Source organism: Parafrankia soli (genome assembly GCF_001854695.1).
GTDB classification, from domain to species: Bacteria; Actinomycetota; Actinomycetes; order Frankiales; family Frankiaceae; genus Parafrankia; species Parafrankia soli.
This window is the reverse complement of the sequence record NZ_MAXA01000213.1, coordinates 1-115,343: the sequence shown is the minus strand read 5'-3', so window position 1 is coordinate 115,343 and position 115,343 is coordinate 1. Positions and strand designations below refer to the sequence as shown.

Below are 115,343 nucleotides of genomic sequence, written 5' to 3'. Positions count from 1 at the left end.
CGACCAGTACCTGGAGCTGCCGCTCACGCGCTGCGGCGTCGACCGCGACGGCGTCACGGTGCGTCCGCCGCGCTTCGCCGCCGCGGGCCGCACGCCGCCGTGCCGTTATCGAAACCCCGGGCGGCTCGATCCCGGCGCGGCGCTGGTCCAGGGAATGCGTGTCGCTTTCAGCGGCCCCACGCGGACGGAACGCGGCGAGCTCGTCGGCCGGGCGGTCGCCGCAGGCCTGCATGTGACGGAAACCGTGAGTCGGCGCACAAGTCTTCTGGTGACCAATGACGCTCGCAGCGTGACCCGTAAGGTCCGCACTGCCGCGTTGTTGAACACACCCGTACGAGGAGAGGAAGATTTTCTGGAATTGCTCGCGGCCGTTCGCCCAGGAATTCTCGTCCCGGCTGCCCCACCCGTTCGTCATGACCGCCGGCCGCGGCGCCCGACCCCGGACGCGTGATGGCCGGGCGAGTCCGTGGACTCGCCCGGCCATCACCGCGGGGCTGCTCGGTCGGCGGTGAAGGTCAGTGCCGAACGGAGGTGCGGCCCCGGCTGTGCACCGCACGCCAGACCAGCAGGGCGACGATGGCGCCGATGATCGAACCGATGATCCCGGACGGCTGCAGCGCACCCTCGCTCAGGTCATGCCCGAACAGCACGTAGCCGAGGAGACCACCGATGAAAGACCCGACAATGCCGAGCAGAACGGTTCCCGGGATTCCCATCGGGTCGCGCCCGGGGACGACCAGCCTCGCCACGGCGCCCGCGATGAGACCGAGAACGATCATGCTGATGATGAACCAGAGCACGTTGACCGCCTTCGTTGTGAGGTGAAACCCGTTACCGGGGTGCCGTCGCGCACATTTCTGGCGTGAAGTGCATCCGTCGAGAAGTGCGTCCGGGTGATTTTCCGACCGGAGGTGCTTTTTCGCCCTGCGCCGTCAAAAGTCTGGTACCCGGCGCCCTGGGCGACAAACACGCGCTAACACGCGAATGTGATCCTCGCCCGACATGGCCGCCCTGACGGGGGTGGGGAAGCCTGGCGGGACGCCGGCTGCGTCCGCCGGCGGACGCCGTCCGCCGGGCGCTCGGTGGGGATTCAGTCGTGTCCCTGGGTGACGAGGCGCGGGGGCGGTGGAACTCCGCCGGCCTGCGCTCCCGGCTTCTCGAGCCGGCGGAGCAGGTCCTCGGCCCACCGCACGACACCCGGCAGGTTCACGCCGTGGGCCCGCCAGCCGTCCGGCGCGGGCTGCCGGTCACCGGTGGGGGAGTCCAGGGCTTCCCGTCGCGCGTGGCCGGGGCATGGGCCGTCACCGGCCAGGCCCCCGTCCGCGGTGGGTTCGCACAGGTGGGGAACCAGCTCGGTCAGCCCGCGTCGCAGCAGGGCCGTCGCCCCGCGGGTGTTGCCGCGGGCCGCGTGGACCAGCCCGACCACGACCTGTGTCAGGCCTCGCCACAGGCCTCGCTCGGCCGCCGGAGCGGCCTTCCACGCTTGTTCGAGGACCTCGTGTGCCTGGAAGTACAGACCGGCGTCCAGCAGGTCCTGTGCGGCTCTCAGCGTCGCGCGCGGTGACGCGGGGAGGTCGTCCGGCAACGGTGGGACCCCGGCGGCTCCGTGGGGGAGAGGCCGGCCGAGCGCGTCGCGGGGCCGCGCCGTCGGCCGGAGGCGCCGCGCCGCGCCGGGGGGCGGGCCGGCTGTCATCCCGGCATCGCGATCAGGACGGCGATCAGCACCGCCAGTACCAGCGCCAGCACGGCGAGGGCCCAGACCCGGGCCGGCGGAAGACCGGCTCGCCAGCGCGGATCCGATCCGCTGGCACTGTCGGCGCGGACGTCGCCGCCGGTGCCGTCACCGGCGTCGCCTGTGGTGCGGACCGCGCCGGCGGTGTCGACGGCACCGCCGGTACTGCCTGGGCCGGGAGTGCTGACCGGGTCTGTGGGGCCGGCGGGGCCGGCGGTGCTGACTGGGCTGGTGACGGGACTGATGTCGGCGGCGGCGGTGGTGTCCTGATCTTTGGTGAGGACGTCGGTGGACGTCTCGCCGGCGACCGTGCCGGCCATCGGGGGACCGGCCGCTGCCGGGTCGGTACCGCTGTCCTTACTGGCCTCCGGATCCGCCGCGGTGCCGCCGGCGCGGTTTGTGTTCGCCGCCGGCGCTCCCGCCGTGAGATGGCCCGCCCGAGGCTGGACCGCTGTGGGCTGATCGGCTGTGGGCTCGGCCGTCGTGGGCTGGTCGTCGGCGTGATCACCGGGCCCGTCACCGGCCACCGTCGGTGACGGGCTGTCCAGGATGACCTCGAGGCCGTGATCGTCGCCGGTTGGGTCGGGGCGCCGGTTCGTCCCGGAGGTCCGGGACGGCGTGCTCGGGCCGGTGGCCGCCGCTTGGACCTCGTCGTCGAGGAACGTCGGGATGCCGGCCCGGGTGAGCCAGCCGGGGCCGCGGGCGCGGGCCATTGCCCCGGCCAGGCTGAGCGCGAACGAGCGGGCGGTCTGCGGCCGGCGGTCCGGATCCTTGGCGAGTGCCTGCTCGACGACCCGGGCGACGGGCTCGGGGATCCCGGCCAGCGGGCGTGGCGTGACGGTGAGGTGGTGGCGGGCCCACGCGTCGCTGGTCGCGGGCCGGACGAGGAAGAGCGGTCGGCGGGCCAGTAGCTCGTACAGGACGACCCCGAGCCCGTAGACGTCGGTCGCGGGGCTCAGTGAGCTCAGCGTGAACTGTTCGGGAGCCATGTAGCGCGGGGTGCCGATCGCCGAGCCCGGCGGACCGCCCGGACCATTGACACCGCCCAGCCCGCCGACACCGCCCAGCCCGCCGACACCGCCCAGCCCGCCCGTACCACCCGGAGCACCTGTACCGCCCAGAGTACCCACACCCCACAGGGCACCGGAACCCGGTGCCCTCGGTGTCACCCGCAGCGTGTGGGCGATGCCGAAGTCCGTCAGCTTCGGCACTCCCAGCGCGGTGAACAGGATGTTCTCGGGCTTGATGTCGCGATGGAGGATGTCCCGTGCGTGCACGTGCTCCAGGGCCGCCGCGGTGACGAGCGCCATGGCGCAGGCGGCCTCCAGCGAGAGGCCGGTGGTCGCCCGCACCCGCAGGCTGCCCCCGTCGAGGAGTTCCATGACGATCAGGGCCAGGTCCGCATGGGCAATGTAGCGGTACACGCGGACGAGGTGCGGATGGTCCAGGCCGGCCAGAAGGAGCGCCTCGGACTCGGCGTCGAGTGCGACGGCTGAGGCGGGCCGCAGGACGCCGGTCACGCCGAAGGTGGCGTCCTCGTCGACAGCGAGCGGCATGACCTTCACCGCGACGCGGCGGTGTGCGTCGTCCTGGGCGGCCAGCACGACGCCGGAGGAGCCGCGGCCGAGCTCCGCCGCGAGAGCATAGCCGGGCAGGGCCGCCGCGACGACGTCCCGGTCGACGATCATCTCGCCGCCCCGCTCGGCGCCGCCGTGTTCCGCGTGGCCCCGCTTCGCGTCGCCCGGTCCCGTRCCGTCCCGTTCCGCGTGACCCGTGCGAACTGGTTCCGCGCGGTCCCTTTCTGCGTCGTCTCTTTCCGCGCGGCCCGGTCCGGCGTGCTGTCCCCGCACGGGCCGTTCCAGGCCGCTGCCCGCCTTCTGGTCACCGGTGTGGGCCTCCCCCGAGGAATACGGGCCCGCGCGCCGCTCGGCTGGCGCCGCCTGCCCCCGGCGTGTGCGCGGGCGCGCGGCGGGGCAGTGGCCGTCGCAGTGGCCGGGATCGGGCGATACTAGGCCTGATCAGCCTATTCTGCGTGTGTTCGGGCAGTGGCGGCACCCGCGGTGCGGCGGCTGTCCTAAATGCCCGACACCGCGCGTGGGTCGTGGTTCGACACTCCGAACGGGTGGGAGTCTCACCCTGAGGTGCGCCGTCCATAGCTGAACCGTCCGAACGCTCGCGCGGGGATCCGGAGCAACCCGGGGGTGGGCGAACCTCCGATCGCGCTGAACCGGCGTCCAGCCCGACCGGGGGTGATCCGGCGCCGGTCCGACCCATTGCGGGGCCATGGTATGTCCAGCTAACGTAAAGGGCATGTTCAACTACTTTAGGTAAGTTATTTGTCGCGGAGTCCAGTGGATGTCACCAGTTGCCGATAGGTCGGCAGCTCCTGGTCACGACGGTGTGGGGCGGTAAACGGCCGCGCGGGACACATTCCCGGCCAGGGACACTGGACACATGTCCGCCACTCTCGTCGCCACCGATCTGACCGTGCTGCGGGGCGGCACCGTCGTCCTCGAAGGGGTGTCCCTGACCGTCGCCCCCGGTGATCGCCTCGGTGTGGTCGGGCCGAACGGCGTCGGCAAGTCGACGCTGCTGCGGGCCCTGGCCGGCCTGGTACGGCTCGACGGTGGACGGGTCGAGCTCTCGCCGCCCACAGCCCTGGTCGGGCTGCTGCCCCAGGAGCCCGACCGGCGCCACGACGAGACGCTGCGCGAGTACCTCGCCCGGCGTACCGGCGTCGCGGCGGCCCAGCAGGCGCTGGACGCCGCGACCGAGGACCTGACGGTCGGCGTCGCCGGCGCGGACGACGGATACAGCCTGGCGCTGGAGCGGTGGCTGGCGATCGGCGCCGCCGACCTGGACGTCCGCGCCGAGCAGGTCATCGCCGATCTCGGGCTGCCCGCCGCGGCACTGGACCGCCCGACGGCGACGCTGTCCGGCGGCCAGGCCGCGCGCGGCTCGCTCGCGAGCATCCTGCTGTCCCGCTTCGACATCACCCTGCTCGACGAGCCGACGAACGACCTGGACTTCGACGGTCTGGAGCGGCTCGAGCGGTACGTCGAGCAGATGTCGGGCGCGCTGGTGGTGGTCAGCCACGACCGGGAGTTCCTCGACCGGTCCATCGACGCCGTCGCCGAGATCGACCAGCATCAGCACGGCGTCACCCGTTACGCCGGCGGCTGGGACGCCTACCTGGAGGCGCGGGGCCTGGCCCGGCGCCAGGCCCGGGAGCGCTTCGAGCGGTACGCCGACCGGCGGGCCGGGCTGGTGGAGCAGGTCCAGCGCCAGCGTGAGCAGTCGGTGCGGGGGGCCGTCCGGGCGAAGCGGCGCTCGCCGGACTCAGACCGCTCGGCGCGCGGCGCGCGGATCGAGGCCGCTACCAAGAGCGCCGGACGGGTCCGCACGCTGCAGACCCAGCTCGACCGGATGGAGCGCGGCGACGAGGCGGTGGCCGAGCCGCGCAAGGAATGGCAGCTGCGCATGTCGATCGCCGCCGCCCCCCGGTCGGGCGATGTGGTGGCCACGCTGGACGGCGCCGTCGTCGAGCGGCCCGGCTTCCAGCTCGGCCCGGTCGACCTCACGGTCGCCTGGGCGGACCGGATCGTGATCACCGGCCGCAACGGCGGCGGGAAGAGCACGCTGCTGGCCGCGCTGCTCGGCCGCCAGCCGCTGACCGCCGGCCGGCACTCGCTCGGTTCCGGCGTGCTCCTCGGCGAGGTCGACCAGGCGCGCACCCACTTCCGCGGCGAGTCGACGGCGGCCGACGTCGCCGAGGCGGCGACTGGTTCCTCCCCGGCCGACGTCCGGACGCTGTTCGCGAAGTTCGGGCTGGGCCCGGACCAGATGACCAGGCCCGCGTCGTCCCTGTCGCCCGGCGAGCGGACCAGGGCGGCGCTCGCGCTCCTGCAGGGCGCCGGAGTGAACTGCCTGGTCCTCGACGAACCGACGAACCACCTCGACCTGCCCGCGATCGAGCAGCTTGAGCAGGCCGTCGAGGGGTTCGAGGGGACGCTGCTGCTGGTCACCCACGATCGGCGGCTGCTGGAGGCCGTGCGGGTGACCCGGCGCCTGAGCGTGGATGCCGGGCAGGTCACCGAGGCCCCCGCGTGACACCGGCGGGGCGGGTATTTTCGGGCGGAGCACGCCAGCCGCACAAGCCGGGCATCATGCCGCCGGGCATAAGGATGTCGGGCATCAGGATGTCGGGTACCGGGAGGTCGTCGCCATGAGCGGTGTCGAGCTGCTCGCCGTGGCGCTGGTGATGGCGGTCGGTGTCGTCGGTGTGGTCGTGCCGGTGATGCCCGGCCTGCTCCTCGTCTGGGGCGCCGGCGTGTGGTGGACGATCGCGGACGGCGGCGGCGCGGGCCGCTGGGTGGTGCTCGCGGTCATGAGCGCACTGTTCGTCGCCGGCGCGCTGGCCAAGTACGTGCTGCCGGGCCGGGCCGCGTCGGCCGCCGGCGCGCCGTTCTCGACGATGCTCATCGGCGCGGTCTGCGCCGTCATCGGCTTCTTCGTGGTGCCGGTTCTCGGCCTGCTCGTCGGCGGGCTCGCGGGCATCTACCTCGCGGAGCTCACCCGCCTGCGCGACGCCCGGCGAGCCACCGCCTCGACCTGGGCCGCTGTCGTCGCCTTCGGTGTCGGGCTGCTCGTCGAGCTCGGTGCGGCCGTCGCGATGGCCGCGGCCTGGGGCGTCGGCGAGCTCGTCAGCTGAACCCGTAGTCATCCGGGCCGGGTGCGCGGCGTGGGGAAGCCCGGCGCCGGAGAAAAAGGAGGCGCGCCGGGGAACTGTGGTTCGCGATGGCGGAAAGTGGCGTGTCGCGATTCATTCTATTCCCCGGCGCTGTCGTCCGATGGTCGTGTGAAGCGACCGGATAAGTGGTTCAGTCGGCGGTTCGTCTGATCACCAGTCCCAGTCCCAGTCCCAGTCATCCTTCTTCCGGTGGTCCTTGTCCCACCGGTCCTTCTCCCACTTGTCGTCCTTTCGCCACTCGTCCTTGTCCCACCTGTCCTTCTCCCACTTGTCGTGCTTCCAGCAGTCCTTCTTCCTCCAGTCCTTGCCGTCCCAGCGCTGCTCGTGGTGGCATCCCTTGTCGTCCCAGTCGGTGAAGGCCTGCGCGGCGCCGGCACCCGGGCCGAGGCCCAGGGTCACGGCGGCGGCGCCGGTGGCGACCAACGCGAGGATCCTACGTGGCGCGGACTTTCCCATCATTCCCCCATTGCCGGTATCGGCGTGCGGCTTCCCCGCACCCAAAAAAGGGTCTCGCCACCCGGCGATCCTCCTAAACAAAGAATCTAGGTGCCATGAAATTATGGAGATTTGACCACGGCTGATTCCGGGTCGTGTCGGTGGCGGTGGAATCGGTCGCCGTGTTGCCGTGAATGGGTTTTCGTGGCGGTGGTCGGCATTCCGGCGGGCGTTGTCGGGCAGCCGGGTGTCGGGTCGGGTGCGGCTCTGGCGTCGCGCTGTCGATCACCACCGGTGCCCGCCGCCGGGGGGCCGATCTCGCCCCGCGCGACAGTTACCGGGCTGTGGCCGCCCGGGTCGGGGCCGGAGTCACTCGACCCACCAAGCCGACGATGCCTATCGTGCCTGTCGGGAAGGTGGTCTGATGGACGTTGATCCGCTGGTGACGCTGGCCGGGTTGCTCGTGGGGTTCGTGGTGGGGCTGACCGGCATGGGCGGCGGCGCGCTGATGACGCCGATCCTGGTGCTGCTGTTCGGCGTGCAGCCGCTGGCCGCAGTCTCGAGCGATCTCGTCGCCTCGGCGGTGATGAAGCCCGTGGGCGCGACGGTGCACCTGCGCCGGGGCACCGTCCACCGCGGGCTGGTCGGATGGCTCGTGCTCGGCTCGGTGCCCGCCGGGTTCTGCGGTGTGCTGGTGCTGCGCGCGCTGGGCGACGGGGCCGCTGTGCAGGACAGGATCAAGGTCACGATGGGGGCCATCCTGATCGTCGCCGCGCTGGCGATGCTGGCGAAGGCGGAGATCGACCGCCGCCGGGGGCCCGGCAGCGCGGATGCCGCCGCGATCATCGTCCGGCCGCTGCCGACCCTGGCCATCGGCGTGGTCGGCGGCCTGGTCGTCGGCATGACCTCGGTCGGCTCGGGCTCGCTGATCATCGTGCTGCTGCTCTGGCTGTACCCGTCCATCCGGGGCTCCCAGCTCGTCGGCACCGATCTTGCCCAGGCGGTCCCGCTGGTGGCCGCGGCGTCGCTCGGGCACCTGATCTTCGGTGACTTCCAGCTCGGGCTGACCGGCTCACTGCTCCTGGGCTCCCTGCCCGGGGTCTACCTCGGCGCCCGGGTCTCGGCGGGGACGTCCACCAGCCGGGTCATCCGCCCGGCGGTCGTCGTGGTGGTGTCCCTCAGTGGCCTCAAGCTGGTTGGGCTGCCCACGGAGGCGCTGGGCGCCGTCCTGGCGCTGGTGGCGGTCGGCGTCGCGGGGTGGGCCGTGCGCCGCCGCGCAGCGGTGCCCGACATCGCGGCAGACATCGAGGCGGGCGCCGAGGTGGGCATCGCGGCAGGCGCCGTGCCCGGCGTCGTGGCGGGTGAGGCGCCCGGCGCAGATGAGCCCGTCCCGACCGGGCTCGCGGGCGGGGCCGACGGCCCGTATCCGGCTCTGTCCCGGGGCCAGCCCTGACGGGCGACGCCGGTCAGCCGCGGGCGGTCGTCGCGACCTGGCGCACGGCGGGCAGGACGTCGCGGGCGAACGCCTCGATCGTCTCGGGCGTCGCGAAGTCGGTGAACTGCAGGTAGAAACGCTCGACGCCAAGGGCCGCCAGCTCACCGAAGTGCTCGGCGAGCGTGTCCGGGGTCCCGACTACCAACCCGCCCCAGTTCCCGAAACGCTTCCGGGCCACCGCCGTGATGTCGTCCAGCTCCGCGCCGCTCGCCGCGAAACCGACCGGGTGCTGGGTCGACAGCCGCGCGCCGCCGGCGAGGGAACGCAGCTCGGCGAGGTCGCGCAGCCCGTAGGTCGGGCAGTTCCACCAGTCGGCGTGCCGGGCGACCATGGGCATTGTCAGCTTCCGGCCGGCACCGCCCAGCAGCAGCGGGATCCGTCCGTTGACCGGCACCGGGTGCTGCAACGCCCCGCGCAGGGTGAAGAAGCGGCCCTCGTGCGTCACCTCCTCGCCGCCGAACAGGGCGCCGAGCACCTCCAGGTACTCGGCGAGCCGGGCGGCGCGGGTCGGGTTGTCCTCGACCGGCAGGCCGAACCGCTCGAGCTCGGCCGGCGTGGAACCCCAGCCCAGGCCCAGCTCGAAGCGTCCGCCGGAGAGATGGTCGAGGCTGACGGCCTCCTTCGCGAGCACCGCCGGATGGCGGAACGACGCGCACAGCACCAGATGGCCGACGCGCAGCCGGCTGGTGGCCGCCAGCGCGGCCGTCGCGGTCGTCATCGCGTCGAAGCTGTCGCCGGCGGGCAGCCCCGGCGGGGCCAGGTGATCCATGAACGCGACGCCGTCGAACCCGGCCGCCTCCGCCGCCCGCACCCGGTCCAGCAGCCGGGGGAAGTCCATCCGCAGCTGGGGGAGGAACAGCCAGGCCTCGGGCAGCCCCCGGGCCGGGGCCGTTGGGGTCGGGACTGTCGACGTCGATGCTGCCGGGGCGGTCGGGTCACCGGAGACCATGGGTAACAACCTGGCAGAACGTGGCGCGACTCACCACCGGAGCCCCACACCGGGGACCCGGGCTCAGACCGAGGTCGGGCTGAGCGGCCATCCGGGCAGGTTGCGCACCGCCATCCAGGCCAGCGCCGCGCCGGCGAGCCCGTACGCCAGCGGACGCGGCAGCGGCGCGGGGTGACCACGGTCGAACGCGCGGGCCTGCCGGACGACGAGGGCGACCAGCAGCGGCGAGCACACCAGGAGGAACAGGTTGTCGCGGGCGGCCGCGGCCGGCATGCCGTGCAGCAGGTCGTAGGTGAGGCGCAGCCCACCGCAGGCCGGGCAGTCCAGCCCGGTGACCGCCCGGACCGGGCACCGCGGCATCACGGACGACGGGTCGTGCGGGTCGGTGCCGGCCAGGTAGCCGAGCCCGGCGAGCAGGCAGCAGCCGGCACCCGCCAGCACCAGCCGCCGCCGGACGCGGGAGGCCCACGGTCCGGTCGTGGCCATGCCGTTCCCTCTCGCCTCCGGTCGGCGGGCGCCGGCCCGCGCGGCGGTCAGTCCCGCAGCGGACGGCCGTACTGGTCGCGGACGTTGCCCGTGAGTATCATCACGCCGTCCACCAGCGCCCAGACGCCCAGGCCGCCGCAGGTGAGGAGCTGGGCCACCGCGATGCCCGTGCTGCCGAGGTAGAAGCGTCCGACGCCGAAACAGCCGGCGAAGATCTGTAGCAGGCCGGCGACGATCTTCTGCTTGTCCGAGTAGGGCTCACCGGTGATCGGGTGCCGGCCGAAGGGCGCGGACTGGTCGAAACCACCCGGCCCGTAGCCGCCGGGGTACCCGGGCGGCGGCCCGTACCCGGGCGCGTAGCCCGGCGGGGGCGGGTATCCCGGCGGCGGGCCGTAGCCGGGTTCCGGCTGGCCAGAGGGGAACCCGCCGGTCGGGGGCCCGTAGCCGGGGTCGGGCTGGCCGGGCGGGTATCCGCCGGGTGGCGGTCCGTAGCCGGCGTTCTTCGAGAGGTCCGGACCGGGTTGGCCCTGGCCGGGATAGCCCTCGCCGTAGCTGGGCGGCTGTCCTGGCGTGGTCATCGGCGTTCTCCATCCGGATACCGGCGCTCGGGTTGGCGCGCCCGGGCGATGTTGTGGCTTCCGGAAGATACAGCTCGGCGGAATCGCCGGACCGGCCAGCCTTGCGTCGGATGGCGGACATCCCGCCCGCCGCATCGTGCCGCTCGGCGCGCCGACACCGGTCCAACGCCTGTCCGGTACCGGCCGAACGCCGGTGCGATGCTGGCTAGCCGCTCGTGCGGGCGCCTCCACGCCGGCCGGCCGAGCCCGCCCGCGCCGGCGGGCCGCCGTGGTCCGCCCGCCCACCGGGCACCCGGCGCTCCGCCTTCGGCCCGACGGGCAGCACCGTCACACGGCTCAGGCTCGACGTCAGCCGCCACACCCGCCCGTACCCGTGCCGTGCGCGGAGGTGGTGGTCGAGGTCGCCGGTGGTTGGGAAGACGGCGGTGCACCCCAGGTCGTCGCGTGGGCACTGGTACAGCGTCATGGCTGGTCCTCCTACCGGGTGATCGGTCGTTGTTGGACCTGAAACCGGCCGGCAACGCGCAGCTTCGACGCTACGTCCCCGCCCCGGCGACCGCATGCCGCGCGGGGCAGACTGGAGACATGGCAAACGCGCCCCATGATCCCACTGACGCCCTCGCCGCCGCGGCCACGGGGGACCCACTCGCGGCGAGGACGGGGCGGCCGGCCGCCCCGTCCGCCGCCGAGTCCGAGGTCGTGGATCTGTGTCGGGACCTGCTGCGCTTCGAGTCGGTGAACCGCGGGAACGGCGACGGCCACGAGCGGCCCATCGCCGAGTACGTGGCCACCAGACTGGCCGAGGTCGGGCTGGAGCCGGTGCTGCTCGAGTCCGCGCCCGGCCGCACGAGCGTCGTGACCAGGGTGGAGGGCACCGACCCGTCCCGCTCCCCGCTGCTCATCCACGGCCACCTGGACGTCGTGCCCGCCGACCCGTCCGAGTGGCGCGTGCATCCCTTCTCGGGCGAGGAGGCCGACGGCTGCCTGTGGGGGCGCGGCGCCATCGACATGAAGGACATGGACGCGATGACGCTCGCCGTCGTGCGCGACATGGTCCGGTCGGGCCGGCGTCCGCCCCGTGATCTCGTCGTCGCCTTCGTCGCGGACGAGGAGGCCGGCGGCACCCTCGGCGCGCGGTGGCTGGTGGACAACCATCCCGACCACTTCGCCGACTGCACCGAGGCGATCAGCGAGGTCGGCGGGTTCTCCTACACCGTCTCGGACGACCTGCGGCTGTACCTGATCGAGACGGCGCAGAAGGGCATCGCCTGGATGAAGCTGACCGTCGCCGGCCGGGCCGGCCACGGGTCGATGATCAGCGAGGACAATGCGGTGACCAAGCTGTGCGAGGCGGTCGCCCGGCTCGGTCGGCACCAGTTCCCGATCGTGGTGACCCCGACCGTGCGCGTCTTTCTCGACTCGATCGGCGAGGCGCTGGGCATCGAGCTCCCCGCGGACGACCTGGAGACCACGATCGCGAAGCTCGGCCCGATCGCGCGCATGATCGGGGCGACGATCCGCAACACGGCGAACCCCACGCAGCTCGCCGCCGGACACAAGGTCAACGTGATCCCCGGCGAGGCCGTGGCCTACGTCGACGGGCGCTACCTGCCCGGGCAGGAGGAGGAGTTCCTGCGCCAGGTCGACGAGCTGCTCGGGCCGGAGGTCCGGCGTGAGTGGGTGGTGAACGACCAGGCGCTGGAGACCGGGTTCGACGGCCCACTGGTGGACGCGATGGCCTCGGCGCTGCGCGCGGAGGACCCGGCCGCCCGGGCCGTCCCGTACATGCTCTCGGGCGGTACCGACGCGAAATCGTTCTCCCGGCTCGGCATCCGCTGCTTCGGGTTCTCCCCGCTGCTGCTCCCGCCGGACCTCGACTTCGCCGGCATGTTCCACGGCGTGGACGAGCGGGTGCCCGTCGACGCCCTGCGGTTCGGGGTCCGCGTCCTGGACCGTTTCCTCGCCGCCTCCTGATGGGAGCTGACCCGCGCCGGCGTGCGAACCGTTCTGCCAGGCGAACCGGCCCGGCTGGCGAACCGGCCTGACGCGCGAACCGGCCCGGACCTGATGGTCCGGGCCGGTTCGTGGGCCGCGCGCACGGGCCGGGAGGTCAGGCGGTGCGGACGGGGGATGCGGACGGGCCGTGCGGTCGGGGTGGACCCCGGGATCAGGCGGTGCCGGTGGAGGCGCTGCCCGACGCGGCGCCGTCCGGACCGAGATGGGCCGACTCGGCGCCCGGCGCCGGGTTGCCGGCCGGCGCCTTGCGGGCCTTCGGAACGGCGCCAGGCTGCCCCGCCGGCCGGGTCGCCGCCGAGGGGCCTCGGGAGGCCCAGTCGTCGGGCAGCGTCGGCATGAAGCCCTCGCCCAGCCGTTGCAGTGCTGACCGGGCGAAGATCTGCTGCGTGGTCACCGTCCGCTCGGAGCGGCCCCGGCCGATGAAGCTGACCGTCCAGTGCAGCAGGGTCGTCACCCGGTGCTTGAACCCGATGATGTAGACGAGGTGCACGGCGAGCCACATCAGCCAGGCGACGAACCCGCTGAGCTGGACGCCCTTGATGCTGGCCACGGCGCTGAAGCGCGAGATCGTGGCCATGCTGCCCTTGTCCTTGTACTCGAAGTTCCGCATCGGCGGGCCACCGCGCAGCCGGGTGCTGATCGTCTTCGCGGCGTACTTGCCGCCCTGGATCGCGACCTGCGCCACACCGGGCAGCCGGTCGAGGGTGGCCATGTCACCGACGACGAACACCTCGGGGTGCCCGGGCAGCGTCAGGTCGGGCTGCACCTGGATGCGGCCCGCCCGGTCGAGGACCGCGCCGGACTGCTCGGCGAGCTGCTTGCCGAGCGGGCTGGCCGCGACCCCGGCGGCCCAGATCTTGCAGACCGACTCGATCCGGCGGCGCGTGCCGTCGGAGTCCTCGACGTCGATGCCGCGGGAGTCGACGTTGACGACCCTGGCCCCGAGCTGGATCTCGACGCCGAGCTTCTCCAGCTTGGAAGTGGCCTTGGCGGCCAGCTTCTCGCCGAACGTGCCGAGCACCGACGGGGCGGCGTCGAGGAGGATGATCCGCGCCTTCGTCGTGTCGATGCGCCGGAAATCCTGCCGAAGCGTGCGGTGCGACAACTCGGCGATCTGCCCGGCCATCTCCACACCGGTCGGCCCGGCGCCGACGACCACGAACGTCATGTAACGCGCGGCGTCGGCCGGATCGGGTGTCGTCTCGGCCACCTCGAACGCGCCGAAGATGCGCCCGCGCAGCTCCAGCGCGTCATCGATGCTCTTCATACCGGGTGCGTGCTCGGCGAAGTGGTCGTTGCCGAAATAGGACTGACCGGCGCCGGCCGCGACGATGAGACTGTCATAGTGCTGTACGTCCGTGCGCCCGAGCAGGTTGGACGTCACGGACTTCGTCGCGAGGTCAATGGACACGACCTCGCCGAGTTCCACCTTCACGTTCTCCTGGCGGCGCAGTACCTCACGCGTGGTCGGGGCGATCTCCCCCTCGGACAGGATGCCCGTCGCGACCTGGTACAGCAGCGGTTGGAACAGGTGATGTGTGGTCTTCGCGACGACAGTCACCTCGACGGGCTCGCGCCGCAGGGCCTGCGCGGCGAACAACCCGCCGAAACCCGAGCCGATGATCACGACCCGGTGCTTTTGGTGTTCGTCGCTCGTAGCGGTCACAATCGCTCCCCACGTGCCGATGGGTGTCTGACGGAAGTGGTGCACGGTCCGTCCGCCTCTCCATCTTCCGCCGTGAAGCCGGGGGGAGATCGTGTTGATACTCACGTCACGACGCGCGGCCTTCCGGACGGCCGGCGGCACACTCGTCCTGAAGTGTTGTGTCTATCCGGGCCGGGCTGGTGGCCGACGGCGTCAGGCAGGCCTTTCCGGACAGCCAACGGCGAGCATCAGGTCGGGAGATATCCCGGCAGACCGCCCGGACGGCGCCGCCGGCGTAGCACCACTCGGCGGGTCCCATCGGGGTAGATGCGGGAGCGTTCGAGCTCCCAGTCCCCGAACTCGGCGTGCAGGGTGAGGATCGCGACCGCGGTCCGGCGGTCGGTGCCCGGCGGCATCGTCAGCCGCTGGTACTCGAGCTCCCTGTCGGCCAAGGCACATGCACCTCCTGGTCGCCGGCCCGGTGTGCCGGCCGCCCTGCCGCCCCCGCGCGGCTTCGTCCGGCGGCCGTCATCCGGTCGCCAGCCGGCTCGCGCGGGCGCGGACCTGTTCCGCGAACCCGCGCCCACCTTGACGAACGACGGGTGTCCCGTGGGGAAACCTTGGCGTAACGGCTCATCGAGCACAAGCCATCATCAGCTGCGGGCCCGGCTTGGACGAGGCGGAACCGGTCAGCGAACGCGGAACCGGTCAGCGAACGCGGGAACGGTCAGGGAACGTAGGACAGCGTGAACGCCAGTGTCGCGTACACGGTCATCGCCGCGGTCGAGACGGTGATCACCAGCATCCACACCTCGCGCCGTGCCGTCACCAGCGCGGCGACGAGCAGGAACGGGAAAGCCCCGTACAGGTATCGCTCCGACGAGTCGAGGTTGCTGCCCGTCAGCACCGCGGCGAGCACCAGGGCCGACCACACGGAGTAGGACACCGGCAGGGCACGGGCCATGACGACCAGCGCGACGAGCGCCAGCAGCAGCCAGGGAACGTGCAGCGCGGTGCCGAGCTCGCCGTGCAGGGCGCCCTTCGCCGCGTCGATGACGGTCAGCAGCGGATTGGCCGTGCTGCCGTGGCGGGCCGCGTCCCGCTGCATGGTCAACGGAGCGAGGCCGTCGCCGTGGATGGCCGCCGACCACAGCAGGTAGATCCCCGCCCCGGCCACGGGCGCGGCGACCGCGCACAGCCGCGCGAGCGCCTCCCGGGCGGCGGCGCGCGGTGCCGACGGGGCACCGAGGTCTTCCGGCTCAGCCGGACCGAGGCGGTCCGGCTGCGGGGCACCGAGGCGGTTCGGTGGTGGGGCGCCGAGACGCCGGGCCAGGGGTAGCGGCAGCCCCCGCGCGGCCTCGATCGCGACGGGGACGGCGAGAAGCAGGCCCAGCGGCCGGCACAGGCCGCCGAGCAGGCCGGCGACCACCGCCAGCTCCCAGCGCCGCGTCCGCGCGCCCAGGAACGCCGTGACGGCCAGCAGCCCCGCCAGGGCCTCCGCGTAGCCCATCACCAGGACGAACGCCGGGGGGGCCAGCGCGGAGATCCAGATCACCCGTCGCACCGTGTCGTCGTCGAACCCCTCGACCCGCGCGATGCCGACCAGAGCGAGGGCGAACACGACAGCGATCAGGTTCACCAGGACGAGCAGCACCTGGCCGCCGTGGCCGCCCAGGCCGGGCAGGGCGGTGAAGAGCCGGACCAGCAGGGGGAGCAGCGGGAAGAAGCGGCGGCTCTCGGCGCCGGCCGCGTCGTAGCCGTTGTCGGCGATGTTGAGGTACCAGCCGGCGTCCCAGCCGAGCAGGTCGGTGGTGTCCAGCGTGGCCCCGTTGTCACCGGCGACGGTGTCCGCGACGAACCTGGTCAGCGCCAGCGCCGCGCCCACCACGGCCCGCGCCGCGATCCAGGCGATGAGCACGTCCCGCAGGTACCAGCGCTGCGCCCAGGCCATGGCCGCCTGGGCTCGGGTCGGCGTGCCCGCGGATGTCGCCGGCCGGCCGTCGGTGGCGCCGTCCGGGCCGCGCGCGGACCTGCGCCGGCTGCCGCGGGCGTAGAGGCGTTCCTGGAGCGGGCCGGTCCGCCCGACCGGATCGAGGGCCGGCCCCGTAGCAGTCTCGAGCGGTTCCGGGGCTGCTGTGGCCGGTGCCGGTGCCGGTGCCGGTGTCGGCGGTATCGGAGCCGACGGCTCGGACGGCTCCGACGGCCGCGGGGACCACCGGTCAGGCGTCCACCGGTCAGGGGCCCATGAGTCCGGTACCCATGCCGTCGCCTGTGGGCCTGGTCCCAGCGGGTCCAGTGCCTGCGGGTCCAGTGCCTGCGGGTGTGGTGCCGGCGGAGCTGCCGCCCACGGACTCGCTGTCCACGGACTCGCCGCTGGCTCGTCCGCGATCGGCGGTCCCGCGGACGCCGGCTCCGGCGACTGGCCCGGCTCCGGCGAGGCGGGGGTCGGCGTCGACGGGGTGGGCAGGTGCAGCGCCGGGTAGCTGGGACGTCCCGGCTCGAACCAGGAGCTCCCGGAGGTCGGCGCGTCCGCCCGGTGCGCCGCCGGCGGGACGGAGTACGCGGGCGGTGTGGGGTGCGTGGGTGGCGCGGCGGGCCGTGTGGGTTCCGCCGCGCCGGACGAGGCCTCGTACGCCGGCCCGGCGAGGTAGACCGGGCCGATGCGGGGGCCGTCACCGCTCCCGGCGGCCCCGGCCGGCCCCGGTGGGGGCACCGCCGGCCCTGGCGGGAGCACGGCGGGCAACGCCGCCGGGCCCCCCTCCGGGTGCGGCGGGCCAGCGGCGTCCGCCTCGCCCGGAGCGGGCTCGCGCCGGCCCGGATCCGGTCGACGTCCGCCCGGGTGCCAGCCGCGCGGGGTGGTCACGACGCCCGGAACCGCAGCAGGGCGTAGTTCTCGTAGACCCGTGCCGGCAGACCCTGCTCCATCACCTCGTCGGCCACCGGCCGCTGCGTCTGCAGTGTCGCCCGGACCTGGGTGCACAGCTCCTCGTAGGTCCGGTAGGCGCCGGAGCCGGCCATGAACACGGTGTTCGTCCCGGCCTCCGCGATCGCCCGCTGGGCGATCGCCACGCCGTTGGCGGACTCGTTGCGCTCCTCGTAGTCGACCCAGTCGACCCGGTCCGGGGCGGCGTAGGTCGGCACCACGTACACCTTGAGCCAGGACGGCACGGTGCGCGCGAGGCCCGGCCCCAGTTGGTCCGGGCACACCAGCAGGATGTCGCCCGGCCTGGACAGCCGGGTGAGGACGTCCGCGGCCTCGCCGGCCTGGGACCGTTCCCGCCGGACGTCGCTCGTCCCGGCGATGACACCGACGAGCGCCGCGACCGCGACCACGCTGTGGAACACCCGGCGGTCGGCCAGCATCGTCGCGCCCAGTCCCACCACGAGCAGGAACGGGACGAACGCCGTCGCGGTGTACCGGTCGGCCCACGCGTTGCCCACCAGCTTGCCGGCCGCCACGGCGACGATCAGCGTCCCGGTGGCCAGGAGGAACAGCGTGCGGCCCGGCTCGAGGCCCTTCAGGTCGAGCAGGACGAACCGCCCGCCCAGCGGACGGCCGGCGATCCCGGCGGCGACCAGGCCGGTGATCAGGAACAGCAACAGCCGGCCGAGGGTGGTCGGCCCACCGGCCCACTGCCCGTACGCGTGGCTGACGGCGGCGAAGCTCGCCGGCTCGCCCCAGGGCGTCCCGGTGTGGGCGAGCTGGGAGCGGAAGTTCGGCAGCCACGGAGCGAACACCAGGCCGCCGGCGATGATCCCGATGATTCCGGCGAGCGGGCCGCGGGGGTGCCAGGTGGGCACGGCCCGCCGCGCGCCGCCGGCGGCGTCGGCGAGCAGCTCGGGCGCGGCCGTGGGCTGCTCGGACGCGTCCGCCGGCGCCGGCGCGGCCGGACGGCGCCCGCCACGCGAGTGTGCCCCGGACCGCCCGGCGCGGCCGCGGCGGGCGGCCCGCGCCGCCGCCACCCGGGGCCGGACGACGACGAGCCCGACCAGCCACGCACCCACGGTCACCAGCAGGTAGAGACACCAGTAGTGGGTCAGGGCCAGGCATCCCGACGCCACGGCCAGCAGCACCATGTTCTTCACCGACGGCACCCGCAGCACCCGCTCCAGGGCCAGCCCGCCGAGCGCCGTGAGCAGCACGATCAGGCTGTACATCCGGGTCTCGGTGCCGAAGTACAGTGCGAACGGCGAGGTGAGGTACAGCACCACCGCGACCTTCGCGCCGCGGTCACCGACGAGCCGGCGTCCGAGATAGAACACCGGCACCGCGGAGCCCAGGTTGATGACGGCGGACATCCCGCGCACCGACGCGGTGCCCTCGCCGAAGACGCTGATCCACAGGTGCAGCAGGATGTAGTAAAGGGGCGGCGAGCCGTCCTGGAGGAGCCCGTCCCACATGGTGGGCGCCGCACCGGACAGCGGCAGGCGGGCGATCGCCACGCTCTGTGCCTCGTCGAGCCACAGCGGCTGGCGTGCGATGAAACGCACCACCACCGCCGCGGCGATGATCAGCACCAGCGCGCCCCGGAAGATCCGGTGCTCGCGGTCGGGTCGAGCTCCGACCCTGTCGACCGGCTCGGGGGTGTGTTCCGCCGGCCGCACCGCGACGTCGGTCACGGTCAGTCCCTTCGGTACCGGGGGCACGACTGCGACGGCGAGGTCCGCGGGTGCGGACGCCCGGCGCGTGTTCGCGCCCGTTGCTGCAGGTGAACGCGGACACGTCCACGGGTGAAGCCTGGTCTTGACCGGTCCCGCGGCGGCCGCGCCGGCCGGGCCGGGACCACGCGCTCCGGGACGCTCGGGGGACGGAGCGCTGTCGGGACGGCATGTTCCTGGAACAGTGCACTGTCTGGGACGACCCGCTCCGGATCCGTGGAGTCGGGGACCGCGCGGCCGCTGCCCCCGCCGCCCGCCCGTCCCGCGCCGGGTGGGCGTGGGGCGGGGCGGGGGGTCGTGGCGTGGAGCGGGAGAGGGCGGTGGACGGCGGGTGTCAGGGCCGGGAGGCCGGCCCCGCTACGACCGGCCCGGGGAGGAGACCTCCTCGTGGTAGTCCTCCTCGACGTTGACCTCCCACACGTCGTGGCTCTTCCCGTCGATGATGTTCTCGACGGTGAGCATCGCGGTGAGCATGGAGTGGTCCTGGTTGTTGTAGCGGTGCATTCCGTTACGGCCGACCGGGTGGACGTTGGGAGCGTAGTCCTCGAGCCAGCCGCGGATGATGTCGACGTTCTTCTTGTAATCCATGTCGTAGTACGGGTACGCCTTGGGCATCCGCACGACATAGCCCTGCTCGACCTGGTTCGCCTGGACGAGGCCCAGCTTGGCGAGCTCCTTGGTGCCGAGTGCGATCAGCTCCTCGTCCGAGGAGTTCCACATCTCGTCGCCCTCGAAGACGAAGTACTCCAGACCGAGGCAGGTCCGGCCGTCCTTCACCAGGAACGGCGACCAGGAGGCGAAGTTCTGGATCCGGCCGACCTTGACGTCCGGCGCGTGGATGTAGATCCAGTTGTCCGGGAATCCGGCTGATTCGGGGACGACCAGCGCGACGGTGAGGAAGTCGCGGTACTTCAGGGCGTTCGCGGCGGCCAGGACCCGCGGCGGAACCGGCGGGTCCATCACGCGCACCAGCGACGAGAACGACATCGAGGAGATGAAGTGGTCACCGGTGTACTGGTACTCGGTGCCGAGGTCGTCCCGGGACGACTCCGGCGCGCCGGCGCCCGGCCCGTAGCCGCCGGTGACCACTGTCGTGACACCGGTCGCACGGCCGTTCTCGTGATGGATCTTGCGGACCTTCTCCTCGAAGACGATCCGGCCGCCCTGCTTGACGATCTTGTCCGCGGCCGTCTCCCACATCATTCCCGGCCCGAACTTCGGGTACTGGAACTCCTCGATGAGAGAGGTGATGTCGGTCTGGTTGCGCTTGGGCAGCACCGCGTTGGTGATGGCGTTCATCAGCGAGAGGCTCTTGATGCRCTGGGCCGCCCAGTCGGACGGCATGTCGCTGACCTTCACACCCCAGAGCTTCTCGGTGTAGGTCTTGAAGAAGGTGCGGTAGAGCCGCCAGCCGAACCGGGCTACCAGCCAGTTCTCGTAGTTCGACTGGTCCTTCGGTGGGCGCAGCTTCGCCAGCGCGTACGAGCCGATGCAGCGTGCCGCCTCGGCGACCCCGAGCCCGCCGAGGGCGTTACCGGCCTTCAGCGGGTAGTCGAAGAACTTGCCGTTGTAGTAGATGCGGCTCGACCGCGGCCGGAGCAGGAAGTCCTCGTCCGGCAGGATCTCGTGCCACAGCTTCTCGACCTCGGGGACCTTGGTGAAGAAACGGTGGCCCCCGATGTCGAAACGCCATCCGTCCCGCTGGGCCGTACGGCTGATTCCGCCGACCACCGAGTCACCCTCGATAATCGTCACGGGGATCTCCCGCTTCATCAGCTCCCAGCCGGCGGAGAGCCCGGCCGGCCCGGCTCCGATGACGACTACCTCTGGCTTTTCGGTCACTGTGCCGGACCTCTCCTCAACGACAACGTCCGTGGTCTGTAGGGGGGTGTGCGCGCGGCGAGATTTCGCGCCCGCGACTGGCAGGACCCCTCCCGGTGCCGGAACCTTCGCATCCGGCCTCGGGGGGCAGTCTCGCATGACAGTTACCGTCGCTTCACCGGACCCCCCGGCGCGGACGCCGCGCCGGGTTCGGCGTATGGCGTCCCGTCACCGTGACCGCATGTGGCCCGTTGGCGCCGACCTGGCCGCCGGAGGGGTGCGCGCGGGCCGGCGTGACGGCCGCTCTGGCATCGTGCGGGCATGTCCTGCGCCCTACCCGACTCCCCGGAGTCGAAGTCGGCCGAGCCGGGCCGGTCGCGCGACCGGCCTCCCGGGGGGACCACCGCGCCGGCCCGTGCATCAGGCGCCGGGGGCGTGGCGGGGGCCTCGCCCGGCACGGTGGCGCTCCTGCTGGGCTGGTGTGGGGTCGCCGTGGGGATCAGTCTCTCCGACGGCCGGTACAGCCCGCTCGCCCTGGTCATGGTGCTCCTGGGGTGTCTCGCGGTGGCCATCGCCGTCGCCGTGCCGAGCGGCTGGGGCGGCTGGGGCGGCCGGGGTGGCCCGCGGGCCCGGGCCGGCCGCGGCCGCCCGCGGGGCCTTCCGCTGCGGGCCGCGGGCGTTCGGCTGGCCTGCGCGTCGTGCGGGATCGTGGTCGCCGCCGGGCCGATCCTGCGGCACCCGCGCTACTACGCCCACGGCCCGGCCGCGACCGCCGCGGACGTGCTGGCCGCCGCCGCCGGTCTGCTCGCCGGCCTGACGCTCCTGCGCTGCGCCGTGCCACCCGGCGGACGGTGGGCGTACGGGCCCGCACACGGGCGGGCGGCGGGCGGCCGGGTGTTCTGGGCCGTGCTCGGCCTCGCGCTCGCGGCGGGTGTCGCGACTGTCGCGGCCGCCCCGCAGCCGCGGATCGACGTGTTCCATCTCCTCCAGGTCTCCACCTCCGGGCTGGCCCGGGGCACGAACATGTACCGCCAGCAGTGGGCGCCGGATCGGGCCGGCTACACCGCCGGCGGGCTGTTCGACGTCTACCCGTACCTGCCGGGGACGTCCCTGCTGCTCGCGCCGTTCCGGTGGGTGCTGGGGGACGTCCGCTACGGGCTGCTGGCCGCGCTCGCCCTGGCGGCGGTGGCCGGCCGCGCGCTCGCGCGGCGGCGGGACGTCGCCAGGGCCGACGCGGTGGCCGGCCACGGCTCCGGCGTCGAACCCGACACCGACCCGGATCTCCGCGTCGGCGATCCCGGCTTCGGTGTCGGGGGGCATGGCGGGGCGGCGGTCGCCGCCGGTCTGCTCCCACTGCTCGTCGTCGTGTTACCGGAGTCCATGTACGCGCTGCAGCAGTCCTGGACCGAGCCGCTGCTGGTCGCGCTGCTCGCGGTGATGGTCTGGGCGGTCGCCGCGGGCCGGACGGCGCCGGCTGTCGTCGCGTTCGCGCTGGCCCTCGCGAGCAAGCAGCACGTGGCGTTGCTGGTCCCGCTCGCGGCCTGCTGGCCGTCGTTCGGCCCGCGCCGCACCCTGGCTGCCGCCGGTCTGGGGGTGGCCGTCGTCGCGCCCTGGGTCATCGCGGCTCCGGGCGACTTCGTCGACGACGCCGTGCGCACCAATCTCGGCTACGAGGTGCTGAACCACTCGCTGTCCATACCCGGCTGGGCGCACCATTTCGGGATCACCCTCGGCTTCGGCGCGACCGCCGTCGTGCTGGGCGCGGCCTACCTGCTGGCCTGGCGAGCCCGCGGCGGGGCGGCCGGGTTCTGCGCGGGGTCTGCGCTGGTCCTCCTCGCTCTCGACGTCATGAACAAGCAGACCTTCTTCAACCACTACACGCTGCCGATGGGGCTGCTCGTGCTGGCGGTGGCCGCGGGCGCGGCGGCCCCGCCTCAGCGCAGGGTGGAGAACCGCTCGAGGGAGGCACCCTCGTAAAGATCGCGCTTCTCGACCTGCAACGCCCGGTCCCGCAGGGACGCCAGCTGGTCGGAGAGCACCGCGCACGCGCCCTCCAGAAAGCGGTACCCGTCCGCCCGGACGAGCAGGACGGCGTGATCGGGCCCGGCCAGGTCGTTGACCTCGGCCGCGAAGGCCGCCCCGTTCGCGCGCTTCATCCGGTCGGCGTAGTCGACCCAGTCGACCAGCGCCGGCCCGGCCTCGTCGGCGTAGACGATCTCCCGGATGTCGATGTCGCCCCGGCGCTGGATCGCCCGGTGCACGGCCGGGCCGAGCTGGTCCGGGCAGTAGGCGACGACGTCCCCCGGCCGGGCGAGGTCGGCGATCCGGTTGGCGATCTCGCCCGCCTGGGTCCGCTCCGTCCGGGCGAGCTGGTACCCACCGAGYAGGCCGCTGATCGAGGCGACCACGACCACCGCCACGAACGCCCGGTGCACCGGCAGCTGCGCTATCCCGAGCGCCGCGAGCAGCAGGTAGGCGGGCAGCGCGATCCCGGTGTAGCGCTCCGCGTAGGCGCTGCCGCCGAACATGTTGACGAAGTACGCCAGCACCAGCGGCGCGAGCCAGATCGCGGCGAGGTACCTGCCCGGCGCCCGCCCGGAGATCTTGACGTGCAGCTCCCCGCCGAGCGGACGGGCCGTCAGCCCGATCAGCGCCCCGCCGAGCAGGATGATGCCCAGCAGCGCGCCGGTCGACTGCGGGCCGGCCCAGTCGAAGACCGTGTCGAGCAGCACCTGGGCCTGCACCCGGGGCGCCCAGGGTGTCCCCGTGTGCAGCATCTGGAAGAGGAACACCGGCATCCAGGGCGCGAACAGCACCGCCGAGGCGGCCATCGCGACGAACGCCCGCAGCGCCGGGCGGCGGTAGTGCTCCCGCCGCCGCGCCTGCAGGAGCAGGAACGCCGCCACGGTGAACACCACCAGGAACGTCCAGTAGTGCGTGTAGACCAGGGCGGCCGTCGCCAGCGTCAGCGCGGCGAGCCGTGGCAGGTCCGGCCGGTTCAGCGCCCGGACTGCGGCGAAGCCGAACACCAGCACGAGCAGGACGACCAGCGAGTACATCCGCGTCTCGCTGCCGTAGCGGATCGCGTACGGCGAGCAGGCGAACAGCAGGAGCGCGACGAGCCCGACCCGCTGCTCGGCCGACGGCCCGCCGTTGCCGAGGGCGGTCGCCGCCCGGCCCACGTACCGCCCGGCGAGCCAGGCCAGCGGGAGTGTGGCGAGGGAGAGCACGCCCGACAGCGCCCGGACGGCGATGTCCCCGTCACCGAACACGCTGATCCAGACGTGCAGGAGCAGGTAGTACAGCGGGGGTGACCCGTCGTGACGCAGCGCCTGCAGCAGGTCCGGCACCGGCCGGGACGCGATGCCGACGGTGAGCGACTCGTCGAGCCACAGGTGGCTCGGGGTGGCGAACCGCAGCACGGCACCGGCGGCGACGGCCAGGAGTGTCCCGGCCAGGAAGAACTGGTACGAGGCCGCGACGGTCCAGTCCCGGGCCCGGCGGAACCGGGCGATCAGCCGCGCCGGCTCGGCCCGAGATGGGTAATCGGTCCGCTGGGCGGGCACGGTCTGCTCACCCGGCTCCGCCTCCGCGGCGGGCGGCGCCTCCGCGCTCGGCTCGGTCTCCGCAGCGGTCATGGTCTGCGCGTCCGGCTGGGTCTGCGCGTCCGGCTGGGTCTCCGCGGGCAGCCCGGTGCGCGGGAGCCGGCCGGTCAGCACCGCATGGTCGTTCGGTGGGTCCTGCGCCGACCGCGGCCGAGGCGCCACAGCCGCGGCTCCCGGCCCCGCGGCTGCCGGCTCCGCGGTAGTGCCCGTGACCTGGCCGGTCGGCAGGTCGTCTGCGCTCACCATCCGCACGCTACCCATCCGCACGCTACCCATCCGCACGACGCACGATCTTGCCGTGGTGTCGTGTGCGGGTTGTCAAGGGGGTCATGGTCTGACCGGTTCCTTCGTGGCCGGCGCGAGAACGGCCGCCCCGGCGGTGGCACCGTCAGCGAGGCCGGCGCCGAAGCCGGCCTCGCCGGGTTGGTCGTCGGTGTCGTCCATGTCGTCCATCGGCCCGAATGGCTCCGCGGACTCGCCGGCCAGCAGCGCCGGGAGGAGGGTCGCCCGCCGCCGGCCACCCGCGTCGCGGACCGCGGCCCGCAGCGCCGGGCCGTTCACCGACACGACCGACAGGTGGCTGCGTGCCCGCGTCATCGCCGTGTAGATCAGCGGCCGGGTAAGCATCCGCCCGGCCTCCGGTGGGAAGACGCCGACCACGGCGGCCCACTCGCTGCCCTGGGCGCGGTGCACCGTGACGGCCCACCCGTGGCGCAGGTCCACGACGCCGTGCGAGGGGACGTCGAGCTCGCCGCCGGGGAAGGCGACCCGCAGGCCGCCCCGTTCGCCGAGCGCGACGACCACGCCGATCTCACCGTTGGCGAACCCCAGGTCAAGGTGGTTCGCGGTGGCCACCACCCGGTCGCCGACGTCGAAGCCGGAGACCTCGCCGCGGCCCGGGTTGAGCGCGTTCTTCAACGCCGCGTTGAGCGCGCCGGTGCCGGCCGGCCCGCCGTGCACGGGCGTCACCACCTGCACGTCCTCGGTGGGTATGCCCAGGGCCCGCGGAATCGAGTCGGTGACGAGCTGGACGACGCGGTGCGCGGCCTCGCCGGAGGAGCGCGCCGCCACGACGACGACCTCACGGCCCGAACCGGGTGGCGGCAGCTCACCGCGGCGGACCGCCGCGGCCATCGTGGCGATCGCGCCGCCGTCGGCCTGCCGGTAGAGCCGGGTCAGCTCGGTGACCGGCGCGACCTCCGCCTCCAGCAGGTCGGCCAGGACCTGACCCGGTCCGATGCTGGGGAGCTGCGCAGGGTCGCCGACGAGGAGCAGGTGGGTGCCGTCGGCGCAGGCGTCCAGCAGGGCGGCGGCGAGTTCGGCGTCCAGCATGGACGTCTCGTCGACGACGACCAGGTCGGCCTCGATGGGGTTGTGCTCGTCGCGGGCGAACCCGCCGCCGCGGCCCTGCGCGCCGAGCAGCCGGTGCAGGGTGCTGGCCGGCGCGCCACACAGCTCCTCGAGCCGTTTCGCCGCCCGGCCGGTCGGCGCGGCGAGCGCCACCTCGACGCCGGCGGCCTCGGCGAGCCGGACGACCGCGGCGACGGTGCGGCTCTTGCCCGTGCCGGGACCACCCGTCAGCACGCTCACGCCGACCTCGAGCGCGGTGCGGGCGGCCTGGAGCTGGACCTCGTCCAGCCCGGCCACGGCGCGGTCGGCCGCCGCGCCCGGTTCGGCGCCGCCGGGGACCGTGCCCGCGCCGCCGCCAGCCGCATCGGACCCAGCCGCGTCGTAGGCGGAGCCGGCCGCGTCGTTGTCGGGCGGCTCGTCGTCCGGTGCGTGGTCGTCCGGTACGTCGTCGTCGAACATCGACGTCGGCGCCGGCGGTTCGGGTGGCGTGGCGACTGCCGGCCGCTCCTCGCCCAGTCCGCTGCCGGCGCGCCGCCGGGCCCGCCGCCCACCGGCCTCGGGCCGGAACGGTTCGGCGGTCGCGAGCAGGCGCTCCACCCCGTCCGAGATCGCCTGCTCGGCCATCGCGTACCGCTCGAGGGCGAGACGGTCGTCGACCTGGATCACCCGGCCGGAGTCGAGCGCGGCGGACAGCGCGTCGAGGGGTTCGGTGACCCCCTCGCGGACCGCGGCCCGGGTCACCTCGGCGACCGGGGCGGCGGTGTCGCCGGCGCGGCTCGCCGCGCGACCGAGCAGGTGGATGAGGACCGCCGGCCCGCGGCGGGGGTCCGCCCTGTCCAGCCCGAGGTGGCGGGCGAAGCGATCGGCGTCGCCGAGTTCGGCCTCGCCTCCCTCGAGCAGCGACCAGGGGTCCGCGCGCAGCGCCTTGGCCACCGTGGGGCCGAGTGCGTCGGCCAGGCCGCGGGCAAGCCGCGCCGGCAGGCGCGCCGCGACCAGCATCTCCACCGCGGCGTAGGTGGGTTCCGCCGCGCGGAACGTGTCGAGCAGGCGGCGAGCCCGCGGCCCGGAGACACCCGGCACCGAGGAAAGGCGGTGCAGGTCGACGTGTTCGCGGTGTTCGATGCCGGCCTCCTCCAGCCGGCCCGCCGTCGTCCGGCCCAGGCCCGGCCACAGGCCGGCGCCGCAGAAGGCCTTGAAGACTACGGCGTCGTCCGGGGTTGGTCCCGGGCCGGACGACGGCGGGCCGGCGGCGCGGTCCTCGACCGCGGCGGCGGTCCGAAACGGGGAGTCGGCGGCGTCTTCGGGCATGGCGGAAGCGTAACGACGCCGGCCGCCGCCCCTAGCCCGCCCGCTCGGTAGCGTGGTGGGGCGGGTGGTCCGTGGGTAGTCCGATCGCGCATTTCGGTGCCAGCCGCCGAACGATCGAATCCAGGCGTTCGGCCAGGTCAGCGGGCCTGGCCCGGCCGGGTCGACCGGGCCGCGCGCGCCCCGGCATCCCACTTGCGGGCTGGCTGGTGTCGCCTGGTGGTACGCACCCGCAGGCCGGCCTGCCGCCACACCACGAAGGGAAGGTCCGAAGTTGACCACCGTCCTGCTGGTCCGGCACGGCCTCACCGCGGTCACCGGCAAGATCCTGCTCGGCTGGACCCCGGGCGTCGGGCTCGACGAGCGGGGCCGCCTGCAGGCCGAGGCGCTGGCCGGGCGGCTCGCCGGCATCCCGCTCGCCGCGATCGTGTCCAGCCCGCTCGACCGCTGCCAGCAGACGGCCGCGGAGATCGCCCGGCACCGCCCGGAGGGCCCGTCCGCGCCCGCCGGGGTGCAGAAGATCGACACCGACGAGCGGATAGGGGAGTGCCACTACGGCGACTGGACGGGGCAGGAACTCGCGACCCTGGCGAAGGAACCGCTGTGGAAGGTGGTGCAGGCCCAGCCGAGCGCGGTGACGTTCCCCGGCGGGGAGGCGCTGCGTGACACCCAGTCCCGCGGCGTCACGGCGGTGCGCGAGTGGAACGAGCGCCTCGGCCCGGACGCGACCTGGCTGCTGTGCTCGCACGGCGACGTGATCCGGACCGTCCTCGCCGACGCCCTCGGCATGCACCTGGACATGTACCACCGGATCACCGTCGACCCGTGCTCGCTCACGGTCGTCCGCTACGGCGACCACCGGCCGTTCGTGCGCCGCGTCAACGATGTCGGCGGAGCCGTCGCCGACCTGCTGCCCGTACCGCCGTCGCCGGCGGGCGACGGGAAGCGTCCCCGCGAGGACGAGGTCGTGGGAGGTGGCGCCGGCGCCGAGCCGCCGGTGGACGGTGCCCGGCCGGGCACGGTCTCCGAGGCGGCCGTGCCCGGATCGGGCGGGGCCACATCCCCGGTCGCGCCGCCGACGTCCAAACTGGAACCGTGAGCCTCTCCGCGGCCGGTGCCGACCCTGGGCGGCGTGCGCCGCTGGACCCGCTCGACAGCGGCGGGCTGGGCGTGAGCGAGGCGTTGGCGCTCCTGCGCACCGGCGAGCTGGAGATCACCGGGCGGCTGGTCGACGCCAGCAACGCCACGCTGCTGTGCGAGATCCGGGCCGACGAGCTCTGCGGGCGGTGCGTGTACAAGCCGGTGCGCGGCGAACGCGCCCTGTGGGACTTCCCGGACGGGACGCTGGCGGCCCGTGAGCTGGCCGCCTACGAGGTCGCCGAGGCGATGGACCCGGGCATCGTCCCACCGACCGTCATGCGGGACGGCCCGTTCGGCGCGGGGATGGTCCAGCTCTGGATCGACGTCGACACGACCGTCGACCTCGTCGCGCTGACCCGGTCGGACGACCCGCAGCTGCGGCGTATCGCGCTGTTCGACGCCGTCATCAACAACGCCGACCGGAAGGGTGGCCACCTGCTCCCGGCGCCGTCCGGGCGGGTGCACGGCATTGACCACGGCGTGACGTTCCACACGGACGACAAGCTGCGCACGCTGCTGTGGACCTGGCGGGGCCAGCGGCTGGACGCGGCGGAGACCACGCTCCTGCAGGGCGTGCGCGACGCGCTGGGCGCGGATCTGGGGGAGCGGCTCGAGCCGCTGCTCACCACGACCGAGCTACGGGCACTGGGAGCCCGGGTCGAGCGGCTCCTGGCCGAGGGCCGTTTCCCGTTGCCCTCCGGGGACTGGCCGGCCATTCCCTGGCCGCCGTTCTGAGCCGGCGAACGCGGCCCGACGGGGCCGCCGGCCGCGACACGCCCGGGTGGGGGTTGTGCCCTGCTCGTCGCCGGCCTGCCCGGCTTGTCCCGCGCCCGGCCCGGCCCCGGTTACCCTGACACGCATGCAGGCGTGGCCCTTTCCTCAGCTCCCCAAGCTTCCCGGACAGGGTCGCAACCTCCGCGTTCTCGACACGGCGCACGGCGGAGTGCGGACTCTGGACCTCGGGCCGACGGTCCGGCTCTACGCCTGCGGGATCACCCCGTACGACGCCACCCACCTCGGGCACGCCTTCACGTACCTCACCTACGACCTCGTCCAGCGCGTGCTGCGGGACGCCGGCCACGAGGTGCGGTACGTGCAGAACGTCACCGACGTCGACGATCCGCTGCTCGAGCGGGCCACCCGTGACGGCATCGACTGGCGCGACCTCGCCCGCCGCGAGATCGACCTGTTCCGGGCCGACATGACGGCGCTGCGCATCCTGCCTCCCGACCACTACGTCGGCGTCGTCGAGGCCGTCGGGCTCATCGTCGACATGGTCTCCCAGCTCGTCGAGCGCGGCGCCGCGTACTCCGTCGACGGCGATCTCTACTTCTCCGTCGCCGCGGCGCCGGACTTCGGCCAGGTGGCCCACCTCGACCCCGCGCAGATGCTGGTGTCCTGCGCCGAGCACGGCGGTGATCCCGGCCGGCCGGGCAAGAAGGACCCGCTCGACCCGCTGCTGTGGCGCGCGGAGCGGCCGGGGGAGCCGTCCTGGCCGTCGCCGTTCGGCCCGGGGCGGCCGGGCTGGCACGTGGAGTGCTCCGCGATCGCCCGGCACTATCTCGGCGCCACGATCGACATCCAGGGCGGCGGGAGCGATCTAGCCTTCCCGCACCACGAGTGCAGCGCCGCGCACGCCGAGGTCGCGAACGGCGCCCGGCCGTTCGCCCGCGCCTACGTCCACACCGCGCTGGTCAGCCTGGACGGCCACAAGATGTCGAAGTCGCGGGGGAACCTCGAGTTCGTCTCGAGGCTGCTCGCGCGCGGAGCGGACCCGGCCGCGATCAGGCTTGCCCTGTTGCAGCATCATCACACCGTGGAGTGGGAGTGGACCGCGGCCGCCATGCCGGCGGCAGTCGAGCGGCTCGACCGGTGGCGCGCCGCCGTCGCGCTGCCGTCCGGCCCCGACTTCCGGCCGGTGCTGGCCGAGGTCCGGGACCGGCTCGCCGACGACCTCGACGCGCCTGGAGCGCTCGCCGCGGTCGACGCGTGGGCGGCGGCCGCACTGGCCGCTGGCAGCGGCAGCGGCGAGGCGGACGATCAGGCGCCGGCCACCGTCCGCGACACCGTCGACGCACTGCTCGGTGTCGACCTTGGGCCTGTCCTACCGAGAGGAACCTAGCCGATGGGGGCGCACCACCGCCGGGAGTCCCCCGGCGCCGCCATGGACCGGCCGACCTTTGATGAGGCACCGCAGGGATACGACCCCCGGCAGGTCGACGAGTACCTCGGGGTCCTGTGGCGGTACGCGAGCGAGGTGACCTCCCGGGCGGCCGCGGCCGAGGCGGCGCTGCGCCACGAGCGCGACCGTCGGGAGGCCGAGGCCCGCCTCGCCGAGGGCCTGCCCGCCCAGGCCGGTGGGCGCATCGGGCTGATGCTCGAGATCGCGCAGCGTGAGGCCGAGGACATCATCGCGGGCGCCCGCCACCTCGCCGAATCGGCGCTGGAGGAGGCGGTCGCGCAGGCGGGGGCGAACCATCCGATCGTCCGGGAGGCCCGGGAACAGGCCGAGAAGCTGATCCTCGACGCGGTTGAGGAGAGCCGGCGGCTCGCGCTGACCCGGCACGAGGACCTCGAGGCCGAGATCGTGCGCGGGACGCACTCGCTCGAGGCACTGCGGCGCCAGCAGGGCGAGATCATCGGCGCCGTTCTGCGGTTGCGCCGGCTGCTCGGCGGGGACGAGATCGACCGGGCGGTGACCGACCTCGCCCGCGCGGGCGTGTCACCCGATGGCGTCGCCGCCGACAGCGGCCTGGACGGCCGGCGCGGCGGCCGGGCCGACGCCGGTGCTCCGGCGGGCCCGAACCTGGCCGGAGCGCCGTCGGTGGATCCGTCGGCGGATCCGTTCACGCCGGGCCGGCCGGCAGCGGGTCCGGGCCACCCGGCCGCGCCGGAACAGCCGGGTCCACCAGGGCAGCCCGGCTCGCAGCCGCAGCCGGGCGGGGCGGCGTCGAGCCTGCACTTCCCGGCTTCAGACCACGCCGGTCACACCGGGGGCGTCGACAGCGCGGGTGACCCCTTGCGTGGTCCGGGCGGCACGGGCCACGCCGGCGCCGGTCACCTCGGCACTGGTCACACCAGCGCTGGGCACGCCGGTACCGGACACACGGGCACGAGCCACCTCGGCGCCGGGTCCGTGGGCGCCGGGCACGTGGGAGCGAGCCGCGCCGGAGCGTCCGCGCCGGCCGGGGCGACGAGCTCCGGGGGGAGCACCGGTGGAACATGGGCCGCCTCGTCCCGGCTTACCGCCGAGACGGGCCCGGCGGCGCCCTCGGCCGCCGCAACCGTGGGCTCCGCGACCGTGGGTGCGCGGCGCGGCCCGGGGCGCCATCGCCAGCAGCAGCGGGACGTCCCCGAAGCCGAGCCCTACCCGACCGAGCTGGCCGGCGGCTTCGTCCCCGGCGGGCCGGCCGCCGGGGGAGCCGGAACCGGCCCGGTACGCATGCCCGCCGCGGGCTACCGCCCCGCCGCCGAGGAGGACATCCTCGACGCGGAGATCGTCGAGGAGTAGACCTCGCGCGCGGGCGCGGTCACTCCCCCCGGCGGCGCAGGTAGCGCTCGAACTCCCGGGCGATGGCGTCGCCGCTGGCCTCGGGCAGCGCCGTCTCCGGTTCGCGCGACTCCAGCGAGCGGACGTACTCGGCGACCTCGGTGTCCCCGGCGGCGAGCTCGTCGACCTGCCGCTCCCACGCCTTGGCCTTGTCCGGCAGCTCGCCGAGCGGGATCTCCATGTCGAGAAGATCCTCGACCCGGCGGAGCAGCGCGAGGGTGGCCTTCGGGCACGGCGGGTTGGCGACGTAGTGCGGCACGGCGGCCCAGAACGACACCGAGGCCAGCTCCGCCCGCGAGCAGGCGTCCGCGAACACGCCCACGATGCCCGTCGGCCCCTCGTAGCGGGAGGCCTCGAGGCCCAGCCGCGCGGCGGTGGCCGGATCCCCGGCGGTACCGCTGATCGGGACGGGGCGGGTGTGCGGCGAATCCGCCAGCAGCGCCCCGAGCGTGATGACCATGTCGCTACCGAGTGCGTGGACGGCCTCGATGAGCTCGTCGGTGAATCCCCGCCAGCGCATGTTCGGTTCCAGGCCCCGCACGAGCACCAGGTCGGATTCGGACTTCGCCGGCCGCGCCACCGAGAGCCGCGTGGTCGGCCAGGCGATCTTGCGTGACGCGCCGTCCGCACCGCTGACCGTCGGCCGGTTGACCTGGAAGTCGTAGTAGTCGTCCGGGTCGATCGCGCCGATGACGCGAGCACCGAAGACGTTCTCCAGGTGTTCGACGGCCGCCGACGACGCGTCGGCGGCGTCGTTCCACCCCTCGAAGGCGGCCACGACCACCGGCGACCGCAGCTGGCCGACGCCGGAGAACTCGATCACCTACCACCTCCTGCCGCCCCGCGGCGGCCCCCTGCCCCCGTGACAGTGCAACCGTACGTCCTCCCGATCCGGGAGAACGCCCGCTGTCCAGTCTGCCGCGTGATCGCAACCTCCGCCTCAAGGGCATCGACGCCCCCCGTCCGTGACCGGTAGGCGGGCGGGGATCGATCCATCGTGTCCATCCCGTCGCAGAGGTTATGTCGGGCGGGACCTGTCAGGTCGATATCGGGTATGTGCCGCGTTCCACCGACGGCGGAACCGGGGTGCCCGCGCCCGTTGCGACCACCACCGCCGGAGGTCGCCGCGTCCGGCCCGGACCCCGGCCGCCGGCCCGCCCCGGCGCCCGCGGAGGGCCTTCCGTCCCACCCCGGTACCCTTTCAGGGTGCGTCCCCAGCTGCTCCCTGCCCCGGCCGAGCGGGCCCCCGCGGCCGTTGGCGCCGTGGGCGCGGTGTGGCCGTCCGCGGGCCGCTCCCCGATTGGTTCCCCGGAGGACGACACACTGTGAGCGACCTGCCGGCGGCGGTCCTGTTCGACATGGACGGGCTGCTCGTCGACACCGAACCGCTGTGGACGATCGCGGAGAACGAGGCCGCGGCGCGCCTGGGCGGGCGGTTCACGCCCGAGATGAAGCTTGCCATGATCGGCCACGGTATCGACACCGCCGTCCCGATCATGGTTTCGATGCTGGGGCGCCCCGTCTCGGACGAGCCCGCGACCACCGAGTTCCTGCTGCGCCGCTCCGCGGAACTGTTCCGGGAACCGGGTGCGGTCGTCGCGCAGCCCGGGGCGCTGGATCTGTTGGGCGCCGTCACGGCGGCCGGGGTGTCGACCGCCCTGGTCTCCTCGTCCTACCGTGCGCTGGTCGACGCGGTGGTCGCCGTGCTGGGCGCGCACCACTTCACCGTGACGGTGGCCGGCGACGAGGTCGCCCGGCGCAAGCCGTTCCCGGATCCCTACCTCGCCGCGATCCGCCTGCTCGGCGCCGATCCCGCCGCCTGCGTGGTCCTGGAGGACAGCCTCACCGGGGCCGCGGCGGGCATCGCGGCCGGCTGTGCGACGGTCCTCGTCCCGTCGATGCCGATCGCGGCGGCCGATTTGCCCGGCCAGGTCGCGGCCCGGGTCGACAGCCTGCACGCGGTCGACCTTGCCACGCTCGCCGGGCTCGTCCACCGTCCGGACCCGGCCCGCGCCGACTCCGGCTGAGACCGGGCCGGCGCCGACCCCGGCTGAGGTCCGGCCCGCGTCCGGCGGCGGGCTCGCGGGTCAGGTCGTGGCGATCGCCCGCAGGATGTCCATCCTGGCGGCTCGACGCGCCGGGAAGACCGCGGCGAGCACGCCCATGATGGCGCCGGCGATCATCACGGCGATGATCGTTCCGACGGGATAGGCGAAGGTCGTCACCCCCTGGCTCTTCAGTGCCCCGGTCAGCGCCCAGCCGAAGAAGCTGCCGACCAGCACACCGAGCACCGCACCGAAGACCGAGATGATCATCGACTCGACGATGACCATCATCCGCATCTGTTGCCGGGTCATGCCGATAGCCCGGAGCATCCCGATCTCCCGGGTGCGTTCGATCACCGAGAGTGCGAGGGTGTTCACGATGCCGAACAGGGCGATCACCACCGCCAGGGCCAGCAGGACGTACACGAACCCGAGCAGCTGGTCGACCTGTTCCTCCTGCTGGGCCACGAACTCCGACTGGTCGCGGACCTCGACGCTGCCGAACGGCTTGATCACCTTGTCGATCTCGGCCCGGACCGCGGCCGGGTCGGCGCCGTCGRCCAGCTTGAGCATCACGAACAGGTCGAGGTTGTTGTTCGAGTGCTTCTCGAACTCGCTGGTCGCGATCATCGCGGGACCGGCGATCGCGCTCTTCTCGTAGGTGCCCACCAGGGTCAGCTCGGTCGGGCCGTCCGCGAACGTGACCGGGACGGGCGCGCCGACCCGCAGCCCCCGCTCGGCCGCCGTCACCTCGTCGACCAGGAGGGAACCCGCGCCGAGCGCGTTGACGTCGCCGTCCACCTGCTTGATGGAGAGGACCTGCAGCAGGCCAACCGGATCGCCCGYGAGGACCGACGAGTTTGTGTCGCCGATCTTGACCACCCCGCCCCGGATGCCGGTGGCGACCGCCACGCCTGGCTTGCCCTGGAGCCCCGCGGCCACCTGTGGGCTGAAGGGGGCCAAGTTGGATGTGGCGATGTAGAAGTCGGCACCCAGGCTCTCCGACACCGTCTCGCGTACCGACTCCTTGATGGACTGGCCGAGCACGGCGAACGCGCTCACCAGGGCCAGGCCGATCATCAGCGCCGACGCGGTGGAGGCGGTGCGCCGCGGGTTGCGGATGGCGTTCTCCTGGCCGAGCCGGCCGGTCGTCCCGAACATCGCGCGCAGCGGAATCCCCACGACCTGGGTGATCGGCGGGGCCAGCAGCGGCGAGAGGGTGGCGATGCCGAGGAAGACGAACGCCGCGCCGGCGCCGACCATGCTCGTGTTCGGATTCTCCCCGCGGGCCAGGCCCGCCACCAGGCAGATCACTCCCAGCACGGTCAGCGCGCCGCCGCCGAGCGCCCGGGTGCGCAGCGACCTGGTGGGCAGCACGTACGTCTCGCGCATCGCCGCCACCGGCGGCACCGACGCCGCCTTGCGGGCCGGCACGAACGCCGCGAGACCGGTGATGACCAGGCCGACGCCGTAGGCGAGCAGGAAGGTCCGAGGCTGGAAGACCAGCGGGCCGGACGGCAGCGAGATCCCGAACGCGCCGACGGCCGCACGCAGCCCCATCGCCAGCAGGGCGCCCAGAGCGAGACCGACCGTGGCGCCGATGAAGCCGACGATCAGGGCCTCGATCTGGACCGAGAGCTGCACCTGGGCCCGGCTCGCGCCGATCGCGCGCAGCAGCGCCAGCTCACGGACGCGTTGCGCGACCAGCATCGTGAACGTGTTGAAGATGATGAAAGCGCCGACGAACACCGCTATGCCGGCGAAGACCAGCAGGAAGGTCGAGAACCCGCTGACGGCGTCCTGGATCGCGCTCGCGCTCTCCTCGGCGAGCTGGGTGCCGGTGATCGCCTCGACCCTGGTGGGGAGCACCGCGGCGACCCTGTCCCGCAGCTGCTCCTGCGAGACGCCGTTGGCGGCGGCGAGGCTGATCGAGGTGAACTGGTCGGGCGCGAGCAGCAGCCGCTGCGCCGTCGCCGTGTCGAACGTGGTGACGGCGGCGCCGCCGAGGCTGTCCTGCCCGCCGATGCGGAAGGTGCCGACGAGGGTGAACTCCTCGGGCTGGAGGCGGGTCTGCACCGAGATCCGCTGGCCGAGCGTGAGGTGGTGTTTGTCCGCGGTCGACTTGTCGACCGCGATCTCCTGGCCGTTCGGTGGCCGACCGTCGGCGATCTCCTCCGACCCCGTCGCGGTGCCACCGGTCCAGTTCGTTCCGATGCCCGGTGCGCCGCCGCTGTTGAGCGGGTCGCCCGACGCGGGGTCGATCAGGACCGCCTGGCCCCGGACCATCCCGGTCGCCGCGGTGACTCCGTCCACCTTGGCGACGGTGGGGACCAGGGTGGCGGGCACCGGCAGCCGGTCGGCCTGGTCGCCCGTGCCGACCGCGTTGACGGCCCGCACGGAGACGCTGACGTTCTTGTTGATGTCGGTGAACAGGGTGTCGAACGTCCGGTTCAGCGTGTCGGTGAGGACCAGGGTGCTGGTGACGAAGCTGACACCCACGACGACCGCGAGCGCGGACAGGACAAGCCGTACTTTGCGGGCCAGCAGGCTCCGCAGTGTGGCGCGCAGCATCCGTCAGGCCCACCCGGTCGGATTCGCCCGGCCCGCGCCCCGGCCGGTGCCCCGCTCGTAGCCCCGGGTGCCACCGTGCCCGGACGCGTCGTAGGGCGAGCGGTCGTGGTCGTCCGGAGCCCGGTACCCGCCTCCGTGGCCGCGAGTGCCCGTGTGCCGCCCGGCGGAGCCGTACCGGTCATGGCCGAACGGGCCGGTGTCCGCCGGATCCGTGTACCGGCCGCGGGCGTCGATCTGGCTGGCGTCAAACCGGCCGGTATCGGACTGGCTGGCCTCGAAGTGACTGGCGTAGCCGCCGGTGCGGGGGTCGCCCCGGTACGGCCCGGGGCTCGGGTACTCCCCGGTGTGCGGCCCGCCGCCCGGGTAGCCCCCCGCGCCGTAGCCCGTGGACTGGCGCTCGTCCGCCGGCCCGGCGTAGTCCTCGTTGTGGTATCCGGCCGGTGGGTAGTGGTCGGCCGGGTAGCTGCCCGTCGGGTAGCCGCCGGTGGCGTAGCCGCGGTCGTCGTACTCGGGGCCGCGCGGCTCGGGCGGCTCCGGCGGCAGGTCGTCGTAGTCCGCTTCGGGCTCCGGTACGGCCTCGCCGCGCACGAGCGCGTCCAGGTTCTTCATCCGGTCCAGGACGGCGTCCGGTGTGGGCTCGGCCATCGCGTCGACCAGCCGGCCGTCGGCGAGGAAGATCACCTCGTCGGAGTACGAGGCGGCCGTCGGATCGTGGGTGACCATCACGATGGTCTGGCCCAGCTCGCGGACCGAGTCGCGCAGGAACGACAGCACCTCCGCGCCCGACCGCGAGTCGAGGTTCCCGGTCGGCTCGTCGGCGAAGACGATCTCCGGGCGGGTGACCAGGGCCCGGGCACAGGCGACCCGCTGCTGCTGGCCGCCGGACAACTCGGGCGGGCGGTGGTTCAGCCGGGGCGCGAGGCCCACGGCGTCGACGACCATCCGCATCCACTTCTGGTCGGGCTTGCGGCCGGCGATGTCCAGCGGCAGCGTGATGTTCTCGGCCGCGGTGAGCGTCGGCAGCAGGTTGAACTGCTGGAAGATGAAGCCGATCCGGTCCCGGCGGAGCTGGGTGAGCTGCCGGTCGTTGAGCCGGGACAGGTCGACGTCGCCGATGAAGACCCGCCCCGTGGTCGCGGGGTCCAGCCCGGCGAGGCAGTGCATCAGGGTCGACTTGCCTGAGCCGGAGGGGCCCATGATCGCGGTGAACCGGCCGTAGGGGAAGGTCAGGTCGATGCCCCGCAGCGCGGTGACGGCGGTGTCACCCGAGCCGTAGACCTTGGTGAGTCTGGAGGCCCGCGCGGCGGACCCCCGGCCGCGCCGTGGACCGCCGCGGGCACCGTCGCGGTCCGATGCGGTGCGTCGGGCCATGCGTTCCTCCAACTGTCGCGAACTACCTCACCGATCGGCGGCCGGCTCCCGCGGAGCGCCGGGATCCAGGCCCCGAAGGGACAACGCCGGAGAGGTGATCCGCATCCTCCCGCCGCCCACGTCCGCCGCCGACGGTAACCGCCCCCGACACCACCCGGGACGCCGGATCTTCCCCACCGGTGACCGCCCGGGCACGCCGATGCCGGGCCCGCCCGCGGGGCCGCCGTCCGAAGGTGCCCTCGGGTACCCGAACGGGTACCCCCACGTCTGGTGCGCCACGTTGCCGGTGGCCAGGTCGGGACCCATGCGCCGCGATTCGATGGACGGTCGGGCGGCTCAGCCGTCCGCCTCGCAGACGGTGGGGGCGGCGTCGTCGACGGGCAGCTCCGCGCGGTTCTCCGGCAGCGGGGGAGGGGTGCCGCCGAATGCCGGGCACCTCGACTTGTGATCGCACCAGTCACACAGCCGGCCCGGCGTGGCCCGCCAGTCGCCCGTCCGGTGCGCCCGGGCGATGGCCGCCCACAGCGCCTCGATCCGGCGCTCGGTGGCGCGCAGCTCCGACTCCTCCGGCGTGGCACGCAGCCAGGTTCGGTCACTCAGGTAATACAGCCGGAGCTCGCGCGGGATGACGCCACGCGAACGCCACAGCACGAGCGCGTAGAACCGCATCTGGAACATGGCCGCGCCCTCGAACGCCGGGCCGGGGGAGCGGCCCGTCTTGTAGTCGATGACGCGCAGCGCGGTGCCCTGGGGGGTCTCGGCCGAGTCGAGGCGGTCCACGTAGCCGCGCAGCCGCAGCCCGGAGGCCAGGACGTGCTCGACGTAGAGCTCCCGGGCGGCCGGGGCCAGCCTGGTCGGGTCCTCGAGGGTGAAGTAGCCGGCGAGAAGGTCACGCGCGCTGTCCAGCCAGGAGCGCAGGGCGCCGTCGTCGTCGAACAGGCCACCGAGCGCCGGGTCGCGGGCGAGCAGGTCGGCCCAGACCGGCTCGACGAGCTCGGTCGCGGCCGGCTGGGTCCGGCCCGGGGCGGGCAGGTCGAACAGCCGCTCGAGCACGCCGTGCACCACCGTGCCCCGCGTCGCCGCCTCGCTCGGCGCTTCCGGCAGCCGGTCGACCACGCGGAAGCGGTAGCGCAGCGGGCAGTTGACGAAGTCGGCGGCCCGGGAGGGGGATAACGACGCCGTTATCGGCGGCGCCTGTGGCGCCGCGGCCGGTGGCGTCGGCGGCGAGGCCGGGGCCGCCGCGGGGTCGCGGCCCTCATGCCAGCCGGGCCCGACCTGGACCGGCCCGGTCGGGCAACCTTCGGCGGCCGAGCCCGGGGCCTGGGCAGGCGTTGTGGTCATGGCGTCGACCCTAGAACCCGCCACCGACACGATCGGCGCCCGCCTCGGGGCACCCACGGTGTCCCGATGTGCCTCCCTCGCCGAGGGTCCGGGCTCCGCCCCGGGCGGATTTCCGCAGACCTGACAGCCCGGCCGTCGGCTCCGAGAACAATCATGGCGGCTGAGTGATCTCATAGACGCGCTCAGTCGCCACACGTCGTCTCGGCCGGCCTGGCGGAGGCTGGCCTGGTTTCCGGATCCGGGTTTTCGGGGGTTCGACCTCTGGAGTCGGGCCCCTGAGGCCCGGGGGGCGGGGCCCGTTCCTGAGGTGGAGTCCTACAAGCCTGATCCCAGCCGGTGACCCCCAGCGCAACCGTGGCGGCGTGACGGGCCTCGAGCCGCGGGCGCCCTGGCCGCCTCCTCGGGCCGTGGGCCCTGGCCGCGTCCTCGGGCCGTGGCCGGGCCTCCGTGGCCCCCGAACAAGCCCGCTGCCGGCCAGATGGCAGCGCAATCCGTAGCGGGAGCGCTATCCGCGGCGGACACCACGGAGGATGGTCCGTAGCATCTACACCTATGGAGGATCAGCCCGGCGCGGCGCGACACGGCGTCCCCGGCGGAGCGGAGCCGCCGGAGCGGCGGCCGGCGCCGCGTCCGCCGGGTATGCGGGTCGGGCACGTCCGCGGCGCCCCGATCTTCGTCTCGCCGCTGGCCGTCGTCTTCGCGGCGCTGGTCGCGTCCCTGCTCATCGACCCGATCCGGGACCATCTGACGATCGCCGCGACCGACGGGCATGTGCTCGTACTGTCCCTGCTCGTCTCGGCGGGGTTCCTCCTGTCGCTGCTCGCGCACGAGATCGGGCACGCGCTGACCGCGCAGCGGTTCGGGCTGCACGTCCGGTCGGTGACCCTGCACGGCTTCGCCGGTTTCACCGAGTTCGAGCCCGAGCCGGCCACCGCCGCCCGCGAGTTCCTGATCGCCTTCGTCGGGCCCGCCGTCAACGGCGTGATCGGGGGGTTGTGCTTCCTGGGCCTGCTGGCCGTGCCGGATCACGGCAGCGTCGGGGCAGTGCTCTTCTTCATCGGCTTCACCAACGCCGCGCTGTTCGTGTTCAACCTGGCGCCGGGTCTGCCTCTCGACGGCGGGCGGGTCGTCGTCGCGGCGGTGTGGGCCATCGGGCACGACAAGCTGCGCGGGCTGCGGGCCGGCGCCTACGGCGGCTTCGTCGTGGCCGGTGCGCTGGTGGTCTGGGGCGCGACGAAGAACTCCGATGGTTTCGGCGCGCTCTACTCCTACGTCCTGGCCGGGTTTGTCGCCTTCGGCGCCTACCAGTCGCTGCGGTCGGCCAAGGTCCGCGAGCGGCTGCCCGGGCTGTCGGCGGGCCGACTCGCCCGCCGTACGCTGCCGGTGGAGGCTGCGGTCCCGCTCGGTGAGGCGCTGCGCCGGGCCCAGGAGGTGGGCGCCACGGCCGTCGCGGTGATCGACCGGGACGGCACCCCTGTCAAGATCATGAACGGCGCCTCCGTCGACGCCCTGCCGGAGCACCGCCGGCCGTGGATGGCGGTGGACGAGGTCAGCCGGAGCATCGGCCCGGGGATGACCCTGCAGGCCGAGCTCGAGGGCGAGGACCTGCTGGCGGCCGTCCAGCGGGCCCCGGCCGCGGAGTACCTCGTGGTCCAGCGCGGCCGGCCGGTCGGCGTGCTGGCCATGGTCGATCTCGTGGCCAGGATCGATCCGGCGGCCGCGGCCCGTATGGTCTCCCATCGGTGACGTTCGTTCGCCGCTGACGGCCGCCGGGCCCGGCCCGGCCCTGACGCACCCGGCACGCGTCACCCGCACGCCCCCGTGCGACCAGCTTCCAGCGGACAGGGCGCGCGCCGGCCGTGGACGGCCTCGGGGCGCGCGCCGAGAGGACGACGAGATCAGTACTGACCCGACCACGCCGGACGCGGTCGCGTCCCGCCCGCCCCTGCCGGACCTCGCGGAGCTTCCGCCCCTGCCGGACTCCGCGGACCCCGAGGCGCCGGAGATGCCCGAGGCGCCGGAGATGCCCGAGGTACCCGAGGTACCCGAGGTGCCGCGGCCGACCGGAGCGGCGCGGCGCCGCGGGACGTTCACCAAGGGCGACCGCGTCCAGCTGACCGACCCCAAGGGCCGACGGCACACGGTCGTCCTCGAGCCGGGCCGGCAGTTCCACACCCACCGGGGGGCGATTCCGCACGACGACCTGCTCGGCCGGCCCGAAGGCGTCGTCGTGAGCAGCACCGGGGGCACCGACTACCTGGCACTGCGGCCGCTGCTGGCCGACTTCGTGCTGTCGATGCCGCGCGGCGCGACCGTCGTCTACCCGAAGGACGCGGCGCAGATCGTCATGTACGCCGACGTCTTCCCCGGCGCGCAGGTGCTGGAGGCCGGTGCCGGTTCCGGCGCGCTGTCCTGCGCCCTGCTGCGGGCCGTGGGCGACGGCGGCCGTCTGGTCTCCTACGAGCGGCGTCCCGACTTCGCGGAGGTCGCCCGGCGCAACATCGAGACCTTTTTCGGCGGACCACATCCGGCTCATACACTGCATGTCGGTGATCTGGCCGAGTCGGCCGAGCGGGGCATGGACCGGGTGATCCTCGACATGCTCGCCCCGTGGGACGTGCTGCCCGCGGCCGCGGCGGCGCTCGTCCCCGGCGGCGTGCTGTGCGCGTACGTCGCGACGACCACCCAGCTCTCCCGGACGGTCGAGGCGCTGCGCGAGTTCGGCTGCTTCGCGGAGCCCGCGGCGTGGGAGACGATGATGCGCGACTGGCACGTCGAGGGCCTCGCCGTGCGCCCCGGTCACCGCATGGTCGGGCACACCGGTTTCCTGGTGACAGCGCGCCGGCTGGCGGACGGCGTCACTGCTCCACCGAGGCGGCGGCGCCCGGCCAAGGGCTCCTATCCGGAGCCGGCGACCGCTCCGGAGCCGGCATCCGTCGACCGCCCGGCCGAGCAGGGTCAGCCGGCGGGAGCGGGCAGCTTGCCGGGCCTGTACGGCCAGCCCGATCGCCAGGTCATCGCGGAGCCTCAGACCGAGCCGGAGCCTCGAGTCGACGCCGGCTCCGACGGCTGACGCGATGCCGGGCGCGGCCGGGCGATCCGCGGGGGCGCCCGCTCAGGCGAGCCCGCCGGCGGCTCCCCGGCCGTGCCGGGTGGCCTCCACCGCTGTGGGGCGGGCCCGCCCCACCCGGGGCAGGACGGCGCCCGCGCGGCGGGCCCGGGCGCCGGACCCCACGGGTGGGGGCACGGCGGGGGCGCCGGGGTGGGTGGTTCTCACTCCTGTGGGCCGCCGACCTCCAGCGTCCCGTCCGGGTGCTCGACGTAGATGCAGGTGCCGGGGCACTGCTCGGCGGCGTCGCGGATCTCGGTGAGCAGCGGCAGCGGAACCGGCACGTGGGTCCCCGGTGTGGTCTGAAGCTCACCGTCGGAGTTCTTCACGTAGGCGAGCCCGTCGATGTCGAACTCGAACACCGAGGGTGCATACTGGACGCACAGACCGTCGCCGGTGCAGGAGTCCTGGTCGATGCGGACCCGGAGTCCGGGCGAATCGCCCGGCTTCGTTGGTGTTGCCACAGGGCTCCGATCTTCTGTCACCATGGCACCGTAACCCGCTGTTTACGGCAAACCTGGGTCGTCCTCGCGCGACCGGCCTGCCAGCGGCGGTCACAACGGTAGTGTGGGTGCGTCCCGGTCAGCACGGGGGAGGTGGAGGCGCGGTGTCCGGTCCCCGTTCGGGCTCTGGCTCCGGTGGGAGCACGGGTCGTCCTGGTGACGCCGATTCTCAACGGTCGGCGTACGAGAAGGAAGTACACGAACTCACGACTCAGGTCACCTTCCTGGAGGAAGAAGTGGCCATGCTGCGGCGGAGGCTGTCTGAATCGCCCCGACAGGTACGTGTCCTGGAGGAGCGACTAGCCCAGGTACAGGTGGAGCTACAGACCGCCACTGGGCAAAACGACAAGCTCGTCGCCACCCTTCGGGAGGCACGTGACCAGATCATCTCGTTGAAGGAGGAGGTCGACCGGCTCGCGCAACCGCCGAGCGGGTACGGCGTCTTCATCCGTGGCTACGACGACGGCACGGTCGACGTGTTCACGCAGGGCAGAAAGCTCCGCGTGACGGTGTCGCCGAACGTCGAAGCCGACGTCCTGCAGCCCGGTCAGGAGGTCATGCTCAACGAGGCGCTCAACGTCGTGGAGGTTCGCGCGTTCGAGCGGCAGGGCGAGATCGTCCTGCTCAAGGAGGTCCTCGAGAGCGGTGACCGGGCGCTGGTGATCGGTCACACCGACGAGGAACGGGTCGTCATGCTGGCCCAGCCACTCCTCGACGGCCCGATCCGAGCCGGCGACTCGCTCCTCATCGAGCCACGGTCGGGGTACGCCTTCGAGCGGATCCCCAAGTCCGAGGTCGAGGAGCTGGTCCTCGAAGAGGTCCCAGACATCGGCTACGAGCAGATCGGCGGCCTGAAGGGCCAGATCGAGTCGATCCGCGACGCGGTCGAGCTGCCGTTCCTCTACAAGGAACTGTTCCTGGAGCACAAGCTCAAGCCACCGAAGGGCGTGCTGCTCTACGGCCCGCCCGGCTGTGGCAAGACGCTGATCGCCAAGGCCGTGGCGAACTCCCTGGCCAAGAAGGTCGAGGCACAGACAGGCCAGGGCTCCGGCCGGGCCTTCTTCCTCAACATCAAGGGCCCGGAGCTGCTCAACAAGTACGTAGGCGAGACCGAGCGGCAGATCCGGCTGGTGTTCCAGCGGGCGCGCGAGAAGGCGTCCGAGGGCATGCCGGTGATCGTGTTCTTCGACGAGATGGACTCGATCTTCCGGACCCGTGGCTCGGGTGTCTCCTCGGACGTGGAGAACACGATCGTCCCGCAGCTGCTCAGCGAGATCGACGGCGTCGAGCAGCTCGAGAACGTGATCGTGATCGGCGCGTCCAACCGAGAGGACATGATCGACCCGGCGATCCTGCGGCCGGGTCGGCTCGACGTCAAGATCAAGGTCGAGCGTCCGGACGCCGAGGCGGCCAAGGACATCTTCGCCAAGTACGTCATTCCCGAGCTCCCGCTGCACGCCGACGACCTCGCCGAGCACGGAGGCAACCGGGAGGCGACCTGCCAGGGCATGATCCAGCGGGTCGTCGAGCGGATGTACGCCGAGAGCGAGGAGAACCGCTTCCTCGAGGTCACCTACGCCAACGGTGACAAGGAGGTCCTGTACTTCAAGGACTTCAACTCGGGCGCGATGATCGAGAACATCGTGGCCCGGGCGAAGAAGATGGCGGTGAAGGACCTCATCGAGAGCAAAGTCCGCGGCCTGCGCATGCAGCACCTGCTGTCGGCGTGCCTGGACGAGTTCAAGGAGAACGAGGACCTGCCGAACACCACGAACCCGGACGACTGGGCCCGGATCTCCGGCAAGAAGGGTGAGCGGATCGTCTACATCCGCACACTCGTCACCGGAACCAAGGGCACCGAGGCCGGGCGGTCGATCGACACCATCGCGAACACCGGCCAGTACCTCTAGACCTCTAGGCCGTTCGCGGGGCGGGGGCCAGCCGCCCGCCGTGGTCGCCACGCGGCGGCCGTCTCGTTGACGAGGCGGCCGCCGCGTCGTGGTTTCACGGGCCCGGTGACCCCCGGCCGTGCCCACCGGCTGCCCGCCAGCCGGTCCGCGAGCCGTGCCCGCCGGCTGGAGCCGCCGGTCGAGTGGCCGTGCCGTCGGGCGTCGCACTGCCCAAGATAGTCAACGATGTTGACGCCCATCCTTGATCGTTTTGATCTTCAAAACGGGCTTGTGGTGGTCTCCTGCCGTCGCTGTGAGAAGACGGACACGCAGCCCAGTGGCCGTCGAACAGGCTGGCGGGCCGCCACGTCGCCGATCACCCGAATGCCGGCACCCGCGGGGCTGTCGGCGTGGCGGGGGAGGTCTCCGGGCGTTCCCGAAGCTTCCCGGCAAGAGGTTCGGAACGACCAAGGGCGGCGTCCGGCCGACCCGGCGGCCCGCCAGCACCTACGCTTGCAGAGTGAGCGTGCGCCGGATCATGGGGACCGAGACCGAATACGGCGTGTCCGTGCCCGGTCAACCCAACACAAACCAGATGCTGGCTTCGTCGTTGGTCGTGAACTCTTACGCCAACAGGGCCGCCACCGGGGGCAGTCGAGCTCGGTGGGACTTCGAGGAGGAGTCCCCCCTGCGAGACGCCCGCGGCTTCGAGCTGCCCAGAGAGCCGGTGGTCGATCCTGGCGCGCCCGCGAACGAGGACGACCTCGGGCTGGCCAACGTCATCCTGACCAACGGCGCGCGCTTCTACGTCGATCATGCGCACCCCGAGTTCTCGACCCCCGAGGTGACGAACCCGCGCGACATCGTCCTCTGGGACAAGGCGGGGGAGCGGGTGATGGCAGAGGCGGCCCGCCGTGCGCTGACTGTCCCCGGCACGATGCCCGTGCACCTGTACAAGAACAACACCGACAACAAGGGTGTCTCCTACGGCTGCCATGAGAACTACCTCATGGCGCGGGCGACCCCGTTCGGGGAGATCGTGCGGCACCTGACGCCGTTCTTCGTCTCCCGTCAGGTGATATGCGGCGCCGGCCGGGTCGGCATCGGCGTGGACGGGCGTGAGTCCGGGTTCCAGATCAGCCAGCGCTCGGACTTCTTCGAGGTCGAGGTCGGACTGGAGACCACCCTCAAGCGCCCCATCATCAACACCCGGGACGAGCCCCACGCCGACCCGGAGAAGTACCGGCGTCTGCACGTGATCATCGGTGACGCCAACATGAGCGAGATCGCCACCTACCTCAAGGTGGGGATGACCTCGCTCGTCCTGGCCATGATCGAGGAGGGCTGGCTCCAGGTCGACCTGTCGGTGGACGCGCCGGTCGCGACGCTGCGGGCGATCTCCCACGACCCCTCGCTGCGGTATCTGCTCACCCTGCGCGACGGCCGGAAGATGACCGCCGTGCAGCTCCAGATGGAGTACTTCGAGCAGGCCCGCAAGTTCGTCGAGGACAGGCTCGGCACGGACGTCGACCCGCAGACGGCCGACGTGCTCTCCCGGTGGGAGTCGGTGCTCGGCCGCCTCGAGGTCGACCCGATGACCTGTTCCCGGGAGCTCGACTGGGTGGCCAAGCTGTCGATCCTCGAGGGTTACCGCTCCCGCGATGCCCTGGCGTGGGACTCGCCGCGGCTGCAGCTCGTCGACCTCCAGTACCACGACGTTCGGCCGGAGAAGGGCCTCTACAACCGCCTGGTGGCCCGTGGCCGCTTCGACCTCCTGCTGAGTGAGGAGGAGGTCACCAGGGCGATGACGGAGCCTCCGGAGGACACCAGGGCGTACTTCCGGGGACGCTGCCTGGAGCTCTACCCGCAGCAGGTGGCGGCCGCGTCCTGGGACTCGGTCATCTTCGACATCGGGCGGGACTCGCTGCAGCGGGTGCCGACCCTTGAGCCGCTGCGTGGCACCAAGGCGCACGTGGGCGAGCTGCTCGCCCGCTGCCCCACCGCCGCCGACCTGGTGGACGCCCTGTCGGGTAACTGACAGCCGGCGGGGTCTCGCGGTGGTCTCCCGAGACTTCACGCCGGTACGGCGTGAAGTCTCGGTGCGCCGGTGGTACCACCATCGACCAGCACATTTTGCGCCCTCGGCGGACGAGGCGACGTCGTCGGGTGTTCGTGATGGAGTGGACCTCGTACCGATCCACCGGAAGCAGTCGGCGGAGCGGGATAGTGTCGCCCCAGGCGATCGAAGGAGGCTCCCATGGCCCAGAGGGACACCGGTGGCGGGCAGCAGCGCACCGGCCGCCGTGATGACGAGACCGCCGAGGCCGAGGTTGAGGAATCGGGCGCCTCGGATCTCAAGGAAAGGCACGAGAAGCTCTCGGAGGACGTCGACTCCCTGCTCGACGAAATCGACGACGTTCTCGAGGAGAACGCCGAGGAGTTCGTGAAGGGATACGTCCAGAAGGGCGGTCAGTAGGGTCTGACTCCCCGCGGCCGGTTCGGCCGGACGAGCCACATGCGCCCGTTCGGCCGGTCGCCGGGGGAGCCAACGCGGCGACCGGTGCTGCGGGAGGCCCCGCTGCCCGACGCGTCCCGGGGCCGTGCCCTGGATCGCGATGCCCGCGCCCGGGGTGTGCCCGATGCCCAGGGTGTGCCCGATGGCGGTGGGTGTCGTGTGTGTGCGTCGGCACGTGGATCGCTCAGCTGTCCTGGTGTCTCCCGCCGCGAGCGAGGTCGGTGCCTGGGGGCGTCCGTGCGGGCCGTCCAGGCTCCGTGCCGCCCGCGGGGCTTCACAGGGGCCTACCGAGGGGCTCACAGGCCCGCTGAGGCCGCCGAGTGCCACCGCGGCGGTGCGCGCCCGGGACCGCGACCTGGGACCGCGACTTGGGACGGAGCGGGACCACGGCCACCCTGCCGGCCCGGCACGTGGCATGTTGTGCATCACCCGGAGCCTTGGGCTGGGCCGCCTCGGACCATCCTGGGCCGCCGGCTCACGATCGACTATCTGAAGGGGGATGCGTGCCCGATCCAACGGGTGTCGCCGGGCGTCTACCGGCTGTGTTCATGACACCGGGAACGTCGTCGTTCACCGATTTCCTGTCCGTCGCGGCTCCGGACCTGCTTCCGGGCGCCCGGGGCCCGCTGCCCGCTCCGGTGACCGATGCGGCTCACGGCACCACCATCGTGGCCGTGACGTTCCCCGGTGGCGTGATCATGGCCGGCGACCGCCGCGCGACGCAGGGGCACATGATCGCCCAGCGTGACGTCGAGAAGGTCCACCACGCGGACGAGTTCTCCTGCGTCGGCTACGCCGGCACGGCCGGTGTGGGCGCCGAGCTGATCCGTCTGTTCCAGGTCGAGCTCGAGCACTACGAGAAGATCGAGGGTTCTACGCTGAGCCTGGACGCGAAGGCCAACCGGCTCGCGTTCATGGTCAAGGGGAACCTGGGCATGGCGATGCAGGGCCTCGCGGTCATTCCGCTGTTCGCCGGCTTCGACACCGAGACCGGCGAGGGGCGGATCTTCTCCTACGACATCGCCGCGGCGAAGTCCGAGGAGCGCACCTACGAGTCGATCGGGTCGGGCTCGGTCTTCGCTCGCGGCTCGCTGAAGAAGCGCTATCGGGCCAACCACAGCCAGGACGACGCGATCCGGATCAGCGTCGAGGCTCTCTACGACGCCGCCGACGACGACTCGGCGACCGGTGGGCCGGACCTCATCCGCAAGCTGTACCCGATCGTCGCCTCGGTGACCGCCGACGGATACCGTCGCCTCACCGATGACGAGGTCGGCCCGGTGGTCGACTCGATCATCGCCGACCGCGCGCAGAACCCAGGAGGCTGACGTGACCATGCCGTTCGGCTACGCAAGTCCCGAACAGCAGGTCCGGGACAAGTCCGAGTACGCGCGCAAGGGCATCGCGCGCGGCCGGAGCGTGGTCGTCCTCACCTACGTCGACGGCATCCTGTTCGTCGCCGAGAACCCGTCGACGACCCTGCACAAGATCAGCGAGATGTACGACCGCATCGGCTTCGCCGCGGTGGGGAAGTACAACGAGTTCGAGAACCTCCGCACGGCCGGCATCCGGATCATGGACACTCGCGGCTACATGTACGACCGGCGGGATGTCACGAGCCGGGCGCTCGCGAACGCCTACGCGCAGACCCTCGGCGCGATCTTCACCGAGAGCATCAAGCCCTACGAGGTGGAGATCGTCGTCGCCGAGGTGGGGCACACCGCCGCGGATGACCAGATCTTCCGTCTCACCTACGACGGCTCGATCGCCGACGAGCGTGGCTTCATCGCGATCGGCGGTCAGTCCGAGCAGGTGCTGACCTCCCTGCGGGAGCACCACACGGAGGGCCAGCCGCTCGCCACCGCGCTGCGCGTGGCGGTGGACGCGCTCACCGCCGGCGCGCCGCCCGGGGCGCAGAACGGGGAGCGCACGCTGACGGCCGGGAACCTCGAGGTCGCGATGCTCGACCGGAAGCGCTCCCGGCGGTTGTTCAAGCGGATCGTCGGTAGCCAGCTCGACGGACTGCTCGAGGAGACCGCCCCGCCCGCGTCCTGACGCGCGGGTGTCGGGAGGTCCCCTCGTCCGTCGTCCTTTCCTGGTCTCCCGGGTTCGATCCGTGGCCTCCAAGGGGCACTGAGTCCCATCGAGAGGCCACGGATCGTCGGCCTTGACACGACCCCCGGCGGCCGGATGCGGCCGGCGCGACCCGGCCGACCGGACGTGGTCGGCCGGGTCGCGCCGGGGGCCTGCTCAGCTCGGGCGCGGGCGCAGGACGAAACCCATATAGCCGTAGTCGGCTCCGTGGGTCCGCCGGAGCGTGATCTCGGCCCGACACGAGTCCAGCGCGGCTCGGCCGGCCGCCGTCCCGAGACCGGTCCGCTCCGCCTGATCGAGGCGGGCGCTCAGCGGGTCGTAGTACTCCGCCCACCAGTCGCTGTCCGGCTGCTGGAATGTCGCCACCACCTCGTAGCCCGCGGCGCGGGCCACGTCCGCCGTCGCCGCGACCGTCCGCAGCGGGTAGACCGCGTCCCAGAACGCCCTCGCCGGCGGCGCAGGATCATCGACCGTCCAGACCGGCTCGGACACCACGAGCACCCCGGCCGGAGCCAGTAACCGCCGCCACGCCCGCAGTGCGGCGGCGAAGCCCATGATGTACGCCGAGCCCTCCGCCCAGACGAGGTCGAAGTCGCCGTCGGGGCATGGCAGATCGGTCATCGACGCGAGTACGGGACGGATCCACCCGCCCAGCCCCGACGCCGCGGCCGAGTGTCGCAGCTCCGCCAGGAAGGGGTGGTGCAGGTCGACCGCGGTGACGTCCGCGCGGGCGACCCGCGCGAGCACCAGTGACGCGCGCCCCGGACCGCATCCGATGTCGAGGGCGCGGGGCCGGTCGGGCAGCAGGCCGGCCAGTTCCAGCAGCCGGCGTGTCGTTGCGTCCGACCCGGCGGACTGACGCGGCAGTCCTTCGTGTAGCGCCCAGAACACCCGAGTGATCTCACGCGCGGTGTCCGTTCCGTCCGTTCCGTCTGACCGGCCCGCTTCGCCTCGCCCGGTCACCGCTGGCGTCCCTGCCGCTCGCGGCCGGTGTAGAGGCGCCGCTGTTCCCTGCGGATGGCCTTCCAACGCGCCCGCTCTTCCGCGGCCAGGCGGGCGTCCCCGCGTGACTGGATCCAGGTGTTCTCGCGCCGCAGTTTGCGGTAGCTCCGCAGCCGCCGCTCGGGCAACGAGCCGTCCTCGACCGCGGCGAGCACCGCGCAGCCGGGTTCCGTGTCGTGCGCGCAGTCCGCGTACCGGCAGGCCACGGCGAGATCGGCGATCTCCGTGAAGGTCGCGTCGAGCCCCTGCTCGGCATCCCACAGGCCCACGCCGCGGATCCCGGGCGTGTCGATCAGAATTCCGCCGGAGGACAGCGCGATCAGCTCCCGTCTGACGGTTGTGTGCCGCCCCTTCCCGTCTGCGGCGCGGACTCGCCCCACCGCCAGCCGCTCCTCGCCGAGCAGAGCGTTGACCAGCGTTGATTTGCCGACGCCGGAGGGCCCGACCAGCACCGCCGATCGGCCGGGCGGCGACGTCCCGGCGAGTGCGGCGCGCAGCGCGTCCATGCCGGTGCCGTCCAGCGCGCAGACGGTGAGGATGTCGGTTCCGGGCGCGGCGGCGGCCACCGCGTCGAGCGTGGACGGGCCGAGTCTTTCCGTGTCCTCGCGTGGCACCAGGTCGGCCTTGGTCAGGACGATCAGCGGCTGGGCGCCGCTCTCCCAGGCTAGTGCGAGCAGCCGTTCGAGCCGGGCGAGATCAGGCGCGGCCGAGAGCGCGGCGACGATCACCACGAGGTCGATGTTCGCCGCGAGCACCTGCCCGTCGGACCTGCGCGAGGCCGAGGAGCGGACGAGAGCGCTGCGTCGCGGCAGCAGCTCGGCGACCACCAGATGTGCTGCTCCGGTGCTCGGAATGGACGGCGTGGGCACGGAGGCTCCGACGGCCACCCAGTCGCCCGTGCACGGCGACAGATCCGACCCGGCGGGAAGTGCACGACCGATCTCGGCACTCACCGGGCCGTGCTCGGTGATCAGCTCGCAGCGTCCCCGGTCGCGCCGGAGGACCCGTGCGGGTGCCAACCCGGCGTCGCGGCGGGGCGCGAACCCCGCCTYGTCGCCGTCGGTCCAGCCATGACGGACCAGATCGGAACCGGTCGTGCCGGTCCTCCCCGGCGAGGGCGCCGTGGGAGTAGGGAGAGCCGCGGTGTCGGGCGGTGGCGGGTCGAAGGACGGGGATCGCCGGCCCGACTGGACCCGTGGAGAACGTGACAAGTGTTGAGAAGACAACGTCGAGACCCTTGTAACGGGGGCCCCACTGGACGCGCGCCACCCATGGCGTGCGAGGAGACCACGCGGCCGAAACCGGGTGGTGGGGTGGGCGACGTCAGTCGGTGGCCCGGTGGAGGCGGCGGAGCAGTGCGTCTTGGGCAAACACCGTCTGCGCGGCCATGGCCCACCTCCTGCGTGATCTCGGCGGCCCGGCGGCTCTGTTCCCAGGCCGACTCGGGCTGATCCGTTCGTGTCGGCGGGACGTTACACCGCCCGCGTGCGCGCCACCAACGAGTTTTCCGTCCGGCTCGCCGAACACGCCGTTCCCCTTGTCGCGCCGAGGGCGCCGTCCCGGCGGGCGGCCTCCCTGCGAGGTGTCCCGGCCCGTCCGGGTACGGCGCGGACGGCTCACATCGGCCCCGCGGCCACCAGGGTCAGGACGGGCGTACGCGCCTGTCGAGGAAGGTGAGGGTGCGCTGCCACGCGTCGGCCGCCGGCCCGGGGCGGTGTACGGCGGATCGGTCGTGGCTGTGGAAGGCGTGGCCGGCGCCCGGGTAGCTGACGAGTTCCGTCGGCTGCCCCGAACGGGCGGCGGCGGCCCGTAGGCCGGTGACGTCCGCCATGGGGATCATCGTGTCCTCCTCGCCGTAGAGACCCAGCCAGGGCCCGCGCAGCGACGGCGCGACCTCGAGCAGCGCCGGGACGCCCGGCCACGCCGGCGAGCTGACGGCTCCGCCGTAGAACGACACGGCCCCGGCCAGCGGCGTCCGCGTCGCGGCGAACAGCGCGACGGTGCCGCCCATGCAGAAGCCCACGATCGCGGTCTGCCCCGGCCCGAACCCGGCGTCGGCCAGGTGCCCCACGCAGTCGTCGACGTCGGCGGAGATCCCGGCGCCGGTCAGCGTCGCCATCTGCGGCAGCGCACCGGCCCACGAATCCGCCGGGTCGACCTCGGCGATGCCGTCCCGGTGGTAGAGGTGCGGCGCGATCGTCAGGTAGCCCGCCTCGGCGAGGTCGTCGCAGACGGACAGGAGGTAGGGGGTGATCCCGCGGGCGTCCTGGATCACGACGACGCCGCCCCGGGGCGGGTCGTCGGCGGCGGGCGCGATCACCGTCGCCGGGGTACGGCCGCGGGCGGACACGTCGGTCCGCAGGTGACGGGTTCGCTGCTCGTTCGTCTCGGCTGTCATGGCCGCCATCTTTCCCCCGGATTACCAGTCCCATCACCATCCGGGCCGAGCGCTCACGAGTCGGGTCACCTCCGGGTACCCGCGTGCCCGGGTACCCGCGTGCCCGGGTACCCGCGTGCCCGGGTACCCGCGTGCCCGGGTACCCGCGTGCCCGGGTACCCGCGTGCCCGGGTACCGGGGGCGGTGGGTGGTCTGGGTCGGACACGCCGCCTGCGGCCCGCCACCGCGCCGTCGCACCGTGATCTGAGCGACGCTGCACGTCGCTCACCTTCGGTGTCTGAATGGCGACGGATCCCAGTGATCGTAGTGGAGGGCCGATGGATCTGACGGCGGAAGACGGGCGCTGGCACCGCCTCCGAGCCGCGGCGGGCCGCGCCACCGGACCTGTGCGCCGCACGGCCGGACCTGTGCGCCGCACGGCGGTGACGGTCTTCGGGATGTCCGTCCTGCTCGGCCTCGTCGTCTGTCTCTACGGCTCCACGGTCACCTCGGTGCGTCCCCGTGGGCTTCCCGTGGTCGTCGCCGGCCAGCCGCAGGGCGCGAAGGCCCTCACGGAGGCGGTCGAACGGATGTCGCCGGGCGCCCTGCGCATCGGTGTCGTCCCGGACGCCGCCGCCGCCGACCGGGTGCTGCGCGACCGGAAGGCTTACGCCGCGTTCGTCATCACCGACGACGGGCTCGCGCTGCGCCTCGCGTCCGCGGCGAGCCCCGCCGTGGCCGAGGCGCTGGTCCGCGGAATGTCGGTGACGTTTCCCGATCTGCGGATCCCCGTCGTCGACGTCGTCCCCAACGCCTCCGCCGATCATCAGGGTGGCGGGGTGTCCGCCGGCTACCTGCCGCTGGTGCTGATCGCGGCGGCGGCGGGCGTGCTGCTGGCGCGCGCCGCCCGGACGAGGCAGGCCCGTCTCGGTGGCCTCGTCGGCTTCATGGTGGCCGCCGGGGTGGCCGGCACCCTGGCCCTCGGTGGGGGTCTCGACGTGCTGCCCGACACGTTCGGGAGCAGCGTGGTCGTCCTGGCGATGGTCGCCGGGGCCGTGGTGGCACCCGTCCTCGGGCTGGGCGCGGTGGCCGGGGGGCGCGGGCTCGTCGCGGCTGTCGGCGTGACCGTGCTCGGCGCGGCCCTCTCCGGCGCGTCGTCGGCGCCGGAGATGCTGCCGACGCCGTGGGGCGGCCTGGGTCAGCTGCTGCCGCCCGGAGCGGGGGTGACCCTGCTGCGGTCCACCCTGTACTTCGATGGCGCCGGTGGCGGGCGTGGGGCGGCCGTCCTGGCGATCTGGGCGGTCGCCGGGATCGTCCTGATCCTGCTCGGCCGGGAGCGCGCGGGCGGCGCCGGGACGATCGCGGCCGGGACGTCGGTTCCGAGCGAAGCCACCGCCGCGCCGGCGGCGGCCGCGGTCGCCGCCGGGCTGGTCGTGCGCCCCCGGGAGGCCACAGCTGAGACCAGCCCGAGCGTCTCCCCACGCGAAGGCGGGTTCCGAGCATAGGGTCGGTCTCGTGGATCGCCGCATCTTCGGGCTGGAGAACGAGTACGGCGTCACCTGCGTGTTCCGCGGGCAGCGAAGGCTGTCGCCGGACGAGGTGGCCCGTTACCTGTTCCGACGCGTCGTGTCCTGGGGCCGTAGCAGCAACGTGTTCCTCAAGAACGGCGCCCGGCTCTACCTGGACGTCGGCAGCCACCCGGAGTACGCCACCCCCGAGTGCGACTCCGTGCCCGATCTGGTGACGCACGACAAGGCGGGCGAACGGATCCTCGAGGGCCTGCTCGTCGAGGCGGAGCGCCGGCTGCGCGAAGAGGGCATCGCCGGGGACATCCACCTGTTCAAGAACAACACCGACTCGGCGGGGAACAGCTACGGCTGCCACGAGAACTACCTCGTGGGGCGGCACGGCGAGTTCAGCCGCCTGGCGGACGTGCTGGTCCCGTTCCTGGTCAGCCGGCAGATCCTGTGCGGCGCGGGCAAGGTCCTGCAGACCCCGCGCGGGGCGGTGTACTGCATCTCCCAGCGCGCCGAGCACATCTGGGAGTCGGTGTCGTCGGCGACGACCCGCTCGCGTCCGATCATCAACACCCGCGACGAGCCGCACGCGGACGCCGAGCGCTTCCGTCGGCTGCACGTCATCGTCGGTGACTCGAACATGAGCGAGACGACGATGCTGCTCAAGCTGGGCTCCACCGACCTGGTGCTCCGCATGATCGAGGCGGGGGTCGTCCTGCGCGACATGTCGCTGGAGAACCCGATCCGGGCGATCCGCGAGGTGTCCCACGACATGACCTGCCAGCGTCGGATCAAGCTGGCGAACGGCCGTGAGGTGAGCGCGCTGGACATCCAGCGCGAGTACTACTCGAAGGCGGTCGAGTTCGTCGAGYGGCGCGGCGGGGACGCCGTGGCGAAGCGGGTGCTCGACCTGTGGGGCCGCACCCTGCTCGCGATCGAGACCGAGGACCTGGAGCTGGTCGCCCGGGAGATCGACTGGGTCACCAAGTTCGTCCTCATCGACCGCTTCCGGCTCAAGCACGGGCTGTCGCTGGCGTCGCCGCGGGTGGCCGAGCTCGACCTGAAGTACCACGACATCCACCGTGACCGCGGGCTCTACTACCGGATGGAGCGGGCCGGTCTGGTCGAGCGGGTCACCCGCGACCTCGACATCTTCGAGGCGAAGTCGGTGCCGCCGCAGACCACCCGGGCCCGGCTGCGCGGGGAGTTCATCAAGCGGGCGCAGGAGAAGCGGCGCGACTTCACCGTCGACTGGGTGCACCTCAAGCTCAACGACCAGGCCCAGCGCACGGTGCTGTGCAAGGACCCGTTCCGGTCGGTGGACGACCGCGTCGACAAGCTGATCGCGAGCATGTAGGCCGCGCCGGCCCGGCCGGCCGGTGTCGTGCCGAAGCGCGGAGGCTTGTCCTCTACAGTCTGACTCCACAGGTTCAGGCAGCTCGAGCGCGTGGCGCCGGCCGGCGGCCCCGCGTGCCGCGGCGGCGGTGCCGCGCAGTATCCAGAGGATCTTTGCTTCCGTGATCTCTTCGCTTCGTGGTGTCATCGCCCGCCGCCGTCACCGGCTGGCCGCCCTCGCCCTCCCCGCCGTCCTGCTGGTGCCGCTCGCCGCGTGCAGCTCGTCGGACACGCCCGACGGGACGGCCGCCGCGCCGGTCCCGTCCGCCGCGCAGGACGCCGGTGCACGGGCGGGCGGCCCGCCGGCCGTCGAGAACGCCGTGGACCTCACCCAGAAGCCCGTAGCCGCGGCGGGCAGGGGCCTGGCCCCGACCGACCTGGTCACCCAGGATCTGGTGACCGGTGAGGGCGCGGCGGCCAGCGCGACGAGCACCGTCCAGATCCAGTACGTCGGCACCATCTGGAAGACCGGCAAGGAGTTCGACTCGAGCTGGGAGCGGGGCGCCCCGGACACCTTCTCCCTGCTCCGGACGGTCCCCGGCTTCGGTCAGGGCATCGACGGGATGAAGGCGGGCGGCCGCCGGCTGATCGTGATCCCGCCGGAGCTCGGCTACGGGCCGATGGGCGGCCAGCCGCCGATAATCATGGCTGATGACTCGCTGGTGTTCATCGTCGACCTGCTCGAGGTCGTGCCGGCCGGCGCCGAAGAGGGCACGTCGCAGGGCACGGCCGATCCGGGGGCCGGGTCTCTCTGACGCGTCGCGTCGCCGCCCCGGCCGGGTAGGTCCTGGCCGGGGCCACGACGGTCCTCACCGCCCCGCGGCGGCGGCGGGGCGGTTACCACGTTGACGTCGAGTGCGGCTAGCCTCATCCGATGTGTCCCGCCGACGGCTGGAGCGCCTGCTCAACCTGACGATGTGCCTGATGGCGACATCGCGGTTCCTCACCGTGTCCCAGATCGGGGAGATGGTGGAGGGGTACGACCCGGGGGAGTCGGAGGAGGCGCAGGAGGCCTACCGGCGCATGTTCGAGCGTGACAAGCAGTACCTGCGCGAGCTCGGTATCCCGGTCGAGACCGGCCAGGATTCAGCGTTCAGCGACGAGCTCGGCTACCGCATCCGCCGCGGCGACTACGCACTCGGGGAGATCTCCCTCGACCCGGACGAGTTCGCGGCGCTCGCGCTGGCCGCCTCGCTGTGGTCGAGCGCGACCCTCGCCGCCCCGGCCGCGAGCGCGCTGCGCAAACTGGCAGCCGCCGGTGCCCCGGTGCGCCCCGCCGGGCTGGGCGGGGCCGATCTCCTGGCGGGACCCTCCTCGGCGCTTGGGCCCGGCGGGTTCGAGGGCTTCGAGCCGCGGGTCGACACGGCCGAGCCGGCCTTCGAGGCGGCGCTCGCCGCCGTCCAGGCCGGCCGGGTGGTGCGCTTCCCCTACCGCCGTCCCGGGCAGACCGAGGACACCGAGCGGCACGTGCAGCCGTGGGGGGTGCTGTCCTGGCGGGGCCGCTGGTACCTGGTCGGGCACGACCTGCGGCGGGCCGCGCCACGGGTGTTCCGGCTCTCCAGGGTGACCGGCGGAGTGCGTGYGGTCGGCCCGCCCGGCGCGTTCACGGTCCCCCCCGATGTGGACCTGCGGGCGATGATCTCCTCGACGGAGCCGCCCGAGCACACCCGCAGCGCGTTGCTGCGGGTCCGGCGCGGGTGCGGGCACGCGCTGCGCCGCCGGGCCCGCCCGGCGGAGGCGCCGGGTCCTGACCTGCCCATGAGTCCGGTGCCGGACACCGACCTGCTGAACGTCGACTTCTCCGACGTGGAGCGGTTCGCCCACTGGATCGTCGGCTACGGGCCTGACGTGACCGTCCTCGGTCCCGCGGACCTGCGCGCCGAGGTCATCCGCCGGCTGCGGGCCACCCTGGAAGCCACGGCGCCCGAACGCGGCACCCGGCTCGCCGGAGCCACGTCCACCGACGGTGCTCCCGGTAGCGACGGTGCTCCCGGTAGCGATGTGCCGGGCGGCGAGCACGGCGGGCGGGCCGGATGGCTGGCGAGGACCGGGCCGCGGTGAGCGGCTCCACCGACCGTTTCAGCAGGCTGCTGGCCCTTGTGCCCTGGCTGCGGGCTCATCCCGGCGTGTCACTCGAGGCCGCGGCCGCGGAGTTCGACGTCACGGTGCGCCAGCTGCGCGACGACCTCGACCTGCTGTTCGTCTGCGGGCTGCCCGGCGGCGCGCCCGGCGACCTCATCGACGTCAGCTACTCCGGCGACCAGGTCACCGTCGTTGACCCCCAGACGCTCGACCGCCCGCTGCGGCTGTCGGCGGACGAGGCCACCGCGCTGCTCGTCGCCGCCCGGGCGCTCACCGACGTCCCCGGCCTGGTCGGGCGCGAGGCGCTCGACCAGGCACTGCGCAAGGTCGAGGACGCCGTCGGCAACGAGCCGGCCGGGCATGTGCGCGTCGCGCTCGACACCCACGACGAGGTGCTCGCCATCCTGCAGGGGGCGATCAGGGACCGCCGGCGCGTCCGGTTGCGTTACCTGGTGTGGTCGCGGGACGAGATGACGGTGCGCGACGTCGACCCGATGCGGGTGCTCGTCCGGGACGGGCACTGGTACCTCGAGGGATGGTGCCACCGGGCGTCGGCGGTGCGGCTGTTCCGGCTCGACCGCATTGACGGTCGCGGTGGGGCCGTCGTCCTGGACGTCGTCGCGCAGCCGCCGCCGACCGCGACGCCGCGCGACACCGCGGACGGCGTGTACCGGCCGGGGCCGGACGACATCCCGGTGCGCCTCGACCTGGAGCCGCAGGCCCGCTGGGTCGTCGACTACTACCCCGTCTCCGACGTGTGTGAGCTGCCCGACGGGGGAGTGTCGGTGCTGCTGCGGGTCTCCGAGCCGTCGTGGCTGAACCGGCTGGTCCTGGGCCTGGGTGCGCAGGTGCGGCGGGTCGAGCCGGCCTCGGTGGCCGCGCGGGTCCACGAGCTGGCCGATCGTGCCCTCGCCGCCTACGCCGAGGAGCCCATAGGGTGACCGGTGTGCTGCTGCTGTTCGCTCACCTCGTGCTCACCGTCGGTTCGCTCGGCGTGCTCGTGCTGTGCGCGCTGCGCCTGTGGGGCAAGGTCCGCGCGACGAAGAACGCCGCGATGGACCTCAAGGACCACGCGGCCGAGCTGGCCACGAAGGCCGCGGAGCTGGCGGGGCGGCTGGAGTCGACCGAGGTCTCCAGCCGGCTCGCGAGCCGGGCCGGCTGACCTGCTGACCTGCTGACCTRCTGCGCGGTGGGGGCGCCTTCGGGCCGGACGTGAACCGGACGACAGTCACCATCCGATGTGGTGAGATAGCCGATCATCTCCACGTTGCGTACACGTCACCTGTGGGATACCCGGTTACGGTCTATCCCCTCCTAGGCTGACCGACGTAGCATCGATCGCGCACCGGTCTCCCGACCGGACCGGCAATCGGAGGACGCCTGCCATGCCAAACCTGGGCACGACCGAGATCATCATCATCGCGCTGGTTGTTCTGGTGCTCTTCGGCTCGAAGAAACTGCCAGACGCGGCGCGTTCCTTCGGCCGGTCGCTGCGCATCTTCAAGGCGGAGACGAAGGGCCTGCGCGACGACGACACGAGCGCCGCTCCGGCCGCCCCGGCTCCGGCCGCGCAGCCCGTCGCCCCGCTTCCGATCGAGAGCCGCCCGGCCGCTCCGGCCGCGACCAGCCCGTCGGTCAACGGCGTGGCGCCGGTCGACGCCGAGCGCCGCTGACCGTCCCAACACGGCCCGGGCAGTTGCCCCAGGCCGGCTGACCTGCGGCGGATCGTTCTCCACCGCGGGTCGACAGGCCTTCCGCGGGCGGGTCACGTCCGTCGCTGACGGCGGTCAGGTGCTCGGGCGCGGCGCGCGCCCGACCGCTGTCGGGGTCGGCTGCGTTCCCGTCCCGAGTACCCGGCGGGGGCACGGCCATGATTGTGGGCCGTTCGCCCACCGCCTGTATTCGTCGTCCCGTCAAGTCGATCGTCCCGATCGAGTGCCGTCCACATCGAGCAGGAGCCTCAGCCCGTGCCACGGTTGCCCAACCCGCGCAGGCTCGCCACGTCTGTGCACCATCGGCGCACACGCACGGTCGAGGACAGTCGGATGCCCCTCACCGAGCACCTGCGCGAGCTGCGGAACCGGCTGGCCAAGGCGCTGATCGCCTTCGCCGTCGCCACGATCGTCTGCTTCATCGTCGAGCCGGATATTTTCCAGTGGCTGATCGATCCGTACTGCGCCCTACCCGCGGACAAGCGCGGTGACTTCAGCGGCGGCGACGGTTCGTGCCGGCTCTACTTCTTCGGCATTCTCGACGCCTTCACGATCCGGCTGAAGATTTCGATGATCTCCGGGGCGGTGTTCTCGGCACCGGTCTGGCTCTACCAGCTCTGGTCCTTCATCACCCCCGGCCTGCACCGCCACGAGCGCCGGTGGTCGCTGACGTTCGTCTGCTCGTCGCTGGTGCTCTTCGCCGCCGGTGGCTTCTTCGCCTACGTCACGCTCGAGACCGGTCTGAACTTCCTGCTCGGCTTCGGCGGCGACGGCCTCGTCAGCATCCTCGACGGCAGCAAGTACCTCAGCTACGTCATCGCGATGCTGCTCGTGTTCGGGCTGTCGTTCGAGGTGCCGCTGCTGGTCACGATGCTGAACCTCGCCGGTCTCGTCACCACGGCGAAGCTGCGGTCCTGGCGGCGGGCCGAGATCTTCCTCGTGTTCGTGTTCGCGGCGGTGGTGACGCCCAGCCAGGACCCGTTCACCATGCTCGCGCTGGGCCTGCCGATGGTCATCCTCTACGAGGTGGCGCTGATCATCGGTTGGCTCAACGACCGGCGCAAGGCCCGCCGGGGGGACACGTCCCCCTACGCCGGCCTGGGTGACGACGAGACCTCCTCCCTCGACTTCGACGAGTCCGCGGGCGAGCGGGTCCCCCCGGCCCCGGCGCCGCGTACCGCCGACCCGCGGGCCACCGCGCAGGGCGACGCGGTCGCGGCCGGAGCCTCCGGCGCCGCGACGGCCGACGGCTCCCACGGCGACATCACCTGACCGGCACAACCCGGGTCCTGCGCTGCTCCCGGGCAGCGTAGGGTGAGCTTCGTGTCCTCCGCGCCCGGAGCCGTCGAGGAGTTCGCGGCCCGGTACCCGTTCGGGCTCGACCCGTTCCAGTCCGAGGCGGTCGCGGCGCTCGCGCAGGGCGAGGGTGTCCTCGTCGCCGCCCCGACGGGTGCCGGCAAGACCGTCGTGGGTGAGTTCGCCGCCCACCTGGCGCTCGCGACCGGCACACGCTGCTTCTACACCACCCCGATCAAAGCCCTGTCCAACCAGAAGTACGCCGACCTGGTCGCCCGGTACGGCGCGGCCTCGATCGGCCTGCTGACCGGCGACACCTCGCGCAACGGGGACGCTCCGGTGGTCGTGATGACCACCGAGGTCCTGCGCAACATGCTCTACACCGAGGCCGCGGGCAGTGCCCGGCTGGACTCCCTCGGCTACGTCGTGATGGACGAGGTCCACTACCTCGCCGATCGCCAGCGCGGAGCCGTCTGGGAAGAGGTGATCATTCACCTGCCCCAGCACGTGCGGCTCGTCTCGCTGTCGGCGACGGTCAGCAACGCGGAGGAGTTCGCCGAGTGGCTGGTCACCGTCCGCGGGCACACCCGGGTGATCGTCAGTGAGCACCGCCCGGTGCCGCTGTTCCAGCACCTCCTCGCGGACCGGACGCTGCACGACCTGTTCGTCGACCAGCCGTCCGGGCTGGATCCGGGCGTTCCGGCGTTCTCGCGTCGCGGCCCGGGGCCGAACGGGCGGGGCGCCGCCCCAGGGTCCGTCGGGGGCGCCACCCCGGGCAGTCGGCCCGCCGCCCGTGCCGCTGAAGCCCGTGCCGCTGATATCGCCGGTGCCGGTGCGGCGGCCGGGGGGCGCGCGGTCAACCCGGACCTGCTCCGGCTCGCCCGGGAGGAGTCCCGCGCGGTGTACGAGCGCGGCCGCGGGCCCCGGTCGTCGCGGCCGGGCCGGCCCGGCGCCGGGAACGGGGCCGGGAACGGGCGGCGCCGCTCCGGGCCGCCGAACCGGCCCGACGTCATCGTCCGGCTGGACCGTGCCGGCCTGCTGCCCGCGATCCTGTTCGTCTTCAGCCGGGTCGGCTGCGACGCCGCGGTGACGTCCTGCATCCAGGCGGGTCTGCGGCTGACGTCCCCCGACGAGCAGCGCGAGATCCGGGAGCACGTGCGGGCCCGCACGGCCGGGGTGCCCCAGGCCGACCTCGCCGTCCTGGGCTACTGGCAGTGGCTCGAAGGGCTGGAGCGGGGTATCGCCGCGCACCACGCGGGCATGCTCCCCACCTTCAAGGAGGTGGTGGAGGAGCTGTTCGTGCGTGGGCTCGTCCGCGCGGTGTTCGCCACCGAGACCCTGGCGCTCGGGATCAACATGCCCGCGCGCACCGTCGTCCTGGAACGGCTCACCAAGTTCAACGGCCAGACCCGTGCGGACATCACGCCCGGCGAGTACACGCAGCTCACCGGGCGGGCCGGGCGGCGCGGGATCGACGTCGAGGGCCACGCCGTCGTGCTGTGGCAGCCCGGGCTGGACCCGCTCGCCCTCGCCGGCCTGGCCTCGACCCGGACCTATCCGCTGAAGTCGTCGTTCCGACCGTCCTACAACATGGCGGTCAACCTCGTCGGCCGCCTCGGCGCCGAGCGTGCGCGCACCGTCCTGGAGTCGTCGTTCGCCCAGTTCCAGGCGGACAAGGCCGTCGTCGGCATCGCCCGCGCGGTGCGCCGCAACCAGACGGCGATCGAGGAGCTGACCGCCGCCCTCGAATGCGACCGCGGCTCGGTCACCGAGTACGACGGGCTGCGCCGCCAGATCCGGGAGCGCGAGGCCGATCTGTCCCGCGCGGGGACGGTGCGCCGCCAGTCCGAGGTCGCCGCGGCGCTGGCGAAGCTGCGCAGCGGTGACGTGGTGCGCGTGCCGGCCGGGCGGCGCGGCGGGCTTGCCGTGGTGCTCGACGCCGGTGTCGACGAGGGCTCGGCGGAAGGGCCGCGCCCCGTCGTCCTCACCGAGGACCGCCAGGTCCGGCGCCTGTCCATGATTGATTTTCCGGTGGCCGTCGAGCCGCTGGCCCGGGTCCGTATCCCGAAGTCGTTCAACCCCCGCTCGCCGCAGGCGCGCCGCGACCTGGCCTCGTCGCTGCGCAACATCCGGCTGCCGGAGGAGCCCGGCCGCCGCGAGCGGGCGCGTTCGCTGGCCGCGGACGACGCCGAGCTGGCCCGGCTGCGCCGCGCGATGCGGGCCCATCCCGTCCACGACTGCCCGGAGCGGGAGGCGCACCTGCGCTCGGCGGAACGCATCGACCGCCTGCGCCGCGAGACAGCCGGGCTCGAGCGCAAGGTCGAGGGGCGGACGAACACGGTGGCCCGGACCTTCGACCGGGTCCGCGACACGCTCGCCGAGCTCGGTTACCTGGCCGTCGGCGGAGACTCCGTCACCGACGCGGGCGCGATGCTGGCGCGCATCTACACCGAGCAGGATCTGCAGGTCGCGGAATGCCTGCGCACGGGAGTGTGGGAGGGTCTGACCCCACCCGCGCTTGCCGCCGCGGTCTCGACGCTGGTCTTCGAGCCACGCGGTGACGACGTCGCCGCGCCGACGATCCCCGGTGGGGGCGCGCTGCGCGACGCGCTCGCGGACATGGCGGGTGTCTACACCCGGCTGGGCGCCGCGGAGGACCATCACCGGCTCGGGTTCCTGCGTCCGCCCGACCTCGGCTTCGTGGCGGCCGCGCACGGCTGGGCCTGCGGGCGCGGGCTGGAGAAGGTCCTCGAGGACGCCGGCGCGGACCTGACGGCCGGGGACTTCGTCCGCTGGATGCGCCAGCTCATCGACCTGCTGGACCAGATCGCGCAGGTCGCCCCGGTCTACGCGGCGAAGACGGCCGCCAGGCCGTCCCCGGACGGGCACACCCCGGACTCGGACGGAAACACCCCGCAGGCGCACCCCGGCACCGACGGGATCCTCGGCGTCGGCCGGGCCGCCCGGGCGGCGATAGACGCGATCCGCCGCGGCGTGGTCGCCTACTCGATGTCCGTGTGAGACCGGCACGACCTGCCGGGCGATGGGCGGGGATGTGACAGGCGAAACTCGCTGTTGACGGTTCCTTAAGGAACCTCGTAGCCTGTCGAAGCTAGTCGTGATGTTGACAGGAAGCCGGTGAGATACCGGCACGGCCGCGCCACTGTGACCGCTGGAGCATTCCGTTTCCAGTCCGGAAGTCAGACCCGTTTCATCACGAATCCACCAGCCGGACGCGTGATCCCTGGGAGGTCTTCGCATGCCCGACTCCGCTTCTTCTTCGCCCGCCGCCACGCCGCTCGCCGGCGGTACCGCTCGTCCCCTGCCGTTGCCTCTTCCGCTGCGCGACATCGTCCCGTGGGCGGTGCTCGCCGGCGCGCTGATGCTGCTGGGCATCTACTTCGTCGGTTCCGAGGAGGGGGCGTTCTCCCTCATCGGCGGAACCTGGATGCACGAGTTCGTGCACGACGGCCGGCACCTGCTGGGCTTCCCCTGCCACTGACCGCCTGTCCCGGAGGATTCTCTCCGGCCTACGGCGGAGGCCGTTCCACATGATGCGCAGGCTGCTTGTCTTTGGCATGCTCGCAGGTTTCTTCGCCGGTCTGCTGGCTTTCGGGTTCGCGTCGATCACCGGCGAGCCCCAGGTGGACGCCTCGATCGCCATCGAGGAGGCGTCGGCGCCCCCGCCGGCTCCCGGTGAGCACGCCGAGGAGGAGGTCGTCTCCCGGAGCACCCAGAAGGGTCTGGGTCTCGCGGTCGCGACCGGGGTGTACGGCATCGCGATCGGTGGGCTGTTCGCGATCGCGTGCGCGGTCGCCTACGGCCGCATCGGCACCGGCGGGATGCGGCCCACCGCCGCGGTGGTCGCGGTGACCGGCTTCGTCGCGGTGGCCGTGGTGCCGTTCCTGAAGTACCCGGCGAACCCACCGGCGGTCGGCAACCCGGACACGATCGACCGCCGGACCGGCCTCTACGTCGTCATGGTCCTGGTGGCGGTGCTCGCCGCGCTGATCGCGGCCCAGGTCGGGCGCCTGGTGTCGGCCCGTCTCGGCACCTGGAACGCCGCTCTCGCGGCGGCGGCGGTGTTCGCCGTGCTGGTGACCATGGCCGCGGTCGTCATGCCGGTGATCAACGAGGTGCCGGCGTCCTTCCCGGCCGAGCTGCTGTGGCGGTTCCGGCTGGCCTCGCTGGGCACCCAGGCGGTGCTGTGGGCGACGCTCGGACTGGTGTTCGGGCCCCTCGCCCACCGGGTGCTGAGCCCGGCGCCGGCGCCGGCGCGCCAGGCCGGCACCCTCGCCCGCGCGGACGAGACCCGCGCCTCCAGCCAGGCCACGGCGCCGTCGGCCGGGTGAGCCGCGCCCGCATGGTGGGGCTCGTCCTCGGCGCGGCCCTCGACACGGTGCTCGCCGACCCTGCCCGCGGCCATCCCGTGGCCGGTTTCGGGCGGGTCGCCGGCGGCCTCGAGCGGGCCGTCCACCGTGACAGCCGGCTGGTCGGCGCGGCGTACGCCACGGTCCTCGTCGCCGGCACGGGCGCCGCGGCCGCCGGCGCGGAACGGGCGCTGGCCGGTCGGCGCCCGGGACGGTGGGCGGCGCTGGCCCGCGCGGGCCTGACCGCCGCCACGACCTGGACGGTGCTCGGCGGCACCTCGCTGCGGCGCCAGGGCCGGGCCCTCGGCGGCGAGCTGGAACGCCGCGACCTGCGCGCGGCCCGGACGCGGCTGCCGTCGCTGTGCGGGCGGGACCCGTCGGCCCTCGACGCCGGCGGGCTCGCGCGTGCCGGGGTGGAGTCGGTGGCGGAGAACACCTCGGACGCCGTCGTCGCCCCGCTGCTGTGGGGGGCCGTCGCCGGGCTGCCCGGGCTGGTGGCCTACCGCGCGGCGAACACCCTCGACGCGATGGTCGGCTATCGCGACGCCCGGCACGGCCGGTTCGGCTGGGCCGCGGCCCGGACCGACGACGCGGCGAACCTGCTGCCGGCCCGGATGTGCGCGCTGCTCACCTGCGCCTGCGCCCCGGTCGTCGGCGGTTCCCCGGCGGAGGCGTTCCGGGTGATGCGCCGCGACGGCCGATCGCATCCGAGCCCGAACGCGGGCGTGGTCGAGGCCGCGTTCGCCGGTGCGCTCGGCCTGCGTCTCGGTGGTGAGCTGCGGTACCCGCACGGGGTCGAGCACCGTCCCGAGCTGGGGTCCGGGCGTCCGGCCGAAGCCGGCGACCTGGCGGCGGCGGCCCGTCTTTCCGGCGCGGTCAGCGCGGCCTCGGTCGTGGTGTGCGCCGGCGCGGTCGCCGCCCTCGACACGTTGCGGGCGCGCCGGGCGTGCTCCCGCGGCCCGCGGGAGGCGGGATGACTCGCCCGGCCGCGGGCGGGGCACTGCTGGTGGCGGGAACCGCCTCGGACGCGGGCAAGAGCGTCCTGACCGCCGGCCTGTGCCGCTGGCTGGCCCGCGAAGGGGTGCGCGTCGCACCGTTCAAGGCCCAGAACATGGCGCTGAACTCGGTGGTCACCGCCGACGGCGCCGAGATCGGGCGGGCGCAGGCGATGCAGGCCGCCGCGGCCGGGGTGGAGCCCGAAGCCGCCATGAACCCGGTGCTGCTCAAACCGGGATCGGACCGGCACAGCCAGCTTGTCGTGCTCGGCCGTCCCGTCGCCGAGGTCGACGCGCTCGGGTACCGGCCGCACAAGGAGCGCCTGCTGGGCATCGTCCTGGACTGTCTCGCCGACCTGCGCGGCCGCTTCGACGCGGTGATCTGCGAGGGCGCCGGGTCACCGGCCGAGATCAACCTGCGCGCGACCGACATCGCCAACATGGGCCTGGCCCGGGCGGCGAACCTGCCCGTCCTCGTGGTCGGCGACATCGACCGGGGTGGCGTGTTCGCCGCGCTGTTCGGCACGCTCGCCCTGCTCGACCGGGCCGACCAGGCCCACATCGCCGGCTGGGTGATCAACCGGTTCCGGGGCGACGCGCGGCTGCTCGAACCCGGGCTGCGCCAGCTCGAGGGCCTCACCGGACGTCCCGTCCTCGGCGTGCTGCCGTGGCTGCCCGGCCTGTGGCTGGACGTCGAGGACTCCCTGGACCTGCGCTCCCACCCCGACCCCGACCCCGAGGCGGACGGGTCGGGCGCGGCCGACACCGGCCCGGACCGGCTGCGCGTCGCCGTCGTCCGCTTCCCCCGGCTGTCCAACATCACCGACCTGGACGCCCTGCGCGCCGAGCCGGGGGTCTCCGTGCGGCTCGCCACCACCCCCGACGAGATCGCCGACGTCGACCTGGTCGTGCTGCCCGGGACCCGTGCCACCGTCTCCGACCTGGCGTGGCTGCGCCGCAGCGGCCTGGCCGACGCCCTCGCCGCGCGCGCCGCCGCCGGCCTGCCGATCCTCGGCATCTGCGGCGGATACCAGATGCTCGGGGTGCGCATCGAGGACGAGATCGAGTCGGGTGCCGGCGAGGTGCCGGGGCTCGGCCTGCTGCCGCTGGTCACCCGCTTCGCCGCCGACAAGGTCCTCGGCCGCCGCCACGGCGTCAGCGCCGACGGGCATCCGGTGACCGGCTACGAGATCCGCCACGGCCGGCCCACGGTCGACGACGCCCTGCCCGGCACGGGCGGCTCCGCGGCGCCGTTCGCGGTGGACGGGGTGCGCCGCGGCGGCGTGTCCGGCACGAGCTGGCACGGCCTGCTGGAGAACGACGAGTTCCGGCGGGCGTTCCTCACCGGGGTGGCGGCGGCCGCCGGCCGTTCGTTCCACCCCGCCGTCACCTGCTTCGCCGACGTCCGGGCGCGCCGCCTGGACGCCCTCGGCGACCTGGTCGCCGACCATCTCGACATCGCCACGGTGCGCGCGCTGCTCGACCGCGGCGCGCCCGCCGGCCTGCCCTTCGTCCCCCCGGGAGCACCCTGAATGCCGAACACACCGCCGGGCGGCGTCCCGGCCGAGCCGGTGCCGGCCGCTGACCCGGTGCTGGCCCTGGTGTCCACCGCCGACACCGAGCTGCTCGCCGCGCGGGCCAGCGGCGTGCCCTGGCGGGTCGCCAACCCGGCCCGGCTCGACGCGGCGGAGGTGCCGGCGTTCCTCGCCGGGGCCGACGTGGTGGTGGTGCGCCTGCTCGGCGGTGAACGGGCCTGGGCCGAGGGCCTCGCCGCGACGGTGGCGAGCGGGCTGCCGGTCGTCGCCCTCGGCGGCGAATCGACACCGGACGCGGCGCTGATGGCACGCGGCACCGTTCCGGCCGGCGTCGCCACCGAGGCGCTGGCCTACCTGGCCGAGGGCGGCGTCGGGAACCTCGCCGAGCTCTACCGCTTCCTCTCCGACACGCTGCTGCTCACCGGGCTGGGGTTCGYCCCGCCGGTGGAGCTGCCCGCGCACGGGCCGCACGGCGACCGGGTGGCCAAGCCGGACCGCCCGACCGTCGGTGTCGTGTTCTACCGGGCGCACGCCACCTCCGGGAACACGGCGTTCGTCGACGCGCTGTGCGACGCGCTCGAGGGAGCCGGGGCCAACGCGCGTCCGGTGTTCTGCTCGACGCTGCGGGGCGCCGCGGCCGGCGGTGTGCTCGACGACCTGGCCGGCGTCGACGCGCTCGTGGTGACCGTGCTCGCCGCCGGCGGCACCCGGGCGTCGGACGCGTCCGCCGGCGGCGACGAGGACGCCTGGGACGTCGGCGCGCTCGCCACGCTCGACGTCCCGGTGGTGCAGGGGCTGTGCCTGACCTCGTCACGGGCCGTCTGGGTGGACAGCGACGCCGGTCTGTCGCCGATGGACGCGGCGATGCAGGTCGCCATCCCCGAGTTCGACGGCCGGATCATCACCGTCCCGTTCTCGTTCAAGGAGCAGGGGGCGGACGGCGTCCCGGTGTACGTGGCCGATCCGGAGCGCACCGCCCGGGTCGCCGGGATCGCGTCCCGGCTGGCCGGGCTGCGGCACACCCCGACCGCCGAGAAGAAGATTGCGATTGTGCTCTCGTCGTACCCGACGAAGCACTCGCGGGTCGGTAACGCCGTCGGGCTCGACACCCCGGCGTCGGCCGTGCTGCTGCTCGACGCGTTGCGCGCCGCCGGCTACGACCTCGGCGACGGCTACCCGGGCGAGGACCTCCGCTCCGCCGACGGCGGGCCGGGGGACGTCAGGCCGGACGCCGCGGCCGGGGACGCCCTGATCCACGCCCTGATCGCCGCCGGTGGGCACGACGTCGAGTGGCTGACCGAGGAGCAGCTCGCCGCGGCGCCGGCGCGGGTGCCGGCGTCCACCTACGAGGGATGGTTCGCCCGGCTGCCGGAGTCGCTGCGCGGCGCCATGGCCGAGCACTGGGGCCCACCGCCGGGCTCCCTCTACGTCGACGACGGCGGCCTCGACAACGGCGGCCTGGACGGGACCGGCGCCGGGCGCGGACCGGGCGGGCCGGCGGCGGAGCCGGCGATCGTGCTGGCCGCGCTGCGGTTCGGCAACGTCGTCGTGATGATCCAGCCGCCGCGGGGGTTCGGGGAGAACCCGGTGGCGATCTACCACGACCCGGACCTGCCACCGTCCCACCACTACCTGGCGGCCTACCGCTGGCTGGACGAGGTCTTCGGCGCGGACGCCGTCATCCACCTCGGCAAGCACGGGACGCTGGAGTGGCTGCCCGGCAAGGGCCTGGGGCTGTCCGCGGGGTGCGCGCCGGACGCCGTCCTCGGCGACCTGCCGTTCGTCTACCCGTTTCTGGTCAACGACCCGGGGGAGGGGACGCAGGCCAAGCGCCGCGCCCACGCCGTGATCGTCGATCATCTCGTACCGCCGATGGCCCGCGCCGACTCCTACGGCGACATGGCCAAGCTGGAGCAGCTCCTCGACGAGTACGCGACGCTCGCCGCGCTCGACCCGGCCAAGCTGCCCGCCGTACGCGCCCAGATCTGGACGCTGATCCAGTCCGCCCAGCTGCACCACGACCTCGGGCAGGCCGACCGTCCCAGCGACGCCGAGTTCGACGACTTCCTGCTGCACGTCGACGGCTACCTCTGCGAGGTCAAGGACACCCAGATCCGCGACGGCCTGCACATCCTCGGGATGGCCCCGGCGGGGGAGGCACGGACGAACCTGGTCACCGCCATCCTGCGCGCCAACCAGATGTGGGCGGGCAGGGCCGGGGCGGTACCCGGGCTGCGCGCGGCACTGGGCCACACCGAGGGCGACACCGAGGCCTCCCGGGCGCGGGTCGACGCGTTCGAGCAGACCGCCCGGTCGCTGGTCGCCGCGCTTGAGGACGCCGGATGGTCGCCGGCCGCCGTCAGCTCCGTGGTGGCCGGGCACCTGATCCCCGCCACCGACGTCGCCTCCCCGCCAGCGGAGGCGCTGGTCGGGGTGCCGGCCGGCGCGCGGGCCGAGGTCGAGCGGGTCCTCACGTTCGCCGCGACCGAGGTCGTCCCCCGCCTCGCCCGCACCCCGGACGAGATCGTCAACACCGTGCGGGCCCTCGACGGGCGGTTCGTCCCGCCCGGCCCGTCCGGCTCGCCGACCCGTGGGCTCGTCAACGTGCTGCCCACCGGGCGCAACTTCGCCTCCGTCGACCCGAAGGCCATCCCGTCCCGGCTCGCCTGGGAGACCGGCCGCGCGCTCGCCGACTCGCTGATCGAGCGCTACCTCGCCGACACCGGCGGCTACCCGGCCTCGGTCGGGCTGACCGTCTGGGGGACGTCGGCGATGCGCACCCAGGGCGACGACATCGCCGAGGTGCTCTGGCTGTTGGGCTGCCGTCCCACCTGGGACGACGCGTCCCGGCGCGTCACCGGCTTCGAGGTCGTCCCGGGCGCGGAGCTCGGGCGTCCGCGGGTGGACGTGGTGGTGCGGATCTCCGGATTCTTCCGGGACGCGTTCCCGCACGTCGTGGCCCTGCTCGACGACGCGGTGCGGGCGGTGGCGGTGCTCGACGAGCCCGACGACGTCAACGCGCTGGCCGCGCACGTCCGCGCCGACCTGGCGGCGCTCGGGGCCGTCCCGACGGTCGGCGGGCGCGGCGGCACCGCCGGCACGGCCGACCCGGCCGCGCTGCGCCGCGCGACGACGCGGATCTTCGGTTCGAAGCCGGGCGCGTACGGAGCCGGCCTGTTGCCGCTGATCGACTCCCGGCAGTGGCGCTCGGATGCCGACCTGGCCGAGGTGTACGCGGTCTGGGGCGGCTACGCCTACGGGCGCGGCCTGGACGGCGCCGAGGCCCGCGCCGACATGGAGACCGCGTTCCGCCGCATCCAGATCGCGGTGAAGAACCAGGACACCCGCGAGCACGACCTCGTCGACTCCGACGACTACTTCCAGTACCACGGTGGGATGGTGGCCGCCGTCCGCGCGCTCACCGGCACGTCGCCGGCCGCCTACGTCGGTGACAGCGCGCTGCCGGACGCCGTCCGCACCCGCACCCTGCAGGAGGAGACCCACCGGGTGTTCCGCGCCCGGGTGGTCAACCCGCGCTGGATCGCGGCGATGCGCCGTCACGGCTACAAGGGCGCGTTCGAGCTGGCCGCGACGGTCGACTACCTCTTCGGCTACGACGCGACCGCCGGTGTCGTGCAGGACTGGATGTACGAGTCGCTGGCCGCCTCCTACGTCTTCGACGCCGAGACCCGCGAGTTCCTGCGGACGTCCAACCCGTGGGCACTGCGCGGCATGACCGAGCGCCTGCTGGAGGCCGCGGAGCGTGGCCTGTGGGAGGCTCCTCAGGAAGCCACGCTGGCCGGCCTGCAGTCCACTTACCTTGAACTGGAAGGTGACCTGGAGGCCGCGGGCGACGGAGAGAGCGCCGGATAAGGCCCACCCGCGCGTGACCGCGGATGACGGGGACGGGGACGGGCGGGACGCATGGCCGAGCCGCTGACCGGCGAGGAGATCACGCACCGTCCGTCGTCTTCTTCGGGCCCACCGCCGCCGGCCGGCTTCCCAACGGCTGGCGCCGGATCGGGCCGGCCGGCGTGGTCCCGCAGCGTTGGCGGCCGCAATGGGGCGTGCGGGGCGGGGCCGTGCCGTCGCCGAGTTCGGTCGGCCCGCGGTGGCTGAGCGCACCGCCGACCTCTACGAGAAGGTCACGCGGCCTGATGTCGAGCAGGGTCGTCGCGTCGATGTGCACGGTGATCGTGTGGGCGGGTGAGGTCAGGCCGGGAGCTGGCTGTTGCAGGAATCCTTCGGCGAGTGCGACGAGTGCGTCGGCGTCGCGTCGGTGGTCCCGTGGTCAGGTGCAGCATGCCGTCGTCGTCCGTGCGCCAGGAGACCCGCCGGGCCGCCTGCGTCCTGGCACGGTCGTCCGGGTCGGTGGTGGTCTGCCGGAGGGTGCGGACGAGGCGTTCCAGCTCGCGGTGCAGTGCAGGGCGTGTTCGAGCCAGAGCAGCTCGGTGGTCGGGTCGGCGATCCGGGTGATCGCTCGGACCTTCGAGTAGGAGACCGCTCCGTCGGCGAACGCCGCCCGCACCGCGGGGAGCTGCTCGAGCGCGCGGGCCGTGGCCAGGTGCTCCCGGGCGGCCCGCAGCCCGATCCCGCAGCGCCAGGACAGCCAGTGCGCACACGAGCGCAGCCCGATCCCCGACCAGCCGCCCCGCCGCTCGAAGGCGGAGAGCAGGACCAGCCAGCAGTTTACGCGATCATGGCTGTATTCGTGGATGTATCGACCGAACTGCGGCGGACGAACCGTTCGTGCAGGTCGCGGGGCCCGTCCGCTGGTCGGTGCTCTCCGGCTATCCCGCCGCTTCGGCCTGGACGTACCGGGTCAGCACGTCTTCGATGCGGTCTACCAACAGGAAGTCGAGTTCGGTGATCCGCTGGCCGGCGGTGTAGGTGGTGAGGCTGAACGTCAGCTCTCCCCAGTGCAGTTCAACGTCTGGATGGTGCTCCAGTTCCTTCGCGGCCTTGGCCACAGCGCCGAGAGCCTCGATCGCGGCGAAGTACTCCACGGGGAACGTCTTGTGGATCTCCTCGCGGTCCTCGGCCTTCACCCATCCCTCCAACGCCGCCAGACGTCGGGTGACCTCGTCGGTCGGCAGCGGGTCCCGCAGTCCCATGCTCGTGGTCCTTCCTACAGCGTCGCCAGCAGGGCTTTGACCTCGCGGCCGGTCTCATGGTCATGCCACGGCGTGAGGTGGCGCCAAACTCCGTGCAGTTCCTGGCGTAGCCGCGCCGAACTCGTCTCCTGAGCGACGGCGACGGCCTGGGCCACGGCGTCGGCCGCCGCCTCCGGGTCCCCGGTCTGGGCGAGCGCGACGGCCTGCCGGGCCCGGTACACGCCCTTGTCTCGGCGAGCCGTGACCGGGAGGGCCGAGATGACCTGGTCCCACAGTGGCAGGGCTTCCCGGCCGAGGCCGAGCCGGTTGTAGCAGGTGGCCCGCTGGACTTCGATGTAGCCGGGGGTGCGCCGGCAGGCGTTGAACCACGGGTAGTCGTCATCGACTCGGGAGAGCAGGGCAGCGGCCTTGTCCAGGGCGTAGTCAGCCCCGCGCCGGTCACCGATGAGGGCGTAGCCGTGGGCGGTCTGCTGCATCGCCTGAACCCGGACCTTCGCGCACAGGCCGTCCTCGTCCGCCAGGGCGGCGCTGGTCAGGTCCAGGGTGCCGGGCCCGTCCTGCTGGTCGGTACAGATCATCGCCTTGTTGGTCAGGGCGTGCCGGACGAGTTGGGTGTCACCCACCCGGTGGGCGAGTTCGAGGGCCTGGTTCGCCCAGTGCGACGCGGTCGCCAGGTCTCCCGCGTCCTGGTAGAGCCAGGTGGTCAGACCCGCGTAGGCGACGCTCGTGCGCAGCAGCGCATGCCGCGCGGGCCCGCTGGCCACCCGCAGGAACTGCCGGATCAGTTCCTGCTGCACGAGCACCGACGGGATCACGGTGTGGGGGCCGAGTGCGGCGTCGGCGCGGTAGTAGCCGTCAAGCTGGGCGGCCAGGTGCTCGATGGCCTCGGGTGCGACCCGCTGATACGAGGCCAGGGGCATGACGTTGCCCCCGACCAGGAATCCCGCGCCGCTTCCCGCCAGGAACGTGCGCCGGTCGATGGCCACGATGACCACCTCCCCAATGTTTGCGATCACTCGGTATGGGTCGGCAACCGGGCCTGCGCCGCTTCCAGGCGAGAGGTCGAGGAGACCGGGAGCTGCCGGAGGGGCAGGAGAAGCGACGGGGGCAGGGGTGGAGGGCGTCTCGCTTCGGCGTGGCCGTGGCAGCTTGAACCACAGCAGGTCTTCCGGGATGCCCAGGGCCTCGGCCCAGCGGATGAGCTTGGTCAGGTCGGTTACCGGTTCGCCCGACTCGATGCGGCTCAGTCGTGTCTGGGTGATCCCCAACCACCCGGCCAGCGTCTCCTGCGACAGCGCGGTGGTGTGATGGGGATGGTTGCGGTAGGCCGCGAACACACGGCCCATATGCCGCTCATCGAGGGCGTCCCGGAGCTGGTCCGAAGCGTCCCAGAACCCGGCCGGTACTTCGGGTGCGCCGGTGCCCAGATCCCGTGCCCGGCGCTGACAGGGCCCGCACACGCCCCGAGCATTGTCCCTGGCGAGGCGTGTACCGCACCGACAGTAGTGAGAATCGCCTTCCTGGTCGCTCATCGTAGTAGCGCCCTTTCGTGGCCTCCTAAGYCCGGATCTTGCCCGCGCAGTCTACCCAGGACCGCGGATCGCCCATACCTCCAGCGCATAGCGACTATGCGCGCCACGTCTAGTGATCATCGGTCGTTGAATCCACGATCATTCCCAGGCCTCGGAGCCGGGTCGAGGCAGGCCGCGATCCAGATGCGGCCGGTGCGACTCTTCGGCTCCGGGCGCCACTCGACACGGGACATCAGGCAGGAGAGGAGGGCAAGCAGTGGAGGGCGGATGGATAAGCGGAGGCTGCTCAGGGAGCCCGGAGCCGTCGAGAACTCTTCCTTTCAGGATTCTGCACATGCAGTGTGACTTCTCCGTGGCAGAGATGGAGGAGCTGGAAGCCAAGCTCATCGCCTGCAGGAACCGGCTGCCCGTGGAGTCCGTCGAGTACGCCGCGCTGATGGAGCGGATCGAAAACGTCACGGAGGAGGCCCGATGGATCAGGGATCTGCTGGCCAAGATCGCGGGCCGAGAGGAACGGAATTCAGAGCGGCGGCCGCCCGGCGCGTCCGGCCCTACGCCGTCGTGAACGGCTACGGCGAGCAGATGGCCACCTTCGCCACCTGGAACGAGGCGCACGTCTGGGCACACGAGAAACTACAGGACCCGGACGCCGTTCTTCCCCTGGAGGTGGAAGACCGGGCGCAGCGGATCACGCGGCGCATCACACGGGAGACCTGCGAGCTGATCGCGTGGACGATCTTCACGAAGATCGGCGGCTGTGAGCCGACGAACGAGACGCCCGGCGCTTCTTCCCGCGTTCCCGACGGTCAGTAGGTGCGAGAAGACCAGCCTGTAAGCCCCCGGCCCCAGGGAGTCGACCGAACATGGATCAACTAGCCGTCAACCGTCCCGCCGATCGGGCCTCACCCGCGACAATCGTCACCGAGCCGTCGGTGAGAAGTCGAATAGAGCAGTACTTCCTGACGATCAACAACGCCTTTCCGGCGACCCGCGACGTGGCGAGCATTGTCATCACACACATGCTGCCCGACCGGCCATATTTCCTGGATGGAGTAGCGAGAGGCGCAGATCTGATATCAGTTCTCCCCAAGCCCAGATCCTGCGACCCGGATACGCGAGCCGCTGTCAGCAGCCGATACCAATGCGATGATCTGGACCGCGACCGCTTTACCCACACGGGAAAAGTACTCGCCTACGTCGAGGAGCGAGCCGCGGGACGGGACCTCGTCCTGCTGGACATCGGCGGCTACTTCGCGCCCGCCTTGACTTCCCTGTGCCGGCAGTTCAGCGGGCGGATAGTGGGCGTCATCGAGGACACCGAGAACGGGTACCGTAAGTACCTTTCGTGCGGGAAGCTCCCTTGCCCGGTCTTCTCGGTCGCGCGCAGTCCGCTGAAGCAACCGGAAGACTACCTGGTCGGCCAGTCCATCGTGTTCTCCACCGAATCGCTCCTCCGGGCACACGGGGACATCCTGCACGGCCGCGAGACATGCGTCATTGGCTACGGCAAGATCGGCCGCAGCGTCGCGAACACCCTCCGCGCCAAATCGGTCCGCACGACCGTGTACGAGACGGACCCGGTGCGCGCCGTCGAGGCCATGTCGCACGGCTTCGCGGTGAAGTGGTCGAAAGCCGAGGCACTGGGCCGCGCGGATGTCGTCGTGTGCGCCACGGGCAACCGGGCGCTGGACGGGGAAGATTTCACCTACCTGCGGCCCGGCTCCTACGTGGCCTCTGTGACGTCGTCGGACGACGAACTGAATCTCGCTTCACTCCGCGGCGCGTACCGTGTCGACCGGCTCGGCCCCCACCTCAGCCGCATGACGTCATGGAACCATCATTTCTATCTGCTCAACGATGGCAATGCGGTCAACTTCGTCCACGGCGCCGCGGTCGGCCCGTTCATCTTCCTCATCCAGGGCGAGATCCTCGCAGCACTCGCGCTGCTGTCGTCCGGCCGGGTGATGGAGCCGGGCCTGCACGAGGTCGGCAACCGGGAGCGTGAAATCATCGCCCGGTCCTGGCTGCGATGCTTCAACGAGGAGTGACCACCGTGCCCGTCACGAACGACGACATCGCCAAGACGATCAGCGCGTATCTCGACGTCTACCCGGAGGACACCGAGCCCCTGGTCCCCCTGCTGGAAGCGGCCGGCGGAAGTGGCGCGTCCCTGGCCTCCAGGACGACCACCCCCGGCCACGTGACCTGCGGAGTGGTCGCGGTCGCCCCTGATCGTCGAGTGCTCCAGATCCGGCACCGCAGTCTGGACCGATGGCTGCTGCCCGGCGGGCACATCGAGGCGGACGACGCTTCGCTCTTGGACGCGGCTCTGCGGGAGCTGGCCGAGGAGGCGGGCGTTCCCCGCGCCTGGGTGACCCCGGTCCTCGACCGGCCCGTGGACGTGGACGCACACGTGATCCCGCCAAACCCAACGAAGCTGGAGCCCGAGCACACCCACTACGACCTCCGTTTCCTGCTGGCCATCGCCCCTCCAGACGGCGACGCTGACGTGGTGCTGCAACTGGAGGAGGTCACTGACTTCCGCTGGACTCCGCTGACCGAGCTGACCGGTCGTATCGGGGGCCGCGTCCGCGCCACCCTCCTGACACGAGGACTCCCGCCAAACGGACTGGCCCCGGGGAAAGGGTAAATGATCCCGCGTTTATGCAGCGTACGAAACCAAGCACACGGCGAACCATAAGGGCAGGACGACGCGCACGATCAGCTGTTACTTTGGGTTAGCGTGCACCCGCGGTGTGGCACTCTTGCGGCGGGTGGACACAAATCGAAATCCAGCTTTGACTTGACCTGCGGATTAAGAGAAGCGGGTGCGTCGTCCACCGACGTCCGTAGACGTCCATGTAGTCCGGTCTACCAGCTCGTCGAGTCCGCAGACGTCCGCAGACGTCCAGCGATGTCCGCCGGCTCGGGTACACGGTTGGGTGCAGCGCCTCGGCTGCGAACCCGTCTGCTGCCACCTACCGGGCCCTGCTCCTGACATCCCAACGAGTGCCATATAATCTTAAAGGTGTCGTCGAGCGCACTTGCAGCGTGGGAAGGTCGAAGGCGGTCCCGGATCGACCAGCTGATCATGGCCCATGGAGCAGTCGGCGGCTCTGGCCGCGGCCGCCGTTGGCGCACCGAGCAACTTAACTGGGCGCTCGTGCTTCGACTCGCCAGCGAGTTCCAGGGTTTCGCCCGCGACCTGCACGACCTTGGCGTTGATCATTTTGCAAGATCAGTAGCGGGCTCCAACAGCACGCTAGAGAAGGTGTTGCGGGACCAGATGACGCGCAACCGAAAACTAGATCACGGTAACGCACAGCCTGGGTCACTGGGTGACGACTACGGCCGGTTCGGCTTTCGCTTCTCGCCGGCTCTCCGGRCCGCCGACCCCTCCGCAGACAGATGGCTGCGGGAACTTGACCTGTTGAACAAGGCGCGGAACGCGGTCGTTCACGACAACTCAGCCGAGATCGCCAAGCTTCGCGCTGAGGGACGTGCGCTGACTCTCGCGACAGTTAGGCGGTGGCAGGGCATGCTAGACAAGCTGGCACCGACCATGGACGAAGTCTTGGCGCTGCATCTCGCTCGGCTACTAGTAACACAGCCACCGTGGTAGGGAGGTCCAATGGCTAGCTCTCCTGAGGCCGGGGACCACGTCCGGGTGGCGTGGGGCTTCGACCAGGTCGAGGGCCGGRTCGTCGACGTCTACGAGGGCGGCACTGGACGGCGGGTCGTCGTTGAGCTCGCGCTACCCRCCGATGAGGCATCGCCGGAGCCTGTCACCGTGACGCTCCCTCTAGATGAGGTTGAGCCGGCCGAGTCCGGCCCTACCATCCCACGAAAGAGCGTCTGGGTTCATGCGGCAAGGTTCGAGAAGAATGTCATAGAAGCGATTAGTAAGATTTCGGCGTCGAATGTAGAGACGGAAAGTCGGAGTGGTCCAGACGTCTTCGATATGATTGTTCGTACTCCGACACGGACGATTTACGTTGAGGCGAAATATACTGACAGACGTTTGCTATCCGCGGATCGGATCGACCAGTTTCTACGAAAGGTTCCTCGTGGAGCCGCGGCGCTTGTCGTCACAAATGGGAGAGTAAGTCCATCAATTCTAGACCGAGTCGCTCAATCTCAAAATCTTGTTCGGATTGTCGAGTGGAACGGACCTGCCGACACTCCTCGGCTTGAAAACGCAATTTCTGGATTGCTAAACGACTAGTTCTGGGTCGGGACACTGCGAGATCACAATCGAGAGATGATGAGTGGCCAACTTGGCGAGGGGCTTTATTGGTGGTCTCGCCATTTCACTCGACGGGCTCGGGTTCGCTAATCCCTGGTCGGACCACCGGCAGTGTTTCGCGATTTCCCATGTAGCCAGTTCCAGACCGTTTTGGAGTCGGTGCCGTATTTTCTTGCGAGCGCAACTGTGGTGGGTCGCAACCGCTTCGGGGTAGCGTAATATTCTTCGCGAAGAGTCTTGATCAATGCGTCAGGGTGACGGACCATACTGTGGCGTTCGCCGCGCGCGTGCTGTGTTCGGTGTTGGGGATCTGGGTCGGCCATGGGTCCTCCGGCCTCCTCACGTAGATCTCCGTGGACTAGACGGTGGACGTGCCTCCAGTCTGCCAAACCGTATTTCTTCGCGAGATTCTCCAGAGTTGGCTTCCGGCTAGGTTCGGTAAGCCAATATTCCTCCCTCATCTTGACTAGGTCGGCGTCGGACAACTTCACAGCAAAATGCGATTCGCCGCGTGCGTATTTGCCGTCGCGTAGGCGGTCCTGCATATTCTCCAACGGACTACCGTGCATAAGATGTGCGGGATTGCAGCAAGCGGGATTGGCCTCGCCGGGACACAAATGCCGGACCACATTACTGCCGAGCTCCTCCAGCGTTAGCCCCTGGTGAAGAACGTAGGCGACGCGGTGAGCCGATGTGTGGCGGCCTTCCCAATACAGCGCGCCGTATCCAAACCCATGCCATGAACCGCCAATCCAAGGCCAGCAGACAAGTTCATCGCTGCTGCGGTTGACACTMTGCCAAAATTCCGCCTCATTAGCGGCCCGGTCAAGTTCCGGAAGCTCGCCGGTCACAATGTGCCACCCGTCCTCAGGCTCCGGTGCCGGATTCGGAACGGGGTGCGGACCTCGCTCGTCGCCGTGCAGGATGAAGCGGTCGCGCATGTTTTCAAGCTGGGTGCCGAGAACTAGGTGTGCAGGATTGCAGCATGGAGGATAGCCACAGAGGTGCCGCACCATCAAATCTCCCGGTTCGCTTTTGTAAGCGAGGAGGAAGGCAATGCGATGCGCTGAGCGGGTATCGAAGCTGATTTTGCCTTTGTAGTAGACGCCGTGCCCGCTGGCCCACTTTGGACCTTGAAACGGCCAGCACGCGACCGGCCCGGCAGACATGTCCACCCGGGCCCAGAAGCACGCTTCATAGTAACGGCGGCGTTCAGGTGTCAGCTGACGTTGATCACCGCGTGAGGYACGCTTACCGGTGGTGCTCCCTGTCGAAGTTAAATCAGGCATAGGCCCGACAGGCTGCCTAGCGACCTTGCGTGTGTTCCCGGCGGCAGCCTCGTCTGATGGTACGGTCATGGCGATACTTATATCGCATGGGTACGACCGTCTATCTGCTCAGGCAGTACTAGCCCGGCTAGCCGCACCGCCCTCGACCATCCATGGGCGCCGACGACCGCTCGATGTCGCACGAAGGCAGGCGCTCTAGGAACTCGCGCTCTCGTCAGAGCCGCTATAGAGGCCACGCTCGTCCGCTGCCCTCTTGTGCCGGCTTGGCTGCAGGGCGGGCGCCGCCGACCACCCGTCTAACGTATAGGTTAGCCGATGATCTGCGCCGCCGGGAAATAGCAATTTCCGGTTTCGTCGACGTTGCGTTTTTTCCGCCGAAGGAGTTCAGCCGGCGAGCCGTGACCTTCAAATATAAAGAAAAGGTCGCTGCCGTCTATCGTTATAAATGGACTCGATACTTCGTACTTCCTTCGGGCTGCCGCCGTTAGTCCGTTGACGCTAACGATTAGTCCGAGCGCATTTCTGCCCTTGAAATCAACTTTGGAAGCAAATGCGGCGGCTTGCTGTGCACTGACGGGTTCCCGGGTCCACTTAGCTTCCACTATGTAATTATCGGTGTCGAATGTGAATGCGCCGTCTATTTGTTCGGTCTCAAGCGAGTATCCCAGCCTCGGCGACAGATCAAAAAGATGGAACAGGTCATTCAAAAACTGTTCAAATTTGAAGCCCCGACCGTGAGGGTCTTCCATTTGCGTCATTTCAATAAACCGGGCCTTGAGGGCGGCCAGTTCATCAGAGAATCTGATCTGGGCCGCCGTCCGATCCTGGTACTGGGTGCGTTCGGACTCGGCAAGCCTCTCGCGATCCCGGAGAGAATCTTCGTAAAAGACGGTATGACGCTTCAGTTCCGCAATGGCCCCTTTAGCTAGCGGAAGCCACTTGTCGGAATCTTCGTGCCGTTCGATTTCGGTAAAGCTTTCTTTGTTGGCGAACTCCACCATAAGCGATACTGTGAGGTCTTGGTATCTCAGCTCGCCGTCTATCAGGCGGTCTACGACTATGTCGGCCACATCTCTTTTCGCGGCCTTAAAATCGATGCCGGAAAGAATTTCGGGATGATCGCGTAGGCTCGCTCGTAGATGCTTTTCAAGTGAGGGCTTAAACCAGTAAGACAGGGCAAGGGCGGATCGTAGAGCCTGATATGCATCGCCCGAAATCTTCTTGTGGCCGCGGGTCTCGCGACGTTCCGCCATGCCGCAACTGTGCCTTTCTGGTCTTGGCCGCGTAACGGTGCGCATGATCGGACACCGTCGGTCGAACCATGATAGTCGATCGTCCCCAAGGCGGCGTGTACTCATGAAGGAGACGCGACGCGCCGGCGAGCACGGCGCGTCAGCGCCGCGCGCAGCCGTCGCGCGGCGCAGTGCTTGATCATAAGAGCGAGTATCTCGGCAACGGTGGGAGCTGGGCACAGGCTCTGCCTGAGGAGGGGCATCCTCCCGCGAACGTTCCAGGTAGAGAAGAGATGCCCCGCAGGTGGGAGCAAGCGAAGGTCTATGGGCGTCGACCACGGGTCAGGTGGATGGAACCAAGGGCGCAGGGGTCGGCCTCAACGGAGTCGAGGATGATCCGGCTCGGATGCTGATGCCCGCCTCTCGGTTTGACCGTTGGTCGCTCCTGGATGGGCATCCTCTGGCCTGCCGCACGGCTGCTAGGTCTAGCGGGCAGGGGTGCTAGACCTAGCAGCTCCTCTAGCGGCTGAACTGGTCTGTGAGCTGGGCTCTAGCGGTCTAGCGGCTGTTTGCCTGAGTGCCCCGTGAACGCGAAAAGGGGCGCCCTGGGGCGCCCCTGGCCGTCCGCTAGGTGATCTACGGTGTGGTCCGTCTGATGTCGCTGAGGTGGCGTCCATAGAGCCGGTAGATACGCGCGTCGAGGACGGCCCAGAAGTCAGCTTCGGTGAGTGTCGGGGGGTCGATGGTGGTGTCAACGGTGGGTGTCCAGCCCACGGGGCCGTCGGTGCTGGGGCGGACTGCCCGCCGGTTGGCGGGTGTCGGGGTGGGGCCGAAGGTCAGGATGACGGTCGGGTCGGTGGGTTCTGCGGGTCGGTGGTCGAGGTAGACGACGCTGGGCAGGGTCGCGGTGACGTCGATGAGGTCGTGGAGGTCGGCGCCGTGGGTGAGGGTGAGTTCGTAGAGTCCCCGGTCGGTGCGGCGGACGGAGACGAAGCGTCGGCCGTCGAACGGGTTGCGCCAAGGGCCGTGGTCGGGGGGCTGAATACTGGGMACAGGGTCACGTCTCCTGTCAGTGGCAGGGGTGTGGTCCAGGTCCGGGGACGGTGTGCCAGCACTGGCCTCGGGCCGTTTCGTAGACTGTTTGGGGTAGGGCAACCACAATGGTAGATGGCTGTTTGGGGTAGGGCTATAGCATCGCGCGCGTGACCGACGAATCGCTGTGGACGACCGGCGACATCGCCAAGCAGCTTGGGGTCACGACCGAGCGGGCGCGTCAGCTCTCGCACCGGCCGGACTTCCCAGCGCCGGTGCAGACCGTCCGGCACTTCCGGCTGTGGCGCGCGTCGGATGTTCAGGCGTGGATTTCCCGGCATCGGCCTGTGGCTGAAGACGGGGCGTGAACGCTGGACCGGGCGGCGGTCGCGGACGCTGCCGGGCGGCCTTTCGTCCCTGGGGAGCTGGCGGACAGTGACAGATGAGGATGCGTTGGGCGCAGTCCAGGGGTGCTTACTGTAAGCGGCCTGGGTGCTTGCGTAAGCACCCCTGTAAAGCGGGGGAAACTGGCTCTGAGCTGGCAGTTTGTGTGTAAGCGGCTTGGTTGCCGGAGCGGCCAAATCCGGTGAAAACCGGTCTCGTGGCCCCTCCCAGCATCCAGCTACGGGCCAACCGGCGATCAGACAGCCGCCGCACGAACGGCTACCGAACGTAGCGGGTGGGGTATCTCGCGGCGTGCCCGGAGGTGGCACCGGCGTACTCGCCGGACGCGGTGTGGCCCGTCGTGTCTGCGCTGGCCGGTCGTACGCGGGACCCGCGATCATCACGTGATGACCGTCGAGGTGCCGTGGCGGATCGATCGTGGGCTGCTGCGCGCCTTGGCGAGGGCGGACGGTTCACCAGGTGGCGGGTATCGGGCGCCCCCGAAGCTCGGGATCGTGGTCGCGTTGGTCGGTGCCGCACCAGACTTTCGATTACTACAGGTGACGGCCGTAGCCTGGTCAGGGGTGCGCCCTGCTAGCAGGGCGGGCGCTAACGTTAGCACCCCTGTATAGCGGGTCAGACTGCCTTTGACCTGCGGGTTAGCGTGTTAGCGGCCAGGTCGCCGGAGCGGCGAAAACCCGGGAAAACAGGGTGTCTGACCCCTCCCTGTGTCCGGCCACGGGCCGCGTGAGCGACCAACCTCCCGACCTTCGATCGTCACTTATGGTAGTTGACGGTTGGAGGTGCAGATGGGCGCGACTATGGGTCGAGCACGCTGCTGCCGGTAGCGGTAGCAGCAGGGTTGCCCGCCGCACCCCCGTCTACGGCCGACGGCGGCCGGTCGGCGGAGCCGGGCGCTACCCGCTACCTTCGCCGATGTCCGCAGGTCAGCCCCGGTCCGACCGGTAGCGGCCTGGGTAGCGTCGCCGCTACCGGTAGCGGCCCGCGTCGCTACCCCGCCGGACCGGGCGGCAGGACGTCCGCTCCCGCGCGTGGGAGCCATCCACAGCCACCATTCGTTGAAAATGGTAGAGGATACCACCGGTCAGGGGCGATCGGCGAATCCTCCAGTGCTCTACCCGCCCGCCGGGCAGCCGTCATCGACTGCCCGGCGGGCGGCCGTGTGTCTGCCCGTTTCGCTCGTCCTGGAGGCCCATCACGGTCGCGCCGCCCGACCTTGCCTGCACACGCACGACACGACGAACCCAATCCCGCACCCGGAAACGCGCGAGCCGCGCCGGTACCGGCGCGGCTCGCACCACCACGATCCCCACTCAGCGCACACCCGACCCGGCTCCCGCCCCGGGCCAGGATGACGCGCGGGAGCGATGGCTAGCCGAGACGCTGGCCCGCGCGCCGGACTTACCCGCGTCGGTGCGGGCCCGGATCGCGCGCATCCTCAGCGCCCCGTCCGCCGCCGACTAACCCTGCTCGCCGGTCTCGGTGTCGTGGTGGCGCCAGTGCACCGTCACCCGGTTGGGGTCGAATGGCTGTCGGCCCCGCCGGGTCGGCGCGATCTCGATCCGGTCGATCAGCAACGTGAGGATCGACCGGCGCCGCATCAGATCACCCGACTCCCACGCGGCGATCGCGTCCGGGCCGGGCAGGACGACCCGCCGCAGGGCCTCCTGCTCGGCCCGCCGACGCAGTTCGGTGCGTTCCGTCTCCGCGGCGCGGTGCGCGCTGCCGTACGCCTCGTCCGACAGTTCCCCGCGCGCCCACTTGCCGGCCAGCCGGTCCATCCGCGAGGTCAGCTCGGCCAGCTTCGCCGCAGTGGCGGACGGCCCCTCCTCCGCCGTGTACTCGGCGTACTCCCGAAGCCGTCGTGCGATCAGGTCGGCCAGGAGATCTTCGACCGGGCGGGCCGGAACAGAGACCTTCATGGTGCAGGCGTCGCCGATGGCCCAGCAGCGGAAGGCATCCGGCCGCCGGCTGCTGGTAGTGCTGTGCATCCGGATACCGCAGGTACCGCAGCGCATGAACCCAGCGAGTAGCTGCTTCACCTCGTTGCCGGGCGCGACCCGGCGAGCGGCCCGGTCCTCGATGGTGGCCTTGAGCGCCTGCCACTCCTCGACCGGCAGGATCGGCTCCCAGTCCCCAGGCGCGACGATGTTGTCGTAGCTCTTGAAGCTACGCAGGCCCGCGATGCCCGGCCGGACCAGCATCCGTCCCAGTACCGGGCCGTCCCACCACCTCTTGCCGTTGGCGGTCGGGACCTCGCGCCGGTTGAGGTCCATCGCGATCGCGTGTAGCGACTCGCCCCGCATGACCCGGCGGGCCGCGTCCCGCAGGATCTCGGCCTCGTCCGGCTGGATCAGCCAGGTCACCACGATCTCATCGCCGATGATCTCGCGCTTGCGCTGGTAGCCGTACGGCCGCTTCCCCCCGGGAAAGCGGCCCTGGTCCGCCAGCCGGACGTGCGCCCGGGTCACCCGCGCGGAGATCTTCTCCGATTCGTTGGTGTCCTTCACCCCGTCGGAGTCGAACTGCCCGCGGCCGACCTCGCTGGCGAAGTCGTAGATGGTCCCGTCGGTCGTGTAGACCTTGCCGCGCACCGACTGCATCAGGTCGATGAACTCGGCGCGCTGCAGGCGTTGCCGTACAAGGCGACTGCCCCGGACGCAGGCCACGGCCGCGTACTTGCCGGCCTGGATGTCCCGGATCAGCCGGTTGTACTCCGGGCGCTCAGCATCCTTGTTGAAGGCCGAGATGTCGTTGTCCTCGTAGACCTCGCCGAGGACCAGGCCGGGTGTCCGCTCGATGAGGTCGATGACGTCGGAGGTCTGGTCACTGACCCCGTGCCGCTTGCCGTACCGGTCATAGGAGATCCGGACGTAGACGGCAACCGGGACGTCACCGGACATGTGCGGAGTGTACGACGTGGCGGGCCCGTAGATGGCGGGCATGATCGTGCGCATAGCCAGCCGCAGGTCGCAGCCGCGAGCCGGCCTGCCCACCCGCAGATCGCGGCTTCCAGATCCGCCAGCGGCGCGGTCTGCGCGTCCAGGCCCGGTATCAGGTCCAGGCCCGGCATCAGGCCGATGTCAGGCGTGGGGGACGCGGCTGTCGGGGAAGGTACCTGTTCGATCACTGTGATCACCGGGCCCAGGGGTGTCGTCGATCAGTGGACACGAGCAGGCTCGCATCCGCCACCGACAGTTTTCCTCCCCGCTGGTCAGGAGCCCGCGGGTGGCCAGGGGGCCCGGGGCCCGGGGCTGCGGGCCGGCCAGGGACACCGGCGAGACCCCCGGCATCGCCGATCATGACGCCGTCGTCGATCATGGTGTTCCGCGGAACCGCACGGAACCGCACGGACCTCCGCGGACCTCGTAGAACCCCGCGGACCCCGCAGAGCCCCCCAGAACACTGCGGCGCCCGTGCCGACCGGAATACGACCGGAAGCCGCTATAGCGATCTTCGGCGGGCGTGGCCGAGGAGTTCGGCGACGGTGACGAGGCCGGCTGCGGCGGCGATGGTGATGATGGTGTGGGCGCCGGCGGTGGACAGCCGGCTGCCCTGCTGGTTGAGGAACAGTGCGGGCCCCTCGGCGCCAGGCCAGTCCGCGCGTTCGCTGAGCCAACCGGTGAACACGGCGCGCAGCGGCGGGTGGATGGGGACCTGGCGGGTCTGGTCGCCTTTGCCGTGGATACGCAGGCTGCCTCTGTGAGCGGACAGGGCGACGTCGTTGATGTCGAGGCCGACGGTTTCGGCGATGCGGGTGCCGGCGTAGAACGGGGTGAGGGCGAGGGCGTTGTTCACGGTGCGCGGGGCGCGCTTGGCCACGTCCTAAAGTCCAGCTGACACTGAGGTCTTGCTCCCCGTGCAGCGCCTGATTGTCCCGCCTCGACGAACTTGGCCCGATCCGCAGATCTGGCTGTCTCACTGAATCTGGTCCGCACCGTCCGGCGGAGCGGCGATCCTGAGCCAGTGGAACCTGTGCTGGAACCAGACCCGGTGATGGTTCGTCTCGCGCATGGAGATAATCTTCCCGCCGCCCTGGACGTCTGGCGTGAGGCCAACAGTGCCCGTGGACGACCTCCCGACGCTCAGCGGATCGCCAGGGTGCAGACGAAGCTCGCCGCCCCCGATGCTCTCCTGTTTATCGCCTGCGCAGGAACGAGGGTTCTCGGCATGCTGCTRGCCGAACCGGGCCGCGGTCAGGACGGGCAGGGAGCGGAGCTGGACGGGCTGTGTCACATCTCGATGGTCTTCGTCCACCCCTACCGCTGGGGGCGACGAGTGGGAGAGCAACTGATCGGGCATCTCGCGGACCGGGCTGGCAGCCATGGGTACGTACGGCTGCAGCTGTGGACCGGAGCTGACAACGACCGCGCGCTGCGCCTCTACCGTCGGGTCGGCTTCGTTCCCAGCGGACGGATATCCCGGACGGAAGGTGGAACAGCAATCGTGCAGTTCGTTCGCTCGGCCGCGTCATAGCAACTTCGCCAGGGCAGCCAAGCCAAGGTCCGGCTCACCTGGCCTGGGCGCCGACCATCCAGCAGGCCGCGGTGAAACGGACCTCGGCGCCGTGCGCATAGGGATCGAACGCGGCGCGGGCCGTTTCGACGACCTGCGCGCGAGTCCGCTCGTCCACGTCCCGCAGGGCCTGACCGACCGGGCCGAACCGGGTGAAGTAGGGGACCAGCTCGTGTTCGGGAAACACACAGGACGCATCGACCGGCCGGATGTCGATCCCGGCCCATCCGCTCTCCGTCAGAATGCGCTCGACCCGGTCCGGGTCGGCGAAGGCGAACTGCCCAGGCTCGTCCGGCTGGCGGGCGGGAAGGCCTGGCAGAAGCGGGGCCGCAGCGCGTTCGGCCGTCGTCATGAACGGGTTTTCCGCGGTCGCGCGCCAGGCGAGGAAGCGGAGTTCGCCGCTGTCCTTCGCGGCCCGTCGCAGGTTCGCGAAGGCGGCGACGGAGTCACCGAAGAACATGACCCCGAAACGGGAGACGATCGCGTCGAAGGCGGCGGGCTCGAACGCGTGATCCTGCGCGTCGGCGCGGATGAAGACCGCCCGCGCCCCCTCCTCGTCCCGCTCGGCCCGCGCCCTGGCGGCGGCGAGCATCGGGTCGGAGATGTCCACGCCGACGCAGCGCCCCTGCGCTCCGAGCCGCCGGGCGAGGGCGACCGTCGTGGCGCCCGTGCCGCAGCCGACGTCGAGCACATACCCGGCACCGGTGGCCGAGACCGCGTCGACGAGCAGGTCCTCGAACGGCTTGAACATCCGGTCCGTCAGGGTCTGCGCCTCGGCCCAGGCCTGCCCGGCCGGTCCGTTCCACCGCGCTGCCTGGCCGCCATCCCCGGTGACATTCATGATCGGCTCCTGTGTCTGTCTCGGCTTCGCTCACATCCGGCTCACACGGCCGGCTGATGTCGTCCTTCCTGCCGGGCCGGGCCGGCACGTCGGCCGGTTCGGCGGACGGCGACATCATCACTGGAGCGACAGGATGGACCGGACGAACATGGCAGACCGGGGGAACCGCACGGATCGGCGGGCTGGCGGCGGCGGCCGCCGCCGCGGCGCGCGAGCGGGTCACGAGGGACGAACCAGCGGGGGGCCGCGACCGCTGCCTGCCGGCGCTGGTACCGGCGCCGAGACGGCTGACGCGACGACCGCGTCGCAGTCGCCAGAGCCGGCGGCGCCGGCGGGCGGCGCGGGTGCCGGCGGTCCCGGTTCGCTGACCGTCGACATCACCTCGCCGGTCGACGTCGCGGGGCATGTGTCGACGGCCGTGAGCTGCCAGTCCACCGCGCGGCGCTACGTCGAGTCCTCGACGGCCACCGTCGAGGGCAGGACGGTGTCGCAGGGGGTGCGGGTCGCCGGCTACGACGGGCCGGGCAGTTACCCGGCCGTCATCACGGTCTCGGTCGTCGCGCCCGACTCCGGCCGCTACGCGATCGACGCGGTTCCCGCCACCGTCGAGATCACCTCGGCCGGCGGCTCCGTGTCGTTCAGCGCGAGCACGTCCGGCGGGCGCACGCTCGCGGGCTCGATCGTCTGGGCCTGCTCCGCCTAACCTGACGGGTGCCGCGGGGGACCTCACGTCGGCCCGCGGCACCGCCCGTCCACCCGCCGCGGAGGAAGTTCGAGACAGGCCGCGCGGCGGCGATGAGTTTCTGTCGGTGGGTAGGTCCACTCTGTCGACTGCACGCGAGCAGCGGCCGCGAACCCCGCGCCGCCCACCACGTGCCCGGCGGCGAAGGAGCCCACGATGCCCGCTCACGACACCACCCTGCCCGGCGCGCCCTGCTGGGTCGACCTCATGACCTCGGACGCGGCGAAGGCCCGCGAGTTCTACGCGGAGCTGTTCGGCTGGACCTCCGAGGAGCCGAACGAGGCGTTCGGCGGCTACTTCAACTTCTCCAAGGACGGCAAGGTGGTCGCCGGGGGGATGCCGAAGCAGCAGCCGGAGCTGCCCGACGTCTGGTCGGTCTACCTGCTGACCCCCGACGCGGAGAAGACCGCCGCGGCCGTACCCGCGCACGGCGGAACGATGATGATCTCGCCGATGCCGGTCGCCGACCTGGGCGTCATGGCCGTCCTCACCGACCCGGGCGGCGCCGTGGTCGGCATGTGGCAGCAGGGCCTGCACCGCGGGTTCGGAGTGCTGGCCGAGCCGGGCGCGCCGGGCTGGTTCGAGCTGCTCACGCGGGACTACGCCGCCGCGGTCACCTTCTACCAGGAGGTGTTCGGCTGGAAGACGAACGTCGTCAGCGACACGGACGAGTTCCGCTACACCGTGCTCGTCGACGACGCCGGCGAGCAGCACGCCGGGATCATGGACGCGTCAGGCTTCCTCCCCGAGGGCGTTCCGGCGCACTGGGGCGTCTACTTCGCCGTCGAGGACACCGACGCGGCGCTCGCCCTCACCGTCAAGCTGGGGGGCGCGGTCGTCCAGCCGGCAATGGACACTCCGTACGGCCGTCTCGCGATCGCGACCGACCCGACGGGGGCGACCTTCAAGCTGGTGGGGTGAAACTGCCGTCGGTCTAGCGCCAGATAATGCCAGTGAGAGCCGTATAGTGGTGGCTTGAACCTCAAGGAATGGGCCGCCGTGAACGGGGTTGGGTATTCCACTGCCCGTCAGTGGTTCCTTGACGGCAAGCTCCCGGTCCCTGCGCGTCGGGTGGGCGGGCTGATCCTCGTCGACCAGTCCGCGCGACCGGTCCCGTCGGAGACGGTGGCGGTGTATGCCTGTGTCTCGTCCGCCGACCAGAATCCGGACCTTGACCGGCAGGTCGCCCGGATCGTCACCTGGACCGCCAGTCAGAACTTGGCCGTCGGCAAGGTCGTCACCGAGGTCGGGTCCGCGCTGGGCGGGCATCGGCGGAAGTTCCTTGCGCTGTTGGGTGACCCGGACGTGACGACGATCGTCGTCGAACACCGCGACAGGTTCGCCCGGTTCGGCGCCGAATACGTTCAGGCCGCACTGGAAGCGTCGGGCCGGCGGCTGCTGGTGGTCGACCCGGCCGAGGTCGACGACGACCTGGTCCGCGACATCACGGAGATTCTGACGTCGATGTGCGCCCGGCTGTACGGCCGGCGGGCGGCGGCGAACTGGGCCGCCCGCGCGGTCGCCGCCGCCACCGAGGACTGCGCCGGGTGAAGACGCTGCAGGCGTACCGCTTCGCCCTCGACCCGAACGACACCCAACTCGCCGGCCTGCGCCGGCACGCGGGTGCGTCGAGGTTCACCTACAACTGGGGTCTGGCCCGGGTGAAGGCAGCACTGTCGCAGCGCGCCGCCGAGGAGACCTACGGCGTCACCGGCGACGGGCTGACCCCGGTGCCGTGGACGCTTCCCGCGCTACGCCTCGCGTGGAACGCGGCCAAGCGGGAGATCGCGCCGTGGTGGGACGAGTGCTCGAAGGAGGCGTTCTCCGCCGGCCTGGACCAGCTTGCCCGCGCGTTGAAGAACTTCACCGACTCCCGCAGGAGAAAACGCAAGGGCCGGCGGGTCGGCTTTCCCCGGTTCAAGAAGCGCGGGAAGACCCGCGACTCGTTCCGTTACACGACCGGCGCCTACGGCCCCGCCGACGCGACCTACGTGAAGCTCCCCCGGATCGGCCGGGTGAAGGTCCACGAGCCGACCGGCGCGCTCACCGGCCGTCTGGCGGAGGGCCGGGCTCGGCTGCTCGGCGCTACCGTGTCCCGCACGGCAGGCCGCTGGTTCGTGTCGTTCACCGCCGAGGCCGACCGGGACGTTCCCGCCGAGCCATCGCGCCGGGCGCGGGCGGGCGGGACGGTCGGGGTCGACCTGGGCGTGAAACACCTCGCTGTCCTGTCGACTGGCGAGACGGTTCCCAACCCGAAGCACTACCAGCGCGCCGAGCGGAAACTGCGCCGGGCGGCCCGGGCCCACGCCCGGTCGAAGCCCGGCAGCGCTGGCCGCCGCCAGCGCGCCGCCGAACTGGCTCGTGTCCACGCCCGGATCGCCGACCAGCGGCGCGACGGGCTCCACAAGCTCACGACCCGGCTCGCGAAGACCCACGACGTCGTGGTCGTGGAAGACCTCAACGTCACCGCAATGGTCCGCAACCGGCGCCTCGCGAAGGCCGTCGCCACCGCCGGCTTCGGAGAGATCCGCCGCCAGCTTGCCTACAAGACCGGCTGGTACGGCTCGACGCTGCACGTCGCGGACCGCTGGTACCCAAGCTCGAAGACCTGTTCCGGCTGTGGCTGGCGAAACCCAAGCCTGACCCTGGCCGAGCGCACCTTCCACTGCCAGTCCTGCGGACTGGCCATCGACCGCGACGCCAACGCCGCGATCAACCTGGCACACCTTGTCGCCGCCAGTACGTCGGAGACGCGAAACGCCCGTGGAGCCGACCGTAAGACCGCACTCGTGCGGCAGGTGGCCGCGAAGCGGGAACCCGGTACGGCCAGGGCCGGTCAGACCGGGAGTGCCCCACCGCAAGGTGAGGCGGCCTGAAGCGCACTATCCGGCGTTCTCATGCAACGGAAGAACATCGAGGAGCCGGCGAAGGACTGAGGCCGTCCCCGCACCGTGCGGATCCGCGGGCGTCGGCCTCGGGCAGGCGGGAAGCCGACGCATCGCGGCGGTGAGCCCGGCCTGCCCGTCGACGACGACCTCCCGCTGGATCATGAACCGGCTGGGACCAGGCCGGTCACCGTCATGACGACAGGCGCTCGATGACGTGCGGGATACCCGAGTCGTGCACACCGCTGCGGCGGATGAAGGTCATCGCTCTGGTGCGCAGCCGCCACCCCTCGGCGGTGCGCAGGTAGGTGTCCTTGTAGTAGCCGATGCGCATGTCGTGATTGGCGTGCTCGATGAAGCACAGCGGCTGGGTTCCGGTGGCGTTGAGGCCGTCGTCGGCGAGCTCGACCAACGAGGTGCCGGTGAGGAACAGGCCCTTGGGCGCGGCRGCGACCAGCGTCGGGAAGTCCTTGAGGGCGAAGGTGTCCCCGAAGGCGGTGTAGGTGCCGTCCGGGGTGAAGACCTTGAGTAGTCCCTCGACGTCGCCCTGCGTGATCGTCACCGCGTAGCGGGCGAGTAGCTGCTGGATCTCGACCAGGTCCTCGGTCCGGCTCGGCCCGGTCACTGCGGGTCCGGTGGCAGGCTCAGTAGACAAACTGCTTACCGCCCTTCATGACGAACGGGACCCGCTGCAGGACGCGGATGTCCTCGAGGGGGTTGCCGCGCACGCCGATGACGTCGGCGAGCAGGCCCTCGGCGAGCCGGCCCCGGTCGGTGACGTTGATGAGGTCCGCGCCCACGATGGTCGCGGCCTGGATCGCCTGCAGCGGGGTCATGCCCCGGTCGACCAGGGCGACCAGTTCGAGGGCGTTCTTGCCGTGCGGGATCGCCGGCGCGTCGCTGCCCACCGCGATCTTCACGCCGGCCTCGATGGCGTTGCGGATCGAGGCCTTCGCGCGGGGGAAGATGAGGGCGGCCTTCGCCTGGATCTCCGGCTCGGCGTCGTTCAGCACCGGCATGCTGTCGATCAGGGCCTGGGTGGCGACCACCCAGGTGCCGCGCTTGATCAGCAGGTTGATGGTGTCGTCGTCGATCATGAACGCGTGTTCGATGCAGTCGACGCCGCACTCGACCATCTGCCGGACGGCTTCCGAGCCGTGGGTGTGCGCGGCCACGCGTAGGCCGCGTCGGTGTGCCTCGTCGGTGAGGGCCAGCACCTCCTGGTCGGAGTAGTGCCGCGCGCCCGAGGGCCCACTGTGGGACATGGCCCCGCCCGAGCCGCACATCTTGATGACCTGGGCGCCGTGCTTGATGTTGTGCCGGACGGCCCGGCGGATCTCGTCGACGCCGTTGGCCAGGCCCTCCTCGACGGTGAGTTTCAGGACGTGCGGGGCGAACGCGCCGAACATCGTCGGGTCGAGGTGGCCGCCGGTCGGGGTGATGGCGTGGCCGGCGGGGACGATCCGCGGGCCGTCGACCCAGCCGGCGTCGATCGCCTTCATCAGCGCCACGTCGAGCAGGTAGCCGCCGGTCTTGCAGAACAGGCCGAGGTTGCGCACCGTGGTGAACCCGGCCCGCAGGGTCCGGCGGGCGTTCTGGGTGGCGCGCATCATCCGCAGCGGCGGGTCGTCGCGCATCTGCCCGGTGAGCGGGTGCTCGCCGGGGCCGCCCATCAGGAGGTTGAGCTCCATGTCCATCAGGCCGGGCAGCAGGATCAGGTCACCGAGGTCCATGACCTCGCCCTCGGGCTGGCCGCCGAGACCGACGATCCGATCGTTCTCGATCTTCAGGATCCCGGGCCGGGTGATCTCCCCGGTATCGACATCGAGCAAGCCGGCGGCCTTGAGTGTCAGCACCCTGTGTCCTCCTTGTCCGCGGTGACGTGACTGATCGCGGTTTGGTGCCACGACCAGCAGAAATCCCGCTCTCACAGTTAAGTATCAAATTCTCACGAGCTGGGTGCAGACGTCGCCGCCTGGCGGATCCGTCCCGGGGCCTCGTCGGTCGCCTCACTTGTGGCCTCACACGGCCGTGGTCGTGGCCGCCGGGTCTCCGTGGCCGGGCCCGGCGCGGGAGTCGTCGCCGTCATGGTTCCCGGCCCGCGAACAGCGCCCGCAGCCAGTGGCCGATGTCGGAGTACCCCTCTGTCGCCGCCGCCGGGCCATCCACAGGAGCGCGCGGCCCGCGTTCTCGCCCGCAAGCCGCATCCGTGGCATCGCGGCATCCGCGGGCGGACTTGTGCTGAACAACCGTATAGAAGTGGCATTCGCCTAACAAGGGTCGACAAGGGCCCGGGCGGCGGCCGTGGCGATCGCGGCCTGGCCGAGGGCCAGCCCGCCGTCACCCGGCGGGACCACACGGTGGACGAGCACCTCGAATCCCGCGGCGGCAAGCTGGGCCCGGCAGGCCCGCACGAGGACGACATTGGCGAACACCCCCCCGGTCAGCCCAACCAGGCCGACACCGCGGCGGCGCCGGGCCGTCTGCGCGACCCGGGTCACCGCGTCGGCGACCGCCAGGTGGAACGCCGCGGCGAGCGCGTCCGGGGCGAGGCCCGCGTGCAACCCGTCGACGATCTCCGCGATCACCGGCGCCGGATCGAGCACGCGGCCGTCGAACCCGAAGGCGACCGCGGGACCGGGCCGGCGGCTGGTGGCGGCGAGCGCCTCCAGCTCGAGGGCGGCCTGGGCCTCGAAGGTGCTCCGCTGGCGCACGCCGAGCAGGGAGGCGACCGCGTCGAACAGGCGGCCCATGCTGCTGCTGGGCACGCAGGACACGCCGCGGTCCACCATCGCCCGCAGCGCCCGCAGCTCGGTGGGGGAGCAGGCCCGCACCGGGGCCAGGTCGGCCGTCCATTCGACGCCGGCGGCGGCCAGGTGGGCCAGCGCGCAGCGGTAGGGGCCGCGCGCCGCCGCGTCGCCGCCGGGCAGCGCGACGGGACGCAGGTGCGCGACCCGGTCGGCGTGGGTGACGTCCGGGCCGACCAGCAGTGCCTCGCCGCCCCAGATCGTGCCGTCGAGCCCGTAGCCCGTGCCGTCGAAGGCCATCCCGAGGATGGTGTCGCCGAGGCGGCCGTGTTCGGCGAGCAGCGCGGCCACGTGGGCGTGGTGGTGCTGCACCAGGTGGGTCCGGCCGCTCTGGCCGCCCGCCCGCCGGCCCGCCCAGGCCCGGGTGACGTAGCCGGGGTGCAGGTCCGCGGCGACGGTCGCCGGCTCGGCGGCGTACAGGTCGGTCAGCCGCGCGCTCGCACGCTCCAGCGCCAGCAGCGCGTCGAGTCCGCCCATGTCGCCCAGGTGCTGCGAGACGATCGCCCGGCGACCGGCGGTCAGGCAGAACGCGGACTTGCCGTMGCCGCCCACGGCGAGCACGGACTCCACCGGACGGCCGAGGTCCACCGGCAGCGGCACGTAGCCGCGGGAGCGGCGCAGCGGCAGCACCTGCTCGCCGTCCCACCGCACGACCGAGTCGTCGCACGGCTGCAGGATCGGCCGGTCGTGCAGCAGGTACGCGTCGGCCAGCCCGGCCAGCCGCCCGGCGTCGGCGTCGGTGTCGGCGTCGGCGAAGCAGATCGGGTCGCCCGAGCGGTTGCCGCTGGTCATCACCAGCGCCCGGGGCGGGGGCGGGCCGCCGCCGGGCACCGGCGCGAACAGCAGGTGGTGCGCCGGCGTATACGGCAGCAGCAGGCCCACCAGGGGGCTCCCGGGCGCGACCCGGTCCGACAGGGGGGCACCGGGCCGGCGCCTGGCGAGCACTATCGGAGCGGCCGTGGAGGTGAGCAGTTCGGCTTCGGCGGCCGAGAGATCGGCCATCTCGGCCGCCGTCGCCAGGTCGCGCACCATCACCGCGAAGGGCCTGTCGGGCCGTCCCTTGCGCGCGCGCAGGAGCTCGACGGCGCGGTCGTCGTCCGCGCCGCAGGCCAGGTGGAAGCCGCCGATCCCCTTGACCGCCACGATCCGTCCCGCGGCGAGGGCGCGCTGGGCCGCGGCCAGCGCGGCGTCCGTGCCGTGCGTCTCGGGTCCCTCCCGGCCGGCCTGGGCCGCGACCGCCACGCGGAACCACAGCCGCGGCCCGCAGGCCGGGCAGCAGACGGGCTCGGCGTGGAACCGCCGGTCGCGGGGGTCGGTGTACTCGGCGGCGCACCGTGCGCACATCGGGAACCGGGCCATCGTCGTGGTGGCGCGGTCGTAGGGCAGCGCCTCGATGATGGTGAAGCGTGGCCCGCAGTTCGTGCAGGTGACGAAGGGGTGGCGGTACCGCCGGTCCGCCGGGTCGAACAGTTCCCGCAGGCAGTCGGCGCACACGGCGACGTCGGGCGCCACCATGGTCCGGGCACCGGCCGCCGAGGTGCTGGCCACGATCCGGAATCCGTCGTCTCCACGGCGGTTCAGGTGGGTGACGGCGACGCGGTCGACACGGGCCAGCGGCGGGGCCGGCGCGGCCAGCCGGCGCAGGAACTCGGCGACCGCCGGCCCGTCACCCTCCACCTCGGCGACGACGCAGCCGGCTTCGTTGCCGACGAGACCGGCCAGCCCCAGCGCGGTGGCGAGCCGGTGGACATGCGGCCGGAAGCCGACCCCCTGGACGACCCCCTCGACCGTCACCCGCCGCCGGATCCGGCCTGTCACGTGGCCCGGCTCATCGCGACGTGGCGGGTGATCTCGTCGAGCACCTCCCGTACCGCGGCGGCGGCGCCGGTCTCGCCGTTCTGCTCGAAGATCGAGCGGGCCTCGTGCAGCACCGCCGTCGCCTGCGGGAAGGCTCCCAGGTGTGCCAGCGCGTTGCCCTGGTTGGCCAGCGCGCGGGCGTAGCTGAGCGGGTCGGCCAGGCCTTCCCGGGTCGTGATGACCTCCTGGTAGCGGCCGACCGCCTCGACCAGATTGTCCCGCCGGTGCGCGGACGGCGCGTAGACGAGCGCGTTCGCCAGGCTCAGCTGGGTGCTCGCCCACTGCTCGGGATAGGACTGGCGGGTGTACACGGTCAACGCGGTGCGCAGGCCCTGCATGGCGACCCCGATCCGCAGCTGGTCGGACGCGGAGTTCATCGGCATGGCCAGGTAGGCGGCGGCCAGGTTGACCTGCGCGGACGCGAACAGCTCCGGGGCGGTGTCGACGGTGATCAGGCGCAGCGCGGCCAGGTAGTGCTCGGCGGCGGTGCGCAGGCCGGCCAGGTCGTCTCCGGCCAGCTCGTGGTGGACCGAGCCGAGCGTCAGATGCAGCTCGGCCCGCCCGGTGGCCAGGTCGGTGTGCTCCAGTGCCGCCAGCGCGGCGGTCAGGTCGGTGGCGACCGCGGGGCTCGGTCCCTCGGCGTCGCGGCGCAGGCCCGCGGCCGTCGCCATGAGCTGGGCGGCCAGCCCGGGGGAGGGATCGGCGGCGGCGGCGATGCCCTCGCCCAGCATCCGCGCGGCGTCGTCGAGCCGGCCGGCGGCCATCGCGTGCGCGGCGTGCGCGGACCACGCCAGGGCCGCGATCTCGCCGGTCTCGCTGGTCAGCGGCGGCGGCTCGTCCAGCTCACCGAGGGCGAAGCGGACGACGTCCACCAGGATGCCCAGCTCGGCGCCGAGCGCCTCGCGCAGCGCGGCCGGGTCCTCCGGCGGCCGGCCCGCGGGGCGGAGCACGAACCGGTTGTAGCGGGTGACCGGGTCGTCGCCGCGTAGCAGCTCGACCGCCGCGATCACGTTGCCGCGGTAGGCGAGCTCGAGCGCGGCCAGCTCCGGCGGCCACGCCGAGGGCAGCCGTCCATCCGCCAGCGTGCGGCGCAGGCCGGACGTCGTCTCGCCGCCGGGGACCAGCAGGAATCCCGCGGGCAGCGGGAACACCCCGACAGGCTGCGGGCGCGCGCAGCCGGCATACGTGTCGGTGCCCGTGGGGGCGTTGTCGTCTGCAGCCATCTGTGTCACCCGTCGTGGTTCGAGTCGTGTGCCTCGGCCGCGTCACCGGCGGGTCGCCGGACGCCCCCTCCTGGGATCGCGGCGCGGATGACATCGGTACCCCCTCGTCGGGTGGGCGCTCCCGGGCTGGTGGGCCCGCGGCGCCGTCCCGCTCGTCGGGTGCCCGCACCTCGCGGCCCGCTCGCGACGCGTCGGCGCGTGGACGCCTTCGGCAGGGAAACGCTATGTGCCAAGGGCCCGGACGCCGATCGACAGTGCGCGGACGCTGCCACCAACGCGCCCGGCCGTTTGGGACGCCGCTGCCCGGGCTCCGGAGCGACCCGGGCTCCGGAGCGACCCGGTGGGCGGTCGTCACGGCGGCTCGTCAGACACCGTGGTGGACTCGTCATGTAGAACGTAGTTCTCGCTAATGAAAGTACGTAGCCGCACGCTTGAGTAGACGTTGACTTCGCTAAAACAGCGTGACACAGTTCACTCCCCAACGGCCCTTGTGACGCGCGCGGCCAATCGATTCGGCGGTGGCTGCCCTCACACCGCTCCGGCATCGACCCCCGCTTCCGCGGGCCGGACATCTGGCACTGGAGAGAGGACGACGATGATCCGTACGAGGCGATTACTCGCCACCGCCGCCGTGTGCGCCGTGGCGATGTTCCTGGGGGCGTGCGGCGGTGGCAGCGATGGCGCCGCCGCCACGGGCGCCGCCGCCACGGGTGCCACCGGGGACCCGGTGGCGGGCGGCAGGGGACGGATCCTCATGCTGGCCGACACCAGCTCCATGGACCCGGCCAAGCTCGGCAACGCCTACGCGGCGACGGCCGTCCTGGGCAACGCCCTGTACGGGACGCTGATGATCGACGACGACAAGGGTCAGGTCGTCTACAAGATGGCCGAGTCGTTCACGAGCAGCGACAACGGCTCCACCTTCGCGCTCCGGCTGCGGCCGGGGCTGGTCTTCTCCGACGGCAGCCCGCTCGACGCCGCCGCCGTGAAGTTCAACTGGGAGCGCCTCAAGGACCCCGCGAACGCGTCGAGCTACCGCGGGGACGCCATGATGATCACCTCCACCGAGGTGGTGGACGACCGCACCCTGAAGGTCTCGATGGCCGACCCGGTGCCGAACTTCGCCGACGTCGTCCTCACCACGGGGATGAACTGGATCGCCTCGCCCGCGGCCCTGCAGCGCGGCCCGCAGGCGTTCGAGCAGAACCCCGTCGGCGCCGGTCCGTTCAAGCTCGAGCGCTGGACCCGGCAGGCCGACATCGACCTGGTGAAGAACCCGCGCTACTGGGACGCGCCCCGGCCCTACCTCGACGCCCTCACGATCCGCGCGGCCGTCGAGTCCAGGCAGCGTTACAACACCCTGCTCACCGGAGGCGCGGACGTCGCCATCGAGTCGGACTGGATCAACCTCCACAAAGCCGCGGAGAGCGGCCAGCCGAGCATCAGCAGGCCGGTCAACGGCGGCATCTTCATGGCGCTCAACATGCGCCGGGCGCCGTTCGACGACATCCGCGCCCGCCAGGCGGTGGCCGCGGCGCTCGACCTGGAGGCGCTGAACCTCGCGGTCTACGAGGGCGACGGGCAGCCCGCCGAGACGCTGTTCAACGACGCCTCACCCTTCTACTCCCAGACGCCCCTGAGGCGCGCGGACCGGGCGACCGCGCAGCGGCTGTTCGACGAGCTCGCCGCCGAGGGCAAGCCGGTGTCCTTCACGTTCACCAGCTTCCCCAGCTCCGAGAGCCGGGCGATCGCCGAGAACGTCCAGGCCCAGCTCAGCAGCTTCAAGAACGTCAAGGTGCAGGTCAAGGTCGTCCAGCTCGCCGAGTACGGCAAGATGAACGCGACGCACGACTTCGACACGTTCATCACGTCCGCGTTCTTCCAGGACCCGGAACCGAAGTTGTACACGGCCTTCCGTGGCGGCAGGGCCACCAATGTGCCCGGGGTCGACGACCCCCAGCTCAACGAGGCCCTCGGCACCGGCCGGACCGCGTCGGCGGAGGCGGACCGCAAGGCCGCCTACGACACGGTCCAGCAGCGGTTGACCGCACTGACCCCCGGGATCTTCCTCCAGCGGGTCGCGCTCAGCGCCGTCTCCGGCAAGAATGTGGGCGGTCTCGCGCAGTACGGACTCGGCTCGCTGCTGCCCGAGGAACTGTGGATCAAGAAGTAGGACCTGAGCGGTAGCCCCCTGATCCAGGGCGGGGAGCCGGCAGCCGCCACGGCTGCCGGCTCGTGCCGCGGGTCAGGCCGGTTCAGGTGCGGTCAGCACCGCGCAGGACCAGGTGAAGCCGGCGCCGGTGCTCATGACCAGGGCCGTCTCGCCGGGCGCGAGCATCTCGCGGTCGAGCAGGTCGGCGATGCCGGCGGTCAGGTCGCCCGCGCCCAGATGCCCGGTCGAGCGGCCGAAATCGATCGCCTCGGCGCCGGTCAGCCGTTCGACGATCGGGCCGAAGACAGACAGCAACGGGCTCCGGTGCACCCGCGGCAGCACCACGCACCGCAGCCTCGGGCTGCCCACGTCGGCGCCGGCCTCCTTCATGGCCAGCCCCAGCAGGGTCTCGAGACGCTCCCGCTCGGCCGTCCGGTAGCCGGAGCTGCCGTTGCGGCGCAGGTAGGCGCGTTTCGTGCGGCGGACGTCGACCGACTCCGCCGCCGCGCGCGCGGCGGCGCCGAACGAGTCGTCGCCGCGGTGCATGGCCTCGAGGTTCGGCGCTGACACCGAGGTCACCGACACCAGCCGCAGCCCCGCCGGCACGGGAGCCGCAGGCTCCGCGAGCTCCGCGGGGTTCGTCCGGCTTACCAGCACCGCGCTCGCGCCGTCACCATAGGCGACGCCGAGGTCGCTGTTCCAGCGGTCGAATCCCGGGGGGCAGAAGCGGTCCGCGGTCGTGACCAGGACGCGGGTCATCGTGGGATCGCCCAGCAGGTGGGCAGCCGCGGACTGCAGTGCGGCGGCACCGCCGTTGCACATCTGCTGGATCCCGACGGGCATCGCGTCGTGGGCGCCGAGCTGGTCGGCGATGTAGTGCGCGGGTGACCAGAAGTCGTGCCCCTGGTAGTAGCTCCAGGCGTGCAGAAGCAGATCCAGCTCGGCGCCGCGCCAGCCGGCCCGGGCCAGCGCCGCGTTGGCGGCGAGCACCGCCATCTCCGGCGCGGACGGCCCGTCCGACACGGCCAGCATGGTGTAGCCCGTGTCCTCGGGTGTTCCGCCCACCTCGGAGGGCGGCTGCCGGCGCGGGGGAAGCCAGGTGGCGGCAGAGTTGACGTAGATGGTGTCAGTCCTCATGCGGTCGCGATCTCCCCAGCGGGTGGCGGGCAGGGCGGCAGGGCACAACGGGAACCACCATCGACCTGTCAAGGATAGGCGGCACCGTAAGCGGTGTCGCAAAGTCCTGGAAACGGCGCCCGGTCGGCCTGGTGACGTCCCCGCGAACCGGCGGTGGCGAGCACACAGGGTTATCAGGCCGCACGCCGCGGGCCAGGACGCGGGAAACTGCCAGGATGGCCCGACCGCACCCGACCGCCGGTGGACCGCGGTCGCCCGCCGGTGGGTAGTCACGCGGATCTGCGCCTCGGCGCGGGGCTCCTGCTCCTGCTGGCGCTCGCGGTGGGGGCCCTCACCTGGGCCCGGGTCGCCCGGCGCAGGGACGTTCTCACCGCCTCGCTGCGTGCCGCCGTCCAGCTCACGGTCATCGGTCTGGCCCTGCGCGGGGTCTTCGCCGCCCCGCCGACCACGGTGATCGTCGTCGTACTCATGCTCACCGCGGCGGTGGGGACTGCGACCCGCCGGCTCACCGAGCTCGCGCCCGCCGGCCGGGCGGTGCTCGTCTCCTGCGTGATCGGGGCCGGTCTCCCGATGGGGGCGGTCTTCGCGGTCGGGGCGCTCGAGCCGTCCACCCGGAACCTGATCGCGCTAACCGGGAGCCTCGTCGGCGGCACGATGACGTCCTGCACGCTCACCGGGCGGCGGCTCGCCGCGGGGCTCCGGCTGCGGTGGGACGAGGTCGAGGCCTGGCTCGCTCTCGGCGCGACACCGCGGCGGGCGTGCCTGGACATCGCCCGCGCCAGCGTCTCCGAGGCGCTGGTGCCCGCGCTCGACCAGACCCGCACCGTCGGGCTGGTCACCCTCCCCGGCGCGTTCGTCGGGGCGCTGTTCGGCGGGGCCTCACCCGGGCAGGCGGCGCGCTTCCAGCTGATCGTGCTGGTCGGCCTGCTCGCGGCGGAGAGCATCGCCGGGGTCACGCTCGCTCACATGCTGGGCGCGCCGAGCCGCCTGCCCGGGGTCGCGGCGGACGCCGAGGACCGACCGGACGCCGTGCCTGCGGCGGCCCGCCGGGACGTCGGCCGCTTCGGCCGCAGCCGCAGCCGCAGCCGAGTCCGTGGCCGTGGCGGCGTGCCGTGAGCTCATCATGATCGTCACCCCGCCCAGCAGGGCGAATCCCGCGGCGATCAGATACGCGGCGGCGAACGGCCCCGGATGGAGCGTGTCGGCGACGACCGCGGAGAGCAGGCTCGTGCCGACGACGCCGCCGATCTGGCCCGCCGTCTGCTGCAGGGAGGCGACCAGCCCGAAGCTGTCCTCCGGGACGGAGCCGCTCGCGATCACGATCAGTGGCGGCTGCGCGTGCCCGAAGGCCAGGCCGCTGCCGATCAGGCCGACGATGACCAGCCACAGCATGTCCGACCGGGTGCCGAACGCCATCACGGCCAGCGCGACCACGTAGGCCGCGCCCGCGCCCGAGGCGAGCGCGCGCGGCCCGATCCTCGTCCCCACCCAGCTCGCCGACGGCGCGGCCAGCGCGATCGACAGCGTGCGGCACATCGTCACCGCCGAGGTCAGGGCCACCGACAGGCCGAAGAGCCCCTCCAGCAGCAGCGGGGTCACCAGGAAGTTCCCGAGGTGCGCCGCGGAGATCATGAACGACGCCAGCCCGGCGGTGCGGACGTCCCGTTTCGCCAGCAGCTCCATCGGGACGACCGGGTCGGTGCTGCGCCGCTCGACCACGGTGAGCAGCCAGAACAGTGGGACCACCGCGACGAGCAGCGCGATCACGATCGGCCGTGGCCCCCACGCCGCCGCGCGGTTCACCCCGAAGGTGAGCGCGAAGACGGCGGCCGCGAGCACCACCGCGCCGGTGCGGTCCAGTGGACGGCGCAGCCCGTCCCGGTCCGGCGGCAGCACGCGGAGCGCCGCGATCAGCGGGACGACCGCGATGCCGGCCTGGATGAAGAACACCGCCCGCCACCCGACGGCGTCGATGATCAGCCCGCCGACGGCGAGACCGGTGACCGCCGCCCCGGACAGCACCCCCGACGCCCACGCCGACGGACGCACCCGCTCCTGCGGCGGGAAGACCGCGAACAGCATCGCGAACGACGCCGGGATCGTCGCCGATCCCGCGAGCTGGGCGACGATGCGGAACCCGATCAGCGACGCGGCGTCCCACGCGAGCCCGGTCGCCAGCGAGAAGACGACGGCGAGGGCCGTGCCGATCAGGAACGTCCGGCGGTGGCCCCGGATGTCGCCGATCCGGCCGAGGATGGGCATGGCCACCGCGAGGGCGAACAGGGAACCGGTGACCGCCCAGGAGATCACCCCGGTGCTGGAGCCCAGGTCGTCGGCCACTGTCCGCAACGAGACTGTGAGCAGCGTCGCGGTGAAGGTGGTCGCGAACATCGCGGCCAGGCAGGTGAGCAGGACCTGACGTCGCGCGGCCACGTCGCCGCCGGCACGGCCCTCTCCGGGCTCGGTCGGCATCCGCTCCCCCCCCCCGCGCGGGCGCGGGGGCGCCGGCCGCCCAATCGTCTGTCGCGGAAGTGCTGGAAGCAACCAATCCGGCCCCGATCGGCTCTTCAGAAGCAGCCGCAACAGGGCAGTCCCCGGTCCACGGCCGGGGACTGCCCGTCGGTCTCACAGCTGCGGTCTCACATGTGCACTGCCGTCCGCGCGGTGGCCTGGCTGGTGTCCGGGGCGCCGGGGCGCACCAGGAGCCCGCAGATGATCGCACCGACCGCGAGGATGCCCGCGCCCCAGGCGAAGCTGACGCGATGACGAACTGACGCGCCGTCGCCCGCTGTGGCCCGCTGTGGCCGATCGGCCGCAGGCCACGGTTGATCATGGTGTTCCGCGGAACACCGGAACACTGGAGCGCCGGTGCCGACCGGCTCCGTCGCGGTATTAGGCCCGCGGCGTCTGTTCCGCTGCCGCCGGCGCTGGGTCGGCGACAAAGTGCAGGTAGCGCTCGGCGGAGCGGTGCATTGCGCCGTGGCCGTCCGAGCGGACGATGGTCTGCCAGAACGCGCCGTAGATCGCGTCGAAGGCGAAGGGTTCCAGCAGCCGCACGGCCCGGCGCACGGTCTCCGGGCGTTCCGGGATGTAGTTCGGGTACGAGTACATGAAGCTCACGTACCTACGGTCGAGGACGACCTGGAGGATGTCCCCGGAGAACAGGGCGCCTCGCCCGTCCTCGCCAGCGGCGTGATGCAGGACGGTGCCGCCGGCGAAGTGCACACCGCCGTTCACCAGGGTCAGCCCGTCGCCGATGGTGAGGGTGTCACCCGTCCACAGGTTGACGGCGGCGCAGCGGCGGCCGAGCCACTGCTCGTCGGCGGCGTGGACGTAGATCGGGACGTCGCCGAAGGCGCGGCTCCAGTCGACCATCGAGCCGTAGAAGTGCGGGTGGCTCACGGCGATGGCGGTGATCCCGCCGAGCTCGGTGACCTGGGCGATCAGGTGGTCGTCGAGGAAGGGCACGCAGTCCCAGAGGATGTTGCCGCTCGCCGTGGTGACGAGCAGGGCCCGCTGGCCGATGGAGATCTTCGGCGCCGAGCCGATGCCGTACACGCCCGGGCCCTCGGGTTCCAGCCGGCCGCGGAAGCCGTCCGAGCGGAGCTCGCCGAGGGTGGTCCAGCGCTGCCCGTCCCAGCCGACGTACTGCCGCTCGTCCTCGCAGACCGGGCAGTCCGGTCGCGGCGCCGCGTACTGCACCCCGCAGGTGACGCAGATCGGCAGGCCGGTGGCGAGATCCACGATGCTGTCCTCCGCGGAGCGGTCGGTCCGGGCGACGGGCTGGTTGTCAGATGCTGGCAAGCTGCCGGAACCGGCTGCCGTGGAAGACCAGCGGGGTGACGCTCGCGTCGGAATCCAGGGCGTGGATCCGCAACAGCGCGATCAGATGGTCGCCTGCGGGCACCTCGCTGACAAGCTCGCACTCGAGGGTCGCCGCGGACCCGGCGACGAACAGCGCGCCACCGGACGTCGAGGTCAGCTCCATGCCGGCGAACCGGTCACCGTCGCGGGCGGAGAGCTGACGCGCCGCCAGGTCGTGGGCCTCCCCGAGGACGCTGACGCCCAGCCGGCCGAGTGCCCGCAGCCGGGGCCAGGTGGTGGACGAGTTCGCCACGCACACCGAGACCAGCGGCGGGTCCAGGGAGACCGAGGCGAACGAGCTCACCGCCATCCCGACCGGCTCCCGGCCGGCGAGCCCACAGACAGCGGTGACCCCGCTGGGGAAACAGCCGAACGTCGTACGCAGCAGGCGTTGGTCGACCGCAGTGGCGTCGATGGCGGTCAGCCGCGCGTTGACCATCCAAGGTCTCCTCTCGCCGGGAGTCTCCCGCGACCACTCGTGTCTCCGGCCGGAGGACACGCTTCTCGCGGGCTCGCCTCCGCGCCGCGCGCCCGCATCACCTTGCTCACCTAGGACATGCTTCGACCGCTTTCTCTTCCCGTTCCGGGCATCGATCGAGGGATTCTTGCGACATCGACATCGCGCGGGCCTCCGGTCGACGGGCCTGCCACGCGGTCTCCCGCCGCGCACGCTGTGGACAGCCACTCGCTGTGGCGCCTAGACTTCCCCACGTGTGCGGTGATCTTTTCCTAACTCGCCGTATTTATCTTGACTGCGAGCGGATCAGCGGCGCGACCTGTCGCTAGCACCGCCGCCTGCCGCGGCCGGTGGTGCCGGTCGATCGACACGCTTCTCCCGGGCGGCCGCGCGCACGGCGCGAGCGTTTGGTCCGAGACTTCGCCCTTCCCCGCAAGCCGGTCAGGAACGTCCCCCATAGCCACAGCCGGGCCGTCCGGTCCGCCTCGCGGGCCGTTCCGCGTGCAGAAGGCAGTACAGAGTGCGATTCCACGTGCTGGGGCCGCTGGAAGTGATCCGGGACGGCCAGCCCATCGTCGTGCCCGGCGTCCATCAGCGTGCCACGCTCGGTTTCCTGCTGCTGCACCCGAACACGGCGGTGGCCACCAGCAGGCTGCTCCGGGCCCTGTGGGACCAGGAGCCGCCGGTGACCGCGCGCAAGATGGTGCAGAACGCGGTGGCGGGTCTTCGCCGGACGCTGGGCGGCGGGGCGGACGTGCTGACCCGCCCACCTGGATACCAGCTGAACGTCCGCGCCGACCAGGTGGATCTGGCCGCCTTCCAGGAACTGAGCGCGCGTGGCCGGGCGGAGCTGGCCGCCGGTTCGTGGGCCGCCGCTGCCGCGACCCTGTCGGCCGCGCTCGGCCACTGGCGTGGGCCCGCGCTGGCCGACCTGGCAGAGGAGGGCCTGGCCTGGCCGGAGGCCGTCGCCCTGGACAGCGCCCGCATGGTCACCTTCGAGGACTGGGCGGAGGCGCAGCTCGCCCTCGGCCACCACCAGGAGCTCGTGCCCGAACTGGAGTCGGCCGTCGAGACGACCCCGCTGCGGGAGCGGCTGACCGGGCTGCTGATGTTGGCGCTCTACCGCTGCGGCCGGCAGGCGGACGCGCTCGAGCGCTACCGGCGCACCCGGGGCGCTCTCGTCGACCAGCTCGGTCTCGATCCCGGGCACGAGCTGCAGCACCTGGAACGGGCGATCCTCGACCACGAGCCCTGGTTGACCTCACGGCCGACGGGCGCGCTCACCTCCCGCCACGCCGGGGTCCTCGCTCCGGGCCGGATGATCGCCGGCAGCGGCCCGATCGCGGGGACCGGCGCTCTCGCGGGGACTGGCGCTCTCGCGAGGGCCGGTGCGGTCGCGGGAACCGGTGGCCTGGCGGCCGGCGGTGTGGTCGCGGCGGCCGGAGTGGCTGGCATGGGCGGCGACGGCGGCGCGGCCGGTGCGCGGCTGCCGGAGGTCCTCCCGGCCCGGGCCCCCGGCGTGCACGCCGCCCGGAAATGGGTCAGTGTCCTCGCCGGTCGACTCGACATCGGCTCGGGGGCGGAGCTCTCCGATCCGGAGGACGCCGACCGGCTCCTGCGGGCCGTCACCGCCACGGTCCGGGCCGAGACCGCCCGTTTCGGCGGCGAGGTCCACACGGCGCTCGGCTCGGTGTGGATCGCGGTCTTCGGCCTTCCCCGAACCCGGGAGGACGACGCGGAGCGTGCCGTCCGCGCGGGCCTGGCCATCCGGCGGGCGGTCGCCACATCGGCGAAGGCGTCCTCGTGCGGTGTCGGACAGTACGACCTGCGGATGGCCGTCACCACCGGGGAGGTCCTCACAACCCTCACCCAGGCCACGCCGGCGGCCGCGGCTTCGGCGGCTGCCACCGCGATGTCCGGGGATGTCACCGGCCGGTGCATGCGCCTGCTGGCGTCTGCGCCCAGGGGTGAGCTGCGGGTCTGCGAGGCGACCAGGGCGGCGTCCGACGGGGCCTTCACCCATGCTTCGACGGACGGGCACGGCCGGGGCGTCGGCGGCGTGGTGGCGGTGCGCTCGGGCGGCTTGGCGAGTGCGTTCGGGGCCGGTCCGGCGGGCCGTGAAGGAGCCCTCCACGTGCCATTCCTCGAGCGGGAGCACGAGAAGGACCTGATGCACCGGCTGCTCGCCGAGACCACCCGCCGCCGCCGGCCACGGCTGGTGACGATCTTCGGCGAGCCCGGCATCGGCAAGAGCCGGCTGCTGTGGGAGTTCTGCCGGGAGGCCGGCGACGCGGCTGTCTCGCGCGACGTCCAGTTCCTGCACGGACGGATCGGGAGGTTCCAGAGCGGCCCGTTCGAGGTTCTTACGGACATCACCCGCACGTGGGCGGGGATCACCGAGGACGACTCCCGTGAACTGGCGGTGACGAAGCTCGCCGCCGCGGTCGGGATGACGGGCGCCACCTTCGAAGTCTCCCGCCGCCTGGCGGCCGAGCTGGTTCCTCTGCTGGACCCAGCCTGGCCGGGCGGCGAGGACGGAGCACGCGTGCTCGCGGCCTGGCGCCGGGCGCTCGGGAGGATCGCGGCCGTGGCTCCGACGGTGCTCGTCGTCGAGGACCTGCACCGGGGAGACGACCGGCTGCTCGACTGTCTGGAGGTGCTCGACGAGCAGCTGGGCCGCGTTCCGCTGCTTGTCGTCGCCAGCACCCGGCCGGACCTGCTCGAACGGCGGCCGTGCTGGGCCGGCGGCAAGCGTGACGCGACGACGATGTCCCTCGACCAGCTCTCCGCCGCCGCCATCCAGCATCTGATGGTCGATCTGGCGGTGCTGTACGGGCTGCGCCCCGCGTCGTCGGCGCCGCCGCTCGCGGGCGCGGGCGGCGGCGGGCGCGGGCCCGCACCCGAGACCGCGGCCCACGAGTGCGGGACGGTCGCCAAGGTCGGCGGCAATCCGCTGTTCGCGGTCGCCCTCGTCGAGATGCTCCGCGCGGCACGGGCCGCCGAGGGCGACGGAGTCTCCCCGGCTCTGCTGATCGACAGTGCGGGCCCGATCGGCCCGGGCTCCGCGATGGTGTCGATCCCGCGCACGGTTCACGGCGTGATCGCGGCGTGGCTGGACACTCTGCCCTCACGCAGCCGTCTGGTGCTGCAGGGCGCGGCGGTGTTCGGCGCGACCGTCTGGGCCGCGCCGGTCGCGGCCGAGTGCGAGCTGACCCGCGAAGACGTCCTGCGGGAGCTGGAGTACCTCGAACGCCGGGGCGTGCTGCGGCAGATGCCGGCCGTTGCCGACCCCGACCCGCACTACGAGTTCCGGCATGCCTTCGTCCGGGACGTCGCCTACTCGCAGATCCCGCGTGCCGTCCGGGGAGGGTGGCACCTGTGCTTCGCCCGCTGGTTGGGTGACGAGCACGGGCGGGTCACACAGGACGATCTCCGCCGGCACCACCACCGGCGCGCCGACAGCCTCACCGCCGCGGCCGGCTAGCGGCCGGCTGGTGCGGCCGGTCGGCCCGGCCTGGCCCGGCGCGGGAGCCGCGCGTCGACGGGCGGTCGGGACTGCTCTGACACGCGTGCCCTGAGCCTGATTTCGGCCTGCGCTGACCCGTCGGTGTCGGACGGCCTCAAAGCGGTGATTGTGAACGAATCGTGACCGTCGAATTCCCTTGTTCCCGGCCGTCCCGCGGTCATCTTCCGGGCGGCGTTTTGTGGCGCCTACGTGATCTCTTCGGATCGGTTGGAGGGGGGTGGTAGGGGTTTCCTCTGGGGCTGACGCGAAACTTCTTCTCGGCTAGCCTGAAAAATAATCCGAATCGTGYGCCTCCCCGCCTTTCCTGCTGGAAAAGGTGTGGGTGACGGCGAATCTCGGAGAAATGCGGGTGGACTGCGGTTGGAAATTCCCCGTGTGAACGTGAAACGGCTCCGGACAGTGGTGAGAAATGAGGAGAGCGATGAGTGCTGCCCCGGTTCTGCGGTCACCCCTTCCGGCGTGGCCGCAGTACGACGACGGCGAGCGGGCGGGTCTGACCCGCGCGCTCGAGCAGGGCCAGTGGTGGCGGATGGGCGGCGGCGAGGTCGATGCCTTCGAGGACGAGTTCGCGCGGTACCACGGGGCCGACCACGGCCTTGCCGTCACGAACGGCACACATGCCCTGGAGCTCGCGCTGCAGGTCCTCGGGGTCGGCCCCGGAAGCGAGGTCATCGTCCCGGCCTTCACCTTCATCTCCTCGTCGCAGGCGGCGCAACGACTGGGCGCCGTCGCCGTGCCGGTCGACATCGATCCGGTCACCTACAACATCGACCCGGTCGCCGCCGCGGCCGCGGTCGGCCCGCGAACCAGGGCGATCATGCCGGTGCACATCGCGGGCGAGGTCGCGGACATGGACGCGCTTGGCAAGATCTCCGCCGACACCGGCGTCCCCCTCCTGCAGGACGCCGCGCACGCGCACGGCGCGCGGTGGCAGGGGCGGCGTATCGGGGAGCTGGACTCGGTCGCGGCCTTCAGCTTCCAGAACGGGAAGCTCATGACGGCCGGCGAGGGCGGCGCGGTTCTCTTCCCCGAGGCGGGGCTGCGGGAGGAGGCTTTCCTGCGGCACAGCTGCGGACGCCCCAGGACCGACCGCTTCTACTTTCACCGGACCTCGGGCTCCAACTTCCGCCTCAACGAGTTCTCCGCGGCCGTCCTGCGAGCTCAGCTCGCTCGGCTGGACGGCCAGATCGACACCCGCGAAAAGCGTTGGCCGCTGCTGTCGGGACTACTCGCGGAAATTGATGGTGTCGTCCCGCAGGGCCGCGACACACGGTGCGACCGCAAACCGCACTACATGGCGATGTTCCGGATTCCCGGCCTGGTGGAACAGCAACGGAACGAGCTCGTCGACCGGCTGGTGGCGGCGGGCCTGCCCGCCTTCGCCGCGTTCCGGGTCATCTACCGTTCCGACGGTTTCTGGGAGACGGGGGCACCGGACGTATCCGTCGACGACCTGGCGCGGCGATGCCCGAACGCCGAGGCGGTCGCGGCCGACGGCATCTGGCTGCACCACCGCACGCTGCTCGGCACCGAGAAGCAGATCCACGAGATCGCCGAGATCATCGCGTGGGCGCTGACCGAGAGCCGGAGCGGGCGGTGAGCGCCCCGCTGACGGGCGCACTGGGCGCGCAGCTGGTGCCTGTTCAGTCGCGGGTGACCCAGCCGCAGCTCCAGCCCCAGCCGCCCCAGCCGCCGCGGCCGGTTCGGCTGGCGCCGCCGCGGCCCGCGACCGGCGCCGTCCGGGTAGCCGTCGTCGGGCTGGGCTGGGCCGGCAGGTCGATCTGGCTGCCCCGGCTGCGTGACCACCCGCGGTTCGCGGTCGCCGCGGCGGTCGACCTCGACGCGGACGCCCGCGCCGCGGTTGCGGCGGACGGCGTCGACGCCCTGCTGCTTGCCAGCCCGGATCTGCTGAGCCCCGACGAGATCGACCTGGCGGTCGTCGCCGTGCCGAACCACCTGCACAGTGTGGTCGGCGGCCGGTTGCTCGCCGCGGGCCTGCCGGTCTTCCTGGAGAAGCCGGTCTGCCTCAGCGGCGCGCAGGCGGAGGAACTGGCCCGTGCTGAGCGGGCGGGTGGGGCGGTCCTGCTCGCGGGCAGTGCCGCTCGCTGCCGGGCGGACGTCCGGGCGCTCTACACCCTCGCGCGGGCCTGCGGGACGATCCGGCACGTCGATCTCGCCTGGGTACGTGCCCGGGGCGTGCCCGACGCGGGCGGCTGGTTCACCGACACCACGCGCGCCGGGGGCGGGGCGCTGCTCGACCTCGGCTGGCACCTGCTCGACACGGTCGCTCCACTGGTCGGGACGGCGGACTTCACCCAGGTCGTAGGCACGGTCTCCGCGGACTTCGTCCGCAGCGGGGCGGGGGGAGCCACCTGGCGCCACGCCGGCGGCCCCGGCCCCGGCTCGGGCCGGCGCGAAACGGACCGCGGCCGGCGCGGCGACGTCGAGGACACGGCCCGGGGGTTCCTGGTCACCGAGCGCGGTGTGTCGGTGTCACTGCGGGCGAGCTGGGCCTCCCACGAGGCGCTCGACAGCACGGTGATCAGAGTGGAGGGCAGCGCGGGAACCGCCACGCTGACCTGCACCTTCGGCTTCAGTCCGAACCGGTGCGACGGATCGGTGCTGACGTACACGCGGGACGGCGACACCGTCCGGGTGCCGGTGCCGTCCGAGCCGGTGGGCGCCGAGTACCGGCGCCAGCTCGACGAGCTCCCGGACCTGCTCGCCGACCCGGGAGCGCGGGGACGCGCGGTCGCGGAGGCGCGGCGTGCCGTCGATGCTGTGGAGCGGTTCTACCGTTCGGCGCGCCCGCCAGGTGCGGCGGCGGGCGACCACCGGTCGGGACGGATCTGATGGGGCACGAGTCAGGGGCTCTCGATCCCGTTCGCTCCGGCACCGGCGGAAACGCTCGCCTTGATTTCGCCCATGCTGTCGTCTTCGATCTGGACGGCGTTGTCGTCGACAGTTTCGCCGTGATGCGGGAGGCATTCCGGATCGCCTACGCGGAGGTGGTCGGCGCAGGTTCCGCGCCTTTCGACGAATACCATCGTCACCAGGGGAGATATTTCCGCGACATTATGCGGATCATGGGACTTCCGGCGGAGATGGAGGAGCCGTTCGTCCGGGAGAGCCATCGGCTGCGGGCCGAGGTTCTCGTCTACGACGGCGTGGTCGACCTGCTCGACACCCTGCGCCGCCGTGGGTACGGCCTCGCCGTCGCCACCGGGAAGACCGGCTCGCGGGCACGCGACCTGCTGGCGCATCTCGGCCTGCTCCGCTTCTTCCACCATGTCGTCGGCTCCGACGAGGTCGCGCGCCCGAAACCGGCGCCCGACATCGTGCTGCGGGCGCTGGATCTGCTCGGCGCCCGCCCGGAACGGGCCCTCATGATCGGTGACGCGGTGACCGACCTGCGGAGTGCCCACGACGCGGGGGTTCGCGCGGCGGCCGCGTTGTGGGGGTCGCCGGACGAAGCCGAGCTTCTCGCCGCCGGCCCGGACCTCGTGCTGCGGCGGCCGGCGGACCTGCTGGCCGTCCTGCCGGCGCAGCCGGCGAGCGTCGGCTGAGCCCCGGGCAGCAGGGGGGCGGAGGCCGAAGCCGGGCGCCGGAACAGGGGTGGTGCAGGGGAGGTGGATCCGTATTTCTCGGTCAGACTGGTAAAGGCCGCAAGTTGCCGCGATGTCGTGTCTGAATCATCCCCCGGCACGCCGGCCGGGCCTCGCACCCGACGGACCAACCCGACGGAGGAATGCGAATGCTGCGCACCGAACTGATTGCACCGCTGCCCCAGCTGCTGCGCGGGAACGCCGAGCGTCTCGGTGACAGGATTGCATTCCGCGATGCCAGCCGTGCCGTCGGCTGGGTGGAGCTGGAGCGGCGCACCGGCTGGCTGGCGGGCCACCTGGCCGACCTGCGGCTGCAGCCGGGTGACCGGGCCGCGATCGTGCTCGGCAACTGCGTCGAGGTCGTCGAGAGCTATCTCGGCTTCGCCCGCGCGTCCGTGGTGGGCGTGCCGATCAATCCTCGGGTCACCGAGACCGAACTGGCCTACCTCCTCGACGACTGCGGGGCTCGGCTGGTCGTCACCGACCCGGCGCGGATCGACATGGTCGGTCGCGTCCTCCGGGACCGGCCCGGCCTGCGAGTCGTGGTGACCGGCGGCCATGCCCCGCCGCCGTCCGCCCCGGCCGGGACGCTGTCGTTCGCGGCGCTGGCGGGCGCCCAGCCCCGCTCGGCGGCCCGCGACGATCTGGGACTCGACGACGTCGCCTGGATGCTCTACACGTCGGGGACGACGGGACGTCCAAAGGGCGTGTTGTCGACCCAGCGAAGCTGCCTGTGGTCGGTCGCGGCCTGCTACGCCCCGATCCCCGGCCTGTCCGAGCAGGATCGCGTCCTGTGGCCGCTGCCGCTGTTCCACAGCCTGTCGCACATCGCCTGCGTGCTCGGGGTGACGGCGGTCGGGGCCAGTGCCCGGCTGCTGGACGGATTCGCCGCGTCCGAGGTACTCGCCGCGATCCAGGAGGACGGCTCGACCTTCCTGGCCGGGGTCCCGACGATGTACCACTACCTCGTGCGGGCGGCGCGCGAGAGCGGCTTCAGCGCGCCGAGCCTGCGGATGTGCCTCGTCGGGGGTGCGATCACCACCGCGCGGCTGCGCCGCGACTTCGAGGACGCGTTCGGCGCCCCGCTGCTGGACGCCTACGGCAGCACCGAGACCTGTGGGTCGATCACCATCAACTGGCCGACCGGCGCGCGGGTCGAGGGCTCCTGCGGACTGCCCGTACCCGGCCTGGGGGTACGCCTTGTCGACCCCGAGACCGGGCTCGACGTGGGAGCCGGCGCCGAGGGAGAGGTGTGGGTGCGCGGGCCGAACGTGATGGTCGGCTACCACAACCAGCCCGAGGCCACCGCCGCCGCACTGCGCGACGGCTGGTACCGAACCGGTGACCTGGCCCGCCGGGACGACGCCGGCTACTTCACCATCACGGGCCGGATCAAGGAGCTCATCATCCGGGGCGGCGAGAACATCCACCCCGGCGAGGTGGAGGAGGTGCTGCGCGGTGTCCCGGGCGTAGCCGACGTCGCGGTCGTCGCCCGCCCGCACGACCTGCTCGGTGAGGTGCCGGTGGCCTTTCTGGTGYCCGGCCCGGAGGGCCTCGACCCCGACCGCCTCCTGGCCACGTGCCGGGAGCGGCTGTCGTACTTCAAGGTGCCCGAGGAGCTCTACGAGATCGACCGCATTCCGCGGACCGCCTCGGGGAAGATCACCCGACACGTGCTGCTGGAACGTCCGGCACGGCTGCGTGCCGCCAGCAGCGGGCACCACGACACGCTGTTCCGGGTCGACTGGATCCCGCGCCCGTCGGTGACGTCCTCCTCGGTCCGCGCCCGCCCGGACCACACGTCGAGCCCCGCTCAGGCCGGTGGGCCCGGCCGCCAGCCCCTTTCAGCTCCGCCGGTCGGGACGCCCGTTCCGCCGGCCGGCGGCGAGCGGAGGTGGGCGATCATCGGCGCGGACGCGTTCGGATTCGCGCCGGTGCTCACCGAAGCCGGGATCCTGGTCTCCCAGTACCCGAACCTGGACGCCGTGCGACGGGCCGCCGCCGACGGCGACGAGGTTCCCGACCTCGCCGTGCTGACGTGCGGGTCGGTGCTCGGCAAGGCGGGCGTTCTCTCCGACGACGCGGCGCGGGCGGTCACCTGGCTGTCCGGCGAGATCGCCGGCTGGCTCGCCCAGGAGCGCCTGGCCGGCGTGAAACTGGTGATCGCCACCCGCAGCGCGGTGGCGGTCGGCCCCGACGACGACATCGAGGACCTGATCCGCGCGCCGCTGTGGGGCCTGCTGCGCACGCTGCAGACCGAACATCCGGACCGCTTCGTCCTGTTCGACCTCACGGTCGACGACCCGGCGGGGGCGGCGGCCCTGCCGGCCGTCGTCGAGTCGGGCGAGCCGCAGGTCGCGGTGCGGCAGGGTGTCGTCCTGCTGCCCCGGCTCGCCCGGGTGGCCGCCGTCCCGACCGACCAGGACTCACCGACGGGCGGGAACCTGTTCGCCGACCCGCTGCGGACGGTGGTCGTCACCGGCGCGGACGGCCCGGTCGGGGCCGCACTGGCCCGCCACCTGGTGGCGAACTACGGAGTCCGCAGGCTGCTGCTCGTCAGCCGTCCCGGCGTCGCGGGTGACACGGGTGGCCTGGGCGGCGCGACCGGTGAGCACTCCGCCGAGGCGCTGCGGGCCGAACTGGCGCACGCGGGGGCGACGGTCACGCATGTCCCATGCGATCTTGCCGACCGGGCGGCGCTCGCGGCGGTGCTGCACCGGCATGCCCGCTCGGTCTGCGCGGTCTTCCACGCCCAGAGCGCCGCGGGACCGGTCGGCGGGCTCCGGAACGACGAGCAGCGACTGGCCGCGACCCTGGCTGGCGCGCTCAACCTGCACGACCTGATCGGCGGGCCGGAGACCCGGGCGTTCGTCCTGTGCTCCTCGGCCGCCGGCCTGCTCGGCGGGGCGGGGCTGGCCGAGCCGGCCGCGGTGAGCGTGTTCTTCGGCGCGCTGGTCCAGCACCGCGCCGCGCGCGGCCTGCCGGCTGCCAGCGTGAGCTGGGGGCCGTGGGAGGGCAGCGAGCTGCCCGAGCTGCCCGGCTCCCGCGCGCTGCGCGTCCGGGAAGGTCTGGCCATGCTCGACGCGGCCCTCGGCGCCGATCAGAGTGTGCTGGCGGTCCTGCGCCCGGACGCCGCCGTGCTCGCCGACGACGCCCCGCCCGCGCCGCTGCGCGGACTGATCGACGTCCCGATGGCGCACCGGCCCCCGGACGACGCCGTCGCGGTCGAGCTGCGGACGAAGCTTGCCGGCCTGCCCGAGGCCGACGCTCTGCGGCTGTTGACGACCCTCGTCCGGACCGAGGTCGCGCGGGTCGCAGGCGGGTCCGCCGGCGCGGCCGTCGAGGCGGGGACGGCGTTCCGCGACCTCGGACTGACCTCGGTGACCACGGTCGAGCTGCGCAACCGGCTGACCGCGAGCACCGGCCTGCGGCTTTCCGTGACCGTGGCCTTCGACCATCCCACCCCGCTCGAGCTGGCCCGCGAGCTGCGGCGCGGGCTGCTCGGCGAGGCATCCGCCGCCGTGGCGGTCCGGAACAGGCGCGCAGTGTCGGACGAGCCGGTGGCGATCGTGGGTATGGCGTGTCGGTTGCCGGGTGGGGTGGTGTCGGCGGAGGGGTTGTGGGATGTGGTGGCGGGTGGGGTGGAT

Annotated in this window: 89 protein-coding genes and 2 pseudogenes (1 of these 91 running past the window's edge); 49 read left to right on the top strand and 42 right to left on the bottom strand. The window is 72.2% G+C overall.

The features are described from left to right. Positions 1 to 451, top strand: the end of a protein-coding gene (locus tag BBK14_RS16835) for a DEDDh family exonuclease (protein ID WP_198541321.1). The gene continues 545 nt to the left of window position 1, outside the view; the window shows 451 of its 996 coding nt (coding positions 546–996); its start codon lies beyond the left edge, outside the window; it ends in the stop codon at positions 449 to 451. A 64-nt stretch (positions 452 to 515) separates the two neighbouring features. Here the strand turns inward: BBK14_RS16835 and BBK14_RS16830 are convergent, their stop codons facing one another. The 3 genes from BBK14_RS16830 to BBK14_RS16820 all read right to left on the bottom strand — a co-directional run bounded on the left by BBK14_RS16830 (position 516) and on the right by BBK14_RS16820 (position 3,420). Next, complete coding sequence (locus BBK14_RS16830; RefSeq protein WP_020462394.1) at positions 516 to 779, bottom strand: GlsB/YeaQ/YmgE family stress response membrane protein; 264 nt, start codon at positions 777 to 779, stop codon at positions 516 to 518. Between the two features lie 311 nt (positions 780 to 1,090). Continuing rightward, a complete protein-coding gene (locus BBK14_RS16825) occupies positions 1,091 to 1,585 on the bottom strand; it encodes a DUF309 domain-containing protein (protein WP_241831589.1) in 495 nt (164 codons plus the stop codon). A 104-nt stretch (positions 1,586 to 1,689) separates the two neighbouring features. Beyond that, positions 1,690 to 3,420 (bottom strand): serine/threonine-protein kinase, encoded by a 1,731-nt coding sequence (locus BBK14_RS16820; RefSeq protein ID WP_071063598.1) that lies wholly within the window; start codon positions 3,418 to 3,420, stop codon positions 1,690 to 1,692. A gap of 766 nt (positions 3,421 to 4,186) precedes the next feature. Between BBK14_RS16820 and BBK14_RS16815 the strand changes: the two genes are divergently transcribed. Then, the gene (locus BBK14_RS16815; protein WP_071063596.1) at positions 4,187 to 5,842 is read left to right on the top strand and encodes an ABC-F family ATP-binding cassette domain-containing protein; all 1,656 of its coding nucleotides are present in this window, start codon (positions 4,187 to 4,189) and stop codon (positions 5,840 to 5,842) included. A gap of 115 nt (positions 5,843 to 5,957) precedes the next feature. Continuing rightward, complete coding sequence (locus BBK14_RS16810) at positions 5,958 to 6,443, top strand: DUF456 domain-containing protein (RefSeq protein ID WP_071063594.1); 486 nt, start codon at positions 5,958 to 5,960, stop codon at positions 6,441 to 6,443. 189 nt (positions 6,444 to 6,632) lie between these two features. Here the strand turns inward: BBK14_RS16810 and BBK14_RS16805 are convergent, their stop codons facing one another. Beyond that, entirely contained in the window at positions 6,633 to 6,905 is a 273-nt protein-coding gene (locus BBK14_RS16805) for a hypothetical protein (protein WP_241831587.1), read from the bottom strand. Between the two features lie 436 nt (positions 6,906 to 7,341). Here BBK14_RS16805 and BBK14_RS16800 point away from each other — a divergent pair, with 436 nt between their 5' ends. Continuing rightward, positions 7,342 to 8,370 (top strand): sulfite exporter TauE/SafE family protein, encoded by a 1,029-nt coding sequence (locus tag BBK14_RS16800; protein WP_083391018.1) that lies wholly within the window; start codon positions 7,342 to 7,344, stop codon positions 8,368 to 8,370. A gap of 13 nt (positions 8,371 to 8,383) precedes the next feature. On the opposite strand, the gene BBK14_RS16795 is transcribed toward BBK14_RS16800, so the two are convergent. From BBK14_RS16795 to BBK14_RS16780, 4 genes are all read right to left on the bottom strand, one after another. Beyond that, the gene (locus BBK14_RS16795; RefSeq protein ID WP_083391017.1) at positions 8,384 to 9,361 is read right to left on the bottom strand and encodes an LLM class flavin-dependent oxidoreductase; all 978 of its coding nucleotides are present in this window, start codon (positions 9,359 to 9,361) and stop codon (positions 8,384 to 8,386) included. 63 nt (positions 9,362 to 9,424) lie between these two features. Next, positions 9,425 to 9,847: a DUF2752 domain-containing protein gene (locus tag BBK14_RS16790; RefSeq protein ID WP_071063592.1), complete on the bottom strand. Its 423-nt coding sequence runs from the start codon at positions 9,845 to 9,847 to the stop codon at positions 9,425 to 9,427. A gap of 47 nt (positions 9,848 to 9,894) precedes the next feature. Continuing rightward, positions 9,895 to 10,425 (bottom strand): TM2 domain-containing protein, encoded by a 531-nt coding sequence (locus BBK14_RS16785; protein ID WP_071063590.1) that lies wholly within the window; start codon positions 10,423 to 10,425, stop codon positions 9,895 to 9,897. 205 nt (positions 10,426 to 10,630) lie between these two features. Beyond that, a complete protein-coding gene (locus BBK14_RS16780; RefSeq protein WP_071063588.1) occupies positions 10,631 to 10,891 on the bottom strand; it encodes a hypothetical protein in 261 nt (86 codons plus the stop codon). A 119-nt stretch (positions 10,892 to 11,010) separates the two neighbouring features. On the opposite strand from BBK14_RS16780, the gene BBK14_RS16775 reads away from it, so the two are divergent. Beyond that, positions 11,011 to 12,399: a M20/M25/M40 family metallo-hydrolase gene (locus tag BBK14_RS16775; RefSeq protein WP_071063586.1), complete on the top strand. Its 1,389-nt coding sequence runs from the start codon at positions 11,011 to 11,013 to the stop codon at positions 12,397 to 12,399. Between the two features lie 193 nt (positions 12,400 to 12,592). Here the strand turns inward: BBK14_RS16775 and BBK14_RS16770 are convergent, their stop codons facing one another. From BBK14_RS16770 to BBK14_RS16750, 5 genes are all read right to left on the bottom strand, one after another. Next, positions 12,593 to 14,107, bottom strand: a complete 1,515-nt coding sequence (locus BBK14_RS16770) for an NAD(P)/FAD-dependent oxidoreductase (protein WP_020462384.1) — start codon at positions 14,105 to 14,107, stop codon at positions 12,593 to 12,595. Positions 14,108 to 14,334: 227 nt separating this feature from the next. Beyond that, positions 14,335 to 14,538 carry a DUF5703 family protein gene (locus tag BBK14_RS16765; RefSeq protein WP_018499906.1) on the bottom strand — a complete coding sequence of 68 codons (204 nt, stop codon included), beginning with the start codon at positions 14,536 to 14,538 and terminating at the stop codon, positions 14,335 to 14,337. A 275-nt stretch (positions 14,539 to 14,813) separates the two neighbouring features. Beyond that, positions 14,814 to 16,949: a mannosyltransferase family protein gene (locus tag BBK14_RS40215; RefSeq protein ID WP_241831585.1), complete on the bottom strand. Its 2,136-nt coding sequence runs from the start codon at positions 16,947 to 16,949 to the stop codon at positions 14,814 to 14,816. Continuing rightward, positions 16,946 to 18,706, bottom strand: a complete 1,761-nt coding sequence (locus BBK14_RS16755) for a glycosyltransferase family 39 protein (RefSeq protein ID WP_071063871.1) — start codon at positions 18,704 to 18,706, stop codon at positions 16,946 to 16,948. Before BBK14_RS16755 ends, BBK14_RS40215 begins: the two co-directional genes overlap by 4 nt. A gap of 396 nt (positions 18,707 to 19,102) precedes the next feature. After that, a complete protein-coding gene (locus tag BBK14_RS16750) occupies positions 19,103 to 20,587 on the bottom strand; it encodes an NAD(P)/FAD-dependent oxidoreductase (protein WP_071063584.1) in 1,485 nt (494 codons plus the stop codon). Between the two features lie 300 nt (positions 20,588 to 20,887). Between BBK14_RS16750 and BBK14_RS16745 the strand changes: the two genes are divergently transcribed. Next, positions 20,888 to 22,543 carry a glycosyltransferase gene (locus tag BBK14_RS16745; RefSeq protein ID WP_241831580.1) on the top strand — a complete coding sequence of 552 codons (1,656 nt, stop codon included), beginning with the start codon at positions 20,888 to 20,890 and terminating at the stop codon, positions 22,541 to 22,543. On the opposite strand, the gene BBK14_RS16740 is transcribed toward BBK14_RS16745, so the two are convergent. Together BBK14_RS16740 and BBK14_RS16735 are read right to left on the bottom strand one after the other, a co-directional pair. Beyond that, the gene (locus BBK14_RS16740) at positions 22,501 to 24,417 is read right to left on the bottom strand and encodes a glycosyltransferase family 39 protein (RefSeq protein ID WP_071063582.1); all 1,917 of its coding nucleotides are present in this window, start codon (positions 24,415 to 24,417) and stop codon (positions 22,501 to 22,503) included. The genes BBK14_RS16745 and BBK14_RS16740 overlap by 43 nt on opposite strands. 81 nt (positions 24,418 to 24,498) lie before the next feature. Beyond that, positions 24,499 to 26,829 carry an AAA family ATPase gene (locus tag BBK14_RS16735; protein WP_071063581.1) on the bottom strand — a complete coding sequence of 777 codons (2,331 nt, stop codon included), beginning with the start codon at positions 26,827 to 26,829 and terminating at the stop codon, positions 24,499 to 24,501. Between the two features lie 271 nt (positions 26,830 to 27,100). On the opposite strand from BBK14_RS16735, the gene BBK14_RS16730 reads away from it, so the two are divergent. From BBK14_RS16730 to BBK14_RS16715, 4 genes are all read left to right on the top strand, one after another. Further along, complete coding sequence (locus BBK14_RS16730) at positions 27,101 to 27,925, top strand: histidine phosphatase family protein (RefSeq protein WP_071063579.1); 825 nt, start codon at positions 27,101 to 27,103, stop codon at positions 27,923 to 27,925. Continuing rightward, the gene (locus BBK14_RS16725) at positions 27,922 to 28,701 is read left to right on the top strand and encodes an SCO1664 family protein (RefSeq protein ID WP_071063577.1); all 780 of its coding nucleotides are present in this window, start codon (positions 27,922 to 27,924) and stop codon (positions 28,699 to 28,701) included. Before BBK14_RS16730 ends, BBK14_RS16725 begins: the two co-directional genes overlap by 4 nt. A gap of 124 nt (positions 28,702 to 28,825) precedes the next feature. Next, positions 28,826 to 30,088 carry a cysteine--1-D-myo-inosityl 2-amino-2-deoxy-alpha-D-glucopyranoside ligase gene (gene mshC, locus BBK14_RS16720; protein ID WP_071063574.1) on the top strand — a complete coding sequence of 421 codons (1,263 nt, stop codon included), beginning with the start codon at positions 28,826 to 28,828 and terminating at the stop codon, positions 30,086 to 30,088. 3 nt (positions 30,089 to 30,091) lie between these two features. After that, entirely contained in the window at positions 30,092 to 31,477 is a 1,386-nt protein-coding gene (locus BBK14_RS16715; protein ID WP_071063572.1) for a DivIVA domain-containing protein, read from the top strand. Between the two features lie 19 nt (positions 31,478 to 31,496). Here BBK14_RS16715 and BBK14_RS16710 read toward each other — a convergent pair whose 3' ends face one another. Then, the gene (locus BBK14_RS16710; RefSeq protein WP_020462373.1) at positions 31,497 to 32,339 is read right to left on the bottom strand and encodes a PAC2 family protein; all 843 of its coding nucleotides are present in this window, start codon (positions 32,337 to 32,339) and stop codon (positions 31,497 to 31,499) included. A gap of 502 nt (positions 32,340 to 32,841) precedes the next feature. Between BBK14_RS16710 and BBK14_RS16705 the strand changes: the two genes are divergently transcribed. Continuing rightward, entirely contained in the window at positions 32,842 to 33,543 is a 702-nt protein-coding gene (locus BBK14_RS16705; protein WP_083391016.1) for an HAD family hydrolase, read from the top strand. Positions 33,544 to 33,603: 60 nt separating this feature from the next. On the opposite strand, the gene BBK14_RS16700 is transcribed toward BBK14_RS16705, so the two are convergent. From BBK14_RS16700 to BBK14_RS16690, 3 genes are all read right to left on the bottom strand, one after another. Next, entirely contained in the window at positions 33,604 to 36,132 is a 2,529-nt protein-coding gene (locus tag BBK14_RS16700) for an ABC transporter permease (RefSeq protein WP_071063570.1), read from the bottom strand. A 3-nt stretch (positions 36,133 to 36,135) separates the two neighbouring features. After that, positions 36,136 to 37,503: an ABC transporter ATP-binding protein gene (locus BBK14_RS16695; RefSeq protein ID WP_071063568.1), complete on the bottom strand. Its 1,368-nt coding sequence runs from the start codon at positions 37,501 to 37,503 to the stop codon at positions 36,136 to 36,138. Between the two features lie 336 nt (positions 37,504 to 37,839). Then, on the bottom strand, positions 37,840 to 38,844 hold the full coding sequence (locus tag BBK14_RS16690) for a RecB family exonuclease (RefSeq protein ID WP_071063566.1): 1,005 nt from the start codon (positions 38,842 to 38,844) through the stop codon (positions 37,840 to 37,842). A 552-nt stretch (positions 38,845 to 39,396) separates the two neighbouring features. Here BBK14_RS16690 and BBK14_RS16685 point away from each other — a divergent pair. Together BBK14_RS16685 and BBK14_RS16680 are read left to right on the top strand one after the other, a co-directional pair. Then, positions 39,397 to 40,590 (top strand): site-2 protease family protein, encoded by a 1,194-nt coding sequence (locus tag BBK14_RS16685; RefSeq protein WP_071063564.1) that lies wholly within the window; start codon positions 39,397 to 39,399, stop codon positions 40,588 to 40,590. A 259-nt stretch (positions 40,591 to 40,849) separates the two neighbouring features. Next, a complete protein-coding gene (locus BBK14_RS16680) occupies positions 40,850 to 41,917 on the top strand; it encodes a tRNA (adenine-N1)-methyltransferase (RefSeq protein ID WP_083391015.1) in 1,068 nt (355 codons plus the stop codon). A gap of 42 nt (positions 41,918 to 41,959) precedes the next feature. Here BBK14_RS16680 and BBK14_RS38390 read toward each other — a convergent pair whose 3' ends face one another. Together BBK14_RS38390 and BBK14_RS16675 are read right to left on the bottom strand one after the other, a co-directional pair. Continuing rightward, positions 41,960 to 42,121, bottom strand: coding sequence for a hypothetical protein (locus BBK14_RS38390; protein WP_157904289.1), 162 nt, complete (start codon positions 42,119 to 42,121; stop codon positions 41,960 to 41,962). Next, positions 42,118 to 42,441, bottom strand: coding sequence for a ferredoxin (locus tag BBK14_RS16675; protein ID WP_020462366.1), 324 nt, complete (start codon positions 42,439 to 42,441; stop codon positions 42,118 to 42,120). The genes BBK14_RS38390 and BBK14_RS16675 overlap by 4 nt, the downstream gene beginning before the upstream one ends. A gap of 119 nt (positions 42,442 to 42,560) precedes the next feature. On the opposite strand from BBK14_RS16675, the gene arc reads away from it, so the two are divergent. The 5 genes from arc (at position 42,561) to prcA (ending at position 48,915) form a co-directional block, all read left to right on the top strand. After that, complete coding sequence (gene arc / locus BBK14_RS16670) at positions 42,561 to 44,366, top strand: proteasome ATPase (protein WP_071063560.1); 1,806 nt, start codon at positions 42,561 to 42,563, stop codon at positions 44,364 to 44,366. A gap of 517 nt (positions 44,367 to 44,883) precedes the next feature. Then, entirely contained in the window at positions 44,884 to 46,383 is a 1,500-nt protein-coding gene (dop, locus tag BBK14_RS16660; RefSeq protein WP_071063867.1) for a depupylase/deamidase Dop, read from the top strand. A gap of 219 nt (positions 46,384 to 46,602) precedes the next feature. Further along, positions 46,603 to 46,821, top strand: a complete 219-nt coding sequence (locus tag BBK14_RS16655; protein WP_018499886.1) for a ubiquitin-like protein Pup — start codon at positions 46,603 to 46,605, stop codon at positions 46,819 to 46,821. Between the two features lie 542 nt (positions 46,822 to 47,363). Beyond that, positions 47,364 to 48,188 carry a proteasome subunit beta gene (gene prcB, locus BBK14_RS16650; protein ID WP_198541320.1) on the top strand — a complete coding sequence of 275 codons (825 nt, stop codon included), beginning with the start codon at positions 47,364 to 47,366 and terminating at the stop codon, positions 48,186 to 48,188. A 1-nt stretch (position 48,189) separates the two neighbouring features. Continuing rightward, positions 48,190 to 48,915, top strand: coding sequence for a proteasome subunit alpha (gene prcA, locus BBK14_RS16645; RefSeq protein WP_071063554.1), 726 nt, complete (start codon positions 48,190 to 48,192; stop codon positions 48,913 to 48,915). A 195-nt stretch (positions 48,916 to 49,110) separates the two neighbouring features. Here prcA and BBK14_RS16640 read toward each other — a convergent pair whose 3' ends face one another. The 3 genes from BBK14_RS16640 to BBK14_RS16630 form a co-directional block, all read right to left on the bottom strand. Beyond that, complete coding sequence (locus BBK14_RS16640; RefSeq protein WP_071063552.1) at positions 49,111 to 49,917, bottom strand: SAM-dependent methyltransferase; 807 nt, start codon at positions 49,915 to 49,917, stop codon at positions 49,111 to 49,113. Beyond that, entirely contained in the window at positions 49,914 to 50,825 is a 912-nt protein-coding gene (gene rsgA / locus BBK14_RS16635; protein WP_241831575.1) for a ribosome small subunit-dependent GTPase A, read from the bottom strand. The genes BBK14_RS16640 and rsgA overlap by 4 nt, the downstream gene beginning before the upstream one ends. Positions 50,826 to 51,598: 773 nt before the next feature. After that, entirely contained in the window at positions 51,599 to 52,363 is a 765-nt protein-coding gene (locus BBK14_RS16630) for a dienelactone hydrolase family protein (protein ID WP_071063551.1), read from the bottom strand. Between the two features lie 308 nt (positions 52,364 to 52,671). Between BBK14_RS16630 and BBK14_RS16625 the strand changes: the two genes are divergently transcribed. From BBK14_RS16625 to cobN, 14 genes are all read left to right on the top strand, one after another. Continuing rightward, the gene (locus BBK14_RS16625; protein ID WP_071063549.1) at positions 52,672 to 53,838 is read left to right on the top strand and encodes an ABC transporter permease; all 1,167 of its coding nucleotides are present in this window, start codon (positions 52,672 to 52,674) and stop codon (positions 53,836 to 53,838) included. Between the two features lie 10 nt (positions 53,839 to 53,848). Next, complete coding sequence (gene pafA / locus BBK14_RS16620; protein WP_071063547.1) at positions 53,849 to 55,207, top strand: Pup--protein ligase; 1,359 nt, start codon at positions 53,849 to 53,851, stop codon at positions 55,205 to 55,207. Between the two features lie 160 nt (positions 55,208 to 55,367). Then, entirely contained in the window at positions 55,368 to 56,000 is a 633-nt protein-coding gene (locus BBK14_RS16615) for an FKBP-type peptidyl-prolyl cis-trans isomerase (RefSeq protein WP_071063545.1), read from the top strand. A 169-nt stretch (positions 56,001 to 56,169) separates the two neighbouring features. Further along, entirely contained in the window at positions 56,170 to 57,306 is a 1,137-nt protein-coding gene (locus BBK14_RS16610) for a helix-turn-helix transcriptional regulator (protein WP_241831574.1), read from the top strand. Then, positions 57,303 to 58,268 (top strand): helix-turn-helix transcriptional regulator, encoded by a 966-nt coding sequence (locus tag BBK14_RS16605; RefSeq protein WP_071063861.1) that lies wholly within the window; start codon positions 57,303 to 57,305, stop codon positions 58,266 to 58,268. Before BBK14_RS16610 ends, BBK14_RS16605 begins: the two co-directional genes overlap by 4 nt. Next, positions 58,265 to 58,489 carry a hypothetical protein gene (locus BBK14_RS16600; protein ID WP_071063543.1) on the top strand — a complete coding sequence of 75 codons (225 nt, stop codon included), beginning with the start codon at positions 58,265 to 58,267 and terminating at the stop codon, positions 58,487 to 58,489. Before BBK14_RS16605 ends, BBK14_RS16600 begins: the two co-directional genes overlap by 4 nt. A 223-nt stretch (positions 58,490 to 58,712) precedes the next feature. Beyond that, positions 58,713 to 59,000 carry a Sec-independent protein translocase subunit TatA gene (gene tatA, locus BBK14_RS16595; protein ID WP_071063541.1) on the top strand — a complete coding sequence of 96 codons (288 nt, stop codon included), beginning with the start codon at positions 58,713 to 58,715 and terminating at the stop codon, positions 58,998 to 59,000. Positions 59,001 to 59,294: 294 nt separating this feature from the next. After that, the gene (gene tatC / locus BBK14_RS16590; protein WP_071063539.1) at positions 59,295 to 60,311 is read left to right on the top strand and encodes a twin-arginine translocase subunit TatC; all 1,017 of its coding nucleotides are present in this window, start codon (positions 59,295 to 59,297) and stop codon (positions 60,309 to 60,311) included. Positions 60,312 to 60,362: 51 nt separating this feature from the next. Next, positions 60,363 to 63,356: a DEAD/DEAH box helicase gene (locus tag BBK14_RS16585; RefSeq protein ID WP_071063859.1), complete on the top strand. Its 2,994-nt coding sequence runs from the start codon at positions 60,363 to 60,365 to the stop codon at positions 63,354 to 63,356. Positions 63,357 to 63,594: 238 nt separating this feature from the next. Continuing rightward, complete coding sequence (locus BBK14_RS16580) at positions 63,595 to 63,837, top strand: CbtB domain-containing protein (protein ID WP_071063537.1); 243 nt, start codon at positions 63,595 to 63,597, stop codon at positions 63,835 to 63,837. A gap of 49 nt (positions 63,838 to 63,886) precedes the next feature. Beyond that, the gene (locus BBK14_RS16575; protein ID WP_071063535.1) at positions 63,887 to 64,687 is read left to right on the top strand and encodes a CbtA family protein; all 801 of its coding nucleotides are present in this window, start codon (positions 63,887 to 63,889) and stop codon (positions 64,685 to 64,687) included. Next, positions 64,684 to 65,682: a cobalamin biosynthesis protein gene (locus BBK14_RS16570; RefSeq protein WP_083391010.1), complete on the top strand. Its 999-nt coding sequence runs from the start codon at positions 64,684 to 64,686 to the stop codon at positions 65,680 to 65,682. The genes BBK14_RS16575 and BBK14_RS16570 overlap by 4 nt, the downstream gene beginning before the upstream one ends. After that, positions 65,679 to 67,232, top strand: a complete 1,554-nt coding sequence (locus BBK14_RS16565; protein ID WP_071063855.1) for a cobyric acid synthase — start codon at positions 65,679 to 65,681, stop codon at positions 67,230 to 67,232. The genes BBK14_RS16570 and BBK14_RS16565 overlap by 4 nt, the downstream gene beginning before the upstream one ends. Then, positions 67,233 to 71,108 (top strand): cobaltochelatase subunit CobN, encoded by a 3,876-nt coding sequence (cobN, locus tag BBK14_RS16560; RefSeq protein ID WP_198541319.1) that lies wholly within the window; start codon positions 67,233 to 67,235, stop codon positions 71,106 to 71,108. A gap of 286 nt (positions 71,109 to 71,394) precedes the next feature. Here the strand turns inward: cobN and BBK14_RS35435 are convergent. The 3 genes and pseudogenes from BBK14_RS35435 to BBK14_RS16540 form a co-directional block, all read right to left on the bottom strand. Then, positions 71,395 to 71,952 (bottom strand): annotated as a pseudogene (locus BBK14_RS35435) (DUF222 domain-containing protein); the annotation flags it as partial. A 73-nt stretch (positions 71,953 to 72,025) separates the two neighbouring features. Then, a complete protein-coding gene (locus BBK14_RS16545) occupies positions 72,026 to 72,349 on the bottom strand; it encodes a 4a-hydroxytetrahydrobiopterin dehydratase (protein WP_071063530.1) in 324 nt (107 codons plus the stop codon). 14 nt (positions 72,350 to 72,363) lie between these two features. Then, complete coding sequence (locus tag BBK14_RS16540; protein WP_241831572.1) at positions 72,364 to 73,695, bottom strand: helix-turn-helix domain-containing protein; 1,332 nt, start codon at positions 73,693 to 73,695, stop codon at positions 72,364 to 72,366. Positions 73,696 to 74,137: 442 nt separating this feature from the next. On the opposite strand from BBK14_RS16540, the gene BBK14_RS38960 reads away from it, so the two are divergent. Genes BBK14_RS38960 through BBK14_RS16525 form a run of 4 tightly spaced genes read left to right on the top strand, consistent with a single transcriptional unit; the run spans position 74,138 to position 76,531 of the window. After that, positions 74,138 to 74,446 (top strand): hypothetical protein, encoded by a 309-nt coding sequence (locus BBK14_RS38960; protein WP_198541326.1) that lies wholly within the window; start codon positions 74,138 to 74,140, stop codon positions 74,444 to 74,446. A gap of 17 nt (positions 74,447 to 74,463) precedes the next feature. After that, the gene (locus BBK14_RS16535; RefSeq protein WP_241831570.1) at positions 74,464 to 74,694 is read left to right on the top strand and encodes a hypothetical protein; all 231 of its coding nucleotides are present in this window, start codon (positions 74,464 to 74,466) and stop codon (positions 74,692 to 74,694) included. A 50-nt stretch (positions 74,695 to 74,744) separates the two neighbouring features. Then, positions 74,745 to 75,929, top strand: coding sequence for an adenosylhomocysteinase (locus BBK14_RS16530; protein ID WP_071063525.1), 1,185 nt, complete (start codon positions 74,745 to 74,747; stop codon positions 75,927 to 75,929). 5 nt (positions 75,930 to 75,934) lie between these two features. After that, complete coding sequence (locus BBK14_RS16525; RefSeq protein ID WP_083391034.1) at positions 75,935 to 76,531, top strand: NUDIX hydrolase; 597 nt, start codon at positions 75,935 to 75,937, stop codon at positions 76,529 to 76,531. Positions 76,532 to 78,213: 1,682 nt separating this feature from the next. Here the strand turns inward: BBK14_RS16525 and BBK14_RS35430 are convergent. The 3 genes from BBK14_RS35430 to BBK14_RS16520 all read right to left on the bottom strand — a co-directional run bounded on the left by BBK14_RS35430 (position 78,214) and on the right by BBK14_RS16520 (position 81,803). Then, positions 78,214 to 79,296: an HNH endonuclease gene (locus tag BBK14_RS35430; protein WP_116430101.1), complete on the bottom strand. Its 1,083-nt coding sequence runs from the start codon at positions 79,294 to 79,296 to the stop codon at positions 78,214 to 78,216. A gap of 428 nt (positions 79,297 to 79,724) precedes the next feature. After that, positions 79,725 to 80,714, bottom strand: coding sequence for a restriction endonuclease (locus BBK14_RS35425; protein ID WP_157904288.1), 990 nt, complete (start codon positions 80,712 to 80,714; stop codon positions 79,725 to 79,727). A gap of 570 nt (positions 80,715 to 81,284) precedes the next feature. Continuing rightward, positions 81,285 to 81,803 carry a hypothetical protein gene (locus BBK14_RS16520; RefSeq protein ID WP_241831569.1) on the bottom strand — a complete coding sequence of 173 codons (519 nt, stop codon included), beginning with the start codon at positions 81,801 to 81,803 and terminating at the stop codon, positions 81,285 to 81,287. 47 nt (positions 81,804 to 81,850) lie between these two features. Here BBK14_RS16520 and BBK14_RS16515 point away from each other — a divergent pair, with 47 nt between their 5' ends. Then, positions 81,851 to 82,048 (top strand): helix-turn-helix transcriptional regulator, encoded by a 198-nt coding sequence (locus BBK14_RS16515; protein ID WP_071063521.1) that lies wholly within the window; start codon positions 81,851 to 81,853, stop codon positions 82,046 to 82,048. A 1,497-nt stretch (positions 82,049 to 83,545) separates the two neighbouring features. Here BBK14_RS16515 and BBK14_RS16510 read toward each other — a convergent pair. Then, positions 83,546 to 85,081 carry a recombinase family protein gene (locus BBK14_RS16510; RefSeq protein WP_071063519.1) on the bottom strand — a complete coding sequence of 512 codons (1,536 nt, stop codon included), beginning with the start codon at positions 85,079 to 85,081 and terminating at the stop codon, positions 83,546 to 83,548. A gap of 448 nt (positions 85,082 to 85,529) precedes the next feature. After that, complete coding sequence (locus tag BBK14_RS16505; protein WP_071063517.1) at positions 85,530 to 85,907, bottom strand: tyrosine-type recombinase/integrase; 378 nt, start codon at positions 85,905 to 85,907, stop codon at positions 85,530 to 85,532. Positions 85,908 to 86,081: 174 nt separating this feature from the next. Between BBK14_RS16505 and BBK14_RS35420 the strand changes: the two genes are divergently transcribed. Beyond that, positions 86,082 to 86,561: a GNAT family N-acetyltransferase gene (locus BBK14_RS35420; RefSeq protein WP_241831621.1), complete on the top strand. Its 480-nt coding sequence runs from the start codon at positions 86,082 to 86,084 to the stop codon at positions 86,559 to 86,561. Between the two features lie 34 nt (positions 86,562 to 86,595). On the opposite strand, the gene BBK14_RS16495 is transcribed toward BBK14_RS35420, so the two are convergent. Next, complete coding sequence (locus BBK14_RS16495; protein WP_071063514.1) at positions 86,596 to 87,441, bottom strand: class I SAM-dependent methyltransferase; 846 nt, start codon at positions 87,439 to 87,441, stop codon at positions 86,596 to 86,598. Positions 87,442 to 87,589: 148 nt separating this feature from the next. Between BBK14_RS16495 and BBK14_RS16490 the strand changes: the two genes are divergently transcribed. From BBK14_RS16490 to tnpB, 4 genes are all read left to right on the top strand, one after another. Further along, entirely contained in the window at positions 87,590 to 88,144 is a 555-nt protein-coding gene (locus BBK14_RS16490; protein WP_241831567.1) for a hypothetical protein, read from the top strand. Between the two features lie 195 nt (positions 88,145 to 88,339). Next, complete coding sequence (locus BBK14_RS16485; RefSeq protein WP_071063512.1) at positions 88,340 to 89,104, top strand: VOC family protein; 765 nt, start codon at positions 88,340 to 88,342, stop codon at positions 89,102 to 89,104. A 54-nt stretch (positions 89,105 to 89,158) separates the two neighbouring features. Continuing rightward, positions 89,159 to 89,734 carry an IS607 family transposase gene (locus BBK14_RS16480; RefSeq protein WP_071063510.1) on the top strand — a complete coding sequence of 192 codons (576 nt, stop codon included), beginning with the start codon at positions 89,159 to 89,161 and terminating at the stop codon, positions 89,732 to 89,734. After that, positions 89,731 to 91,059: an IS607 family element RNA-guided endonuclease TnpB gene (gene tnpB / locus BBK14_RS16475; RefSeq protein WP_071063847.1), complete on the top strand. Its 1,329-nt coding sequence runs from the start codon at positions 89,731 to 89,733 to the stop codon at positions 91,057 to 91,059. Before BBK14_RS16480 ends, tnpB begins: the two co-directional genes overlap by 4 nt. Before the next feature lie 202 nt (positions 91,060 to 91,261). On the opposite strand, the gene BBK14_RS16470 is transcribed toward tnpB, so the two are convergent. The 4 genes from BBK14_RS16470 to BBK14_RS16455 all read right to left on the bottom strand — a co-directional run bounded on the left by BBK14_RS16470 (position 91,262) and on the right by BBK14_RS16455 (position 96,955). Next, positions 91,262 to 91,693 (bottom strand): nuclear transport factor 2 family protein, encoded by a 432-nt coding sequence (locus tag BBK14_RS16470; RefSeq protein ID WP_071063508.1) that lies wholly within the window; start codon positions 91,691 to 91,693, stop codon positions 91,262 to 91,264. A gap of 19 nt (positions 91,694 to 91,712) precedes the next feature. Next, complete coding sequence (locus BBK14_RS16465; protein WP_071063506.1) at positions 91,713 to 92,924, bottom strand: metal-dependent hydrolase family protein; 1,212 nt, start codon at positions 92,922 to 92,924, stop codon at positions 91,713 to 91,715. Between the two features lie 414 nt (positions 92,925 to 93,338). Then, on the bottom strand, positions 93,339 to 95,693 hold the full coding sequence (gene hypF, locus BBK14_RS16460; protein WP_071063504.1) for a carbamoyltransferase HypF: 2,355 nt from the start codon (positions 95,691 to 95,693) through the stop codon (positions 93,339 to 93,341). Then, a complete protein-coding gene (locus BBK14_RS16455; protein ID WP_071063502.1) occupies positions 95,690 to 96,955 on the bottom strand; it encodes a hypothetical protein in 1,266 nt (421 codons plus the stop codon). The genes hypF and BBK14_RS16455 overlap by 4 nt, the downstream gene beginning before the upstream one ends. A 595-nt stretch (positions 96,956 to 97,550) precedes the next feature. Here BBK14_RS16455 and BBK14_RS16450 point away from each other — a divergent pair. Then, a complete protein-coding gene (locus BBK14_RS16450; RefSeq protein WP_071063500.1) occupies positions 97,551 to 99,128 on the top strand; it encodes an ABC transporter substrate-binding protein in 1,578 nt (525 codons plus the stop codon). A 72-nt stretch (positions 99,129 to 99,200) separates the two neighbouring features. Here BBK14_RS16450 and BBK14_RS16445 read toward each other — a convergent pair whose 3' ends face one another. Next, a complete protein-coding gene (locus BBK14_RS16445; RefSeq protein WP_071063498.1) occupies positions 99,201 to 100,244 on the bottom strand; it encodes a 3-oxoacyl-[acyl-carrier-protein] synthase III C-terminal domain-containing protein in 1,044 nt (347 codons plus the stop codon). 153 nt (positions 100,245 to 100,397) lie between these two features. On the opposite strand from BBK14_RS16445, the pseudogene BBK14_RS35415 reads away from it, so the two are divergent. Continuing rightward, positions 100,398 to 101,150 (top strand): annotated as a pseudogene (locus BBK14_RS35415) (ABC transporter permease); the annotation flags it as partial. Here the strand turns inward: BBK14_RS35415 and BBK14_RS16435 are convergent. The 3 genes from BBK14_RS16435 to BBK14_RS16425 all read right to left on the bottom strand — a co-directional run bounded on the left by BBK14_RS16435 (position 101,124) and on the right by BBK14_RS16425 (position 104,547). Beyond that, entirely contained in the window at positions 101,124 to 102,716 is a 1,593-nt protein-coding gene (locus tag BBK14_RS16435) for an MFS transporter (RefSeq protein WP_071063494.1), read from the bottom strand. The pseudogene BBK14_RS35415 and the gene BBK14_RS16435 overlap by 27 nt on opposite strands. A 420-nt stretch (positions 102,717 to 103,136) precedes the next feature. Continuing rightward, a complete protein-coding gene (locus BBK14_RS16430) occupies positions 103,137 to 104,048 on the bottom strand; it encodes an MBL fold metallo-hydrolase (protein WP_241831559.1) in 912 nt (303 codons plus the stop codon). Beyond that, on the bottom strand, positions 104,035 to 104,547 hold the full coding sequence (locus tag BBK14_RS16425) for a flavin reductase family protein (protein WP_071063490.1): 513 nt from the start codon (positions 104,545 to 104,547) through the stop codon (positions 104,035 to 104,037). The genes BBK14_RS16430 and BBK14_RS16425 overlap by 14 nt, the downstream gene beginning before the upstream one ends. Before the next feature lie 538 nt (positions 104,548 to 105,085). Here BBK14_RS16425 and BBK14_RS16420 point away from each other — a divergent pair. The 3 genes from BBK14_RS16420 to BBK14_RS16410 all read left to right on the top strand — a co-directional run bounded on the left by BBK14_RS16420 (position 105,086) and on the right by BBK14_RS16410 (position 110,944). Further along, entirely contained in the window at positions 105,086 to 108,049 is a 2,964-nt protein-coding gene (locus BBK14_RS16420; RefSeq protein WP_071063488.1) for an ATP-binding protein, read from the top strand. A 463-nt stretch (positions 108,050 to 108,512) separates the two neighbouring features. Next, complete coding sequence (locus BBK14_RS16415; protein WP_020462327.1) at positions 108,513 to 109,691, top strand: DegT/DnrJ/EryC1/StrS family aminotransferase; 1,179 nt, start codon at positions 108,513 to 108,515, stop codon at positions 109,689 to 109,691. Further along, a complete protein-coding gene (locus BBK14_RS16410) occupies positions 109,658 to 110,944 on the top strand; it encodes a Gfo/Idh/MocA family protein (RefSeq protein ID WP_420849166.1) in 1,287 nt (428 codons plus the stop codon). The genes BBK14_RS16415 and BBK14_RS16410 overlap by 34 nt, the downstream gene beginning before the upstream one ends. A gap of 11 nt (positions 110,945 to 110,955) precedes the next feature. On the opposite strand, the gene BBK14_RS40210 is transcribed toward BBK14_RS16410, so the two are convergent. Then, a complete protein-coding gene (locus BBK14_RS40210) occupies positions 110,956 to 111,138 on the bottom strand; it encodes a hypothetical protein (protein ID WP_241831623.1) in 183 nt (60 codons plus the stop codon). Here BBK14_RS40210 and BBK14_RS16405 point away from each other — a divergent pair. Next, positions 111,067 to 111,657 carry an HAD-IA family hydrolase gene (locus BBK14_RS16405; RefSeq protein WP_241831619.1) on the top strand — a complete coding sequence of 197 codons (591 nt, stop codon included), beginning with the start codon at positions 111,067 to 111,069 and terminating at the stop codon, positions 111,655 to 111,657. The genes BBK14_RS40210 and BBK14_RS16405 overlap by 72 nt on opposite strands. Before the next feature lie 188 nt (positions 111,658 to 111,845). Further along, positions 111,846 to 115,343, top strand: a 3,498-nt coding sequence (locus BBK14_RS35410) for an AMP-binding protein (RefSeq protein ID WP_116430091.1), incomplete at its 3' end; no start/stop codon positions are given.

Coding starts and splice junctions, on each gene's coding strand:
- BBK14_RS16425 (WP_071063490.1), bottom strand. CDS start 104,547: ATGGTCAACGCGCGGCTGACCGCCATCGACGCCACTGCGGTCGACCAA.
- BBK14_RS16695 (WP_071063568.1), bottom strand. CDS start 37,503: ATGGCCCGACGCACCGCATCGGACCGCGACGGTGCCCGCGGCGGTCCA.
- BBK14_RS16490 (WP_241831567.1), top strand. CDS start 87,590: ATGGCAGACCGGGGGAACCGCACGGATCGGCGGGCTGGCGGCGGCGGC.
- BBK14_RS16540 (WP_241831572.1), bottom strand. CDS start 73,695: ATGGGCCGTGTGTTCGCGGCCTACCGCAACCATCCCCATCACACCACC.
- dop (WP_071063867.1), top strand. CDS start 44,884: ATGGGGACCGAGACCGAATACGGCGTGTCCGTGCCCGGTCAACCCAAC.
- BBK14_RS16435 (WP_071063494.1), bottom strand. CDS start 102,716: ATGCCGACCGAGCCCGGAGAGGGCCGTGCCGGCGGCGACGTGGCCGCG.
- BBK14_RS16800 (WP_083391018.1), top strand. CDS start 7,342: ATGGACGTTGATCCGCTGGTGACGCTGGCCGGGTTGCTCGTGGGGTTC.
- BBK14_RS16815 (WP_071063596.1), top strand. CDS start 4,187: ATGTCCGCCACTCTCGTCGCCACCGATCTGACCGTGCTGCGGGGCGGC.
- BBK14_RS16745 (WP_241831580.1), top strand. CDS start 20,888: ATGTCCTGCGCCCTACCCGACTCCCCGGAGTCGAAGTCGGCCGAGCCG.
- BBK14_RS40210 (WP_241831623.1), bottom strand. CDS start 111,138: ATGGTATTCGTCGAAAGGCGCGGAACCTGCGCCGACCACCTCCGCGTA.
- BBK14_RS16735 (WP_071063581.1), bottom strand. CDS start 26,829: ATGCCCGAAGACGCCGCCGACTCCCCGTTTCGGACCGCCGCCGCGGTC.
- BBK14_RS16445 (WP_071063498.1), bottom strand. CDS start 100,244: ATGAGGACTGACACCATCTACGTCAACTCTGCCGCCACCTGGCTTCCC.
- BBK14_RS16715 (WP_071063572.1), top strand. CDS start 30,092: ATGGGGGCGCACCACCGCCGGGAGTCCCCCGGCGCCGCCATGGACCGG.
- BBK14_RS16655 (WP_018499886.1), top strand. CDS start 46,603: ATGGCCCAGAGGGACACCGGTGGCGGGCAGCAGCGCACCGGCCGCCGT.
- BBK14_RS16545 (WP_071063530.1), bottom strand. CDS start 72,349: ATGGGACTGCGGGACCCGCTGCCGACCGACGAGGTCACCCGACGTCTG.
- BBK14_RS16680 (WP_083391015.1), top strand. CDS start 40,850: ATGCCCGAGGCGCCGGAGATGCCCGAGGTACCCGAGGTACCCGAGGTG.
- BBK14_RS16530 (WP_071063525.1), top strand. CDS start 74,745: ATGGATCAACTAGCCGTCAACCGTCCCGCCGATCGGGCCTCACCCGCG.
- BBK14_RS16485 (WP_071063512.1), top strand. CDS start 88,340: ATGCCCGCTCACGACACCACCCTGCCCGGCGCGCCCTGCTGGGTCGAC.
- BBK14_RS16685 (WP_071063564.1), top strand. CDS start 39,397: ATGGAGGATCAGCCCGGCGCGGCGCGACACGGCGTCCCCGGCGGAGCG.
- BBK14_RS16450 (WP_071063500.1), top strand. CDS start 97,551: ATGATCCGTACGAGGCGATTACTCGCCACCGCCGCCGTGTGCGCCGTG.
- BBK14_RS16810 (WP_071063594.1), top strand. CDS start 5,958: ATGAGCGGTGTCGAGCTGCTCGCCGTGGCGCTGGTGATGGCGGTCGGT.
- BBK14_RS16415 (WP_020462327.1), top strand. CDS start 108,513: ATGAGTGCTGCCCCGGTTCTGCGGTCACCCCTTCCGGCGTGGCCGCAG.
- mshC (WP_071063574.1), top strand. CDS start 28,826: ATGCAGGCGTGGCCCTTTCCTCAGCTCCCCAAGCTTCCCGGACAGGGT.
- BBK14_RS16795 (WP_083391017.1), bottom strand. CDS start 9,361: ATGGTCTCCGGTGACCCGACCGCCCCGGCAGCATCGACGTCGACAGTC.
- BBK14_RS16580 (WP_071063537.1), top strand. CDS start 63,595: ATGCCCGACTCCGCTTCTTCTTCGCCCGCCGCCACGCCGCTCGCCGGC.
- BBK14_RS16575 (WP_071063535.1), top strand. CDS start 63,887: ATGATGCGCAGGCTGCTTGTCTTTGGCATGCTCGCAGGTTTCTTCGCC.
- BBK14_RS16630 (WP_071063551.1), bottom strand. CDS start 52,363: ATGGCGGCCATGACAGCCGAGACGAACGAGCAGCGAACCCGTCACCTG.
- BBK14_RS16690 (WP_071063566.1), bottom strand. CDS start 38,844: ATGACCACAACGCCTGCCCAGGCCCCGGGCTCGGCCGCCGAAGGTTGC.
- BBK14_RS16535 (WP_241831570.1), top strand. CDS start 74,464: ATGGCCACCTTCGCCACCTGGAACGAGGCGCACGTCTGGGCACACGAG.
- BBK14_RS16625 (WP_071063549.1), top strand. CDS start 52,672: ATGGATCTGACGGCGGAAGACGGGCGCTGGCACCGCCTCCGAGCCGCG.
- BBK14_RS16455 (WP_071063502.1), bottom strand. CDS start 96,955: ATGGCTGCAGACGACAACGCCCCCACGGGCACCGACACGTATGCCGGC.
- BBK14_RS35425 (WP_157904288.1), bottom strand. CDS start 80,714: ATGCGCACCGTTACGCGGCCAAGACCAGAAAGGCACAGTTGCGGCATG.
- BBK14_RS16495 (WP_071063514.1), bottom strand. CDS start 87,441: ATGAATGTCACCGGGGATGGCGGCCAGGCAGCGCGGTGGAACGGACCG.
- BBK14_RS16780 (WP_071063588.1), bottom strand. CDS start 10,891: ATGACGCTGTACCAGTGCCCACGCGACGACCTGGGGTGCACCGCCGTC.
- BBK14_RS16820 (WP_071063598.1), bottom strand. CDS start 3,420: ATGATCGTCGACCGGGACGTCGTCGCGGCGGCCCTGCCCGGCTATGCT.
- BBK14_RS16405 (WP_241831619.1), top strand. CDS start 111,067: ATGCGGGAGGCATTCCGGATCGCCTACGCGGAGGTGGTCGGCGCAGGT.
- BBK14_RS16775 (WP_071063586.1), top strand. CDS start 11,011: ATGGCAAACGCGCCCCATGATCCCACTGACGCCCTCGCCGCCGCGGCC.
- tatA (WP_071063541.1), top strand. CDS start 58,713: ATGCCAAACCTGGGCACGACCGAGATCATCATCATCGCGCTGGTTGTT.
- BBK14_RS16675 (WP_020462366.1), bottom strand. CDS start 42,441: ATGGTGACAGAAGATCGGAGCCCTGTGGCAACACCAACGAAGCCGGGC.
- BBK14_RS16830 (WP_020462394.1), bottom strand. CDS start 779: ATGATCGTTCTCGGTCTCATCGCGGGCGCCGTGGCGAGGCTGGTCGTC.
- BBK14_RS16785 (WP_071063590.1), bottom strand. CDS start 10,425: ATGACCACGCCAGGACAGCCGCCCAGCTACGGCGAGGGCTATCCCGGC.
- BBK14_RS16565 (WP_071063855.1), top strand. CDS start 65,679: ATGACTCGCCCGGCCGCGGGCGGGGCACTGCTGGTGGCGGGAACCGCC.
- BBK14_RS16790 (WP_071063592.1), bottom strand. CDS start 9,847: ATGGCCACGACCGGACCGTGGGCCTCCCGCGTCCGGCGGCGGCTGGTG.